Source organism: Pseudomonas sp. BCA17, assembly GCF_004519405.1.
In the GTDB taxonomy this organism is placed as follows: domain Bacteria; phylum Pseudomonadota; class Gammaproteobacteria; order Pseudomonadales; family Pseudomonadaceae; genus Aquipseudomonas.
Genome location: NZ_SGWI01000002.1, coordinates 459976 through 574292 on the forward strand (window position 1 = coordinate 459976; position 114317 = coordinate 574292).

Annotated in this window: 110 protein-coding genes, 1 other RNA gene, 1 pseudogene and 1 riboswitch (1 of these 113 running past the window's edge); of the genes and pseudogenes, 46 read left to right on the plus strand and 66 right to left on the minus strand. The window is 59.8% G+C overall.

The genetic code is table 11. From position 1 onward, the window contains the following. Positions 1–62: 62 nt before the first annotated feature. The 4 genes from EXW71_RS10980 to EXW71_RS10995 all read left to right on the plus strand — a co-directional run bounded on the left by EXW71_RS10980 (position 63) and on the right by EXW71_RS10995 (position 3389). The gene (locus EXW71_RS10980) at positions 63–1037 is read left to right on the plus strand and encodes a D-glycerate dehydrogenase (RefSeq protein ID WP_123714651.1); all 975 of its coding nucleotides are present in this window, start codon (positions 63–65) and stop codon (positions 1035–1037) included. A gap of 112 nt (positions 1038–1149) precedes the next feature. After that, the gene (locus EXW71_RS10985; protein ID WP_134658574.1) at positions 1150–2052 is read left to right on the plus strand and encodes a chemotaxis protein CheV; all 903 of its coding nucleotides are present in this window, start codon (positions 1150–1152) and stop codon (positions 2050–2052) included. A gap of 3 nt (positions 2053–2055) precedes the next feature. Continuing rightward, the gene (locus tag EXW71_RS10990) at positions 2056–2538 is read left to right on the plus strand and encodes an N-acetyltransferase (protein ID WP_134658576.1); all 483 of its coding nucleotides are present in this window, start codon (positions 2056–2058) and stop codon (positions 2536–2538) included. A 107-nt stretch (positions 2539–2645) separates the two neighbouring features. Beyond that, a complete protein-coding gene (locus tag EXW71_RS10995) occupies positions 2646–3389 on the plus strand; it encodes a YkgJ family cysteine cluster protein (RefSeq protein WP_134658578.1) in 744 nt (247 codons plus the stop codon). Positions 3390–3453: 64 nt separating this feature from the next. Here EXW71_RS10995 and EXW71_RS11000 read toward each other — a convergent pair whose 3' ends face one another. Then, a complete protein-coding gene (locus tag EXW71_RS11000; RefSeq protein ID WP_256657114.1) occupies positions 3454–4245 on the minus strand; it encodes a transporter substrate-binding domain-containing protein in 792 nt (263 codons plus the stop codon). A gap of 168 nt (positions 4246–4413) precedes the next feature. Further along, positions 4414–4647: a hypothetical protein gene (locus EXW71_RS11005; RefSeq protein WP_134658580.1), complete on the minus strand. Its 234-nt coding sequence runs from the start codon at positions 4645–4647 to the stop codon at positions 4414–4416. 214 nt (positions 4648–4861) lie between these two features. Here EXW71_RS11005 and EXW71_RS11010 point away from each other — a divergent pair, with 214 nt between their 5' ends. The 7 genes from EXW71_RS11010 (at position 4862) to EXW71_RS11040 (ending at position 15958) form a co-directional block, all read left to right on the plus strand. After that, the gene (locus tag EXW71_RS11010; protein WP_134658581.1) at positions 4862–6028 is read left to right on the plus strand and encodes an efflux RND transporter periplasmic adaptor subunit; all 1167 of its coding nucleotides are present in this window, start codon (positions 4862–4864) and stop codon (positions 6026–6028) included. After that, entirely contained in the window at positions 6025–9120 is a 3096-nt protein-coding gene (locus EXW71_RS11015; protein ID WP_134658583.1) for a multidrug efflux RND transporter permease subunit, read from the plus strand. The genes EXW71_RS11010 and EXW71_RS11015 overlap by 4 nt, the downstream gene beginning before the upstream one ends. A 30-nt stretch (positions 9121–9150) precedes the next feature. Then, positions 9151–9843, plus strand: coding sequence for a heavy metal response regulator transcription factor (locus EXW71_RS11020; protein ID WP_134658585.1), 693 nt, complete (start codon positions 9151–9153; stop codon positions 9841–9843). Then, on the plus strand, positions 9833–11197 hold the full coding sequence (locus EXW71_RS11025) for a heavy metal sensor histidine kinase (protein WP_134658587.1): 1365 nt from the start codon (positions 9833–9835) through the stop codon (positions 11195–11197). The genes EXW71_RS11020 and EXW71_RS11025 overlap by 11 nt, the downstream gene beginning before the upstream one ends. Before the next feature lie 285 nt (positions 11198–11482). Then, on the plus strand, positions 11483–12805 hold the full coding sequence (locus tag EXW71_RS11030; protein WP_134658589.1) for an OprD family porin: 1323 nt from the start codon (positions 11483–11485) through the stop codon (positions 12803–12805). A gap of 84 nt (positions 12806–12889) precedes the next feature. Further along, positions 12890–14383, plus strand: coding sequence for a sensor domain-containing diguanylate cyclase (locus tag EXW71_RS11035; protein ID WP_134658591.1), 1494 nt, complete (start codon positions 12890–12892; stop codon positions 14381–14383). An 84-nt stretch (positions 14384–14467) separates the two neighbouring features. Next, the gene (locus EXW71_RS11040; protein ID WP_134658593.1) at positions 14468–15958 is read left to right on the plus strand and encodes a diguanylate cyclase; all 1491 of its coding nucleotides are present in this window, start codon (positions 14468–14470) and stop codon (positions 15956–15958) included. Between the two features lie 108 nt (positions 15959–16066). Here the strand turns inward: EXW71_RS11040 and lpxC are convergent, their stop codons facing one another. From lpxC to rsmI, 18 genes are all read right to left on the minus strand, one after another. Then, the gene (gene lpxC / locus EXW71_RS11045; RefSeq protein ID WP_003171886.1) at positions 16067–16978 is read right to left on the minus strand and encodes a UDP-3-O-acyl-N-acetylglucosamine deacetylase; all 912 of its coding nucleotides are present in this window, start codon (positions 16976–16978) and stop codon (positions 16067–16069) included. A 112-nt stretch (positions 16979–17090) separates the two neighbouring features. Continuing rightward, the gene (gene ftsZ / locus EXW71_RS11050; protein ID WP_123714641.1) at positions 17091–18287 is read right to left on the minus strand and encodes a cell division protein FtsZ; all 1197 of its coding nucleotides are present in this window, start codon (positions 18285–18287) and stop codon (positions 17091–17093) included. A gap of 73 nt (positions 18288–18360) precedes the next feature. Beyond that, a complete protein-coding gene (gene ftsA, locus EXW71_RS11055) occupies positions 18361–19623 on the minus strand; it encodes a cell division protein FtsA (RefSeq protein WP_134658595.1) in 1263 nt (420 codons plus the stop codon). A gap of 15 nt (positions 19624–19638) precedes the next feature. Continuing rightward, positions 19639–20508 carry a cell division protein FtsQ/DivIB gene (locus EXW71_RS11060; RefSeq protein ID WP_123714640.1) on the minus strand — a complete coding sequence of 290 codons (870 nt, stop codon included), beginning with the start codon at positions 20506–20508 and terminating at the stop codon, positions 19639–19641. Positions 20509–20512: 4 nt separating this feature from the next. After that, on the minus strand, positions 20513–21469 hold the full coding sequence (locus EXW71_RS11065) for a D-alanine--D-alanine ligase (protein WP_123714639.1): 957 nt from the start codon (positions 21467–21469) through the stop codon (positions 20513–20515). Further along, a complete protein-coding gene (gene murC, locus EXW71_RS11070) occupies positions 21466–22911 on the minus strand; it encodes a UDP-N-acetylmuramate--L-alanine ligase (RefSeq protein WP_123714638.1) in 1446 nt (481 codons plus the stop codon). Before murC ends, EXW71_RS11065 begins: the two co-directional genes overlap by 4 nt. Beyond that, positions 22904–23974, minus strand: a complete 1071-nt coding sequence (gene murG / locus EXW71_RS11075) for an undecaprenyldiphospho-muramoylpentapeptide beta-N-acetylglucosaminyltransferase (RefSeq protein WP_134658597.1) — start codon at positions 23972–23974, stop codon at positions 22904–22906. Before murG ends, murC begins: the two co-directional genes overlap by 8 nt. Further along, positions 23964–25181 carry a putative lipid II flippase FtsW gene (gene ftsW / locus EXW71_RS11080; protein WP_123715206.1) on the minus strand — a complete coding sequence of 406 codons (1218 nt, stop codon included), beginning with the start codon at positions 25179–25181 and terminating at the stop codon, positions 23964–23966. Before ftsW ends, murG begins: the two co-directional genes overlap by 11 nt. A 2-nt stretch (positions 25182–25183) precedes the next feature. Continuing rightward, entirely contained in the window at positions 25184–26530 is a 1347-nt protein-coding gene (gene murD, locus EXW71_RS11085; RefSeq protein WP_134658599.1) for a UDP-N-acetylmuramoyl-L-alanine--D-glutamate ligase, read from the minus strand. A gap of 6 nt (positions 26531–26536) precedes the next feature. Further along, positions 26537–27619 carry a phospho-N-acetylmuramoyl-pentapeptide-transferase gene (mraY, locus tag EXW71_RS11090; RefSeq protein WP_123714635.1) on the minus strand — a complete coding sequence of 361 codons (1083 nt, stop codon included), beginning with the start codon at positions 27617–27619 and terminating at the stop codon, positions 26537–26539. Beyond that, complete coding sequence (gene murF, locus EXW71_RS11095) at positions 27619–28989, minus strand: UDP-N-acetylmuramoyl-tripeptide--D-alanyl-D-alanine ligase (protein WP_134658601.1); 1371 nt, start codon at positions 28987–28989, stop codon at positions 27619–27621. The genes mraY and murF overlap by 1 nt, the downstream gene beginning before the upstream one ends. After that, positions 28982–30445, minus strand: coding sequence for a UDP-N-acetylmuramoyl-L-alanyl-D-glutamate--2,6-diaminopimelate ligase (locus tag EXW71_RS11100; RefSeq protein WP_134658603.1), 1464 nt, complete (start codon positions 30443–30445; stop codon positions 28982–28984). The genes murF and EXW71_RS11100 overlap by 8 nt, the downstream gene beginning before the upstream one ends. Beyond that, positions 30445–32187, minus strand: a complete 1743-nt coding sequence (locus EXW71_RS11105; protein ID WP_167659676.1) for a penicillin-binding protein 2 — start codon at positions 32185–32187, stop codon at positions 30445–30447. The genes EXW71_RS11100 and EXW71_RS11105 overlap by 1 nt, the downstream gene beginning before the upstream one ends. Beyond that, the gene (ftsL, locus tag EXW71_RS11110) at positions 32187–32480 is read right to left on the minus strand and encodes a cell division protein FtsL (RefSeq protein ID WP_123714631.1); all 294 of its coding nucleotides are present in this window, start codon (positions 32478–32480) and stop codon (positions 32187–32189) included. The genes EXW71_RS11105 and ftsL overlap by 1 nt, the downstream gene beginning before the upstream one ends. Then, complete coding sequence (gene rsmH / locus EXW71_RS11115) at positions 32477–33424, minus strand: 16S rRNA (cytosine(1402)-N(4))-methyltransferase RsmH (RefSeq protein WP_167659672.1); 948 nt, start codon at positions 33422–33424, stop codon at positions 32477–32479. The genes ftsL and rsmH overlap by 4 nt, the downstream gene beginning before the upstream one ends. Beyond that, a complete protein-coding gene (mraZ, locus tag EXW71_RS11120) occupies positions 33421–33876 on the minus strand; it encodes a division/cell wall cluster transcriptional repressor MraZ (RefSeq protein WP_003171868.1) in 456 nt (151 codons plus the stop codon). Before mraZ ends, rsmH begins: the two co-directional genes overlap by 4 nt. Before the next feature lie 354 nt (positions 33877–34230). Then, an RNA gene (gene rnpB, locus EXW71_RS11125) (RNase P RNA component class A) lies at positions 34231–34584 on the minus strand. A gap of 96 nt (positions 34585–34680) precedes the next feature. Next, on the minus strand, positions 34681–35553 hold the full coding sequence (gene rsmI / locus EXW71_RS11130) for a 16S rRNA (cytidine(1402)-2'-O)-methyltransferase (protein ID WP_134658605.1): 873 nt from the start codon (positions 35551–35553) through the stop codon (positions 34681–34683). A 209-nt stretch (positions 35554–35762) separates the two neighbouring features. On the opposite strand from rsmI, the gene EXW71_RS11135 reads away from it, so the two are divergent. The 4 genes from EXW71_RS11135 (at position 35763) to EXW71_RS11150 (ending at position 39208) form a co-directional block, all read left to right on the plus strand. After that, positions 35763–37574 carry a penicillin-binding protein activator gene (locus EXW71_RS11135; protein WP_134658607.1) on the plus strand — a complete coding sequence of 604 codons (1812 nt, stop codon included), beginning with the start codon at positions 35763–35765 and terminating at the stop codon, positions 37572–37574. Further along, positions 37574–37945: a YraN family protein gene (locus tag EXW71_RS11140; protein WP_134658609.1), complete on the plus strand. Its 372-nt coding sequence runs from the start codon at positions 37574–37576 to the stop codon at positions 37943–37945. Before EXW71_RS11135 ends, EXW71_RS11140 begins: the two co-directional genes overlap by 1 nt. A gap of 91 nt (positions 37946–38036) precedes the next feature. Then, positions 38037–38630: a phosphoheptose isomerase gene (locus tag EXW71_RS11145; RefSeq protein ID WP_007904374.1), complete on the plus strand. Its 594-nt coding sequence runs from the start codon at positions 38037–38039 to the stop codon at positions 38628–38630. After that, complete coding sequence (locus EXW71_RS11150) at positions 38627–39208, plus strand: BON domain-containing protein (RefSeq protein ID WP_123714628.1); 582 nt, start codon at positions 38627–38629, stop codon at positions 39206–39208. The genes EXW71_RS11145 and EXW71_RS11150 overlap by 4 nt, the downstream gene beginning before the upstream one ends. A 70-nt stretch (positions 39209–39278) precedes the next feature. Here the strand turns inward: EXW71_RS11150 and EXW71_RS11155 are convergent, their stop codons facing one another. Then, positions 39279–40052 (minus strand): OmpA family protein, encoded by a 774-nt coding sequence (locus tag EXW71_RS11155; RefSeq protein WP_134658611.1) that lies wholly within the window; start codon positions 40050–40052, stop codon positions 39279–39281. A 356-nt stretch (positions 40053–40408) separates the two neighbouring features. Next, positions 40409–40885, minus strand: coding sequence for a hemerythrin domain-containing protein (locus EXW71_RS11160; RefSeq protein WP_123714627.1), 477 nt, complete (start codon positions 40883–40885; stop codon positions 40409–40411). A 483-nt stretch (positions 40886–41368) separates the two neighbouring features. Between EXW71_RS11160 and EXW71_RS11165 the strand changes: the two genes are divergently transcribed. The 3 genes from EXW71_RS11165 to EXW71_RS11175 all read left to right on the plus strand — a co-directional run bounded on the left by EXW71_RS11165 (position 41369) and on the right by EXW71_RS11175 (position 44471). After that, positions 41369–42496 carry a sensor histidine kinase gene (locus EXW71_RS11165; RefSeq protein ID WP_134658613.1) on the plus strand — a complete coding sequence of 376 codons (1128 nt, stop codon included), beginning with the start codon at positions 41369–41371 and terminating at the stop codon, positions 42494–42496. Between the two features lie 305 nt (positions 42497–42801). Continuing rightward, entirely contained in the window at positions 42802–44340 is a 1539-nt protein-coding gene (locus EXW71_RS11170; RefSeq protein WP_134658615.1) for a cryptochrome/photolyase family protein, read from the plus strand. After that, the gene (locus EXW71_RS11175) at positions 44337–44471 is read left to right on the plus strand and encodes a DUF2256 domain-containing protein (RefSeq protein WP_134658617.1); all 135 of its coding nucleotides are present in this window, start codon (positions 44337–44339) and stop codon (positions 44469–44471) included. Before EXW71_RS11170 ends, EXW71_RS11175 begins: the two co-directional genes overlap by 4 nt. 64 nt (positions 44472–44535) lie before the next feature. Here the strand turns inward: EXW71_RS11175 and EXW71_RS11180 are convergent, their stop codons facing one another. The 5 genes from EXW71_RS11180 to EXW71_RS11200 form a co-directional block, all read right to left on the minus strand. Further along, positions 44536–47265 carry a LuxR C-terminal-related transcriptional regulator gene (locus tag EXW71_RS11180; RefSeq protein WP_134658619.1) on the minus strand — a complete coding sequence of 910 codons (2730 nt, stop codon included), beginning with the start codon at positions 47263–47265 and terminating at the stop codon, positions 44536–44538. A 225-nt stretch (positions 47266–47490) separates the two neighbouring features. After that, positions 47491–48855 (minus strand): DUF1329 domain-containing protein, encoded by a 1365-nt coding sequence (locus EXW71_RS11185; protein WP_134658621.1) that lies wholly within the window; start codon positions 48853–48855, stop codon positions 47491–47493. 29 nt (positions 48856–48884) lie between these two features. Further along, a complete protein-coding gene (locus EXW71_RS11190) occupies positions 48885–50744 on the minus strand; it encodes a DUF1302 domain-containing protein (RefSeq protein ID WP_134658623.1) in 1860 nt (619 codons plus the stop codon). A 335-nt stretch (positions 50745–51079) separates the two neighbouring features. Next, positions 51080–52762: a fatty acid--CoA ligase gene (locus EXW71_RS11195; RefSeq protein WP_134658625.1), complete on the minus strand. Its 1683-nt coding sequence runs from the start codon at positions 52760–52762 to the stop codon at positions 51080–51082. A gap of 141 nt (positions 52763–52903) precedes the next feature. Further along, on the minus strand, positions 52904–53536 hold the full coding sequence (locus EXW71_RS11200) for a LysE family translocator (protein WP_003188636.1): 633 nt from the start codon (positions 53534–53536) through the stop codon (positions 52904–52906). A gap of 85 nt (positions 53537–53621) precedes the next feature. On the opposite strand from EXW71_RS11200, the gene EXW71_RS11205 reads away from it, so the two are divergent. The 3 genes from EXW71_RS11205 (at position 53622) to EXW71_RS11215 (ending at position 56458) form a co-directional block, all read left to right on the plus strand. Next, complete coding sequence (locus tag EXW71_RS11205) at positions 53622–54584, plus strand: 2-hydroxyacid dehydrogenase (protein ID WP_134658627.1); 963 nt, start codon at positions 53622–53624, stop codon at positions 54582–54584. A gap of 30 nt (positions 54585–54614) precedes the next feature. Beyond that, positions 54615–55613: a class I SAM-dependent methyltransferase gene (locus EXW71_RS11210; RefSeq protein WP_134658629.1), complete on the plus strand. Its 999-nt coding sequence runs from the start codon at positions 54615–54617 to the stop codon at positions 55611–55613. A gap of 51 nt (positions 55614–55664) precedes the next feature. Next, a riboswitch (yybP-ykoY riboswitch) is annotated at positions 55665–55784 on the plus strand. A gap of 89 nt (positions 55785–55873) precedes the next feature. Further along, a complete protein-coding gene (locus EXW71_RS11215) occupies positions 55874–56458 on the plus strand; it encodes a TMEM165/GDT1 family protein (protein WP_016978300.1) in 585 nt (194 codons plus the stop codon). 62 nt (positions 56459–56520) lie between these two features. Here the strand turns inward: EXW71_RS11215 and EXW71_RS11220 are convergent, their stop codons facing one another. Beyond that, entirely contained in the window at positions 56521–57339 is an 819-nt protein-coding gene (locus tag EXW71_RS11220) for a M48 family metallopeptidase (RefSeq protein WP_123714619.1), read from the minus strand. A gap of 1491 nt (positions 57340–58830) precedes the next feature. On the opposite strand from EXW71_RS11220, the pseudogene EXW71_RS29375 reads away from it, so the two are divergent. After that, positions 58831–59025 (plus strand): annotated as a pseudogene (locus EXW71_RS29375) (HAMP domain-containing protein); the annotation flags it as partial. A gap of 114 nt (positions 59026–59139) precedes the next feature. Beyond that, complete coding sequence (locus EXW71_RS29380; RefSeq protein WP_372241323.1) at positions 59140–59883, plus strand: methyl-accepting chemotaxis protein; 744 nt, start codon at positions 59140–59142, stop codon at positions 59881–59883. Here EXW71_RS29380 and EXW71_RS11230 read toward each other — a convergent pair. Genes EXW71_RS11230 through EXW71_RS11240 form a run of 3 tightly spaced genes read right to left on the minus strand, consistent with a single transcriptional unit; the run spans position 59880 to position 60993 of the window. Continuing rightward, on the minus strand, positions 59880–60500 hold the full coding sequence (locus tag EXW71_RS11230; protein WP_134658633.1) for an SOS response-associated peptidase: 621 nt from the start codon (positions 60498–60500) through the stop codon (positions 59880–59882). The two genes, EXW71_RS29380 and EXW71_RS11230, sit on opposite strands and share 4 nt — an antisense overlap. A gap of 38 nt (positions 60501–60538) precedes the next feature. Beyond that, complete coding sequence (locus tag EXW71_RS11235) at positions 60539–60799, minus strand: putative signal transducing protein (RefSeq protein ID WP_123714616.1); 261 nt, start codon at positions 60797–60799, stop codon at positions 60539–60541. 11 nt (positions 60800–60810) lie between these two features. After that, a complete protein-coding gene (locus EXW71_RS11240; RefSeq protein WP_123714615.1) occupies positions 60811–60993 on the minus strand; it encodes a CPXCG motif-containing cysteine-rich protein in 183 nt (60 codons plus the stop codon). 135 nt (positions 60994–61128) lie between these two features. Here EXW71_RS11240 and EXW71_RS11245 point away from each other — a divergent pair, with 135 nt between their 5' ends. Continuing rightward, positions 61129–62292 (plus strand): 1-acyl-sn-glycerol-3-phosphate acyltransferase, encoded by a 1164-nt coding sequence (locus EXW71_RS11245; RefSeq protein WP_177421586.1) that lies wholly within the window; start codon positions 61129–61131, stop codon positions 62290–62292. Between the two features lie 59 nt (positions 62293–62351). Here EXW71_RS11245 and EXW71_RS11250 read toward each other — a convergent pair whose 3' ends face one another. Then, positions 62352–62609, minus strand: coding sequence for a hypothetical protein (locus EXW71_RS11250; protein ID WP_134658637.1), 258 nt, complete (start codon positions 62607–62609; stop codon positions 62352–62354). Positions 62610–62790: 181 nt separating this feature from the next. Between EXW71_RS11250 and EXW71_RS11255 the strand changes: the two genes are divergently transcribed. Beyond that, on the plus strand, positions 62791–63000 hold the full coding sequence (locus EXW71_RS11255; RefSeq protein ID WP_123714612.1) for a hypothetical protein: 210 nt from the start codon (positions 62791–62793) through the stop codon (positions 62998–63000). Positions 63001–63060: 60 nt separating this feature from the next. Here EXW71_RS11255 and EXW71_RS11260 read toward each other — a convergent pair whose 3' ends face one another. After that, positions 63061–63645 carry a YajG family lipoprotein gene (locus EXW71_RS11260; protein WP_053254440.1) on the minus strand — a complete coding sequence of 195 codons (585 nt, stop codon included), beginning with the start codon at positions 63643–63645 and terminating at the stop codon, positions 63061–63063. A gap of 182 nt (positions 63646–63827) precedes the next feature. Between EXW71_RS11260 and EXW71_RS11265 the strand changes: the two genes are divergently transcribed. After that, positions 63828–64061, plus strand: a complete 234-nt coding sequence (locus tag EXW71_RS11265; RefSeq protein WP_134658639.1) for a hypothetical protein — start codon at positions 63828–63830, stop codon at positions 64059–64061. 728 nt (positions 64062–64789) lie between these two features. After that, complete coding sequence (gene mqo / locus EXW71_RS11270; protein ID WP_134658641.1) at positions 64790–66298, plus strand: malate dehydrogenase (quinone); 1509 nt, start codon at positions 64790–64792, stop codon at positions 66296–66298. A gap of 69 nt (positions 66299–66367) precedes the next feature. On the opposite strand, the gene EXW71_RS11275 is transcribed toward mqo, so the two are convergent. The 4 genes from EXW71_RS11275 to EXW71_RS11290 all read right to left on the minus strand — a co-directional run bounded on the left by EXW71_RS11275 (position 66368) and on the right by EXW71_RS11290 (position 68274). Next, positions 66368–66655, minus strand: a complete 288-nt coding sequence (locus EXW71_RS11275; protein WP_123714609.1) for a PA4642 family protein — start codon at positions 66653–66655, stop codon at positions 66368–66370. A 75-nt stretch (positions 66656–66730) separates the two neighbouring features. Continuing rightward, a complete protein-coding gene (locus EXW71_RS11280; protein WP_134658643.1) occupies positions 66731–67210 on the minus strand; it encodes a hypothetical protein in 480 nt (159 codons plus the stop codon). A 35-nt stretch (positions 67211–67245) separates the two neighbouring features. Then, the gene (locus EXW71_RS11285; RefSeq protein ID WP_134658645.1) at positions 67246–67713 is read right to left on the minus strand and encodes a WbuC family cupin fold metalloprotein; all 468 of its coding nucleotides are present in this window, start codon (positions 67711–67713) and stop codon (positions 67246–67248) included. Between the two features lie 3 nt (positions 67714–67716). Beyond that, positions 67717–68274 carry a hypoxanthine-guanine phosphoribosyltransferase gene (locus EXW71_RS11290; RefSeq protein ID WP_134658647.1) on the minus strand — a complete coding sequence of 186 codons (558 nt, stop codon included), beginning with the start codon at positions 68272–68274 and terminating at the stop codon, positions 67717–67719. A gap of 163 nt (positions 68275–68437) precedes the next feature. Between EXW71_RS11290 and upp the strand changes: the two genes are divergently transcribed. Both upp and EXW71_RS11300 read left to right on the plus strand, forming a co-directional pair. Then, positions 68438–69076, plus strand: a complete 639-nt coding sequence (gene upp / locus EXW71_RS11295; RefSeq protein WP_024073483.1) for a uracil phosphoribosyltransferase — start codon at positions 68438–68440, stop codon at positions 69074–69076. 2 nt (positions 69077–69078) lie between these two features. Continuing rightward, positions 69079–70353 carry a uracil-xanthine permease family protein gene (locus EXW71_RS11300; RefSeq protein WP_134658649.1) on the plus strand — a complete coding sequence of 425 codons (1275 nt, stop codon included), beginning with the start codon at positions 69079–69081 and terminating at the stop codon, positions 70351–70353. A gap of 102 nt (positions 70354–70455) precedes the next feature. Here EXW71_RS11300 and hisC read toward each other — a convergent pair whose 3' ends face one another. The 10 genes from hisC to EXW71_RS11350 form a co-directional block, all read right to left on the minus strand. Next, a complete protein-coding gene (gene hisC, locus EXW71_RS11305; protein WP_134658651.1) occupies positions 70456–71508 on the minus strand; it encodes a histidinol-phosphate transaminase in 1053 nt (350 codons plus the stop codon). A 3-nt stretch (positions 71509–71511) separates the two neighbouring features. Next, complete coding sequence (gene hisD / locus EXW71_RS11310; protein WP_123714603.1) at positions 71512–72828, minus strand: histidinol dehydrogenase; 1317 nt, start codon at positions 72826–72828, stop codon at positions 71512–71514. Between the two features lie 127 nt (positions 72829–72955). Next, the gene (gene hisG / locus EXW71_RS11315) at positions 72956–73591 is read right to left on the minus strand and encodes an ATP phosphoribosyltransferase (RefSeq protein ID WP_003188599.1); all 636 of its coding nucleotides are present in this window, start codon (positions 73589–73591) and stop codon (positions 72956–72958) included. A 158-nt stretch (positions 73592–73749) separates the two neighbouring features. Next, positions 73750–75015 carry a UDP-N-acetylglucosamine 1-carboxyvinyltransferase gene (gene murA / locus EXW71_RS11320; RefSeq protein ID WP_123714602.1) on the minus strand — a complete coding sequence of 422 codons (1266 nt, stop codon included), beginning with the start codon at positions 75013–75015 and terminating at the stop codon, positions 73750–73752. Between the two features lie 23 nt (positions 75016–75038). Beyond that, positions 75039–75278, minus strand: coding sequence for a BolA family protein (locus EXW71_RS11325; protein WP_060754955.1), 240 nt, complete (start codon positions 75276–75278; stop codon positions 75039–75041). Positions 75279–75392: 114 nt separating this feature from the next. After that, entirely contained in the window at positions 75393–75698 is a 306-nt protein-coding gene (locus EXW71_RS11330; protein ID WP_134658653.1) for a lipid asymmetry maintenance protein MlaB, read from the minus strand. Next, complete coding sequence (locus tag EXW71_RS11335) at positions 75695–76345, minus strand: phospholipid-binding protein MlaC (RefSeq protein WP_123714600.1); 651 nt, start codon at positions 76343–76345, stop codon at positions 75695–75697. The genes EXW71_RS11330 and EXW71_RS11335 overlap by 4 nt, the downstream gene beginning before the upstream one ends. Positions 76346–76356: 11 nt before the next feature. Further along, complete coding sequence (mlaD, locus tag EXW71_RS11340) at positions 76357–76824, minus strand: outer membrane lipid asymmetry maintenance protein MlaD (RefSeq protein ID WP_123714599.1); 468 nt, start codon at positions 76822–76824, stop codon at positions 76357–76359. Next, on the minus strand, positions 76824–77621 hold the full coding sequence (gene mlaE, locus EXW71_RS11345; protein WP_060754952.1) for a lipid asymmetry maintenance ABC transporter permease subunit MlaE: 798 nt from the start codon (positions 77619–77621) through the stop codon (positions 76824–76826). Before mlaE ends, mlaD begins: the two co-directional genes overlap by 1 nt. Further along, positions 77621–78430 carry an ATP-binding cassette domain-containing protein gene (locus tag EXW71_RS11350; RefSeq protein WP_003171811.1) on the minus strand — a complete coding sequence of 270 codons (810 nt, stop codon included), beginning with the start codon at positions 78428–78430 and terminating at the stop codon, positions 77621–77623. The genes mlaE and EXW71_RS11350 overlap by 1 nt, the downstream gene beginning before the upstream one ends. A 298-nt stretch (positions 78431–78728) precedes the next feature. Between EXW71_RS11350 and EXW71_RS11355 the strand changes: the two genes are divergently transcribed. The 10 genes from EXW71_RS11355 to EXW71_RS11400 all read left to right on the plus strand — a co-directional run bounded on the left by EXW71_RS11355 (position 78729) and on the right by EXW71_RS11400 (position 85738). Continuing rightward, positions 78729–79703 carry a KpsF/GutQ family sugar-phosphate isomerase gene (locus EXW71_RS11355; protein WP_123714598.1) on the plus strand — a complete coding sequence of 325 codons (975 nt, stop codon included), beginning with the start codon at positions 78729–78731 and terminating at the stop codon, positions 79701–79703. Then, positions 79704–80228 carry an HAD family hydrolase gene (locus EXW71_RS11360; protein WP_123714597.1) on the plus strand — a complete coding sequence of 175 codons (525 nt, stop codon included), beginning with the start codon at positions 79704–79706 and terminating at the stop codon, positions 80226–80228. 8 nt (positions 80229–80236) lie between these two features. Next, positions 80237–80809 carry an LPS export ABC transporter periplasmic protein LptC gene (lptC, locus tag EXW71_RS11365; RefSeq protein WP_123714596.1) on the plus strand — a complete coding sequence of 191 codons (573 nt, stop codon included), beginning with the start codon at positions 80237–80239 and terminating at the stop codon, positions 80807–80809. Beyond that, positions 80796–81329, plus strand: a complete 534-nt coding sequence (gene lptA / locus EXW71_RS11370) for a lipopolysaccharide transport periplasmic protein LptA (RefSeq protein ID WP_123714595.1) — start codon at positions 80796–80798, stop codon at positions 81327–81329. Before lptC ends, lptA begins: the two co-directional genes overlap by 14 nt. After that, positions 81329–82054: an LPS export ABC transporter ATP-binding protein gene (lptB, locus tag EXW71_RS11375; protein WP_003171806.1), complete on the plus strand. Its 726-nt coding sequence runs from the start codon at positions 81329–81331 to the stop codon at positions 82052–82054. The genes lptA and lptB overlap by 1 nt, the downstream gene beginning before the upstream one ends. Before the next feature lie 185 nt (positions 82055–82239). Continuing rightward, positions 82240–83733 carry an RNA polymerase factor sigma-54 gene (locus EXW71_RS11380; RefSeq protein ID WP_123714594.1) on the plus strand — a complete coding sequence of 498 codons (1494 nt, stop codon included), beginning with the start codon at positions 82240–82242 and terminating at the stop codon, positions 83731–83733. A 75-nt stretch (positions 83734–83808) separates the two neighbouring features. Continuing rightward, positions 83809–84114 (plus strand): ribosome hibernation-promoting factor, HPF/YfiA family, encoded by a 306-nt coding sequence (gene hpf / locus EXW71_RS11385; RefSeq protein WP_123714593.1) that lies wholly within the window; start codon positions 83809–83811, stop codon positions 84112–84114. 10 nt (positions 84115–84124) lie between these two features. Continuing rightward, entirely contained in the window at positions 84125–84589 is a 465-nt protein-coding gene (gene ptsN, locus EXW71_RS11390; RefSeq protein ID WP_123714592.1) for a PTS IIA-like nitrogen regulatory protein PtsN, read from the plus strand. 2 nt (positions 84590–84591) lie between these two features. Further along, positions 84592–85449 carry an RNase adapter RapZ gene (gene rapZ, locus EXW71_RS11395; protein ID WP_123714591.1) on the plus strand — a complete coding sequence of 286 codons (858 nt, stop codon included), beginning with the start codon at positions 84592–84594 and terminating at the stop codon, positions 85447–85449. Positions 85450–85465: 16 nt separating this feature from the next. Further along, positions 85466–85738 carry an HPr family phosphocarrier protein gene (locus tag EXW71_RS11400; protein WP_060754944.1) on the plus strand — a complete coding sequence of 91 codons (273 nt, stop codon included), beginning with the start codon at positions 85466–85468 and terminating at the stop codon, positions 85736–85738. 36 nt (positions 85739–85774) lie between these two features. On the opposite strand, the gene EXW71_RS11405 is transcribed toward EXW71_RS11400, so the two are convergent. The 6 genes from EXW71_RS11405 to pmbA all read right to left on the minus strand — a co-directional run bounded on the left by EXW71_RS11405 (position 85775) and on the right by pmbA (position 91045). Continuing rightward, positions 85775–86668: a ZIP family metal transporter gene (locus EXW71_RS11405; protein WP_134658655.1), complete on the minus strand. Its 894-nt coding sequence runs from the start codon at positions 86666–86668 to the stop codon at positions 85775–85777. A gap of 34 nt (positions 86669–86702) precedes the next feature. Further along, on the minus strand, positions 86703–87314 hold the full coding sequence (locus tag EXW71_RS11410; protein ID WP_134658657.1) for a superoxide dismutase: 612 nt from the start codon (positions 87312–87314) through the stop codon (positions 86703–86705). Between the two features lies 1 nt (position 87315). Then, positions 87316–87759, minus strand: a complete 444-nt coding sequence (locus EXW71_RS11415) for a hypothetical protein (protein WP_134658659.1) — start codon at positions 87757–87759, stop codon at positions 87316–87318. Between the two features lie 27 nt (positions 87760–87786). After that, positions 87787–89163 carry a lyase family protein gene (locus EXW71_RS11420; protein ID WP_134658661.1) on the minus strand — a complete coding sequence of 459 codons (1377 nt, stop codon included), beginning with the start codon at positions 89161–89163 and terminating at the stop codon, positions 87787–87789. Beyond that, the gene (locus EXW71_RS11425; protein WP_123714586.1) at positions 89156–89551 is read right to left on the minus strand and encodes a FagA protein; all 396 of its coding nucleotides are present in this window, start codon (positions 89549–89551) and stop codon (positions 89156–89158) included. Before EXW71_RS11425 ends, EXW71_RS11420 begins: the two co-directional genes overlap by 8 nt. Before the next feature lie 147 nt (positions 89552–89698). Beyond that, the gene (gene pmbA, locus EXW71_RS11430) at positions 89699–91045 is read right to left on the minus strand and encodes a metalloprotease PmbA (RefSeq protein WP_134658663.1); all 1347 of its coding nucleotides are present in this window, start codon (positions 91043–91045) and stop codon (positions 89699–89701) included. Positions 91046–91153: 108 nt separating this feature from the next. Here pmbA and yjgA point away from each other — a divergent pair, with 108 nt between their 5' ends. Next, entirely contained in the window at positions 91154–91675 is a 522-nt protein-coding gene (yjgA, locus tag EXW71_RS11435; protein ID WP_123714584.1) for a ribosome biogenesis factor YjgA, read from the plus strand. Between the two features lie 45 nt (positions 91676–91720). Here yjgA and tldD read toward each other — a convergent pair whose 3' ends face one another. From tldD to mreB, 8 genes are all read right to left on the minus strand, one after another. Next, on the minus strand, positions 91721–93163 hold the full coding sequence (gene tldD / locus EXW71_RS11440) for a metalloprotease TldD (protein ID WP_134658665.1): 1443 nt from the start codon (positions 93161–93163) through the stop codon (positions 91721–91723). Between the two features lie 16 nt (positions 93164–93179). Next, the gene (locus EXW71_RS11445) at positions 93180–94028 is read right to left on the minus strand and encodes a carbon-nitrogen hydrolase family protein (protein WP_123714582.1); all 849 of its coding nucleotides are present in this window, start codon (positions 94026–94028) and stop codon (positions 93180–93182) included. 48 nt (positions 94029–94076) lie between these two features. Continuing rightward, positions 94077–97892 carry a YhdP family protein gene (locus tag EXW71_RS11450; RefSeq protein WP_134658667.1) on the minus strand — a complete coding sequence of 1272 codons (3816 nt, stop codon included), beginning with the start codon at positions 97890–97892 and terminating at the stop codon, positions 94077–94079. Positions 97893–97968: 76 nt separating this feature from the next. Then, entirely contained in the window at positions 97969–99426 is a 1458-nt protein-coding gene (gene rng / locus EXW71_RS11455; RefSeq protein WP_010213134.1) for a ribonuclease G, read from the minus strand. A gap of 70 nt (positions 99427–99496) precedes the next feature. Then, positions 99497–100093 carry a nucleoside triphosphate pyrophosphatase gene (locus tag EXW71_RS11460; RefSeq protein WP_134658669.1) on the minus strand — a complete coding sequence of 199 codons (597 nt, stop codon included), beginning with the start codon at positions 100091–100093 and terminating at the stop codon, positions 99497–99499. A gap of 51 nt (positions 100094–100144) precedes the next feature. Further along, a complete protein-coding gene (mreD, locus tag EXW71_RS11465) occupies positions 100145–100633 on the minus strand; it encodes a rod shape-determining protein MreD (protein WP_071485963.1) in 489 nt (162 codons plus the stop codon). Next, positions 100633–101733: a rod shape-determining protein MreC gene (gene mreC, locus EXW71_RS11470; protein WP_134658671.1), complete on the minus strand. Its 1101-nt coding sequence runs from the start codon at positions 101731–101733 to the stop codon at positions 100633–100635. Before mreC ends, mreD begins: the two co-directional genes overlap by 1 nt. A 139-nt stretch (positions 101734–101872) precedes the next feature. After that, on the minus strand, positions 101873–102910 hold the full coding sequence (gene mreB, locus EXW71_RS11475; RefSeq protein WP_002555108.1) for a rod shape-determining protein MreB: 1038 nt from the start codon (positions 102908–102910) through the stop codon (positions 101873–101875). Positions 102911–103120: 210 nt separating this feature from the next. Here mreB and gatC point away from each other — a divergent pair, with 210 nt between their 5' ends. The 6 genes from gatC (at position 103121) to EXW71_RS11505 (ending at position 108344) form a co-directional block, all read left to right on the plus strand. Further along, positions 103121–103408: an Asp-tRNA(Asn)/Glu-tRNA(Gln) amidotransferase subunit GatC gene (gatC, locus tag EXW71_RS11480; protein WP_123714579.1), complete on the plus strand. Its 288-nt coding sequence runs from the start codon at positions 103121–103123 to the stop codon at positions 103406–103408. 16 nt (positions 103409–103424) lie between these two features. Beyond that, positions 103425–104876 carry an Asp-tRNA(Asn)/Glu-tRNA(Gln) amidotransferase subunit GatA gene (gene gatA / locus EXW71_RS11485; protein ID WP_134658673.1) on the plus strand — a complete coding sequence of 484 codons (1452 nt, stop codon included), beginning with the start codon at positions 103425–103427 and terminating at the stop codon, positions 104874–104876. A gap of 10 nt (positions 104877–104886) precedes the next feature. Then, complete coding sequence (gene gatB / locus EXW71_RS11490; RefSeq protein WP_134658675.1) at positions 104887–106332, plus strand: Asp-tRNA(Asn)/Glu-tRNA(Gln) amidotransferase subunit GatB; 1446 nt, start codon at positions 104887–104889, stop codon at positions 106330–106332. Positions 106333–106489: 157 nt separating this feature from the next. Then, positions 106490–106861 carry a septal ring lytic transglycosylase RlpA family protein gene (locus EXW71_RS11495; protein WP_123714576.1) on the plus strand — a complete coding sequence of 124 codons (372 nt, stop codon included), beginning with the start codon at positions 106490–106492 and terminating at the stop codon, positions 106859–106861. 50 nt (positions 106862–106911) lie between these two features. Beyond that, positions 106912–107967, plus strand: coding sequence for a calcium/sodium antiporter (locus EXW71_RS11500; protein ID WP_134658940.1), 1056 nt, complete (start codon positions 106912–106914; stop codon positions 107965–107967). After that, a complete protein-coding gene (locus EXW71_RS11505) occupies positions 107964–108344 on the plus strand; it encodes a carboxymuconolactone decarboxylase family protein (protein ID WP_134658677.1) in 381 nt (126 codons plus the stop codon). Before EXW71_RS11500 ends, EXW71_RS11505 begins: the two co-directional genes overlap by 4 nt. Here the strand turns inward: EXW71_RS11505 and EXW71_RS11510 are convergent. The 5 genes from EXW71_RS11510 to kdgD all read right to left on the minus strand — a co-directional run. After that, positions 108341–109282, minus strand: coding sequence for an AEC family transporter (locus EXW71_RS11510; protein WP_123714574.1), 942 nt, complete (start codon positions 109280–109282; stop codon positions 108341–108343). The two genes, EXW71_RS11505 and EXW71_RS11510, sit on opposite strands and share 4 nt — an antisense overlap. Positions 109283–109457: 175 nt before the next feature. Next, entirely contained in the window at positions 109458–111011 is a 1554-nt protein-coding gene (gene garD / locus EXW71_RS11515; protein ID WP_123714573.1) for a galactarate dehydratase, read from the minus strand. 11 nt (positions 111012–111022) lie between these two features. Beyond that, positions 111023–112387 carry an MFS transporter gene (locus tag EXW71_RS11520; protein WP_134658679.1) on the minus strand — a complete coding sequence of 455 codons (1365 nt, stop codon included), beginning with the start codon at positions 112385–112387 and terminating at the stop codon, positions 111023–111025. A gap of 96 nt (positions 112388–112483) precedes the next feature. After that, a complete protein-coding gene (locus tag EXW71_RS11525) occupies positions 112484–113929 on the minus strand; it encodes an aldehyde dehydrogenase family protein (protein WP_134658681.1) in 1446 nt (481 codons plus the stop codon). Between the two features lie 54 nt (positions 113930–113983). Then, positions 113984–114317: the end of a 5-dehydro-4-deoxyglucarate dehydratase gene (gene kdgD / locus EXW71_RS11530; protein WP_106578655.1), read on the minus strand. It continues 578 nt past the right edge of the window; only the last 334 of its 912 coding nucleotides appear in the window; its start codon lies off the right edge, out of view — the gene reads right to left on this strand; its stop codon occupies positions 113984–113986.

The following is a 114317-nucleotide window of genomic DNA, read 5'->3' on the forward strand; positions in this document are numbered from 1 at the left end:
CAACCCGCGGCAGGAATGTTAGCGTGCTTGGCATTCTCCCGTAGTCGATGAGCCCGCCTGCAATGAAAAAGACCGTCCTCGCCTTCAGTCGTATCACCCCACCCATGATCGAACGCCTGCGAGAGGAGTTCGAGGTGATCGTGCCCGACCCCAAGCGCGGGGACATCAATGCTCAGTTCAACGAAGCCCTGCCCCACGCCCACGGCCTGATCGGCGTGGGCCGCAAGCTGGGCCGCGCGCAGCTTGAAGGGGCGAGCCAACTGGAAGTGGTGTCCAGCGTCTCGGTGGGCTACGACAACTACGACGTGCCCTACTTCAACGAGCGCGGGATCATGCTCACCAACACCCCCGACGTACTCACCGAAAGCACCGCCGACCTGGCCTTTGCCCTGCTGATGAGCAGCGCACGCCGCGTGGCTGAGCTGGATGCCTGGACCAAGGCCGGCCAATGGAAAGCCAGCGTCGGCGCGCCATTGTTCGGCTGCGATGTGCATGGCAAGACCCTCGGTATTGTGGGCATGGGCAATATCGGCGCGGCGATCGCCCGGCGCGGGCGGCTGGGTTTCAACATGCCCATCCTGTACAGCGGCAATAGCCGCAAGGTCGCGCTGGAACAAGAGCTGGGCGCGCAATTTCGCAGCCTGGACCAGTTGCTGGCCGAGGCCGACTTCGTCTGCCTGGTGGTGCCGTTGAGCGAAAAAACCCGTCATCTGATCAGCGCTCGCGAGCTGGGGCTGATGAAGTCCAGTGCGATCCTGATCAATATTTCCCGAGGGCCGGTCGTCGATGAACCGGCGCTGGTCGAAGCCTTGCAAAACCAGCGCATTCGCGGTGCCGGTCTGGATGTATATGAACAGGAGCCCTTGGCTGAATCCCCCCTGTTCCAACTGAGCAATGCCGTGACGCTGCCGCACATCGGCTCGGCGACGCATGAAACCCGCGAAGCCATGGCCAACCGTGCCCTGGACAACCTGCGCAGCGCTTTGCTGGGGCAACGTCCGCAGGATCTGGTCAACCCACAAGTCTGGAAGGGCTGACATAGATCCAATAGGGGGAGCGGCAGGTCCGAAACAAAATCCGGCTAAAGCCTGGCTCCCCCAAGTCGATAACGTTCTATAGATCACCCTCCCTGATCCACAGAAGGTTTTTATGTCCACCAACAAAGCCCGCGCAGACTCACTCTCGCTTCTGCTCTTTACCTTGCGCAGCGGCAAGCTGATGGCGATCAACCTGCTGAAAGTCAGTGAAATCATTCCCTGCCCGCCGTTGACCCGGCTGCCGGAGTCCCACCCCCACGTCAAAGGTATCGCCACCTTGCGCGGCGCTTCGTTGTCGGTGATCGACCTGAGCCGTGCCCTGGGTGAAATGCCCCTGCAGGACCCGGACGGCGGATGCCTGATCGTCACCGATGTGAGCCGCTCCAAGCAGGGCCTGCATGTGCAGGCGGTGAGCAAGATCGTGCACTGCCTGACGACCGATATCCGCCCACCGCCCTATGGCTCCGGTGGCAATCGTGCATTTATCACCGGCGTTACCCAAGTGGAAGGCGGGTTGGTGCAGGTGCTGGATATCGAGAAAGTCATTCACGGCATCGCCCCGGCCCCGATTGAAGCGGCGCCGACCGACCTGACCATGGAAGAAGCCGAAGTACTGGGCCATGCCCGCATCCTGGTGGTGGATGACAGCCAGGTTGCCTTGCAACAGTCGGTGCATACCCTGCGCAACCTCGGCTTGACCTGCCATACCGCACGCAGCGCCAAGGAAGCCATTGATGTGTTGCTGGAGTTGCAAGGCACAGACCAGCAGATCAACGTGCTGGTGTCGGACATCGAGATGTCCGAAATGGACGGTTACGCCCTCACCCGCACCTTGCGCGAAACCCCGGACTTCCAGCACCTTTACGTGCTGCTGCACACCTCTCTCGACAGCGCGATGAACAGCGAGAAAGCTCGCCTGGCCGGTGCCAACTCGGTATTGACCAAGTTCTCCTCGCCAGAGCTGACCAAATGCCTGGTGATCGCCGCACAGAGCGTGGCGCAAAACGGCCTCTGAAGCATGAGTGCGTTCTTCCAGCTGCTGCGCCGTGACCTCACGGGCAGCCTGCCCGCGCCGCAGTGGCCGAGGGATATTCTGCTGGATCATTACCGCGCCGAACTGGCCCCGGCCATCCATTCGGTCTTGTGCCTGACCCAAGGCCAGGGCGGTGGCCGCGTGGCCAACCTGGAGAAATGGCAACACCAGTTCGTCACGGACGCCGAGTTCGACCCGACGCTGTGCCTGGTGGCCAGTAACGGCACCGGCGTACTCGGCGTGGCTCAATGCTGGACCAGCGCCTTTATCAAGAACCTGTCTATCCACCCCAGCGCCCAAGGCCAGGGGCTGGGCCGGGCGCTGTTGCTGCATACCTTTCAGGTGTTCAAGCAGCGCGGCGAACCCTATGTGGACCTCAAGGTGCTGGAGAGCAACCTCCGCGCGCGGCAGTTATATGAAAGCGCAGGCATGAAATTTGTCCTGCGCGGTGAAGTTTCAGAGGCCTGACAGGCGCTGGCGTGTAACTTGCTTCAAGAGAGCCCGAGCGGTGGATAGAGGTAAAAACCCGTCATCGTCCTGCGTGCCCTCTTACCTTGCCTGGTGAAAGCTCTGCCATGAACACTCATTTTTCCTGCGTAGGTTGCGGCAAATGCTGTAGCGACCACCATGTCCCCCTGACCCTCGACGAAGCCCGGCAATGGGCGGCGGATGGCGGTAGCGTCATCGTTCTTGTCGAGGGTTTCCTGGCCGGCGGCCTGGGTTTGCCGCAGCAGCAACGCGAACATGCCGAGCGCCGTTCGGTGGTGGTGCCCAGCGGCAGTACCGAAGCCTTCGTGGCAATCACCTTTGCCGCCTACAACGCCGGACGCTGCCGGAATCTTGACGAAGACAACCGTTGCGTTATCTACGAGCGTCGGCCGCTGGTGTGTCGTATCTACCCGATGGAAATCAACCCGCATATTCCGCTGAACCCGGCGGCCAAGGAGTGCCCGCCGGAATCCTGGGAGCAGGGCCCGGCCCTGATCGTCGGCGGCGAGTTGATGGACTCGGAGTTGGCGGAGCTCATCCGCCGCTCACGCCAGGCGGACCGTGATGATGTACAGACCAAAGAAGCGGTGTGCGCCCTGCTCGGCATTCGCACCACAGCGCTGAAAGGTGATGGGTTTACGGCCTACCTACCGGACATGCATGCCTTTACCCATGCGATCGAGTGGGCGGTCGATCAGCCGTGCGTGGCCAATGAGTGGGTATTTCATGTGTCCGGGATGGATATCGCCGAACAGGTGCTGGAGGCTGGGGCACAAATTGCCACCGAGGTGCCAGCCAACTACGCATTCATCTCGTTGCGCGCCGACTGAGCGTGGCGCCGACCTGACCGGTCGGCTATCCCTGCGTAAACGCGGCGGACGGTATCAACAGCCATCACGGACAGGCGTGCAGCGCATTGAGATGGTAAGACTGGAGGATGCGTCGGTACTCGCCGTTCTGCATCAGTTGTTCGAGCGCGCGGTTGAGTTCGCTGCGCAACGCCGTATCAGGTTTGCGCAGCGCAATCGCCACGCTGTCGCCCAACAGTTGCGCCGAGACGACGGGGCCGAGGAAATCGAAGCCCAGGCCGTCGGGTGTGTCGAGCAGCGCTTCACGAATTTCCACGCTCCCTTGCAGGGTTGCATCGATGTCGCCGGCGACCAGGCTGCGAACCAGTTGGTCATTGAGCCAGAAACTCTTGATGATCACCCCCGCCGGCGCCCACTGCGACAGGGCAAAGGCTTCACGATTACTCTTCACCAACACGCCGACACGCTTGCCCTTGAGCGACCGCCGATCAGGGGTTAGACCCGATGACTTACGGGCTACCAGGTGGGTAGTGATCGGGTAGAGATCATCCGTGAAATTCACCCACTGGCGCCGCGCCGATGTAGGCGCGATGCCCATGATCGCATCGAACTGTCGGGCTTCAAGGGCTGGGAAATTTTCCACGACAACCTGGTCAACCCAGGTACAACGCACATTGAGCTGCACGCACAGGGCGTTACCCAATTCGATGTTCAGCCCCACCAGATGGCCGTGCTGATCGCGGCTTTGAAAAGGCGGGAAATGGGCTGCGACGGCGAAACGGATTTCGCGGCGTGGTGGATCACTGGCGGTGGCGGTGCTGAACATCACGAGCAGCACCAATACGGCTAACACAACACAGAGCTGTTTCAGTATCACGGGGACATCCTTTCCGGAAAAACCAGCCTCTTCTCACTCCGTCCCGGCAAAAACAGCCGGAGCGGAGCGGATACGGTGCAAGCTTTCAAGAAAGGTCCGCGGGCCTACAATGCGAAATTTCAGCTATTGGCGTAGGCAATGATCGGTAATGCTGCCGATTTTTTACTCTTAACGTTTACCCATAGAACGGCGAGTACCCGGTGGGGCCATACCTGGCGTCTTGGTATGCCCGTTCTTGGCACCGCCCTTGTACCAAGGCTGGCCGGCATTTTTGGCCCCAGCCAATTCACCTGGCTTGAAAGGGAACTTGAAAGCCGGGATCTCGGCTTTTTCAACGCCGTCGGCGTTGGCCGAATCAACGAGGTCGGTCGCTTCAACAGGGGGTAGGGTCGGGGAAGTCATGAAAGCTCCGGAGCGGGCAAAAAATGGAGTGAGGCCGGCTTGCAGGCCACACTGGTGCGCAGTATACCTGCGGCCCTCGTATCTTTATCTATTGTCATACGAATGGTCGGACCTTAACTGACAGCGCTGTCAGACAGCGGTCACTTTGCTGACCCGGTCGGCGGGCTATAAAGGTGCTTTCATTCTTCCGATACTTTGCCCTGGCGCCTCACCTATGCAAATAAAACGAAACACAGTCCTGATGGTGGGCGTTCTTTTGGTGCTGGCGGTTGCGGCCTGGGTATCGACCCGGCCAGCCAAGACCAAACTGGCCGCACCGGCTGCCATTCCGGTGCGTGTGGTGAGCGTTGCACAACAGGATGTCCCGCGTTTTGTCAGTGGCATCGGCTCGGTGTTGTCGCTGCACAGCGTGGTGATTCGCCCGCAAATCGACGGCATTCTTACCAGGCTGCTGGTCAAGGAGGGCCAGTTGGTCAAGGCAGGTGACCTGCTGGCGACCATTGATGATCGCTCGATCCGTGCCAGCCTCGACCAGGCCAAGGCACAGTTGGGAGAAAGCCAGGCCCAGTTGCAGGTGGCATTGGTCAACCTCAAGCGCTACAAGGCATTGAGCGTTGACGACGGCGTATCCAAGCAGACTTATGACCAGCAACAAGCCTTGGTCAATCAGCTCAAGGCCACCGCCCAGGGAAACCAGGCCGCGATTGACGCGGCTCAGGTACAACTTTCCTACACGCAGATTCGCTCGCCAGTCAGCGGCCGCGTAGGTATTCGCACCGTGGATGAGGGCAACTTCCTGCGTATGAGTGATGCCCAAGGCCTGTTCTCCGTTACCCAGATCGACCCGATTGCCGTCGAATTTTCCCTGCCGCAGCAAATGCTGCCGACCCTGCAAGGTTTGATCGCCGCGCCTGCCCAGGCCAAAGTCGACGTCTATACGGGCGCCGACACCGACGGCCAGACCGGCGAGTTGCTCGGCGAAGGCCACTTGAGCCTGATCGACAACCAGATCAACTCGACCACCGGTACCCTGCGCGCCAAAGCCGAGTTCAACAACGCCGCCCAGCGCCTGTGGCCGGGGCAACTGGTGACCATCAAGATCCAGACCGCCCTGGACAAAAATGCGCTGGTGGTGCCGCCGACCGTGGTGCAGCGTGGCCTGGATTCGCACTTCGTGTACCGGGTCAAGGGTGACAAGGTCGAAGTAGTGCCGGTGCAAGTGGCCTATCAGAACAGCGACATCAACATCATCAAGGGTGTGCAGGCGGGGGACGTGCTGGTCAGCGATGGTCAGTCGCGGCTCAAGGCGGGGGCTCAGGTGGAGGTGCTCAAGGAACCGCCCCAGGTGGTCCAGACCGCTGACGAGCAGGTGCAACCATGAGCGGCAGCCGCTCACCTTCCGCGTGGTGTGTTGACCACCCGGTTGCCACCCTGCTGCTGACCTTCGCCCTGGTGCTACTAGGGCTGATTGCCTTCCCACGCCTGGCTATCGCCCCACTGCCGGAAGCGGAGTTTCCGACGATCCAGGTCACGGCCACCCTGCCCGGAGCCAGCCCGGACACTATGGCGTCATCGGTCGCGACGCCGCTGGAGGTGCAATTCAGTGCCATCCCCGGCGTGACCCAGATGACCTCCAGCAGCGCCTTGGGCTCAAGCCTCTTGACCCTGCAATTCACGCTGAACAAGAGCATCGACACCGCCGCGCAGGAAGTGCAGGCGGCGATCAACACCGCGTCCGGCAAACTGCCCAGGGACATGCCGAGCCTGCCGACCTGGAAAAAGGTCAACCCGGCAGACAGCCCGGTGCTGATTCTCAGCGTCAGTTCCGACAGCATGCCCAGCACCGAACTGAGCGACTACGTGGAAACCCTGCTGGCCCGCCAGATCAGCCAGATCGATGGCGTCGGCCAGATCAACATCACCGGCCAGCAGCGCCCGGCGATTCGCGTTCAAGCCTCGCCGGATAAACTCGCGGCCATCGGCCTGACCCTCGCAGACGTGCGCCTGGCCATCCAGCAGTCGAGCCTGAACCTGGCCAAGGGCGCCATCTACGGGGAAAACAGCGTGTCGACGCTGTCGACCAACGATCAGTTGTTTCACCCGGACGAATACGGCCAACTGATCGTTTCCTACAAGAACGGCTCACCGGTCCAACTGCGTGACATCGCCAAAGTCATCAACGGTTCGGAAAACGCCTACGTACAAGCCTGGTCAGGCGATACGCCCGGGGTCAACCTGGTGATTTCGCGCCAGCCGGGCGCCAATATCGTCGAGACCGTGGACCGTATCCAGGCCGAACTGCCGCGCCTGGAAGGCATGCTGCCAGCCTCGGTCAACGTCAGCGTGTTGACCGACCGTACCAAGACCATCCGCGCGTCCCTGCATGAAGTGGAAGTGACGCTGATGATCGCCATCCTGCTGGTGGTGGCGGTGATGGCGCTGTTTCTGCGCCAGTTGTCGGCGACGCTGATTGTGTCCAGCGTGCTCGGCGTGTCGCTGATCGCCAGTTTCGCGCTGATGTATGTGCTGGGCTTCAGCCTGAACAACCTCACGTTGGTGGCGATCGTGATCGCCGTGGGTTTTGTCGTTGACGACGCTATCGTGGTGGTGGAGAACATTCACCGCCACCTGGAAGCGGGTCTCGACAAACGCGCAGCCGCGATCAAGGGTTCCGGCGAGATTGGCTTTACCGTAGTGTCCATCAGCTTCTCGCTGGTGGCGGCGTTTATTCCGCTGCTGTTCATGGGCGGCGTGGTCGGGCGGTTGTTCAAGGAGTTTGCGCTGACGGCCACCTCGACCATTCTGATTTCGGTGGTGGTTTCGCTGACATTGGCGCCCACCCTGGCCGCACTGTTTATGCGTGCACCGCACCACCACGCCCACGACAAACCCGGCTTCAGCGAACGCCTGCTGGCCGGTTATGCGCGCAATCTGCGCCGTGCCCTGGCCCATCAACGCAGCATGGCGGCGATCTTCCTGGTGACCCTGGCCCTGGCCGTGGTCGGCTATGTGTTTATCCCCAAGGGCTTTTTCCCGGTGCAGGACACCGGCTTTGTACTGGGTACCAGCGAGGCGGCGGCCGACGTGTCGTACTCGGACATGGTCGCCAAGCACAAGGCCCTGGCCGAGATCGTCAAGGCCGACCCGGCAGTGGAAGCGTTTTCCCATTCGGTGGGCGTGACCGGCAGCAACCAGACCATCGCCAACGGCCGCTTCTGGATCGCCCTGAAGGACCGCGGTGATCGCGATGTGTCCGCCAGCCAGTTCATCGACCGCATCCGCCCCAAGTTGGCGAAGGTGCCGGGCGTCGTGCTGTACCTGCGCGCAGGCCAGGATATCAACCTCAGCTCCGGCCCCAGCCGCGCCCAGTACCAATATGTCCTCAAGAGCAATGACGGCCCGACGCTGAACACCTGGACCCAACGCCTCACCGAAAAACTGCGTGCCAACCCGGCCTTTCGGGACCTGTCCAACGACCTGCAACTGGGCGGCAGCATCACCCACATCAGTATTGATCGCCAGGCCGCCGCGCGCTTCGGCCTGACCGCCACCGATGTCGACCAGGCGCTGTACGATGCCTTCGGTCAGCGCCAGATCAACGAATTCCAGACCGAGATCAATCAATACCAAGTGGTCCTGGAATTGGACAGCCAACAGCGCGGCAAGGCCGAAAGCCTGAACTACTTTTACCTGCGCTCGCCGCTGACCAACGAAATGGTGCCACTGTCGGCACTGGCCAAGGTCGACCCGCCCAGCGTCGGGCCGTTGTCCATCAGCCATGACGGCATGTTCCCGGCCGCCAACCTGTCGTTCAACCTGGCGCCCGGCGTTGCATTGGGTGATGCGGTCATCATGCTCAACCAGGCCAAGAATGAAATCGGTATGCCCGCAACGTTGATCGGTACGTTCCAGGGCGCGGCGCAGGCGTTCCAGAGTTCGCTGGCCAGCCAACCGTGGCTGATCCTCGCGGCGCTGGTGGCGGTCTACATTATTCTGGGTGTGCTGTATGAGAGCTTCGTGCACCCGCTGACGATCATCTCCACATTGCCCTCGGCAGGCCTCGGCGCGCTGATCATGCTGTGGCTGCTGGGCCAGGACTTTTCGATCATGGCGTTGATCGGCCTGGTATTGCTGATCGGTATCGTCAAGAAAAACGGCATCCTGATGATCGACTTCGCCCTGGAAGCCCAGCGCGTGCGCGGGCTGCCACCGCAAGAGGCGATCTACGAAGCGTGTGTCACGCGGTTCCGGCCGATCATCATGACGACCCTCGCCGCGTTGCTCGGCGCGGTGCCGTTGATGCTGGGTTCCGGCCCGGGTGCCGAACTGCGTCAACCACTGGGCATTGCCGTGGTGGGTGGCCTGCTGGTGAGTCAGGCGCTGACGCTGTTCACCACGCCAGTCATATACTTGTACCTCGAGAAGTTTTTTCACCGGCCCAAACCAGCGCTTGAGCTGGCGACGCCACACTGAGGCTGAGGCCCCGTCCTGGAGCAATGGCTCATGCGCGTTCTGATTATTGAAGATGAAGAGAAAACCGCGGATTACCTGCACCGCGGCCTGACAGAGCAAGGCTACACCGTCGATGTAGCACGCGAAGGCGTCGAGGGTTTGCACCTGGCACTGGAAAATGACTACGCGGTGATCGTGCTCGACGTCATGCTGCCCGGCCTCGACGGCTTCGGTGTGCTGCGCGCATTGCGTGCGCGCAAGCAGACGCCGGTGATCATGCTCACCGCTCGCGAGCGCGTGGAAGACCGTATCCGTGGCCTGCGCGAAGGCGCCGATGATTATCTGGGCAAACCGTTTTCATTCCTGGAACTGGTGGCGCGCCTGCAAGCGTTGACCCGCCGAAGTGGCGGGCATGAGCCTGTACAGGTCACCGTTGCCGACTTGTGGATCGACTTGATCAGCCGCAAGGCCAGCCGCAATGGCATACGCCTGGACCTCACGGCGAAAGAGTTCTCGTTGCTCAGTGTATTGGCACGACGCCAGGGGGAAATTCTGTCCAAGACCGCTATTGCGGAAATGGTCTGGGACATCAATTTCGACAGTGACGCCAACGTGGTGGAAGTTGCAATCAAACGCCTGCGCGCCAAGCTCGACGGGCCGTTCGAACAGAAACTGCTGCACACCATTCGCGGCATGGGTTATGTGCTGGAGAGCCGCATGCTGGAGAACCAAAGTGGTGGCTAACTCTATCGCCCTGCGCCTGAGCGGCATGTTCACCCTGGTGGCGCTGCTGATCTTCGTACTGATCGGCGGCGCGCTGTACCAGCAGGTGGACCGTGGCCTGGGCTTGCTGCCCGGCGCCGAGCTGGATGCACGCTACAGCGTGCTGGAATCCTCGGTGACACGCTTCGGTACGCCGGACCATTGGGCAAAGATCACCGCCAAGCTCAAGCTGTTGGGTGAGGAAGACAAACGCATCCGGTTTTGGGTGGTCAGCAGTGACCCCAACTATGAATACGGTGCACCGGATGCGCAGATTCGCGCCTTCGCCGCCGGCCCAACCGGCAAGCGTGACCTGCGCCTGCCGGGGCATGAGTACCCGTTCAAAGTGCTGGTGAGCCAATTCCCGGCCAAGGAACAGCGCCCGCCATTGCGCTTCATGATTGCCATCGACACCGAGAATTTCCGTGCCACCCAACACCAGTTGTTGATGGCCCTGATCGGCCTGGCCTTCGTCGGCGTGATGCTGGCGGCCCTGTTGGGGTTCTGGGTGTCACGCATCGGGCTCAAACCCTTGGGCAAGCTCTCGGATGAAGCGCAGAAGCTTGCGCCGCCAAAACTTTCCGGACGGCTGCAGTTATCGCCGCTGCCGCCGGAACTGAGTCAGTTCGTCAACTCGTTCAACTCCACCCTCGACCGGGTGGAACAGGCCTACTCGCGTCTGGAATCGTTCAACGCCGATGTAGCCCACGAATTGCGTTCGCCGCTGACCAACCTGATCGGTCAAACCCAAGTCGCGCTCACGCGAGGACGCTCTGCGGAGCATTACTTCGAGGTGCTGCAATCCAACCTTGAAGAGCTGGAACGCCTGCGTTCGATCATCAATGACATGTTGTTCCTGGCCAGCGCCGACCAGGGCAGCAAGGCAACCAAACTGATTGAAAGCTCACTGGCCGATGAGGTGGCAACCACCCTCGACTACCTGGACTTCATCCTCGAAGACGCCCAGGTCAACGTGCAGGTACGTGGCGACGCCTTGGTGCATATCGAAAAGGCCCATCTGCGCCGGGCGCTGATCAACTTGCTGAGCAATGCGGTGCAGCACACCGCGCCGGGGCAGATCATCGACGTGATCATTGAACAGCAAGCGCATCAGGTGACGATTGCGGTGACCAACCCTGGCGATGAGATAGCCGGCGAGCACTTGCCACGGTTGTTCGAACGCTTCTATCGGGTGGACGCGTCCCGCAGCAACAGCGGGGCCAATCATGGGTTGGGGCTGGCCATCGTCAAGGCGATTGCGCTGATGCACGGTGGAGATGTGTTTGTACGCAGCGAGGGCGGTGGCAATACCTTCGGTATCACCCTGCCCGTCTGAATGGACACCCGCCATCCAAACCTCTGACTGTTGCGATTTGGGCAACAGTCATTATCTTGTTACACTCTATATCGCAGCGCTCGCCTGCGTTACTTTGACGCACCGATGAGCGCGACGGCAAAGACAGCTTAACGCTCACCCGAATTTCCCTCGACTTATTTCCAGGGCTCTACACTGGGAATTCGTCTTAAAGCCGCTGACTTCAGCGGCTTTTTTTTGCGCTAAAAAAGGCCAGGCACTCCCTACGACATTGGCCGTTAATGATTGACCAAAGGAGCCTCACCGGTGAAACCCTCACTGATATTCAGCCCGCTATTCATTGCCATTGCAGCAACGATCACCCCTCTCGCCCACGCGACGGACGCCACCCCGCAAGAGGGATTCGTGGCAGGCTCGCACCTCAACATCAACACCCGCAACTACTACATGAACCGCGACCGCCGCGACATTCACACCGATGACAGCAAGGAATGGGGCCAGGGTTTTATCGGCACTTTCGAGTCAGGCTACACCGAGGGCACGCTCGGTTTCGGCCTGGACCTCAACGCTATGCTCGGCCTCAAGCTTGATGGCGGCGGCGGCACCGACGGCTCCAGCATCCTTCCTTACGGCAGCGGCAACGGCAAAGCCCCCGGTTCGTTCTCCACCGCTGGCGGCACCCTGAAAATGCGTGCGTTCGACACCGAGCTGAAGGCCGGCGATTTATTCCTCAACAACCCGGTGATCGCCGGCGGCATGACCCGCATGCTGCCGCAAACCTTCCGTGGCGTAAGCCTGACCAACCACAGCTTCGATGGCTGGATGCTTGAAGGTGGCCAGGCCAGCTTCACCAAGCTCTACAACCAGAGCGGCCACCGCCGCATCGGCACCAGCTACGGCACCCTGCCGGACCACGCCGACAGCCAGCACCTGAACTGGGCCGGCGTATCGTTCAGCGGTGTCCCGGGATTGACCAGCAATCTATACGCTTCCGAGCTCAAAGATGTCTGGCACCAGTACTACTACGACCTGGACTACACCTACGCGCTGAACGACCTGGTCAGCCTCAACCCTGGCCTGCACTACTATCACACCCAGGACACGGGGCAGTCGTTGCTGGGCAACATCGACAACAACACCTACAGCCTGCATTTTACCGTGGGCATCGGCCATCACAGCGTCACTGCCGCCTACCAGCGGGTCAACGGCAATACACCGTTCGACTACATCACCCAGGGCGACAGTATTTACCTGGACAACTCCCAGCAGTACTCGGACTTCAACGGACCTGGCGAGCGCTCATGGAAACTCAAGTACGCCTATGACTTTGCCGGCCTCGGCATGCCAGGCCTGACCTCTGCCGTATCGTATATCAGCGGTAAAACCGACCTGACCAAGGTCGACCCCAACAGCCGCGGCTACAGCGCCTGGTACAGCGCCGAAGGTAAAGACGCCAGGCACTGGGAACGTGACATCGACCTGAAATACGTCGTGCAGGGCGGTAAGGCCAAGAACCTGGCCGTGCGCCTGCAATGGGCGACCAACCGCGGTGGCGATGGCTACTCGGCGGTAGACCGGGATGTGGATGAATACCGAGTGATCGTGGATTACCCGATCAACGTATTCTGACCACACACTTTTCTTATTAACCAATGATTTAATTTTCATCGTGCAGAACTAAACTGCCAGCATCTTCCTGTTGAAGTCTGCGCGATGAGCCAACCCCGCAATCGTAAACTGCCTGTCCACTCGGAGCTGCTGCTGATTGTGGGCAGTAGCCTGACGGTGATCCTGATTGTCGTGATCGTCACTGTGTTGCTGAGCCGCGAACACGCCAGCACCCTGCAGGCGGCCAAGCGCATGGCCACCAACATCACCCAACTGATCAATGCCGATGTGCTGCGTAATGTCGAACTCTACGACCTGGCGTTGCAGGGATTGATCGCAGCCACCTCGCGCAAGGATTTGACGCAGGCCCCAGCGGCTATCCAGCACCTGGTGCAGTTTGATCAATCCAATGCAGCCCCCTTCAAAGGCGAAGTCCTGCTACTGGATGCCAATGGCGCAGTGATTGCCGACTCCTCGACCCTGCGCCCGACGCGGCGCAATTTCGCCGAGCGCGATTACTTCCAGGCGCAGAAAGAAGATCCCCAGGCTGGGCTGTTCATCAGTCGCCCGTTCAAGATCCGTTGCGACTGCGACCAAGTCTGGCGTATCGCATTCAGCCGCCGCGTATCAGGCCCCAATGGCGAGTTTCTCGGCGTGGCGGTGGCGACCATGCGCCTGGCGTATTTCGATCAGTTGTTCAATCGCCTCACTATCGGCAATAGCGGCAGCGTCAACCTGCTGAACACCCAAGGCATTCTCCTGGCCCAGCAGCCACTGCTGGAAAGCGACATGATCGACAAGGACCTGAGCGATCGGCCCAATTTCAAACGCATCATGCGCGAGGGTGAAGGCAGTTTCCAGGCGGTCTCCACTCTCAGCGGGGCAAAGCGCCTGTACACCTTCACCAAGGTGGGCGAGCTGCCGCTGATCGTGGTGGTGGCCCTGTCCAGCGAGGATGTGTTCGCTCCCTGGAAACGTGCCGCACTGCTGACCAGTGGCGCCACCGGTGTACTGTGCATCGGCTTGTTATGGTTGACCTGGATGCTGCGCCGGGAACTGCGCCGCCGCTATCGCGCCGAACAGGTGCTGTCGGAACTGGCCGCCACCGACGCCCTGACCGGCCTGGCGAACCGCCGTATCCTCGACCAGCGCCTGCAACTGGAGTGGGACCGCGCACAGCGATCGACCGAGCCGCTGACGCTGCTGATGATCGACGTCGACCACTTCAAGGCGTTCAATGATCGCCATGGTCATCACGGTGGCGATGAGGCGCTGCGTACGGTCGCCCAGGTAATCGGCAGCAACATCCGTCGCCCGGCCGACCTGGCTGCACGCTACGGTGGGGAAGAGTTTGCGGTGGTGCTGCCGCATACCGACGTCAAAGGCGCCTGGGTGATTGCCGAACATATCCGCAGCAGTGTCGAGCGTCTGCCACTGGTGGCCGACGCCGAGCAGCCGATTACCGTGAGCATCGGCATGAGCACCTGGGATAAAGGCAGCCGCCTTTCATTGGAAGCCTTGTTGCTCGGGGCCGATCAGGCGCTCTACGAAGCCAAGCACACGGGGCGTAATCGAATTGTAGACGCCGGCCTGCTCTGAGCTTGATCACTCACCAGCAACCTGTACCCTGCAAATGCCTGCACGTACTACGCTATTGGCATCCAGGAAACAGAAGTCAGCCCGATGAGCCCGAGCCCCTCACGCCCCACACGTCGCCCGGAACGTTTGTTGATCCTGGGCAGCGTCCTCACTGTCATGCTGATCGTGGCGATCGTCACCGCACTGCTGATTCGAGAGCACGGCAATACCTTGAGAACCGCCACACGCACGGCGAACAACATCACACAACTCATCGATGCCGATGTACTGCGCAACGTCGAGCTTTATGACACGGCCCTCCAAGGCTTGATCGCCGCCGCCCAACGCAGTGACTTGCAGGGTGTTTCCGCGAACATCCGGCACCTGGTGCTGTTCGACCGCTCCGCTGCGGCACCGTACAAGGGCGATATCCTGCTGCTGGACGCAGATGGCGAGGTGATCGCCGACTCTTCATTGCTCGTCCCCAAGGCGGGCAATTTCGCTGATCGTGACTATTTCCAAGTGCACCGCACCCACCCTGACTCAGGCCTGTATATCAGCCGACCGTTTTCGGCGCGCTGCGTATGCGATGACCAATGGCGTATCGCGTTCAGTCGCCGGCTTACCGCACCGGACGGCAGTTTCCAGGGTGTCGCGGTGGCCTCCATGCGCCTGTCGTACTTCCATCAGTTGTTCAGCAGCCTGAGTATCGGCAGTAACAGCACCATCAACCTGATCAACCACCGGGGCATCCTGCTCGCGCAACAACCGTTGCTGGAGCAGGACATCGTCGACAAAGACCTGAGCCAACGCCCCAATGTGGCGCGCATGCTCAAAGAGCGGGATGGCAGCTTTCGTGGCATTTCCAGTGTGGACGGCCAGGAGCGGCTTTACACCTTTTCCAGCGTCGGCAGCTTGCCGCTGATCGTAGCGGTGGCGCTGTCTACCGATGAGGTCTTTGCCCAATGGAAACGCGCGACCGTGCTGATCAGCCTCGCCACCGGGGTGCTGTGCACCGGCCTTTTATGGCTGACCTGGATGCTGAGCAAGGAACTGGGACGCCGTCATCGCGCCGAGCAGGTGCTGTCAGAATTGGCAGCCACCGACGCCCTGACCGGGGTCGCCAACCGCCGTACCCTCGACGAACGTCTGCGTTTGGAATGGGACCGCGCACAACGCACCACCGAACCCCTGACGTTGTTGATGATCGATGTCGACCACTTCAAGGCGTTCAACGACCGCCACGGCCACCACGGCGGCGACGAGGCACTGCGCACAGTCGCCCGGGTGATAGACGACAACATCCGTCGACCTGCCGACCTGGCGGCGCGGTATGGCGGGGAAGAGTTCGCGGTGGTGCTGCCGAATACCGATGCCAAGGGTGCATGGGTGATTGCCGAGCATATCCGTAGCAGTGTCGAGCACCTGCCTCGGGTAGCCGGTGCCGATCAGCCGATTACCGTGAGCATTGGTGCGAGCACTTGGGATAAACGCAGCCGCATGTCGCTGGAAGCGCTGTTGCTCAGTGCAGACCAGGCGCTCTATCAGGCCAAGCACACAGGCCGTAACCGTATCGTGGATGCGGCGACCGTTTGAACGTGCAAGGGAGCCAACCCCCCTCCCGGATTGGACTGCATTTAAAATTGAGCAAAAAAAAGGCCACCCGAAGGTGGCCTTTCAAAACTAAAGAAAGAGAGTTGTTACTTACACCGCCGCAACGGGACGCATGTAAGAGATCGGTGCGGTGCTGGCATCTTCGAAGGTCACGACTTCCCAAGCGTCTGTCTGCTCAATCAACTTGCGCAGCAGCTGGTTGTTAAGGGCGTGGCCCGACTTGAAGCCTTTGAACTCACCTATCAGGCTATTGCCCAGCAGGTAGAGGTCACCGATTGCATCGAGGATCTTGTGCTTCACGAACTCGTCTTCATAGCGAAGGCCGTCTTCGTTCAGTACACCATCCGCGTCGACCACAATGGCGTTTTCAACACTACCGCCGAGTGCGAGGTTGTGCTTGCGCAGGTACTCGATGTCACTCATGAAACCAAAGGTACGGGCGCGGCTGACTTCTTTTACGAACGAAGTGCTGGAAAAATCCACGCTTGCACTTTGGGTGCGGTCACGGAATACCGGGTGATCGAAATCGATCTCAAAGCTCACTTTAAAGCCTTCGAACGGGACGAAGGTGGCGCGTTTGTCGCCGTCTTCTACTGTCACTTCCCGCAGAATGCGAATGAACTTCTTGGCTGCGTCCTGTTCTTCCAGGCCGGCAGATTGAATCAAGAATACGAAGGGTCCGGCGCTGCCATCCATGATAGGGACTTCGGACGCGGAGAGCTCGACGTAGGCGTTATCGATGCCCAGGCCAGCCATGGCCGAGAGCAAGTGCTCCACCGTATCCACTTTGACGTCACCATTGACCAACGTGGTCGACATAGTGGTTTCGCCAACGTTTTCCGCGCGAGCAGGAATCTGCACCACAGGGTCCAGGTCGGCACGAACAAACACGATGCCGGTGTCGACAGGTGCAGGTTTGAGGGTCAGGTATACCTTCTCCCCGGAGTGCAGACCTACACCTGTTGCACGGATAATATTCTTCAGGGTGCGTTGTTTAATCATGGCTTGGACCGCTTCAGCGCAAATTGCGAACTGGTATCAACAAAGGCTGGCGATAATAGCAGACCAGACCTTTGCTGAACACCAATCACCTTCATAGCCCTGATACATTCCATTAATCGGCCTGACGACGCAAGAATGCCGGGATGTCCAGATAGTCCAGATCATCTTGCGGATTCAGGCTACGGGACGCTGCAGTACCGGCCTGAGCCTGGTTGCGCATCACGGTCGGACGGTCCAGGTCACGGTAGTTCACCGACGGTTGTTCCTGACGCACGGGTGCTGGAGCGGCCGCTGCCTGGCTGGCCTGGCTGTTGTGCAGGGTGTTGTCGATGACCTTCACAGGCTTCTCGATTTTCGCACCCAGGCCGGTAGCAACCACGGTCACGTGCAGTTCATCACGCATGTCCGGATCGATAACGGTGCCGACTTTGACCATGGCGTGCTCGGAAGCGAAGGCTTCGATGATGCTACCCACGTCGGAGTACTCGCCCAGGGACAGGTCGGGACCGGCGGTGATGTTCACCAGGATGCCGCGCGCGCCTTGCAGGTTCACGTCTTCCAGCAACGGGTTGCGGATCGCCGCTTCAGTGGCTTCACGTGCACGGTTCGGACCGCTGGCGCAGCCAGTGCCCATCATCGCCATGCCCATTTCGCTCATCACGGTACGAACGTCGGCAAAGTCGACGTTGATCATGCCTGGACGCTTGATGATGTCGGAAATACCGCGAACGGCACCGGCCAATACGTCGTCAGCCTTGGCGAAAGCCGACAGCAGGCTGGCGTCCTTGCCCAGGATGGTCAGCAGTTTCTCGTTGGGAATGGTGATCAACGAGTCAACGCTTTCAGACAGCAGACGGATACCTTCGTCGGCGATCTGCATGCGCTTGCGACCTTCGAACGGGAACGGACGAGTCACAACAGCGACCGTCAGAATGCCCATTTCCTTGGCCACTTCGGCAATGATCGGCGCAGCACCGGTACCGGTACCGCCGCCCATGCCGGTGGTGATGAACACCATGTTGGTGCCTTGCAGCACTTCGGCGATACGCTCGCGGTCTTCCAGAGCGGCTTGACGGCCGACTTCCGGGTTGGCGCCGGCGCCGAGGCCCTTGGTCACGGCTGTGCCCAATTGCAGGATGGTCCGCGCACCGATGCTTTTCAGTGCTTGGGCATCAGTGTTGGCGCAGATGAATTCAACGCCTTCAATGTTGCTCTTGACCATATGGTTAACAGCGTTGCCGCCGCCACCGCCGACACCGATCACTTTGATGACCGGGCTTGCGGGGATGTTGTCTACGAGTTCGAACATGTTCCCTCTCCTTTCATTTCTCTAGTTTTTTCGCCTACTGCTTAGAACGGTGTTGCGGTGTTGCGGTAAATCGTCAGAAATTGCCTTGCACCCAGCTTTTGATCCGATCCAGCAACGGCGCTTTCTCATCGTCGTCGCTGCGGTAGCTGTCACGGATGCTCGAGCCCGACAGGGAAATGCCGTCGGTCTGCTTTTGCAGTCCGTACAACAGCAAGCCCACACCGGTGGAATAAATCGGGTTGCGCACCACATCGCCCAGGCCCTTGACGCCATGGGGTACACCCAGGCGCACCGGCATGTGGAAGATTTCCTCGGCCAGTTCGACCGCGCCTTCCATCTTCGAGGTGCCACCGGTCAGCACGATGCCGGCCGGAATCAGGTCTTCGTAGCCACTGCGGCGCAGTTCCGCCTGGATCAGGGTGAACAGCTCGTCGTAGCGCGGCTCGACCACTTCGGCCAAGGCCTGGCGCGACAGTTCGCGCGGTGGACGGTCGCCGACGCTCGGGACCTTGATGGTTTCACCGGCACCGGCCAGCTTGGCCAGGGCGCAGGCGTAGCGGATCTTGATTTCTTCGGCGTACTGGGTCGGTGTACGCAAGGCCATGGCGATGTCGTTGGTCACCTGATCACCCGCAATCGGGATCACGGCGGTGTGACGGATCGCACCTTCGGTGAAGATCGCGATGTCGGTGGTGCCACCGCCGATGTCCACCAGGCACACGCCCAGTTCTTTTTCGTCGTCGGTCAGTACCGAGTAGGCCGAGGCCAACTGCTCGAGAATGATGTCGTCGATTTCCAGGCCGCAGCGACGCACGCACTTCTCGATGTTCTGCGCGGCGTTGACCGCGCAGGTCACCACGTGGACCTTGGCTTCCAGGCGTACGCCCGACATGCCCAGGGGCTCGCGAACACCTTCCTGGTTGTCGATCACATAGTCCTGCGGCAGGGTGTGCAGCACGCGCTGGTCAGCCGGGATCGCCACGGCCTGGGCGGCGTCGAGGACGCGCTCGAGGTCGGCCGAGCTGACTTCACGGTCGCGGATCGCCACGATGCCGTGGGAGTTCAAGCTGCGGATATGGTTGCCGGCCACGCCGACGAACGCCGAGTGAATCCGGCAACCGGCCATCAGCTGCGCTTCTTCGATGGCGCGCTGGATCGATTGCACGGTGGACTCGATGTTCACCACCACGCCCTTCTTGAGGCCCCGGGACGGATGCGTGCCAATACCGACGATTTCGATCGTGCCGTCTTCCCCGACCTCGCCCACCAGCGCCACCACCTTGGAGGTGCCGATATCGAGACCGACGATCATTTTGCCGCTTTGCACGTTTGCCATGGGTCCTGCCTCTTCTTAATTCTTCGCGACAGCGGGTTGTGCTGCCGTGGGCGCAACCGGTGTACGCCAGCCGACGGCCAGGCCGTTGGCGTAACGCAGGTCGACGCTCGCAATGTTCGTAATCTGTTCTTTCAAGGTTTTGTCATAGATGGCAATAAAGCGGCGCATCTTCTCCACCAAGCGGTCGCGTCCCAGCAACAACTCGATGCCCGGGCCGGAACTGCCTGCCCCGGTCGTCAAAAACCAGCTGCCCCGCTCACGCAACTCCAGGCGTGCGATGGAGAAGCCCAGTGGCCGCAGCATCTGGCTCAACGCCTGATACTGCTGCATCACTTGCTGTTGCGCCCGCTGCGGCCCGAACAGCTGCGGCAGGTGCTCGTAGTTGGCCACTTCACGCGGCGCGAACGCCTGCCCCTGGTTGTTCAACAGCGCGCCATCGCCCCAACGGGCCACGGGCAGCTGTTCTTCCAGGCGGATCGTCACTTGGTCCGGCCACACACGGCGGACTTCGGCGTGGGCGATCCACGGCATCTGTTCAAGCTCCGAGCGCATGCCGGCCAGGTCGATGGTGAAGAAGCTCGCCGACAGGTACGGGCCGATGCGCTGCTGCACTGCCTGCTGGCTGATGTAGCTCAAGTCGCCCTGCACACTGATCTTGGTGATCGGTCGGTCGGCATACGGCAACAGACGCTGGGCACCCTCGTAGGTGCCGAAACCCAACACCACCAGCAGCACCGGCCAGAACAGCGCCTTGAGAAAACCAAAGTTGGCTTTCGGCAAGCGCACCGACATCGGCTCTTTAGCCACCATCCGGCTGGCACCCCGCGGCACCGGCTTGCGGCTCGGTGCTTGTGGGGGCTGATGACGAAGCGATGCGCCGTTCATGTTCTTAGCCTCTTGACTCAATGCTTGCGGCCAGAATCGCCAGCACCAACTGCTGGAAATCCAAACCGGCAGCACGGGCAGCCATAGGTACCAGGCTGTGATCGGTCATGCCGGGAGCGGTATTGACTTCCAGGAACCAGAAATTCCCTTGCTCATCCTGCATCACGTCTGCCCGCGCCCAACCGGCGATACCCAGTGCCTCACAGGCTTTCGCCGTGAGGTCCATCAATTCCTGTTCCTTGGTTGCGTCGAGGCCACATGGAATCCGGTACTGAGTATCGGAGGCCAGGTACTTGGCGTCGTAGTCATAAAAGGTGTGGGGCGTGCCCAATGCGATAGGCGGCAATACCTGGCCACGCAGGGTGGCGATGGTGTACTCGGGACCGGAGATCCACTGTTCCACCAACACTTGCGAATCGTAGGTACTTGCCGCTTTCCATGCGTCGATCAATTCGGCGGCCGAGTTCACTTTGGCCATGCCGATACTGGAGCCTTCATGGGCTGGTTTGACGATCAAAGGCAGGCCCAGTTCCTCGGCTGCAGAAATACAATCGTCTTCGCTGCACAGAACACTGTGACGCGGGGTTGGAATACCCAGGCTGTGCCACACCTGCTTGGTGCGCAACTTGTCCATGGCCAGGGCCGAAGCCAGGATGCCACTACCGGTGTAAGGAATGCCGGCGCACTCCAGCAAGCCCTGCATGCTGCCGTCTTCACCACCGCGGCCGTGCAGGATGATGAAGGCACGGTCGATTTTCTCGGCCTGCAGACGGGCGAGGAAGTCGTCGCCCACGTCGATGCCGAAGGCGTTCACACCGGCACTTTGCAGCGCTTGCAGCACGGCGTTGCCGGACTTGAGCGACACTTCGCGCTCAGCACTTTTGCCGCCGAACAATACCGCCACGCGGCCAAAGTCGGCGGGCGTGAGGGTGGAAAACAGGGCGTCGTAATTCGTGATCATTTCGACTTCCCCTGTGCTGCGGCGAACAACGGGCTCGCCAGCAATTTAGGGGCAAGGCCACCAATATCGCCGGCGCCCTGGCACAGCAGGATGTCACCGGCGCGCAGCAGTGGCTTGACCAGCGGCGCCAGGTCCACACCGCGCTCGATGTAGATCGGGTCCAACTGGCCGCGCTGGCGGATGCTGTTGCATAACTTGCGGCTGTCGGCGCCCGGGATCGGTTCTTCACCGGCCGGGTAGACCTCCATCAACAACAACACGTTGGCATCAGCCAATACATTGACGAAATCGTCGTACAGGTCACGGGTACGGCTATAGCGGTGCGGCTGGTAGACCATCACCAGGCGGCGCTCCGGCCAGCCTCCACGCACGGCTTTGATCACCGCAGCGACTTCGGTCGGATGGTGACCGTAGTCGTCGACCAGCATGACATCGCCGCCTTCTACCGGCAGTTGGCCGTAGACCTGGAAACGACGGCCCACACCGGCAAAGCGCGACAAGCCTTCGACAATGGCTTCATCACTGACGCCTTCGTCGGTAGCGATGCAGATGGTCGCCAGGGAGTTCAACACGTTGTGGTTGCCCGGCATGTTCACCGAAACATCCAGCGGCTCGCGGTCAGGACGCAGCACGGTGAAGAAGGTCTGCATGCCCTCCTGGCGCACATTGATCGCGCGCACGTCTGCGTCTTCGCTGAAGCCGTAGGTCACGGTCGGACGCTTGACCAGCGGCAGGATTTCACGCACAACCGGATCATCCAGGCACACCACGGCCAACCCGTAGAACGGCAGGTTGTGCAGGAACTCGACGAAGGTTTTCTTCAACTTGTTGAAGTCGCCGTCGTAGGTCGCCATGTGGTCGGCGTCGATGTTGGTCACCACAGCAACCAGCGGTTGCAGGTGCAGGAAGCTGGCATCACTTTCGTCGGCTTCGGCGATCAGGTAGCGGCTGGTACCGAGCTGTGCATTGGTGCCGGCTGCGTTCAGGCGGCCACCGATCACGAACGTCGGGTCCAGGCCACCGGCCGCGAATACGGAAGCGATCAAGCTGGTTGTGGTGGTTTTGCCGTGGGTACCGGCGACGGCGATGCCATGGCGATAGCGCATCAACTCGGCCAGCATCTCGGCGCGTGGCACCACCGGAATACGACGCTCAAGGGCAGTCGCCACTTCCGGGTTCGAGGTGTTCACGGCACTGGAAACCACCAGTACATCAGCCTCGGCGGCGTTCTCGGCGCGATGGCCGATGAAGATCTGTGCACCGAAGGACTTCAGGCGATCGGTGACCGGCGACTCTTTCAAGTCCGAACCGGATACCTGGTAACCCAGGTTCAGCAATACTTCGGCAATACCGCACATGCCCACGCCGCCGATACCGACGAAGTGGATGCGACGGATACGGCGCATTTCCGGTTGTGGCATGGCTTTCTGATTCTCAACCATGGGCCACCTCCAGGCAGATGTCGACCACGGTGCGGGTTGCGTCAGGTTTGGCCAGGCGGCTTGCGGTGCTCGCCATGTTGCTGAGTCGTTGCGGTTGCATCAAAACCTCGGTCAGGCGTGCGGCCAAATCGGCGGCGCCAGTCGTTCTTTGCGGCAGCAGGAAGGCAGCGCCTTCCCCGGCCAAATATTCGGCGTTGCGGGTCTGGTGATCGTCGATGGCGTGGGGCAAAGGCACCAGCAACGACGGCAGACCGGCGGCGGCCAGTTCACTGACGGTCAGCGCACCAGCGCGGCAGACCACCAGGTCGGCCCAGCCATAGGCATGGGCCATGTCTTTGATGAAGGGCTGTACGTTCGCCTCCACACCGGCCTCGCGGTAGCGCTTGGCGGTGACTTCACCGTGATCCTTGCCGGCCTGATGGAAGATCTCCGGACGCAACTCCACAGGGAGTTGCGCCACCGCTTCCGGCAGCAATTTGTTCAGAGGCTCGGAGCCCAGGCTTCCGCCCAGGATCAGCAGGTGAGCCTTGCGCCCGGCCAGGGCCTGGCGCGCGATATCCATAAACAGCTCGGTGCGTACCGGATTGCCGGTGGTACGCAGTTTGTCCGATGCGCCAAAGGTCTTCGGGAAGGCCTCGCACACCCGTGCAGCCAACGGCACCAACAGGCGGTTGGCAGTGCCGGCAACGGCGTTCTGCTCGTGCACGATCACCGGCACGCCGGCAAGCTTTGCCGCAACGCCACCCGGGCCGGTCACATAGCCGCCAAACCCGAGCACGCACACTGGCTGCAATTGACGAATGATCTTGCGTGCCTGCCACACCGCCTTGAGCAATACAAACGGTGCCTTGAGCAGGGACAATTTGCTTTTGCCACGCAAGCCGGTGACGTTGATCAGATGCAAGGGCAGGCCGGCATTCGGTACCAGATCGTTTTCGATGCCGCGCGGCGTACCCAGCCAATGCACCGTATAGCCACGGCTCTGGAATTCACGGGCGCAAGCCAGGGCCGGGAACACATGGCCCCCGGTGCCGCCCGCCATGATCAGCACGTTAGCGCCCATGAGATGGCTCCTCGGCGAAGTCGCTTTCGCTGAACTCCATCTCTTCGCTGCCCAGGTGGGTTCGACTCTCCCACTCGATGCGCAGCAACAAGCCCAGGCACACGCAGCAGATCACCAACGAACTGCCGCCGTAACTGAGGAACGGCAAGGTCAGGCCCTTGGTCGGCAGCAGGCCGACGTTCACCCCGATGTTGATCAGGAACTGGCCGATCCACAGGAACGACAAGCCGTATGCCACATAGGCGGCGAAATACTGTTTGGCCTTCTCGGCCCACAAGCCGATGTACATGCCGCGTACGCACACGAACAAGAACAGCGCGACGGTGCACAACGACCCGACTACGCCCAGCTCTTCGGCGAGTACCGAGAATACGAAGTCGGTATGCGCTTCCGGCAGGTAGAACTGCTTCTGCACACTGTTGCCCAGGCCCACGCCCAGCCACTCGCCGCGACCGAAGGCGATCAGCGCCTGGGTCAACTGGTAGCCGGAGCCGAACTGGTCGGACCATGGGTCGGTAAAGGTGATCAGACGCGCCATACGATAGGGTTGCGCCTGGACCAGAATCGTCACGGCCGCGACCGCCAGCACCACCATCAAGGTAAAGCGGAACAGGCCCACGCCGCCAAGGAACAACATCGCTGCCGCCGCGCCCATCATTACGACGGTTGCTCCGAAGTCGGGCTCCATCAGCAACAGGCCGGCCATCGGCAGCAGCACGATGAACGGCTTGAAGAAGCCCATCCAGCTTTCGCGCACTTCTTTCTGGCGACGTACCAGGTAGCCGGCGAGGTAGATCACCACGAACACCTTGGCGATTTCCGACGGCTGCACGTTGAACGCACCGAAGCCGATCCAGCGCATCGAACCGTTCACCTCGCGACCGATACCGGGCAGGATCACCATCACCAACAAGCCGAACGCACCGATCAGCATCATCCAGCCCAGGCGTTGCCAGGTGGCAATAGGGATCATCATGGTGACAACGCAGGCACCGAGGCCGATCACCAGGTACACCAGGTGACGGATCATCATGTACAGCGTGTTGCCCGACTGCACCGCGGCCACTTCGGAAGATGCCGAAGTGATCATCACCAAGCCCAGGCCCAACAGTGCAAGGCAACCGGCGAGCATCGGGAAATCGAGGTCGATACCGCGTCCGGTGATGATCGGCGACGGGTAGGGCTTGATGATGTTTCTGAAATTCATGCTCATGCCAAGGCCTCCACGGCGCGGGCGAACAGCTGGCCGCGCTCTTCGTAGTTCTTGAACATGTCGAAACTGGCGCAGGCTGGCGACAGCAGCACCGCATCACCTGGCTGGGCCAGGGCTTTGCATTGGGCGATGGCGTCGTCCAGCGAGGTGGCGCGCACTTGCGCCACGGCATCGCCAAGGGCGGCGGCGATCAGGTCGGAGTCGCGCCCCATCAGCACCACCGCGCGGCAATGTTCAGCTACCGGGCCTTTGAGGTCCTTGAAGTCGGCGCCCTTGCCGTCGCCACCGGCGATCAGCACCAGCTTGCCCTCGATATCGGCACCGAGGCCTTCGATGGCAGCCAGCGCCGCACCGACGTTGGTAGCCTTGGAGTCGTTGTAATAGCTGACGCCATTCAGATCGCGCACCCACTGGCAGCGATGCTCGAGGCCGCCAAAGGTACGCAGTGCCGACAACATGGCGTCAAACGGCAGGCCAACGGCATGCCCGAGCGCCAGCGCCGCCAGGGCGTTGGACTGGTTATGAGCACCACGGATTTTCAGCTCGCGCACCGGCATCAGGTTCTGGAATTCGAAGGCCAGGTATTTCTCGCCGTTCTCTTCACGGATGCCGAAGGCTTTGAAATCGGGTTTGCCGAGACCGAAGGTCCAGCACGGCAGGCCCTCGCTCATCAGCGGACGGCTCAAGGCGTCCTGACGATTGACCACCACCTGTCTGGCATCACGGAAGATCCGGTGCTTGGCCAGGTGATACGCCGGCAGGCCGCTGTAGCGGTCCATGTGGTCTTCGCTGACGTTCAACACGGTGGCTACTTCGGCACCCAGGTCATGGGTGGTTTCCAGTTGGAAGCTCGACAGCTCCATCACGTACAGCTCGATGTCGTCGCTGAGCAAATCCAGTGCAGGAGTGCCGAGGTTGCCGCCCACGGCCACGCGCTTGCCGGCCGCCAACGCCATGTCCCCGACCAGGGTGGTCACGGTGCTTTTCGCATTGGAGCCGCTGATGGCCACGATCGGCGCCTTCGCGTTACGCGCGAACAGGTCGATATCGCCCGACAGCTTCACGCCACGTGCCGCCGCAGCTTGCAGGGCTGGTGTCGCCAGGGCCAGGCCGGGGCTCACGTAGAGCTCGTCGGCACGGCACAGAAACTCGACATCCAGCTCGCCACAACGCACTTCCACGTGCGGGTAGTCACGGCGCAGCGTGACCAGCTCCGGTGGATTTTCCCGCGTATCGGCCACGGCGAACGACACACCCCGGTTCGCCAGGAAGCGAACCAGGGACATGCCGCTCTTGCCGAGGCCGACAACGATGCGGAAATGGTCTGAAGCGATCAGGGACACTCGTTTCTACCTCAGTTTCAGGGTGGCAAGGCCGATCAGCACGAGAATCACGGTGATGATCCAGAAACGGACGATCACGCGTGGCTCGGGCCAGCCCTTGAGTTCAAAGTGGTGGTGAATCGGCGCCATGCGGAACACACGGCGCCCGGTCAATTTGAAGGAAGCCACCTGGATGACCACCGACAGGGTTTCCATCACGAACACGCCGCCCATGATGAACAGCACGATTTCCTGGCGCACGATCACTGCGATGGTGCCCAGAGCTGCGCCCAGTGCCAGTGCGCCGACGTCGCCCATGAAGACTTGCGCCGGGTAGGTGTTGAACCACAGGAAGCCCAGCCCGGCGCCGATCAGCGCGCCACAGAATACGATCAGTTCACCCGCGCCCGGTACGTAGGGAATCAGCAGGTATTCAGCGAATTTCACGTTACCCGACAGGTAGCAGAAGATGCCGAGCGCGCCGCCCACCATCACCGTCGGCATGATCGCCAGGCCATCCAGGCCGTCGGTCAGGTTCACCGCGTTGCTGGAGCCGACGATCACGAAGTAGGTCAGCACCACGAAACCAATGCCGAGGGGAATGCTGGCGTCTTTGAGCATCGGGATGATCAAAGTGGTTTCAACGGCGCTTGGCGCAGTGGTGTAGAGGAAAATTGCAGCGGCGAGCCCGAACACCGACTGCCAGAAATATTTCCAGCGGCTTGGCAGCCCCTTGGAGTTTTTCTCGATCACTTTGCGGTAGTCGTCCACCCAGCCGATGGCACCGAACAACAGGGTCACCAGCAACACCACCCACACATAGCGGTTGTGCAGGTCGGCCCACAGCAAGGTGCTGATACCGATGGACGACAGGATCAACGCGCCGCCCATGGTCGGGGTGCCGGACTTGGACAGGTGCGACTGCGGGCCGTCATTGCGAACCGATTGACCAATTTGCAGGTTCTGCAGGGTACGGATCATCCACGGCCCCAGGAACAGCGACAGAGACAGCGCGGTCAGCACACCCAGAATCCCGCGCAGGGTCAGGTACTGAAAGACCGCGAAGCCTTTGTAGAACTGTTGCAGATACTCAGCCAGCAGCAGCAGCATTAATGTTTCTCCGTACTTGAGCCACACAAGGCCGCGACGACGTTTTCCATCACCGCGCTGCGCGATCCCTTGATCAAAATAGTGGTGTTTTTGTCTTGTTCCGCCGCCGTCAGCGCCTGGATCAATTCAGCCTGGGTCGCGAAGTGTCGCGCGCCGGGGCCAAAGGCGTTGACGGCGTGCGCCATGTTCGAACCGACGGCGTAAAGCGCATCGACTTTGCCGGCGGCGTAGGCACCGACTTCGCGGTGGCCTTGTTCAGCCCAGTCGCCCAATTCGCCGATATCGCCCAGCACCAGCACCTTGCGTCCGTCAAAGCCTTTGAGCAGATCCACGGCAGCATTGATGGAGGATGGGTTGGCGTTGTAAGTGTCATCAATGACGCGCATGCCGTTGGTTGCCAACTGCGCCACGGTGCGCCCCTTGACCGGCTGCACCGCGCCCAGGCCAGTAGCGATACCGAACAACGACACCCCCAGGGCGTGGGCGGCGGCGGCGGCGGCCAGGGCATTGGCTACGTTATGGTTGCCGAGCAGATTAAGTTGCACCTGCTCACTCCCCTGCGGCGTGTGCAAAGTGAATGACGGACAGCCGCGGGCATCGACAGTGATACCGGAAGCATGGAAGTCAGCGGCTGCGTTCAGTACGGCAAACGTCAGGATCTTGCGACCAGCAGCGCGCACGCGCCAGGTCTCGAAGGCCTTGTCGTCGAGATTCAATACCGCGGTGCCCGAAGCAGCCAGGCCTTCAAGGATTTCACCCTTGGCTTCGACGATCTTCTGCGGGCCGCCGAACTCGCCGACGTGGGCAGTACCGGCATTGCTGATAATCGTCACGTGAGGCTTGGTCAGCGCCACGGTGTAGGCAATTTCGCCAATACGCGAGGCTCCCAGTTCGATCACTGCCGCCGTGTGTTCCGGGGCCAGTTCGAGCAGGGTCAGCGGAGCGCCGAAATCATTGTTCAGGTTGCCACGGGTAGCGAGTACCGGCCCACGCGTGCGCAGCACACCGGCGAGCAACTCTTTGACCGTGGTCTTGCCGCTGGAGCCGGTGATGGCTGCGACAGGCTTGTCGAACGCGGCGCGGTTCAGCGCGCCCAACTGACCGAGGGCCAAGCGGGTATCGGCGACCAGCAATTGCGGCAAGGTGGAGTCCGCGACTTCACGTTGCACCAGGGCACCAACGGCGCCTTTGGCGGCAACCTCGTTCAGGTAATCGTGACCGTCAAAACGCGGGCCGGCCAAGGCAACAAACAACTGGCCTGGCTTGATGTTACGGCTGTCGATACTGACACCGTCGAAGCTGCAGTCGCTCGACAACATGCGGGCCGAAAGGGCCTGGGTCAGCTCGCTGAACTTCATCGCTTTAAGCATGGGCAACCTCCCAGGCGGTCAAGGCATGATCGGCCTCGACCAGGTCGGAGAAGGCATGGCGTTCGCCGTTGATTTCCTGGTAGTCCTCGTGGCCTTTACCAGCCAGCACCACCACATCGTCAGCACCGGCGCTGGCGATCAATTGGGCAATGGCTGCACCACGACCTGCGACGAAAGTGGCCTTGGAGGCATCTTTGAAGCCGGCACGGATGTCGTCGAAAATCTGGCTCGGATTTTCGCTGCGCGGGTTATCGTCGGTCACGAGCACGCCGTCGGCCAGGCGCTCGACGATCTCGGCCATCAAGGGGCGCTTGCCCCGATCGCGATCACCGCCGCAGCCGAACAGGCAGAGCAGCTTGCCCTTGACGTGTGGGCGCAGCGCCACAAGGACTTTTTCGAGGGCATCCGGGGTGTGGGCATAATCGACCACCACCAACGGCTGCGAACCGCCACCGAGACGCTGCATGCGACCCACCGGGCCTTCAAGCTTCGGCAGGACTTTAAGGATTTCGTCGAGGGCATAATCCAGGCCGAGCAACGCGCCGATAGCGGCAAGGACGTTACTCAGGTTGAAGCGCCCCAACAGGGTGCTGCGCAAATGATGCTCGCCTTGTGGCGTCACCAGCGTAGCGAGCACGCCTTCGTCATTGAATTGGGCTTCGCGGCAATACAAGTAGGCGCTGGCGTCTTCCAGGCTGTAGCTGATCAGGCGCGACTCACGCTCTTCAGCCGCCAACTGGCGACCGAATTCGTCATCGAGGTTCACCACCCGGCACTTCAGGTCATTCCAGGCAAACAGCTTGGCCTTTTCGGCAGCGTAGGCCTCCATGGTGCCGTGGTAGTCCAGGTGATCGCGGGACAGGTTGGTCATCACCGCCACATCAAAGGCCAGCGCAGCAACGCGCCCCTGGTGCAAACCGTGGGAAGACACTTCCATGGCAACCGCCTTGGCACCCGCCTTTTTCAGGTCGGCCAGGGTCGCTTGCACGGCGATCGGGTTCGGCGTGGTATGCAGGCCGCTTTGCAATGCACCGTAAAAGCCGGTGCCCAGAGTACCCACAATGCCGCAGTGCTGGCCCAACAGGTCAAGCGCCTGGGCGACCAGTTGGGTCACGCTGGTCTTGCCGTTGGTACCGGTCACGCCCACCAGGTTCAATTGGCGGCTCGGGTCGCCATAGAAACGCCCGGCGATATCGGACAATTGTGCTGCAAGGCCCTTGACCGGAATCAGCGGTACGTCGGTGATCGGCAGCACGGTGGCGCCTTCCACTTCATAAGCCACGGCCGCAGCGCCGCGTTGCAACGCATCGGCAATATGTTCACGGCCATCGAATTTGCCGCCAGGCACCGCCAGGAACAGGTCTCCGGCACGTACGCTGCGGCTATCCAGGCTCAGCTCGCGAATCAACAGGTCGCGACCGGCGTGGGCGAAAATCTTGTTCAGGCTAAGAGACATCAGCCGCGCCCTCCATTGGCTTTTGCAGCGGCAGCCGGTGGTCCGGCGTTCGCTTGTTGGGTCGGCGGCAGATTGTCCGGCGTGATGTTCATCAGGCGCAGGGTGCCCGACATCACTTTGCTGAACACCGGCGCCGATACCAGGCCACCGAAGTAGCCGGCTTTGCTCGGCTCATCAATCACGACAACGATGGCGTAGCGCGGATCACTCATTGGGCCGAAGCCGGCGAACAGCGAACGGTAGGAGTTTTCGGCATAGCCCTTGGTGCCCACCGACGTTTTACGCGCGGTACCGGACTTGCCTGCCACGTGGTATGCCGGCACCTGGGCGCGAAATACGCCACGCGGTGCTTCGATCACTTGTTGCAGCATGCCCTGCATGGTCTTGGCGACGTTTTCCGGAATCACCTGGGTGGCTTTCGGCGCTTCGTCGACATGGATCAGGCTCAGCGGAACCATGCGACCGTTATTGGCCAATACCGAGAAAGCGTGCGCCAGCTGGATCGCCGTCACCGAGATGCCGTAGCCGTAGGAAAGCGTGGCGGTCTCGGCCTTTTTCCAGTCGCGGTAGTTCGGCAGGTTGCCCACACGCTCACCCGGGAAGTCCAGGCCGGTGGGTTGGCCCAAGCCGATCTTTTGCGCGAGGTGGTAGATGGTTTCGCCGCCGATATCGAAGGCGACCTTACTCATGCCCACGTTACTGGAGTTGATCAGGATGCCTGTCAGATCCAGCACCGGACCTTCGGTACGGGATACGTCACGAATGGTGTATTTGCCCAACTGCAAAGTGCCTGGATAAACCTCGACTTTGTCGCTCGGTTTCCAGCGCCCCGTTTCCAGGGCGGCGCTCATGGAGATGGCTTTCATGGTCGAACCCGGCTCGAACACGTCGATCATTGCGCGGTTACGCATCATCGCCGGCTGCAGGTTGCGACGGTTATTCGGGTTGTAGGTCGGCTGGTTGACCATGGCGAGAATTTCGCCGGTCTTCACGTCCATGATAACCAGGCTACCGGCCTTTGCGCCGTTCTCTATAATCGCGTTACGCAGTTCGCGGTTGGCCAGGTATTGCAGGCGCAAGTCAATCGACAACGCCAAGGGCTTGCCGGCCTTGGCGTTTTTGGTGACCTGGACATCCTTGATCAGCCTGCCGCGACGATCCTTGATGACCTGTCGCTTGCCGGGGACGCCGGCCAGCCATTCATCGTAGGCCAGCTCGACACCTTCGCGACCGTGGTCGTCGATATCGGTGAAGCCGACCATGTGCGCGGTGGTTTCACCGGCCGGGTAAAAACGACGAAACTCCTCGATGCCGTAGACACCAGGGACTTTAAGGTCGAGCACCTGCTGGCCCTGTTCAGGGGTCAGCCCGCGAACCAGGTAGATGAATTCCTTGTTGGCCTGGGCTTCCAGACGTTCAGCCAGGGCTTTCGGGTCCTGACCCAGGGCAGCTGCGAGCTCCGGCCATTTTTCCTTGGCGGTCTGCAGTTCCTTGGCGTTGGCCCACAGGGTGGTCACCGGGGTACTGACGGCCAGAGGCTCGCCGTTGCGGTCGGTGATCAGGCCGCGGTGCGCCGGAATCGGGATATGACGCAGGCTACGGGCATCGCCCTGACCAATCAGGAAGTCACGGTCGACGACCTGCAGGTCGATGATTCGCCAGGCGATTGCGCCCACCATCAGTGCCAGCAAGCCAAGCACCACGCGGAAGCGCCATGGGTAGAGTGCGCCTTCGAGCTTCATCATGGCGCCACCATGCGGACTTCAGCCGCGCCCGGAATGTGCATTTTCAGCTGTTCGGTGGCCAGCACCTCGATACGGCTGTGAGCAGTCCAGGTGCTTTGCTCGAGGATCAACCGGCCCCACTCCGCCTGTGCCTTATCGCGCACGTTCAATTCCCCGTACAGGGTATTGAGCAACTGGCGGTTCCAGTGGGCGCTGTAGGACACCGCGATTGCGGACACCAGCACGCCGATAAACAGCAGCAACATAAAGAAGCTGCCGCCCGGGAGGGGCTTGGCGAAAAGCTTGCTCACCGCAACTTCTCCGCGACACGCATGACGGCACTACGGGAACGCGGGTTGGCCTTGAGTTCGGCTTCGGAAGCGAACTGCGCTTTGCCATGGATCTTGATTTTCGGCACAAAGGCTTCGAAACGCACCGGCAGGTTGCGCGGCAGGTTATCCGACTCACCCTTGGCCAGGCGACGCATGAACAGTTTGACGATGCGGTCTTCCAGAGAGTGGAAGCTGATCACCACCAGGCGACCGCCCACTTCCAAGGCGTCCAGCGCGGCTTCGAGGCCGGCTTCCAGATCGCCCAATTCGTTATTGACGTGAATACGCAGCCCCTGGAACGCGCGGGTGGCCGGGTTTTTGCCTTTTTCCCACGCCGGGTTGGCGACCTTCAGCACTTCGGCCAGGTCGGCGGTCCGTTCGAACGGCTGGATCTCGCGGCGCTCGACCACGGCGCGGGCCATGCGGCCGGCGAAACGTTCTTCACCGTACTCTTTGAACACACGGGCGATTTCTTCCACCGGCGCAGTGGCGATGAACTGCGCAGCGCTGACACCCCGGGTAGGGTCCATGCGCATGTCGAGGGGGCCGTCGTTCATGAAGCTGAAGCCGCGCTCCGGGTCGTCGAGTTGCGGCGAAGACACGCCCAGATCGAGCAAAACCCCGGCCACCTTGCCTGCCATACCCCGCTCGGCCACTTCCGCACCCAGCTCGGCAAAGCTGCGCTGCACAACGACAAAGCGGCCGTCTTCGGCCGCTAGCGCTTGCCCGGTGGCAATCGCTTGAGGGTCTTTGTCGAATCCGAGGAGTTTGCCGTCAGACCCGAGCTGGCTGAGTATCAACCGGCTATGCCCACCCCTGCCGAAGGTGCCATCCAAATAGCAGCCATCCGCACGTACGGCGAGAGCCTCAACGGCTTCGTCAAGCAGTACGGTGATGTGGTTAAAGCCGCTATCAATAGTCACAGGATCAAATCACGCAGTTCATCAGGCATGGCGCCCGGTTGTTGAATAGCAGCCAGGTCAGCTGCGGAAACAGCATCCCAGGCATCTTCGTCCCACAATTGGAACTTGTTCAGTTGGCCCACCAGCATTGCGCGCTTGTCGAGCTTGGCGTACTCGCGCAGACGCGGTGGCACCAGGAAACGACCACTGCCATCGAGCTCAAGGTCGACGGCATTACCAATCAGCAAACGCTGCAGGCGGCGGTTTTCTTCACGCAATGAAGGCAGAGCGCGCAACTTGGTTTCAATCAACTCCCACTCATCGAGGGGGTAAACACATAAACAAGGGTCAACGGCGTCAATCGTGATGATTAACTGGCCTGAACTTCGCGAAATGAGCTCGTCACGATACCGGCTCGGCATGGCGAGACGGCCTTTTGCATCGAGACTGATAGCGTTAGCTCCGCGAAACACAGATGCGTTTCTCCAAATTTTAGCGTTTTACGTTCAAAAAACCCACTTTGTGCCACTTTCCGCCACTTGCGCACACTATAGGAATGCGCCCACCACACCGTCAAGGCACGGATTCAAGGAAAAGCCTTACAGAACGGAGATTTAGGAGTGTAAAACGAGGAGAAACGAGAGTTTGGCGATGTTTTTGACTCAACAACCGCAAATAGCTCATAGAGCTATGGCTTAAAGTTAAAGTGATTTATTAAGAGTAAGATTTTTTTGGTATTACGAAGATGCATCTGCCAATGATTCGGCAGGGAGGGATTCTTGCGTTACTACCGGTTTTCTGCCCGAGATTCGGACAAAAGGAAAAAGGTGGAGAGTCGATCTATAAGCCGGGTTCTGTCTTGAACAGTCATTCGTCTACGATGGCCATCACTGGACATCTTTAGCAACCTACCCGGTCCCAGCGCGGGCCACGCCTTGGGACCCTATTTGGTCTTGCTCCAAGTGGGGTTTACCTAGCCACGAACTGTTGCCAGTCGTGCGGTGCGCTCTTACCGCACCTTTTCACCCTTACCGGCACCGAAGTGCTTAGGCGGTTATTTTCTGTGGCACTTTCCGTAGGCTCACGCCTCCCAGGCATTACCTGGCACTTCGCCCTATGGAGCCCGGACTTTCCTCCCCCCCCTAATTCTCATAGAGGGCAGCGACTGTCCAATCGACTCTCCGCCGCGCAGGTTAACGGCACGGCGGGCTTAGGACAAGTAATAAAAGTTCAGAATGGCCATCACGTTCAGACGAAATACAGGCTCACCCCCGGAACTATTCGACTTTCTGTTTATCCAGCGCAACTTGATACAACACGTTTTTACGCAGGCCGGTAATTTCCGCCGCCAGCGCTGCGGCACGCTTGAGGGGCATTTCCTTGAGCAGTAAATCGAGGATGCGCATCGCCTCACCGCCGACAGCCTCCTCATTTTCCGGCGCAGTCCAGCCGGCGACCAACACCACACACTCGCCACGCTGCTGGTTGCTGTCACCCTCGACAAAGGCACGCAACGCCTCCAACGGCAGCCCTTTGAGCGTCTCGAAAGTCTTGGTCAGCTCACGGGCCAGCAGCGCCAGGCGCTCACCGCCGAACACCAGCTCCATATCCTCCAGACATTCCAGGATGCGATGCGGAGCCTCGTAGAAAATCAGCGTACGCGGCTCTTCCTTCAATGCTTGAAGACGGGCACGCCGCCCGACCGCCTTGGCCGGTAAAAAACCTTCGAAGATAAAACGGTCCGACGGCAAGCCGGCGGCAGATAATGCGGCAATCAACGCGCACGCACCCGGAACAGGCACTACATTGATACCAGCGGCACGCGCCTGACGGACCAAATGGTAGCCGGGGTCGGAAATCAGCGGCGTGCCCGCGTCGGAGATCAATGCCACGTCATCCCCCGCAAGCAGACGGGTGATGAAGCGGCTGCCTTCTTCGCGTTCGTTGTGTTCATGGCACGCAGCCAGTGGCGTGCTGATACCAAAGTGCTGCATCAAACGCTGGGAGTGACGCGTGTCTTCCGCCGCGATCAGCTTGACTTCGCGCAACACCTTCAACGCCCGGGCACTGATGTCGTCCAGGTTGCCAATGGGCGTCGCCACCACAAAAAGCGAGCCAGCAGTGGAATTCAAAGGACCTGGAGCAGTCAAAACGCACACCTCGATGGTTGGCAAAAGCCATATTGTAGCGCGTAGGCGCTTCGAAAATACGCCATCGCGATGGATGCGTTTCAAGCCATCAACGACCGATTGCAACATTTGCACGACCTAAATCGACGCTTTCACGCCAGTAACATCGCGCCTGAGCCAGTGCTTGGGTACAATTCCACGCTAATTTGATCGGTATCAGGAACACTTACATGATCGCTTGCCTGCGGCTGCTCTCCGCCCTCTGCCTCGCTGCCCTCCTGGCCGCTTGTGCCAGCTCGCCCTCGTCCAGCCTTGGCGACCTGCCCCGGACTCCGGATGCCAGTATCGAGCAACTGCTCGAACAGGCAACCACCGCCAAGACGCCAGAAAAGGCCGCATTGCTGCGCCTGAGTGCGGCTGACCTGGCGTTCCACCAGAACAACCCTGGCCGTTCGTCGCAGATTCTTGCGCAGGTGCCGCTGGATGTCCTGAAACCGGCCGCACAGATATTTGCCAGCACCCTGGCCGCTGAATTGGCCATGACCCGCAATCAGCCCAAGGCTGCACTGGCGGCGCTGAACCACCCCAGCCTGCAAAACCTGAAGGATCTGCCGCCAGACCAGCAGATTCGTACCGGCACCGTGCATGCCCGCGCCTATGAAGCCGATGGTCAGACCCTGGCCGCCGCTCGCGAACGCGTCGCCATGGCCCCGCTGCTCAGCGGCGACGCCGCCAAGAGCAACCACGAAGCGATCTGGGTGTTGATTGCCGCGCTGCCGGCCGATCAGTTGCAAGCCAGCGGCAACCCTGTATTGGATGGCTGGATCACACTTGCCCAGGCAGTCAAGGGCGCCGGTACCCTGGAACAGCAACAAGCGGCTATCGATACCTGGCGCGCGCAGAACCCGGGACATCCAGCGGCAGTACAACTGCCCCTGCCGCTGACCAAGCTCAAGGAACTGGCCAGCCAGCCCCTGAACAAGATCGCCCTGCTGTTGCCGCAGGAAGGTCCGCTGGCCTCGGTCGGCAAGGCGCTGCGCGAAGGCTTCATGGCCGCGCACTACCAGGCCGAACAGGCCGGGCAGAAGCCACCGGTAATCGAGTTCTACGACAGCTCGCGCCTGAACTCCCTTGACGAGTTCTACGCCAAGGCCCAGGCCGCCGGTGTGCAACTGGTGGTTGGCCCGCTGGAGAAGCCGCTGGTCAAACAACTCAGCGCACGCCCGCAACTGCCGATCACCACCCTGGCACTGAACTACAGCGAGGCTGAGCACAGCCCGGCCCAGCTGTTCCAATTCGGTCTGGCCGCTGAAGATGAAGCCCGCGAAGTATCGCGCCGTGCTCGTGCCGATGGCCTGCACCGCGCTGCCGCCATGGTTCCTCGTGGCGAATGGGGCGAGCGCGTCTACAAGGCCTTCCGCCAGGATTGGGAAGCCAATGGCGGCACCGTCGTCGGCGTTGGGTACGTCGATCAGCCCGTCGCCCTCGCCCAACAGATCGCCGACCTGTTCCAACTGCGTAAAAGTGAAGGCCGTGCCAAGAGCCTGCAAAGCACCGTCGGTACTGACGTAGCCGCTCAGCCATCGCGTCGCCAGGATATCGAGTTCATCTTCCTGGCAGTCACCCCGCAACTGGCCCAGCAGATCAAACCGACCCTGAACTTCCAATACGCCGGTGATGTGCCTGTTTATGCAACCTCCCATGTGTTCAGTGCCAGCGGTGACAAGAACCAGTACCTGGACATGACCAACGTCATGTTCTGCGAGACCCCCTGGTTGCTCAACAGCACCGACCCGCTGCGCAATCAGGTCGCCGCGCAATGGCCGCAGGCCAATGGCAGCCTCGGCCGCCTGTACGCGATGGGCGTCGATGCCTATCGCCTGGCACCACGCCTGGGCCAGCTCAAGGCGCTGCCTGACACTCGGGTCGACGGGCTTTCGGGCAGTCTGGGCGTCAGCGCCAACCAGCGTGTCGACCGCCAGATGCCTTGGGCGAAGTTTGTCGGTGGCGACATCCAGCGCCTGCCGGACACACCGCGCTGATGCCCGAGCGGTCCAGCGCACAAAGCGGCAAGGATGCCGAACTTCACGCTCTCCAGCATCTGCAACAACAGGGTTTGCGCCTGCTGGCGCAAAACTGGTTGTGTAAACGCGGCGAGCTTGATCTGGTCATGCTCGACGGCGATACAGTAGTATTCGTCGAAGTCCGCTACAGAAAACACGCACAATGGGGTGGTGCGCTCGCCAGTATCGACGGGCGCAAGCGTCAAAAGCTGATACTCGCTGCGCAGTTTTTCCTGCAAAAAGAGCATCGCTGGGCCGACTCTCCCTGCCGTTTCGACGTGGTTGCCATAGAAAGCACACCGACAGGCTTTGCTGGCCTGAACTGGCTCAAAGATGCCTTCGACAGCTGAATCACCGGACACCTTCACCACACACTTTGCTCTTTGCATTGCGGGCTGCACATTTCCGTGCCAATCAGCCGCGCCACTTAAGGTCACACAGATGGACATGCAATCCCGAATTCGCCAGCTTTTCCAGGCCAGCATCGACACCAAGCAACAGGCGATGGACGTACTTGCACCGCACATCGAGCAAGCCAGTCAGGTCATGGTCAATGCCTTGCTCAACGAAGGCAAAATGCTTTCGTGCGGCAATGGTGGTTCGGCCGGTGACGCTCAGCACTTCTCCTCCGAGTTGCTCAACCGCTTCGAGCGTGAGCGACCGAGCCTGCCGGCCATCGCTCTGACCACCGACTCGTCGACGATCACCTCGATTGCCAACGATTACAGCTACAACGAAATCTTCTCCAAGCAAATCCGCGCCCTTGGCCAACCCGGCGATGTGTTGCTGGCGATTTCCACCAGCGGCAACTCGGCGAATATTATTCAAGCGATCCAGGCCGCACATGATCGCGAAATGATTGTCGTAGCATTGACCGGCCGTGACGGTGGCGGCATGGCCTCGCTGTTGCTACCCGAGGACGTGGAGATCCGCGTCCCGGCCAATGTCACTGCACGCATTCAGGAAGTCCACCTGCTGGCGATCCACTGCCTGTGCGATCTGATCGACAGCCAACTGTTCGGGAGTGAAGAATGACCGTTAAACGCCTCAGCCTTTTGGCCATGACGCTGTGCCTCGCCATCAGCGGCTGCAGCACGGCAATCACCGCAACACGTGACACCCCCATTCAGGACGATAAGGGCACTCGTACCTTTGGCAGCAAGATCGACGACTCGCTGATCGAAACCAAGGTCGAGGTCAACGTTGCCAAAGCCGCACCGGACCTGGGCAACGGTGCCTCGCGCATCGTCGTGACAAGCTTCAACGGCGTGGTATTGCTGGCCGGCCAAACCCCACGTGCCGACCTCAAGGCCCAGGCCGAACAAGCCGCTTCAAGTGTTCAGCGCGTCAAGAAGGTCCACAACGAACTGCAGGTGATGGACCCGATTACCCTGCTGGCCATCAGCAACGACGCCTTGCTGACCACCAAGATCAAGGCGCAGATGCTGACCGACAACGCCATTCCCGGCTCGCGCATCAAGGTCGTCACCGATAACGGCATCGTCTACCTGATGGGCTTGCTGACCCAGGCGGAGGCCACGCGCGCAGCCAACCTTGTGCAAGGCGTATCGGGTGTGCAGAAGATCGTGAAGGTGTTCGAGTACATCGATTGATGTAACCGACAGGCATAGAAAAGGGCGGCGTGCACTAAGTGCACGCCGCCCTTTTTTTTGCAGCCCGGGTTTATTGGTACTGCTGGTAAGGATTACCCTGGAACTGGTTGTTCTGTTGGGGTGCCTGTTGCTGCTGGCCAGGCTGGCCGTATTGCTGACCAGGAATCGGACCGAGGTTGACCTCTACACGGCGGTTCTGGGCCCGGCCATTCACGTCAGCGTTGCTGGCAATCGGGTTATCCGGGCCTGCACCACGGGCGCTCAGGTTGGTTGGACTGACGCCTTGAGACGTCAGGTAATTCGCTACGCTCTGCGCACGGCGCTGGGACAGGTCCATGTTCAACTGGCGGCTGCCGGTGCTGTCGGTGTAGCCAACAATCTGGATAGTATTCTGGTTGAACTGCTTGAGGGAGTTGGCCAGATTGTTCAACGGCTGGTAGAAGCTGCTGGCGATCGCGTCAGAGTTGGTGGCGAAGGTAATGTTGCCCGGCATGATCAGCTTGATCTGATCACCCTGACGCTGAACCTCAACCCCTGTGTTGGCCATGCTTTCGCGCAGTTTCTTTTCCTGCTGATCGGCATAGTAACCATAACCTGCAGCACCAATACCGGCGACAGCCGCACCGATCAGTGCGCCTTTGCCACGGTTGTTATGGTCGATGGCCGCGCCTGCCAATGCACCGGCCAGGGCACCCAAGCCACCATACTTGGCGGTCTTGCTCATACCGCCGGACTCATTACTTGCCTGTCCCTGGCTGCTGCCGTCATAAGGATTAGGTGAAGCGCAGCCGGATAAAAAGGCTACGGCGGTAGCGACAACAAGCAGACGACGCGGAGTAAACATGAAGGAAGCTCCTACTTTTGCATTCTATGATGCAGAGGACATTGGCAATGGACCTGTGCCGAGCTTGGAACACGACAAACGGTAAAAATTCCGTACCCGGCGCGCAGTGCTCTGAAGCAGGCGAGCACACTCAAACCCTAGCAGACCGTTGCTGAACCGTGATTGTCGATTTTTCCAGAAATGTCGCCGGAAAGTAGCCACTTGGTATCCAGAAGATCCGAAGAGCAAAGGAAGACAGGGACCACGTAAGCAGAAGCTCAACCGTTCACGGCGCATGTCAGGAAGAACGTAAAGTCGAGCCCGACGGGGAATCGGGCTCATATCGCTAACGAGGCGGCGCTTACAGCCCCATTGGTTCAGGCCGCAACTTTTTGAGCCGTCAGCGTCTTTTTCAACGATGCCTTCATGGCCAGCATTTCTTCACCCAGTTGTTCAAGCTGAGCTTTGCCCAGAAGCTTTTTAGCCTTGGGAAACATCTCGGTTTCCTCTTCTTCAATGTGATGTTCGAGCAATTCTTTAACCACCTTCACCCGCCCCGCGAACTCCGGGGACGTAGGATCAGTGGCCTTCAGATCGGGAAGGACGAGAGCATCGACTGTGCGGTGCTCCTCTTTGGCCTCATAGTACATCTCGGCTTCGTCTTTTCCACCGGCAGCCTTGAAGGCGGGATACAGAATCTGCTCCTCCAATTGGGTATGAATGGAAATTTCCATCTCCAATTTATCCAGAAGATCAGTACGTTTCTTTACCCCGCGGTCTGTGGACTCACTCAGTTGGGTCAGGATGGCTTTCACTTTTTCATGGTCGGCTTTGAGAAGGTCGATGGCATTCATTTTATTACCTCATTATCGGTATCACGGAATGGTTCAGCCGTTCTTTGCCGGCTATCTGCATACCTATCTCGCATTTGCCGTGCCACATCCTTTAAATTTTAAAAACATTAATTTTCAATAAGTTATGCAGAATGATGGCAAGTTGCGCTCATGCACTTTGCCCGAGCGAGCATTGAGATGGTTGCAGTTAGCAACCCCCCTGGATGCCCGGACTTTCCTGGTTAATCACGCCCCTGGGCGGCCTTATTGTGGCGGCCTGGCAACGGAACGTCGTGAGCTGCCATCAATGCGTTTAGGCAGAATTGACAAGAACGTCGAGGTTGCTGACAAGAGACATGAATACCTGCAGATATCGATGGGAAGGACCACACTTAATCGCACTTTGATATCCGCAGGAGAACCTCCTAGACTGTCTCACCGCCTCGCACACCCCTGTGCAATTTCGTTTAGTCCGCTGATAACGGACCTGATCGGGACACCGACATGCGCCTGCCAGATTTCATTTTAGAAAACCTCGAATCCATCTTGCAGTCTTGGGAAGACTTCGCACGAACGATTGAGACGCCAGGCGCAGACCTCAATCGCGCGGCACTGCGCGACCATGCTGAACAAATGCTGCGGGCGATCGTAACCGACTTGCGAACCGCGCAGACCGCACAAGAGCAAATTGAAAAATCTCATGGCTTGGGGCCGGTGACAGATCAGGAAACAGCCGCGGAAACCCATGCGGTTGCTCGGTTACTGGCGGGCTTCACCATTGATCAAATGGTCTCTGAATATCGAGCCCTCAGGGCGAGTGTGCTCAGACAGTGGATGAGCCAGGTTAAAACCGGTACGTCATTGAATATTGATGATATGACCCGGTTCCACGAGGCCATTGACCAAGCGCTCGCGGAGTCTATCGCCAGTTACTCCCGAGCGGTTGAAGCATCGCGCAACGTTTTCCTGGGTGTTCTCGGCCATGACTTGCGCACCCCGCTCGGAGCAATTCTGCTGGGCAGCGAAATACTCAAAGATTCCCAGGGTCTTGAGGCGCGCGCCGCCAAGGTCGCTACCCAGATACATACCAGCGTTACACGGGCGAACCAGATCGTTGGAGATTTGCTGGATCTGACACGCTGCCATATGGGGCCAGGCATTCCCGTCAATAAGACGGACCTGGATCTTTTACCGGTGTGCAGAAGAGTTGTGGACGAGGTCCAGGCGTTTCATCCTGAAGCCAACGTGTTATTTGTCGCGCCGACTCCGGTTGCCGGCAAGTTTGATGGGCCGCGATTGGAGCAAGTGTTTTCAAACATCATCAGCAACGCTGTGAATCACGGAAATATCCACTTTCCAATAACAGTGCAGTTGTCGGTGACAGAGGACGTCGCCGTCTTCAGCGTGCATAACAGTGGCGAGCCTATTCCTGAAGATGTCCTGCCGTTTATCTTCAACCCGATGGGACGTTTCTCCCAGCGTTCTGCAACTGAAAGCGGACCTACCGAAGGGTTGGGCCTGGGCCTGTTTATCGCGTCGGAAATCGTGACATCCCATAAGGGTTCGATCGACGTCACTTCCGACTCAAAGCAAGGCACCACTTTTCTCGTAAAACTTCCACTCACCGAGTGAATCCTTCGCCCAGTGGGCGGAGAGCTGCGGGCGAGGCAATGGGTAAACAAGCCCTGCATGCTGCCTCTGCGCAATCAAACGAGAGGGCGGCAGACGGCGAGGCAGAAACCTGCTGAGTTTTCCGGCTTGCCCCGCCCCAGCGGCAAAAAATCATTGCGCGTTTTGCGGAAAGACGTATAAGAAATTGTACAATTTTTTAATATTGTACAAGTATCAGTGAACAGCCTGTCATCCGTGCGCCCTTTCAGCATGGCTTCAGGTGTTCAGGCGCCTTATACGTTTCTTCCTTTCACTGGAACCGCTTGATGAAAGCACCTCACCGACTATTCCTTGTTCTGGGCGACCAATTATCTTTCGATCTTGCCTCGCTACAGGGATTGGATAAGGGGAGCGATGCCGCACTTTTCGTCGAGGTAATGGAAGAAGCCCGTCACGTACCTCACCACCCGCAGAAGATCGCCCTGATCTTCAGTGCCATGCGCCACTTCGCCGAAGCGTTGAGGCAGCGTGGAATGCAGGTTCACTACGTAACCCTGGATGACCCGCAGAACAGTGGGTCCGTGCCGAGCGAGCTGCAACGGTGGCAGTCACTGCTGGAACCCGATGAACTGCACGTCACCGAATGTGGCGATTGGCGCCTGGAGCAATCGATCCGAGCGTGCGGCTTGCCGATTCAATGGCACTGCGATAGTCGATTTCTCTGTACTCGCGCCGAATTCTCCCGCTGGGCCGCAGATAAAAAGCAGCTGCGCATGGAGTTTTTCTATCGAGAAATGCGCCGGAAAAACAGGATACTGCTCAATGGTGACGGCACCCCGGCAGGCGGCGCCTGGAATTTTGATGCAGACAACCGCAAACCGCTGCCCAAGGGCGTGCGCCCCCCTCCGCCCGCCCGTTTCCCGCCAGACGCAATAACCCGCGAAGTGCTTACGTTGGTGGCCAGACACTTTTCCAGCCACTACGGCACCCTTGATAACTTCGACTACCCGGTAACGCATGCAGACGCGCAGGCGCTGTGGGATTATTTCCGCGATTGGGGGCTGGCGGCGTTCGGTGACTATCAGGACGCAATGGCAACTGATGAACCCTTTCTGTTCCATGCTCGTATCAGCGCCGCACTCAATATCGGCCTGCTGGATCTTCGCCAACTGTGCAACGACGTGGAGGCAGCGTACTGGTCGGGCACTGTCGCGCTGAATGCCGCCGAGGGCTTTATTCGCCAATTGATCGGTTGGCGGGAATATGTCCGGGGAGTCTACTGGCTGAGGATGCCCGACTACGCCAATGGCAATGTGTTCGGTAATACGAGGTCGCTTCCAGCGTTCTACTGGACAGGCGCTACCAAGATGAATTGCATGCGCCAAGCGATCAACCAAAGCCTGGAGCACGCCTATGCCCATCACATTCAACGGCTGATGGTCACAGGCAATTTTGCCCTCTTGGCCGGTATTGCACCTCCCCAGATATGCGAGTGGTACCTGGCGATCTACATGGATGCATTCGATTGGGTCGAGCTGCCCAACACGCTGGGCATGGTGATGCACGCCGATGGTGGATATCTGGGTTCAAAACCCTACTGTGCGAGCGGTCAGTACATCAAACGCATGTCTGATTACTGTGGTACCTGTGCCTACAAGGTCAGTGAAAGCACCACCGAAGATGCCTGCCCCTTCAACGCGCTCTATTGGCACTTTGTGATGCGTCACGGCGACCTTTTGCGAGGGAATCAACGAATGAGCATGGTGTATAAAAATCTTGACCGCCTGACGGACGCCAAGCAGAAGGCGCTCTGGCAGCGGGGGCAGATGTTGCTTGCCCGGCTTGATGCAGGTGAGTCTTTTTGAAAAAGTCTGAACTGCCGGTCAAAACCTGCGTGTCTTGCGGCCTCACATTTGCCTGGCGAAAGAAGTGGGCCCGCTGCTGGAATGAAGTGCGCTACTGCTCGGAGCGCTGCCGGCGCAACAAGGGTGTGTAGTGCTGCGCGTCCTGGTGATCGAGTGAGCCCCCATGGCTTTAACTTGAAAGCACCGGGCGGCACCCTAGCCTATCAACCCCAGTTCCTGCGCACGTGCCACCGCCTGAGTACGCCGCTCCACCCCCAGCTTGCTGTTGATATGACTGGCGTGGGTCTTGACGGTATGCAGTGAAATAAACAACCGATTGCTGATTTCCTGATTCGAACACCCTTGGGCGATCAGTTGCAACACTGCCCTTTCCCGGGCGCTAAGGGTCTCTTGGGCAGGTGACGTTTCGGCCGGTGTAACCACGGGGAGCAGCGCCAGCAGACTCTGGTTCAACAGGCCATGGGGATCCTTGCCAAGTTGGTCACGCATCCAGTCCGGGTAGTGTTCCAGCAAGCGCTGGAACGGTTGCAGTGCACCGCCGGCGCCCGCTTGCAGGGCTCGGGCGAGAATGGGCCGAGCCTTGGCTTCCTGGCCGCACTCCAATAGCAAGTGTGCCTGCTGCGTCAACGCCATCAGTGCGATCATCTGGCGCCCGCTGTTATGTGCCTGGTGCGCCAACGTTTCGAGCCGTCGCAGCGAGGCATCAGATTGATGACGAGTCGCATCCAGCGCGGCCTGTTGCAGCTCGATATGTTGCGGCAAGTGCGGATGAAACTCCGGCGCGGCTGCCGCGTGCTCACCGTTATAGGTCTGCCCCAGGCGGGTCAGCCAGGCATCGGCCAGGTCAGTGCGCCCCTGGACCAGCCACAGCTCGCATTTGATCAGTGTGATCATCGCCAAGTAGTAGATCGGCGGCACATCCCATATATGCATCAGGCGCTCGGCCTCGGCCAATTCGGCGAATGCCTTGGGGAAATCACCGCGTCGCCCTTCGAAACTGGCCAGCACGCAGTGCCCGATCAATACGCTGATATCCCGGCAGGCGCGGGCTTCCGCCAGCCCGGCCCGCAACCGAGCGATGCCGGCTTCGGGCTGGTAACGCACCAGCAACAGGTAACCTTCATACAGCGACAGTCGCGCCCGCACGGCATACAACCGCTGCGGTGCCAGGCCGTGCAAGCGCTGCAAACCCTGACGCACTTCGTCCAGCGAGCGCAGGATTTCACCACGCGCCTGCAACACCCGGGCGCGGTCGTAATGGGCCAGTGCTTCAAACAGAGGGTTGCCGACGCGTTGCGCCAGCTCCAGGGACTCTCGATTCAAACCGCGGGCCCGCCATAGGTCTGCATCGACGATAGCCAGGTTGGAGAGCGTGGACAGGCACATCAGGCGTTGGCCATAGCGCTTCTGCGGCAGGCTTTCCAACGCCTCGCTGCAATAGCGCTGGGTCAACTCGCGATCCCCGCGGCCGCGGGCGATGATGCCACTCAGTGCCAGCCATTGGGCCAGCATGGATTTCTGCGCAGTGGCCGACGGGGCCGGCAGGAAGCGACTGAGATAGCTGGACAAATCCTGCGCCGCGTCCAGTTGGCAGGCCAGGCCCAAGGCCCAGCTATACAACACGATCAGCCGTGGCGTGCTGATCAACAGGCTGTCGGGCAAGTCCATCTTCCAGCGCAACAACATGCCCACATTCTGCTCAGCCAGCAGTTGCTCTTCCGACAGGTTTTGCACCAGGTTCGCCGCGACATCGAGATGGCCGGCCCGCAGCGCCTGCTCGACCGCTTCATCGATCAAACCCTGGGCATTGAACCAGCGGCATGCGCGCAAGTGGAGACTGGCCAGGGGCAACGTGGCGCTGCTGGCACGGCGGGTACGCAGCAGGTCGGAAAACAGATGGTGGTAGCGATACCAATGTCCCTGTTCATCCAAAGGCACCAGGAACACCTGATGGGCCAGCAGGTAGCGCAGGATTTCAGCGCTGTCATGGGCTTCGCGTACGGCATCGCACAGTTCGCTGCAAAAACGATCCTGCGGGGCCGTGTCATACAAAAATGCTTGAACCTCGACCGGCAGGCAGTCGATGACCTCCTCCAGCAGGTAATCACGGATCAGCCCTTCCCCACCGTGCAGGCTTTGCGGCAGCGCGCCTTCATTGCCGGCTTCGGAAGCCGCCAACAGCCAGAAACGCAGACCGGCGACCCAGCCTTCACTGCGGCGAATCAGATTATCCAGGGCCTCCCCCCGCAAGGAGCTGCTATGGCGGTCCAAAACAGCCAGGGACTCATCGTGGGTCAGACGCAGGTCCTGCTCATGCAACTCCAGCAGGTGCCGCGACAAGCGCAAGCGCGCCAGATGCCAATCCGGGCGCTGTCGACTGGTGACCAATACCACCAGGCCATCAGGTAAATGATTGAGGAAAAATTGCAGGCAGCGATCCAGCACCGGCCCCTGGGCCAGATGGTAGTCATCCAGAACCAGCAATAAAGGCGCCTGCGTGGAAAGGTGCCCCGTCAGTTCATCCAGCAAACCATCCAGCCACTCTTCGAAGGCAAAGGGTTGGTGGCGTTGGCGCATTTTCAGCAAGCCGAGGGACTGGACACCGAGCTGCGGGAAATATTGCTGCAAACCGTCGAGCAGACGCTCAAGGAATCGGCCGGGGTCGCTGTCCCGGGGGCTCAAGCCCAACCAGAGGCTTTGCCAATGCGTCGCCAAGGCCTGGCAGAATTCAACCGCCAACGAACTTTTGCCGAACCCTGCCGGTGCGCTGACCAGCAGCAACCGTCCCTCCAGGCCGGCGCTCAAACGCTCGCACAAGCGCGGTCGCAGCACGTAGCCGTCAGGCAGCGGCGGCCTGTAGAAGCGCGCTTCCAGCGTCGGAATCACTGCGCTTGCTGGCCTTTGGATTCGGGACAGATCAGTCATCGCCGGGCTCTTGTGGAAGGCTGTTGTCGGCATTGCAGATGTCCGCAGACTAGCGGTAAAACCCACAGGTTTGTAGATCTTTGCAACATTTACCTGAAAAAGAACTGCGACAAAAAATGTGAAAGGGGGCTTGCCCCCGATGGCGAAGGAACAGTCAATGCAATGATTGACTGTCACACCGCTATCGGGAGCAAGCCCCCTCACACATTGTCGAGCGGCTACACCTTAGCGAACACCGTCCTGGCGCAGGGCCGCGGGGGTGAAATCGCTGGTGGTGGCGGTGAAGCCGAAGTCATACGCCTGCTTCTCTTCGTTCTTCATGCCCAAGGCCAGGTAGCGGCCGGACTGCAGGTCATAGAGGGTTTCCAGGGCGTACCACGGCACTTGCTTGTCGTAGTAGTTCTCCGCATGGGCTTCGGCGACGCGCCACAGTTGGCCACGGCCGTCGTAGTGGTCGATCACTGCCGCTTGCCAGGTGTCCTCGTCGATGAAGAAATCACGCTTGGCGTAGATGTGGCGCTGGCCCTCCTTCAACGTGGCGACCACGTGCCAGACGCGGCGCAGCTCGTAGCGTGCCAGGTCCTGGTTGATGTGCCCGGCCTTGATGATGTCGGTGTACTTGAGCTTTGGATCGTCGACCTTGTAGCTGTTGGAGGCGATGTAGATTTCTTTCTTGCCTTCCAGTTTCCAGTCGTAGCGGTCCGGGGCACCGTTGTACATGTCGAGGTTGTCGGAAGTACGCAGGCCGTCGGCGGCAGTGCCCGGCCCGTCATAGGACACTTGCGGCGCCCGACGCACACGGCGCTGACCGGCGTTGTAGACCCACGCCGAACGCGGCTCCTTCACCTGGTCCAGGGTTTCGTGCACCAGCAGCACGCCACCGGCCAGGCGCGCCGGCGCAGTCACTTGCTGCTTGAAGTAGAACAGCACGTTGCCCGGGTTTTTCGGGTCGTAATCCTTCATTTTGTCGCGGAACACGAACTGGTCCCTGAAGTACACCAGGCTGAACGAACCATTGGTTTGCGGCGTGGCCTGGGTGACCAGGCGGGTCACGCTGCCGCCACGATAACGGGTGATGTGGTTCCAGATGACTTCCACGCCGCTTTTCGGGATCGGGAATGGGACCGCCGTCTCGAAGTTTTCCAGGCCGTTGCCACCGGAAACGAGGTTGGTTTGCGTGGCGTTCTTCTTGATGGAGGCAAATACCGCAGCCGGCACGGTCGCGCCGCGATGGGTCGGGTAGACCGGCATTTTGAAAGTGTCGGGGTAACGCTTGAACATCGCGTACTGCCCAGGCGCCAGCTTGTCTTTGTACTGCTCGACGTTCTGCGCAGTAATAACGAACTGCGGCTGTTCATTGGCGTACGGGTTGGCCAGGAAACCGCGGGCATCCACGGCACCGGCATTGGTGGGCAGCGGCGACCATTTCGGGATGGTGCCCGCCGCATTACCGGCCATTTCCGCGCCCATCGGCGTCAGGGTGGTGCCCAGTTTGGCGGCTTCATCGGCCGATACCGCGGCCATGGCGTTGCTCGCCAGGATCGACAGCCCCAGCAAACCCAGGTGCAACAGACTTTTTGTTATTTGCATATTCTGGTCTTCCTGAAAATACAGTGTGCTTAGAAGTTGGCGCCAAAGCTCAGGGCGATAAAGTCGCGGTCATCCACCGTGGTGAACTTGCCACCAAAGAAGTTGGTGTAGGCCAGGCTCGCGGTGTAGGTGTTCTGGTACTCGGCATCCAAGCCGAGGCTGACTGCCTTGCGACCTTCTTCGAAGTTACCGCCGGGGCCGGGTGAATACCCCTTGACGTCATGCGACCAAGCCACGTTTGGCTTGAGGTTGACGCCCGCGAACACGTCCGGGTACTCCCAGATGGCTCGAGCGCGGTAACCCCAGGAGGTTGCTGTGGTGTAGCCATCATTGTTGCAGTTGGTGTTCAGGCCAGCGGCATTGGGCAGGCCTGCCCCCGTCGCAGTGGAGTTGTTGAGCGCGTTGCAGAAGCCACCCGGCAAGCTACCAGGGCCGAAGACCGGATCGCGGCCATAGCGGGCTTGTGATTTGCTTTCCAGCCCCCCGACATGGGTCACCCCGATCTCACCGACGGTGGTCAGGCGGCTGGCGCCCATGACTTGGTCGAAGAAGTGCGTGAAGGTGGTCTGGAACTGCGTCACTTCCTTGCGGTTGTAACCATGCAAGTCCTGGCCTGGTGTGCCTTTGAGCACGGATGCGTTGCCAAAACCAGGGATCGGAGTGACGCCGGCGTACAGGATATCGGTGGTGCTCAACTGCACGGGAGCGTTTGGACGATAGCTCAGTTCACCACTCCAGGCAGTGCCTGTCGGCAACGTTGTCGAGAAGCTCAAACCGTACAGACGGATATCTTCCGGGTACTCGACGAAGTAGTTGGAGCTGCCTGCCACGATCAATGGACGCAAGGCAGCCAGAGGCCCCAGAGGGCGCGTGTAAGCCGACGACGGAGCACCTTGTGCACTGAAGATCGGCGCCCGGCTGTGGTAATTCATGAAGTACGCGCCGAACTCGGTATCCAGCGGCTCGAAGTTGTAGTGCATGGCCACGCCGAATTGGCCGCTGTCGCGGGCATCTCGGTCCGGACCGCGACGTACCAGCACGCCTTCGTTGTTGACGTCCACACCCAGGGCATTGAGCGTCGGCAACGCAGCGCCTGGGATGGTCGAACGCTTGTTGAGGACACGCAGGTTGTTGTCGCAGCCATCCGAAATTACATCGGGCTGGGAGAAGAACGTGCCGCAGTTATCGGTCACCGTCTGGTCCCACTCCAGCTGATAAAACGCCTCAGCCGACAAGTTATCCGTCAATGACTGAGACACATAAAACATGTTGACCGGAATCAAGCCTTCCTTGATCTCAGCGCCTGGACGACGGAATGCGGACACGTCTATCGGGTTGATGGAGTTGATGCCGCCGCCGATGAAGGTACTTTCACCCCAGCTCACCACCTGCTTGCCGAAACGCACGTTGCCCGGCAAATCGGCGATGGTGTAGTTGTGGTAAATGAACGCATCGAGGATCTGCCCGCCAGAGGACTTGGCGCCTTCCTTGCGGTTGTTGTCGCTGATGTCCTTGAACGGACGGCTTTCGTCCTTGAGTTCGAAGTCGTACCAGTACTTGCCGCGCACAAACACGCCGGTGTCGCCGTATTTCAGTTCCAGATCGTGGATGCCCTTGAAGATCTTCGAGAACGTTTCGCCGCGCTTGAAGTTCAAGTGGCCGTCATCGGAGGTCTGGGACAAGCCCTTGCCGCCGTTGTTGGCACCGATCAGGTCTCGGTTAGGCTTGGCTGTCGACCAACTCGCCCCCACAGAAAGCGACGAGTCAAAACTACCTTCGACTTCACCGATATTGAAACTGACGCCGAATGCGGGCCCGGCAAGCGTAGAAGCGAGACTGACGGCCACAGGCAATCTCGCCCGGCGCCAGAACTGGTTTACTGAGGTCATCGACGCTACTCCATGTGCATTATTGTTATGGCAGTGAGTTCTTTCTTACAGATGCATGTAACAGCCGGGATACAACGATCCCAATGCTGCACGGCAACCGAGCTCCCATGGCCCGAAGCGCAACATCCGCGAATAACTCTGGAAGGGACTATAGCCAGCAGGGGGTAGCGCTTGATCCCTCTAAAGTGTGATTTGTATCACCAACCCGTCTGCCACAACCCTTTCGCCACGCCGACGAAGGCCGGCGCGGCAAGGATGGCTGAAAATCGATAAATCACAAGCGTGAAGGCTTGAGATAGAGCATTGCCGCGCCCGAACGGTCGCGGCGAAGGGCATCAAAGGGTCGACAGGAATGTACTGTTGTTGGCCTGCCATTCGATGATGTCGAGACGGATACGTTTTTTGTCGAGTTTTCCTACGCTGGTCTTGGGAATTTCAGTAACAACCGCGATCTGGCTTGGAATGGCCCACTTGCTCAAGTGCCCCAGCTCGACGAAAGGCTTGAGGTGTTCCTTGAGCTCACGCGCTCCTATCACATGGCCATCACGCACCACCAGCAACGCAAACGGGCGCTCGCCCCATTGCGGGTCGGCGATGCCCACCACTGCTACTTCGCGTACCGCCGGGTGACGGCTGACCAGGTCTTCGAGCGCCAGGGAGGAGATCCATTCGCCGCCGGTCTTGATCACGTCCTTGATGCGATCACGGATATCAATCACCCCAAAGGCATCCAGAGTGGCCACGTCGCCGGTATGCATCCAGCCGCCGGCCCACAGCTCGGCGCCCTTCTGCGGCTCGTTGAAATACCCTTCGCTGAGCCACGGCGCGCGCAACACCAACTCGCCCTGGGTTTCGCCATCGGCGGGCAGGAAATTGCCGTCGCCGTCGACAATCGCCGCTTCCACCAACGGCCCGGGCACGCCGGCCTTGATGCGGTAGGTGGTGCGTTCGTCTTCACTGCCGGCCATCAACTCTTCGTTGAGATGGGCACAGGACACCAACGGCCCGGTCTCAGACATGCCATACGCGGCGGTCAGCTGAATGCCGCGGGCCTTGGAGGCTTCATACAGCGAACGATTGAGTGCGCTGCCGCCAATGACGATTTTCCAACCGCCGAAATCCACACCCTGGGCGGCCTTTGCGTTGAGCACCATTTGCAGGATGGTCGGCACGCAGTGGGAGAACGTGACCTTTTCCTTGCGCCATAGCTCCACCAGGTATTCCGGGTCGTAGCGGCCGGGGTAGACCTGCTTCAACCCCAGCATGGTCGCCACATACGGCAGGCCCCACGCGTGTACATGGAACATCGGCGTGATCGGCATGTAAACGTCGTTGGTACCCAACAGGCGCACACTGTCGACGCTGCCCATGATGGTCGCCACACCTATGGTGTGCAGCACCAGTTGGCGATGGGTGAAGTACACACCCTTGGGGTTGCCGGTGGTGCCGGTGGTGTAAAAGGTCGTCGCTACCGAGTTTTCGTCGAAGTCCTGGAAGTCGTACTTCGCGCTGGCGGCGGCCAGCAGGCTTTCATACTCGCCCACCAGGTTCGGCAGCTCGGCGGTCTGGGTATCGCCATCGGTCAATAGCAGGGTCTTGTCGACAGTGGTGAGGTGCCCGGCGATCGCCTGGTAAAGGCCCACGAACTCGCTGTTGACCAACACGAAGCGGTCCTCGGCGTGGTTCATGGTATAGAGGATCTGCTCCGGCGACAGGCGCACGTTGATGGTGTGGATCACCGCACCGATCATCGGGATAGCAAACATGCATTCCAGGTAACGGTGGCTGTCCCAATCCATGACCGCCACGGTATCACCGGCCTTGACGCCCGCTTCGGTCAACACATTGGCCAGCCGCGCGACCCGCTCGATCAGGGTCGGGTAGGTATAGCGCAGTTTGTCGCGGTAGATGATCTCCCGGGTCTTCTCGTAACGGGTGCCGGACATCAACAGGCGTTTGATCAACAGCGGGTATTGGTACGCACCTTCGGCGGGCGGGATAACACGGGTCTGCAACATACGAATCCCTTATCTGACTGCACGGTCTTGGCTTGAAGACCTGCACTTTAGAGAGCTTATGTGTCAGCCAAATCAGCCAAAGGAATGATTTGCAGACCCCAGTGAATGCTAGCTTTACGCCAGCATCCGGCAACTGAAAAATTATTTCATGCTGGTGAAGGCCAGCTTCACACCAATGGCGATCAATACCGCGCCCATGGTGCGGTCAAACCAATGGCCCATCCGTGCAAACCCGGCGCGCACGCGCTGCTGGCTGAACAACATGGCCACCAGGCAGAACCACAACGCCGTCGCCACCGCCAGGTACACACCGTAACCGGCTTGAACGGCCAGCGGCGTATGTGGATTGATCACCACAGTGAACAGGGAGAGGAAAAACAATGTGGCCTTGGGGTTCAAGCCATTGGTCACGAAGCCGGCGGTAAACGCGCCGCGCGGGGTGCGCTCGCCCGCTTCGCGGTGCAACTCGCCTTCGGCGGCAGGCTTGGCCGGCTGCGCGCGCAAGGCCTTGAAACCGATGTACAGCAGATAGGCTGCGGCCGCCCATTTCAGAGCGTTGAACAGCACGATGGACTGAGAAACGATCAAGCCGATACCGAGCAACGAGTAACCCACATGCAGGAAAATCGCCGAGCCGACGCCCAGGGCCGTCCAAGTCCCGGCGCGCCGGCCATGGGTTACGCTCTCGCGCACGACTACGGCGAAATCCGGGCCGGGGCTGGCCACTGCCAACAGGTGAATCAGCGCTACGGTCAAAAACTCGGCGACGTACATGCTTACTCCATTAAGTAACTGATTATTTCATCTGATAGGCTCGGCAGATTACGCCTTCGAACCTCGTCACAAAAGGTACAGTTGAATGAACAATCGCCGCGCCGTCTTCCTCGATCACCCGTCCCTGGATTTAGGCGACCTCGACCTCGGCGAGTTGCACAACAGCTTCAGCGAGCTGCAACTGTTCACAGACACCACGCCACAGAATGTGCTTGAACGTGTGCAAGGCGCCCAAGTGGTGATCAGCAACAAGATCGTGCTCAACGCCGAAACCCTGGCAGCCTGTCCTGAACTCGAACTGATCCTGGTATCGGCCACCGGCACCAACAATGTCGACCTCGAAGCGGCCCGCGCCCACGGGATCACCGTGAGCAACTGCCAGGGCTATGGCACACCGTCGGTGGCGCAGCACACGATCATGTTGCTGCTCAACCTGGCGACCCGCTTGCAGGACTATCAACGGGATGTGGCGGTAGGCAAATGGCAGCAAGCCAAGCAGTTCTGCCTGCTGGACCACCCCATTATCGAACTGCAAGGCAAAACCCTCGGGCTGCTCGGCCATGGCGAACTGGGCAGTGCCGTGGCGCGCCTGGCTGAAGCCTTTGGCATGCGCGTGGTGCTCGGCGCGATTCCCGGGCGCCCTGCCCGCGCCGATCGCGTGCCGCTGGACGAATTGCTTGCACAGGTCGACGCCTTGACGCTGCACTGCCCGCTCAATGAACACACCCGCGATTTTATCGGTGCCCGCGAACTGGCATTGCTCAAGCCTGGCGCCTTTATCGTCAATACCGCACGCGGTGGCTTGATCAATGAACAGGCGCTGGCAGACGCCTTGCGCAGCGGCCACCTGGGCGGCGCAGCCACCGATGTACTGAGCGTGGAACCACCGGTGCATGGCAATCCGCTGCTGGCCGGCGATATTCCTCGGCTGATCGTCACGCCTCACAGCGCCTGGGGCAGCCGCGAAGCCCGACAGCGGATCGTCGGCCAACTGGTGGAAAACGCCCAAGGCTTTTTCAACGGCGCCCCGTTGCGCGTCGTCAGTTGATAAACTGCGCCCCTTTTCAAGGAGCAGACCATGGACCCGCGCAGTGAAGTACTGCTTCGTCAGGCCGAACTTTTTCAAGGCAACCTGCTGCTGGTCGGTTTGCCGGCCGACGACCTGCTGGGCCGCTTGCCCAACGCCCACGGCTGGTGCTGGCACGCCGGCGACCAGGCCGCGCTCGATGCACGCTTCCCCGAGCGCAGCCAGTTCGGCGTGAACGTGCCTGAGCGTTCGTTCGATGCGGCAGTGATCTTCCTGCCCAAGTCCAAGGACCTCACCGACTACCTGCTCAACGCCGTGGCCGCACGCCTGCCCGGCGCCGAGCTGTTTCTGGTGGGGGAGAAAAAAGCCGGTATCGAAAGCGCCGCCAAACAGATGATCCCCTTCGGCAAACCGCGCAAGCTCGATAACGCACGGCATTGCCAGCTGTGGCAAGTCACCGTGGCCAACGCTCCGCAAGCGGTCGAGCTGGAAAGCCTGGCCCAGGTGTTCGACGTGCCGCTGGCCGAAGGGCCGCTCAAGGTCGTGAGCCTGCCGGGCGTGTTCAGCCACGGGCGCCTGGATCGCGGCACCGAGTTGTTGCTGGAGCACCTGGACAAGCTGCCGGGCGGTCATTTGCTCGACTTCGGGTGCGGCGCCGGTGTGTTGGGCGCCGCGGTCAAGCGTCGCTACCCGCACAACAGCGTAACCCTGCTGGACGTGGACGCATTCGCCGCCGCCAGCAGCCGCCTGACATTGACCGCCAACGGTCTGGAAGCCGACGTGCTGACCGGCGACGGAATCGACGCTGCGCCGATGGGTTTGAATGCAATCCTGAGCAACCCACCGTTCCATGTCGGGGTGCACACCGATTATTTCGCTACCGAAAACCTGCTGCGAAAAGCTGCGAAACACCTGGCAAAAGGCGGCGAACTTCGGTTAGTCGCCAACAGCTTTCTGAAGTATCAGCCGCTGATCGAAGAGCATCTCGGGGTCTGTGCGATCAAGGCCGAAGGCAACGGCTTTCGCATTTACCGTGCCAAGCGCGGCTGACGGGCGTTTGAAAAAGAAGGCTTGCCGAATGCGTTTTGCCTAGGCAGAATCCGCTCCGTCCTAGGGGAGTAGTCTCCCACGAGCGCCACGCTCGTCCGGCATACGTCAACATACTTGGTCAGCAGACCATGGCGTATGCGACCCAGGAGTCCGCACAGACGGACCGGGGTTTGACAAGACCTATGACACGCACACCTTACCCGGGGCGGGAAGGCTGTACGTGTCATAGCCGTGTCGACCCGCCCCTGGAAACCTACCTGATGCTGGATTCATTACTCGTTCCTACCGCAATCGTTGCCTTGGCCGAAATCGGCGACAAGACGCAACTGCTCGCACTCATCCTCGCCGCACGCTTTCGCAAGCCTTGGCCGATCATCGCGGGTATCGTTGCCGCGACCCTGGCCAACCATGCGGCGGCCGGTGCCGTGGGGGCCTGGTTCGGCAGTTTCTTCTCGGATGCGGTATTGCACTGGATCCTGGCGGCGAGCTTCTGTGCCACGGCACTGTGGACCCTGGTGCCGGACAAACTCGACGATGACGAAGCCAGTACCACACGCAAATTCGGGCCGTTTCTGACCACGCTGATCGCGTTCTTCCTTGCCGAAATCGGCGACAAGACACAAATCGCCACGGTGATGCTGGCAGCGCAGTACCCGGAATTGTGGCTGGTGATTATCGGCACCACCCTGGGCATGCTGATTGCCAACGTACCGGTGGTATTAGCGGGGAATTTTGCGGCGGAAAAACTACCGCTGACCTTGATTCGTCGACTGGCGGCTTCGGCGTTTTTCATCCTGGCGATCGTGGCGGTGTACAAGGCCATGCAGAGCAGCGGCTGGATCTAAGGCGGTAAACCCGATCCAATGCGGGAGCGGAAAGCCGCTCCCGCATTGGATTTTCTACAAGATCAGGATTTTTTGGCCTGCTGGTAGAGCGGCATCACCTTCGGAATCGCCGCCTGCAACGAGGCGATCCGGCTGTCGGACGCCGGGTGAGTACTCATGAACTCCGGTGGCGCACCTTCTGACGCCTTGGCCATCTTGTTCCACAACGTGATGGCGGCGTTCGGGTTGTAGCCGGCGCGGGCCGAAAGCTCCAGGCCGATCAGGTCTGCTTCGTTTTCATTGGCGCGGCTGTTAGGCAAGGTCATGCCGTAGTTGGTGACCGTATCGGCCAGTGCCAGGCTGTCCTGGCCCAGGCCGAACAGCGCACCAGCGCCCTGCTTGGCCATCTCGATGCCATACGCCTTGGACATGGCTTCACGGCCGTGTTCACGCAAGGCGTGGGCAATCTCATGACCCATTACCGCAGCCAGTTCGTCATCGGTGAGCTTGAGGTTGTCGATCAACGCGCTGTACACGAAGATCTTGCCGCCAGGCCCGCAGTTGGCGTTCATCTCATCGCTCTTGATCAGGTTCACTTCCCACTTCCACTGCGCCGCATCCGGGCGGAAGGTCGGCGCCTGGGCGATCAAACGGTTGGCAATGGCCTGTACGCGTTTGGCGTTGGCGCTGGTCTTGTCCACCAAACCCTTGCCGCTCGCCTCACCCAGGGTCTGCTGGTAGGACTGGGCATACATCTGGTCGACTTCCTGACTCGACAACATGCTGAACATGTACTGCTTACGCTCGACTCCCACGGCGCCGCCACTGGTGGTGTTGACCGACTGGCAACCTGCCAGCAGCACCGCTGAACTGAGTAGGCTTACCGCCACTATTTTCTTCATGACACTCTCCCTGAAAATCAGGCGCGTATCGTAGGCGGTCATTTATAGAGAAGCCAGATACAACAGACGTGTAACCGTCAAATTTCGGATACATCTCACAACGCCAGTGATCATCCCATTTGCGACGCCACCGACTAATTTGCAGGACAAACCTTAAGACTCCCTGCGGCATGGCCGATAAAAAATGAGCCCCCCTAATGGCAGTCAGTTAAGGATGAGCATAGTCACTGTGGCGAGGGAGCTTGCTCCCGCTGCGTCGCGAAGCGGCCCCAGCTTTGGGCTTGAAAAGACTGGGCCTGCTACGCAGTCCAACGGGAGCAAGCTCCCTCGCCACAGGCTCCTCGTTGTCCGCTCTATCGCTTAACTGACTGGCATTAGCCAAACCCCTCTGTGCCCGGAGCCTTCATGAAATTCAAGTCGATTCAGTTTTCCGTGGCGGCACTTACTGGCGCCATCGTGTTGAGCGTGGTCGCAGTGCTAGTGCTCTACGCCTTGTTTTCCGGTGCGCGCACGCAGGAAATGGTGCAGGAGCGCACCCAAACCCAATTCGAGCAAATCATCAAGGAGCGGCTTACCGCGCTGATGCAGACCCAGGCCACACTGGTCCAGCGCGAACTGGAAGCGCCACTGGTGACCGCCAAAGGTTTGGCCACCACCAACGCCCTGCTCGGTATGAAAGACGCCAAGGGCGAACCCGCGTTGCAGATCGGCCGCGAGCAACTGATCAGCCTGCTGCATGAAACAGTGGTGCGTAACCCGAAAATTCTCGGCGCCTACATTGGCTGGGAACCCAACGCAATCGATCACAACGACGCCAATTACGTGAACAGCCCGATCGTCGGCATGGGCACCGACGGTCGCTTTCTGCCGTGGTGGTACCGCAACGCCGATGGCAGCCTGGGCCTGGACAAACTCGCCGACGTCAACGACCAGAAAATCCTCTCCACCGGTATACGCGCCAGCGAGTACTACCTGTGCTCCAAGGAAAGCCAGAAACCCTGCGCCATTGACCCTGCCCCGTATAAGGTGGGCAATGCCATGGTGATGCTGGCGTCGTTTATCGAGCCGATCATGATCGACGGCAAGTTCCAGGGCATCGTCGGTGCCGACCTGTCGGTGAACTTCATCCAGGACATGCTGGCCCGCGCCGACCAGAGCCTTTACGACGGCGCCGGCGAACTGGCGCTGATCTCCAACAATGGACGCCTGGTGGCCTATACCAAGGACGCCAGCAAACTCGGCGAGAAGGCCGGCGACCTGCTCGACAGCCAGGAGCTGTCCAACCTCGGCCAGTTGAAAGTCGGCGAAGTGCGCTACGACGTCGACAAGGAACACGGGCATATCGAGCTGTTCCTACCGTTCAACATCGGCGAGGCTGAAGCGCGCTGGACCTTGATGCTGCAACTGCCCCTGAGCGCCGTGATGGCGGATTCGCACAAACTGCAAAGTGACCTGCAAGCCCAGCGCAAGACCGATATCTTCGGTATGGCTATGGTCGGCCTGGCGATCGCGGGCCTCGGCCTGGTGGTGATCTGGCTGGTAGGCCACGGCATTGCCCGCCCGCTGAAACAAATGGTGGCCATGCTCAATGACATCGCCCAGGGCGAAGGCGATCTCACGCGCCGCCTGACCAGTGACCGCGCCGACGAATTGGGCGCGATCGCCAGCGGCTTCAATACCTTCCTGATCAAGCTGCAAGGCATGATCACGCAAGTGGTGAGTTCGGTGCAGAAGGTCAGCGACTCGTCGGAACACACCGCTGACATCGCGATTCGCACCAACCAGGGCGTGCATAAACAAATGGTCGAGATCGATCAGGTGGCAACCGCCGTGCACGAGATGACCGCCACCGCGCAGGACGTGGCGCGCAACGCTACCCAGGCGGCACAAGCCGCCAGCCATGCCGACCAGGCGGCAAGCCAGGGCATGCGCATTGTGCGCGATACCTCTACCTCCATCGGTGCGCTCGCCGAGGAAATCGGCAAAGCTGTGGGCGTGGTGCAGACCCTGGCCAAGGACAGCGAGAACATCAATGCGATTCTCACGGCGATTCGCGGGATTGCCGAGCAGACCAACTTGCTCGCACTCAACGCGGCCATCGAAGCGGCGCGGGCCGGTGAGCAAGGGCGTGGTTTTGCGGTGGTCGCGGATGAGGTGCGCAATCTGGCGCAAAAAACCCAGAAAGCCACCGAAGAAATCCAGGCCATGATCCAGCAGTTGCAGCAAGGCACCCGCGATGTGGTACGGGTGATGGAAGACAGCCAGAACCGCACCGACGAAAGCGTGCAGCACGCCGCCAAGGCGGCTGAAGCGCTGGAGACCATCACCCAGGCCGTGTCGGTGATCAACGACATGAATACCCAGATCGCCAGCGCCGCCGAGGAACAGAGCGCGGTGGCCGAGGACATCAATCGCAACGTGATCAATATCGGCCAGGTGGCCAATGAAGTGGCGGGCGGCGCGGATGAGTCCAGCGCGGCCAGTGCGGACCTGACCAAATTGGCTGAACAGCAGCGGCGCTTGATCAATCAGTTCAAGGTTTAGGCCGGAGTCAGACACTCCGGCCCATTGAGCTTGGGATCGTTGACCATATTGGCCAGGACCCGTTCGCGCAATGCGGCGGGCTCACTGGCCAGCAAGGCTTGCAGTACAGGCAGGGGCGTTTCCGGGTTGAGCCAGGCTTCCTGCCCCTGCGCGTCCAGAATCAACGGACGCCGCTGGTTTTGCGCGGCCTGGGTCACCACTGCCGCGCTCAGCCACACCTGCTCCTGCACCGGGTACGCTTCCCAGATGGCGGCAAAAAACAACGCAGAGCCCTCCCCCGGCGTGAGCCAATACGGACGCTTGCGCTGGGTACCGCGCCATTCATAAAACCCGTTGGCCGGCAGCAGGCAGCGGCGCTGGCGAAACGCTTCGCGAAACATCGGTTGTTCGGCCAGGGTTTCGGCACGGGCATGGGCCGGGGTGCGCGACATATCGGTCAGCCAGGGTGGCGTAAGGCCCCAACGCGCACGCGCCAGGGTGAGCTGGCCCTCGCTCAAGCGCTGGATCAGCACCGAATCATTGGGGGAGATATTCCACTGGGCCTGCTGATCGGCCGGGAAGCCCGGCAACGCAGCAAAAGCGGGGTTCCAGCGAAACAAGGCATAACGTCCACACATGGGGCAACACGACTCTTGGGGGTAAACCGACCGACAGCCTAACAGACCAGCACGTCAGGGAAGCTGTCGGGTTCGTCGCCGGGTAAGGGTTGCGCGCCGATGTAGGCGGTAATCAGCTCACGGGCATAGGCGGCCTGATCGTTGTCCACGTCCAGGCCCAGCAGCCCGAAAATCGGCAGCTCCCCCGTACCTCCGAGCAAATGGCGCCCCACCAGGTGCGCCTCGATACCTTCGCTGGCAAGCATTTGCTGCAGCAACTCGCCTTCCATCAAGTTTTCCGGTTCGTAGATTCGCTGCATGGGCGTACCTGTCATTCGTTCTCGCTGCGGGTGTCCAGCATCCACTCGTCACCATGGACTTGCAGACTGAAAATGACCGGCCGGCAACACACCTGGCAGTCCTCTATGTAAGTCTGGTCACCGCCGGACAAATCCACGGTTGTCTCGACCTCTTCGCCACAATAAGGACAATCGTACAGCGCAGTTTCCAGCATCGCGGTCTCCCAGGTGACTTGTGCGTATAATCGCCGGTCTATTTACAGGGCTATTCACGGCAGAGCCAATATATAGTGCGGCCGCACCCTGATATTTCCTTTACTTACCCTAGCCGTTTCTAACAAGAGAGCATGATGGGCGAATTCGATACCATCCGACCTTACAACGACAGTGAAGTCCCGGCAGTGCTGGCACGCCTGTTCAGTGACAAGGCCTTTCTGGACATCCTGACCCACTTCCGCTTCCCGCGCTTTGCCGGCCCTCTGGGCTGGTTGCTCAAACCGCTGATCGCCCGCAAGTTGCGCCGTGAGTTTGCCGGCGTCACCACCGTGGCGACGCTGCAGGACAAGGTCGAGTATTACGTCGACCACACGATCGACCGCGCCACCGACGGCGTGACCTATACCGGCGTCGAACAGCTAAAATCGGGCACCGCCTATCTGTTTCTGGCCAACCACCGCGATATCGTGATGGACCCGGCCTTTGTCAACTACGCCGTGTATCACGCCGGCCTGCCGACCCCACGCATTGCCATTGGCGACAACCTGCTGCAAAAGCCGTTTGTCAGCGACCTGATGCGCCTGAACAAGAGCTTTATCGTGCACCGCTCGATCACCGGGCGAAAGGAGAAAATGGCGGCCTACCAACTGCTGTCGGCCTACATCAACCATTCGATTCGCACTGACGGCCAGTCGATCTGGATTGCCCAGGCCGAAGGCCGGGCCAAGGATGGCGATGATCGCACCGAATCGGCGATCCTCAAGATGTTCCACGTCAGCCGCAAGGACGAGCCGTTTGCCGAGGTTATCCAGTCGCTGAACCTGACGCCGGTGTCCATCAGTTACGAATATGACCCCTGCGATTCAGCCAAGGCCCGCGAGTTGTACATCCGCGCTACCACCGGCACCTACAGCAAGGCCCCAGGTGAGGACGATGTGAGCATTGCCTTGGGCATCACCGGCTACAAGGGCCGGGTACACATAAACTTTGCGCCGCCGATCACCGAGCGCTTTGAAGACACCAAGTTGCTCGCCGTGGAAATGGACCGGCAGATCCTGAGCGGGTATCGACTGTTCCCGGTGCACTACCTGGCTTACGCACAGTGGAGTGATGCCGACCCGCAACTGCAGGTGCCGAAGGCAGCAGACCTGTTCCCGGCCGATGAACTGGCCAAGGCAAAAGCGGAATGGGAGCGGCGCTTGAACGAATGCCCGGCCGAGCACCGCCCCTACCTGGTGGTGCAATATGCAACACCGGTGCGCAATCAGTATAGGATCAAGGCCGGAATGCCTCTGTAAGCGCCAATCAGACAGGTGGGAGGGGATTGCTCCCTTCCTGCATCTGATTGGCAGTGGTTTTACAGATGGGTGCTGAGCCAGGAGATGGCCAGTGCCAGCCCAAGACAGGCAAACCCTACGCGGTAGGCAAAGCGATACGCCCGTTCGGTGCGTACATCCAGAAACAGCATCGGTTGGTCAACGGCACGTTCTTCGCTTCGCGCGGTAAGGTCGGCCATCGCCCGCTGTGATCGCAGGCGGGTAATGAATAGCAGCGCGGCGCCCGGGCAGGCAACCAACAGTGCAGCAACATTGATGAGCAGTGCGGGCAGTGCCATCGCAAACCTCGATGTATCAGTGGCCTGGTATCAGCTCAGATACAAACCTGAGCGATAATCGCCTCCTGCGCCTTCCTGCTCCATCCCCCATAACCGCTAATGTATCCAGTAATTTACAGCGTCACCTGAACGTCACCTTAACAAGCCACTCTGTTGCCCTTCGAACGCTCAGGAGCTTGTCATGCTGCACGCGCAAAACCAGGATCGACTGTATTTGATCGCCCAAAGCGAAGAGCAAGAGGCGCTGGCCGGCAGCCTGGCGTTCAACGTTCAAGACCGCCATTGGCTGGTGTACTGCGCCCTCGCCGGGCATCAGCATGCCGACCTGCCGGAGCTGGATTTGCTTACAGGTGTGAGTGTGCTGGAGCTGTATGTCGAAACGGCGGCATGAAACCGACAGGCATAAAAAAACCGGGCTCATGACCGAGCCCGGTTCTTTTCCGATCGGCGATTACTGCGAGCTGAGCAACTGGCCGATGCTTGGGTCTTTGAACAGACGGGTCAGGGCGTCGCTGAGCACGTCGCTGACCAGCTTGGTATTGGTTTCCTGGTTCGGCGACATACCGAAACGCTGGTTCAGGGACGCACCGTAACGGCCACTGTAGCGACGGGTGCCGGCACTGACATCGGACTTGAACGTCGCGCCGATAGACGCTTCAGTCACATACAAGCCTTCTTTTGGCGACTGGTACTTCAGTTCGGCCAAGGTGATGGTCAGTTGAGGCGCACCCGGCGAGTTGGCAGGCGTGAAACCCAGCAGGCGTACAGCGGCTTCCGCCTGGGCTTGCAGCTTGGGCAGCACATCCTGACCGGTCACCGAAATAAGCGCGGTCTCAGGGTACAGGCCACCACGAGAGCCAAGGGTAGGCGACGGACGACCGTCCACTACGCGCACCGACACTGGCTGGCCGTGCCCCACGGGCGCCAACTGCGCAGTGACTTTAGGTTGCGGGCTGAGTTGTTGCGGGCTGTTGGCGCAGCCAACCAGCGTCAAACTGGTCACAGTGATCAAACCGAACAACAGGCGTTGCAACATACTCATTTCTCCAGGACTAGGTGCAAACAGGGCGCCAGTATAACGGTGCAGGTGCGCCGCTCACCAGCGATCCTGAACGTCAGCTGAAGGCATGTGGAAATTACAATTTCACATAATTTCGTCACTCCAGTGTCATGGCACACTGGCAACCTTCAAGCATGTAACGTAACAGGTACAAAGCCATGCGCCTTCTCAAATCATTCTTCATGTCACACGCCCATCATCGCCACTTTGCCCTGCTCGACCCCCATGGCCGTTGCGTGGCATTCAAGCAATGCAGCTTGCCGCCCGTCGGTGAAGGCTGGGTAGAAGTGGCAGAGACACACTTGGGATGGATGAACCGCCCGTTACCGGCCAGCGCCCGGCTCAACCCACTGGCCGTGCAGGCGCAACCACAGCAAGCGTTGGCCTCCTGACCGAGGCGCTAATAAAAGTCATAAAACACGCCCATTTCCCCGGCGTTCTTCGCTACAATCTCCCCCCGATTATAAGGACGTCTCCTGATCGGGCCTCGCAGCATCGTTAATGCCCTGGCATTAACCCCCCAATCGCCCACAGAGAGCCGCCCACACAGACCAAGTGAAGCCGGCGCGCTTGCTGTTTTTTTTGCAAACCACCCGCCTTTACCGAATCTGCCAGAGCTGCCATTGCGCTCGGCCACTTGAGTTGTTTGCCCGTTTTGCCGCATGTCGGCAAGTACCTCGGGCCAAGGTGCCAGGCTGGGGCAGCCCTTTTTTGAGGTTCACGTCTTCAAAAGAGCGTGAAAAAACGGGTTTTCACAACTTCACAAGAGTGTGGCGAGCAAATGAATAGTTTGGCGTTTGTACAAGCACCATCAGCGTCTGGAACAGCCCAACACAGGACCGAGAACTCCCCGAAAACTGGAGCTTGAAACCTGTCCGCTACGGATTTGGTTGCACGAATCGCACGCTTTGACCATAAGTCGAATTGCCACAGGCGCCCATGAATGCGTTCATAGGCAGATTAGCCCGGCAGGAAGCGTGCGCTGAAGTTGCAAAAAAATTGCGAAGAATCGGACATGGCGATCCTGGCCATGGGTAACCTGGGGCAACACGTGAACCGCCCCGTCACTCCTGGCAGCCATGCCGTCAATTTGGTGCTGCAGATTTTGGAGACGCGTTAAATGGCGCATAACGAAGCAGTCGACGTAGTACTGGTAGGGGCCGGCATCATGAGTGCCACCCTGGCCGTACTGCTCAAAGAGCTCGACCCCGGCCTCAAGCTGGAAGTCGTTGAGCTGATGGACTCGGGTGCCGCAGAAAGTTCCAACCCGTGGAACAACGCCGGTACCGGCCACGCCGGGCTGTGTGAGCTGAACTACACACCGCAGGCGGCTGACGGCTCCATCGACATCAAGAAAGCGGTGCACATCAACACCCAGTTCGAGGTGTCGAAGCAGTTCTGGGCGTACCTGACCAAGAAAGGCACCTTTGGCTCGTCCAAGTCCTTTATCAGCCCGGTACCGCACCTGAGCTTCGTGCAGGGTGAAAAAGGTGTGTCTTTCCTCAAGAAGCGTTTTGAGACCCTCAGCCAACACCACGCGTTTTCGGACATGCACTACACCGAAGACCGTAGCGAAATGGCCGAGTGGATGCCGCTGATGATGCCTGGTCGCCCGCTTGACGAAAAAATTGCCGCCACCCGTGTGATGAACGGCACCGACGTCAACTTCGGCGCCCTGACCAACCAACTGCTCAGCCACCTGACCAGCTCGGCAGACGCCCAGGTCAAATACAGCAAGCGTGTCACCGGCCTCAAGCGCAACGGCGCGGGCTGGACCGTGAGCATCAAGGACGTCAACAGCGGCAATAGCCGTGAGGTGGACGCCAAGTTCGTATTCCTCGGTGCCGGCGGCGCGGCGTTGCCATTGCTGCAAGCTTCGGGTATCGAAGAAAGCAAAGGTTTCGGGGGCTTCCCGGTCAGCGGCCAGTGGCTGCGCTGCGACAACCCGGAAGTGGTCAAGCACCACCAGGCCAAGGTTTACAGCCAGGCGGCGGTGGGTTCGCCACCAATGTCCGTCCCACACTTGGACACCCGCGTGGTGGAAGGCAAGAAGTCCCTGTTGTTCGGGCCATACGCCGGCTTTACCACCAAGTTCCTCAAGCACGGCTCGTTCCTTGACCTGCCACTGTCGGTCCGCGCCGGCAACATCGGCCCGATGCTCGCCGTCGCCCGGGACAACATGGACCTGACCAAGTACCTGGTCAGCGAAGTGATGCAGTCCATGGAGCAACGCCTGGAATCCCTGCGCCGCTTCTACCCTGAGGCGAAGGCAGAAGACTGGCGCCTGGAAGTGGCCGGCCAACGGGTGCAGATCATCAAGAAAGATCCGAAGAAAGGCGGCGTGCTGCAATTCGGCACCGAGCTGGTCGCGGCCAAGGATGGCTCGCTGGCGGCGCTGCTGGGTGCGTCTCCGGGCGCATCGGTAACGGTTTCGATCATGCTGGAGCTGATCGAACGCTGCTTCCCGCAAAAAGCCAGTGGTGAGTGGGCGGCCAAGCTGCACGAAATCTTCCCGGCCCGGGAAAAAGTACTGGAGACGGATGCCGAGCTGTATCGCAAGATCAACGCGCAGAACAATATCAGCCTGGAACTGGTTGAGCCTGCGGCCGAGACCGAGAGTTACGCTTAAGGCGTTCAAGCCATAAAAAACGCCCCGCCCTCTGCATGAGGACGGGGCGTTTTTTTATGTCTCGGATAATCAACCGCGAGCTTTTTCGACCAACTCGATGTACTCGTCCGCGTTACGCTGATCCTTGATCAGATCGACGAAGGTCTGGCCATGTTCATCCTTGCCATCGAGATCCAGGCCCGCTGCCTTGAAAAAGCCCAGGAACCGCTCGAAATCGTCGATACGCAGGCCACGGTAAGCCTTGATCAGTTTGTGCAGGGACGGTGAAGTCGCGTCAACCGGCTCGAAATCCAGGAACAACTTGATCTGATCGTCACCGATCTCATCACCAATCACCTGTTTCTTATCTTTACGCATTACCGACTCCAGCCTGCAGACATTTACACGGAGGTCGAAGTCTACCTGCGGGACTCGGTATTGTGTAGGCGCCGCCTACTGCGACTTGACGGCCCCGGTATGCAGGTCCGCCCAGATATGACCGTTGGCGTAACTGAGGAACTGCACATACACCGTGTCATTGCGCAGCAGGTCGATAATCACGCGGTACTGCGTCATCGGATAAGACAACGTCAGGGTCTTGCTGGCGTCATCGAAGACCGGTTTCTTGAGGCTTTTGCTTTCGGCGTCAAAATTGAGCACCACTTGAGCGATCGTCGCGCCTTTATTCAACGATTTGCCCTTGAGGCGAATCATCAACGGCGACGTGATCGGGATTGGCTGTTGCATGGATTGGCGCTGGCTGCCCGCCACCACGGCGTACTCGGTGACTTGCAACAACTGCTGCTGGTCAGGCGCTTGGGCACGCAAGGCCAGTTCGTCCGGCGGCAGGAATTGGCTGTGCATCGGGGCGGCAGCCAGCGGCAGACTAAAGGTCAGCGCCAGAGCGGCGCAGGTGCGTATCAACAGGCTCATGGGCCGCTCCATATGAGAGGGCCCAGCACTGTAGCTCAATCGAACTGGGCAAGCATCCAGCGATGATAATCAGCCGTGCCGGCATCGCCCTCGCGAGGCGCCCAACTGGCCAACTCACCCTCCCCCACGGGACGGTAAGGGCCGGCTTTGCACTCAAACATCACACTGTCAGGTTCCAGCACGACCAGGCCATGGAAAACCCCGGGCGTCAGATCGACACCCTGGCACTCTCCGCCGGCCTGCAAAACCCGCTTGCCAAGCACCTCACCAACATCGTTGAAGATCAGGATACCCAGACGCCCTTTCAGTACCAGCAACGTTTCGGCCTTGTCGGCGCTCAGATGGCGATGAGGCTGTACATACGTGTTCGGCTGCAAGCCCACCGCCATGCGATGGCAGGGTTCTTCCATGCCATGGAAGTTGACGTTCTGTCGACCACGAGGGTTGGCTGCCGCTTTCTCGGCCAACTCGGCAAACAGCGATTGATCAAGAAAACGGGCCATTCATTACATTCCTTTAACGGCGAAGATGCCATTGGCGTTACGCCAGTAGCCCTTGTAGTCCATGCCATAGCCGAAGATGTAGCGGTCGATGCACGGCAGGCCGACATAATCGGCTTTCAGGTCCGGGCGGGCTTTGCGGTCGTGGTCTTTGTCGATCAGCACGGCGGTGTGCACTTTGCGCGCGCCGGCGTGTTTGCAGAAGTCGATGATCGCACCCAGGGTATGCCCCTCATCGAGGATGTCATCGATGATCAGCACGTCGCGGTCGATGAACGAGACTTCCGGCTTGGCTTTCCAGAACAGATCACCGCCGCTGGTTTCGTTGCGATAGCGTGTAGCGTGCAGGTAGGACGCCTCCAGCGGGAACTGCAGGTGCGTCAGCAATTTGCCGGCGAAAATCAGGCCACCGTTCATCACGCAGAACACTACAGGGTTGGTGTCGGCCATTTCGCGGGTGATGTGCGCTCCAACCTTGGCAATCGCTGCTTCGACTTGCGCTTCGGTGTACAGGCAGTCAGCCTCGCGCATGATTTGACGGATATGCTCGAGATCAGCGGACATGGCGCTCTCCAAGGGGTGCTGTGGCAAGAAAAGCGGGCGAAGGTACGCTTCTCGTGCGCTCCAATCAAGCCTTTATGGACTAACGTACTTGATGTCTATAGGACAACACCCTCGGATAGATTAATCTAGGCCGGTTTTTTTGCCCGCTGCCGGAGCCTTCCCCATGCCCACTCGCGAGATCCGCCACCCGCTGATCCGACACAAACTCGGCCTTATGCGCCGTGCCGATATCAGTACCAAGAACTTCCGTGAACTTGCTCAGGAAGTCGGAGCACTGCTCACTTACGAAGCCACCAAGGATTTGCCCCTGGAAAGCTACGAGATTCCAGGTTGGGCCGGTCCCGTCCAGGTCGAGAAAATCGCCGGTAAAAAGATCACCGTGGTGCCGATCCTGCGTGCCGGTATCGGCATGCTCGAAGGCGTGCTCAGCCTGATCCCGGGTGCCAAGGTCAGCGCCGTCGGCGTGGCCCGCAATGAAGAAACCCTGCAGGCTCACACCTATCTGGAAAAGCTTGTCCCCGAAATCAACGAGCGCCTGGCAATGATCATCGACCCGATGCTCGCCACCGGCAGCTCGATGGTCGCCACCATTGACCTGCTGAAAAAAGCCGGCTGCAAGGACATCCGCGCCATGGTGCTGGTCGCCGCCCCCGAAGGCATTGCCGCCGTCGAGAAGGCCCACCCCGACGTGCAGATCTACACCGCATCCATCGACGAGCGCCTGAACGAACACGGCTATATCATCCCTGGCCTGGGCGATGCCGGTGACAAGATCTTCGGCACCAAACAGAAGGACGCGTGAACATGCAGGATGAATTCAACGACCCGCTTTGGCGCCAGATCCTGTCTGGCGCACAAATGCTCTTCGTGGCATTTGGTGCGCTGGTGTTGATGCCGCTGATCACAGGTCTTGATCCAAACGTCGCACTGTTCACCGCAGGCCTGGGCACGCTGCTGTTCCAGGTGGTGACAGGGCGACAGGTGCCGGTGTTCCTGGCATCGAGCTTCGCCTTTATCACCCCGATCATTCTCGCCAAGGGCCAGTTCGGCCTCGCCGCGACCATGGGCGGCGTGATGGCGGCCGGCTTCGTTTATACGTTCCTGGGCCTGGCGGTGAAGATCAAAGGCACCGGTTTCATTGACCGGCTGCTGCCACCCGTGGTGATTGGCCCGGTCATCATCTCCATCGGCCTGGCCATGGCGCCAATTGCCGCCAATATGGCGATGGGTAAAGCCGGTGACGGCAGCGAGCTGATTCACTACCAGACCGCCATGATGATCTCGATGCCGGCGTTGCTGACCACCTTGATCGTGGCAGTGTTCGGCAAGGGTATTTTCCGCTTGGTGCCGATCATCGCCGGTGTACTGGTGGGGTTTGCCATGTCGTTCTACTTTGGCGTGGTCGACACGGCGAAAATCGCCGCGGCCCCATGGTTTGCCCTGCCCCACTTCACTGCGCCGGAGTTCAACTGGCAGGCGATTCTGTTTATCGTCCCGGTAGCCCTGGCCCCGGCGATCGAACATATCGGCGGCGTGATTGCGGTAGGCAGCGTGACCGGTCGCGATTACCTGAAGAAGCCCGGCCTGCACCGCACCCTGCTGGGTGACGGGATTGCCACCACGGCCGCCGGCCTGTTCGGGGGCCCGCCGAACACCACCTATGCCGAAGTGACCGGCGCGGTGATGCTGACCAAGAACTACAACCCGAAAATCATGACCTGGGCGGCAGTCTTTGCCATCAGCCTGGCGTTTATCGGTAAGTTCGGCGCATTGCTGCAGAGCATTCCGGTGCCGGTGATGGGCGGCATCCTGTGTCTGCTGTTCGGCTCGATTGCTGCGGTGGGGATGAACACCTTGATTCGCCACAAGATCGACCTCGGCGAAGCGCGCAACCTGGTGATTGTGTCTGTGACATTGGTGTTCGGGATTGGCGGTGTCTTGGTAGGTACCGGCACCGGCCCGGATGACTTCGGCCTCAAGGGCATCGCCCTGTGTGCGGTGGTAGCGATTGGTTTGAATTTGCTGCTACCGGGCAATGATGGCTGGAAGAACAAGAAGCCGGATGAGCCGCTGATCTAACCAACATCGTTGTACGCATGTGGGAGGGGCTTTTGTGGCGAGGGAGCTTGCTCCCTCGCCACAGCAAGCCCGCTCCCACATTTTTTAGACCTTCAGTGTGGCTTAGAGCTCACCAAGCCCATCAATCAGCGCCTGGTTCTGCTCGGGTGTACCGATGCTGATCCGCAGGAACTGGGCAATCCGCTCCTGCTTGAAGTGCCGCACGATCACACCCTGCTCGCGCAACTTGGCCGCCAGGCCAGCAGCGTCGTGCCCTGGGTGGCGGGCAAAGATGAAGTTGGCTGCTGACGGCAGCACTTCAAAGCCTTTGCCTTCCAGCTGTGCGACCAGCGTATTGCGACTGTCGATTACCTGCTTGCACGTCTTCTCGAAGTACTCACGATCCTCGAACGCCGCCGCCGCGCCAACAATCGCCAGGCGATCCAGCGGGTAGGAGTTGAAGCTGTTCTTGACCCGCTCCAGCGCCTCGATCAGGTCCGGGTGGCCCACCGCCAGACCCACACGCAAGCCGGCCAGTGAGCGCGATTTGGACAGGGTCTGGGTCACCAGCAGGTTCGGGTAACGATCCACCAGGCTGATCGCGGTTTCGCCGCCGAAGTCGATATAGGCTTCATCGACCACCACGACCGAATCCGGGCTGGCCTTGAGAATCTGCTCTACCGCTTCCAATGCCATCACGCAGCCGGTAGGCGCGTTAGGGTTGGGGAAAATGATCCCGCCGTTAGGCCTGGCGTAATCAGCCACGCGAATCTGGAACTGCTCGTCCAACGGCACCGGGTCGGATTTTATGCCGTACAGGCCGCAGTACACCGGATAAAAGCTGTAGCTGATGTCCGGAAACAACAGCGGCAGGTCGTGCTGGAACAGACCATGGAAGATGTGCGCCAGGACTTCATCGGAACCGTTGCCGAGAAATACCTTGCCGGCGTCAATCCCGTAATACCTGGCCACGGCCTGCTTGAGCACGTCGCTGTTAGGGTCCGGGTACAGGCGCAGATTGTCGTTCAACTCGGCCTGCATGGCTGCCAGTGCCTTGGGCGACGGGCCGTAAGGGTTTTCGTTGGTGTTGAGTTTGACCAGCTTGGTCAACTTGGGCTGCTCGCCGGGCACGTAAGGCACGAGGTCCTTGACGAAAGGGCTCCAGAATTTGCTCATGCCTTATTCCCCCTTGAGGATGCGATATTCGGCGCTGCGCGCGTGCGCGCTCAGCGATTCACCACGGGCCAGCACCGAGGCGGTCTTACCCAGCTCGGAGGCACCCTGCGGCGAGCAGAAGATGATCGACGAACGCTTCTGGAAGTCATACACCCCCAGCGGCGACGAGAAACGCGCGGTGCCGGACGTCGGCAGCACGTGGTTAGGGCCGGCGCAGTAGTCGCCCAAGGCTTCACTGGTGTGGCGGCCCATGAAGATCGCCCCAGCGTGACGAATCGACGGCAGCCAGGCCTGTGGGTCGGCTACGGACAACTCCAGGTGTTCCGGAGCGATGCGGTTGGCCACTTCGATGGCTTGCTCCATGTCGCGGGCAAGAATCAGCGCGCCACGGCCATTGATCGACTTCTCGATGATCTCGGCGCGCTCCATGGTCGGCAGCAACTTATTGATGCTCGCGGCGACTTTGTCGAGGAATTCGGCGTCCGGGCTGACCAGGATTGCCTGGGCGTCTTCGTCGTGTTCGGCCTGGGAGAACAGGTCCATGGCGATCCAGTCCGGATCGGTCTGGCCGTCGCACACGACGAGAATTTCCGATGGACCGGCGATCATGTCGATCCCCACCTGGCCAAACACATGGCGCTTGGCGGTGGCCACGTAGATGTTGCCCGGGCCCACCACCTTGTCGACCTTCGGTACGCTCTCGGTGCCGTAGGCCAAGGCTGCAACGGCCTGGGCGCCGCCGATGGTGAACACGCGATCGACACCGGCGATGCACGCCGCCGCGAGCACCAACTCGTTGATTTCACCACGCGGAGTAGGCACCACCATGACCACCTCGGTCACACCCGCCACCTTGGCCGGGATCGCGTTCATCAACACCGAGGACGGGTACGAGGCTTTGCCGCCCGGCACGTACAGGCCAGCGCGATCCAGCGGCGTAACCTTCTGGCCCAGCACAGTGCCGTCGGCTTCGGTGTAGCTCCAGGAGTCCTGCTTCTGCTTTTCGTGGTAGCTGCGCACCCGCGCCGCCGCGACTTCCAGGGCTTCACGCTGAGTGGCGGTGATGCGCGTCAGGGCCAGCTCCAGGCGTTCGCGAGGCAGAATCAGGTCGGCCATGGACTTGACGTCAAGGCCGTCGAACTGGCGTGTGAAGTCCACCAGCGCCGCGTCACCGCGCTCGCGCACAGCCTTGATGATGTCGAGCACTCGCTGGTTGACCGAGTCGTCGGACACGCTTTCCCAGCTCAGCAGATGATCCAGATGATGGGCGAAATCCGGATCGGCAGCGTTGAGTCGGGCAATTGCAGTGGACGTGGTCATAGCGAGGGCCTCATAGGATTGGCAAAAATGCTCAGGCGCCGAAAGTTAGCAGTCGATCCGCTTGGGCACCTGAGAATTCTGGCTATGAGGCGGATAGACGGGCGCGACCTGAGGCCGCGCGGGTGAGTCAACCGCGGTGTCGAGACTCCACTGCCTTGCGCAGGGTGTCGATCAACGCCTGGATACGGGCGTGCTGCATTTTCATGGAAGCTTTGTTGACGATCAGGCGGGAGCTGATGTCAGCAATGAAGTCCTGGGGTTCCAGGCCATTGGCACGCAGGGTATTGCCGGTGTCGACTACGTCGATGATCTTGTCGGCCAGGCCAATCAGCGGCGCCAGCTCCATCGAACCGTAGAGCTTGATGATGTCGACCTGGCGCCCCTGTTCGGCGTAGTAGCGCTTGGCAACGTTGACGAACTTGGTGGCAACCCGCAGACGGCCCTTGGGTTCGACGTCGCCGACACGACCGGCCGTCATCAGCTTGCACAGGGCAATACGCAGGTCCAACGGCTCGTACAGGCCCTGGCCGCCGTATTCCATCAGCACGTCTTTACCGGCGACACCGAGGTCGGCCGCACCATGTTCAACGTAAGTCGGCACGTCGGTAGCCCGCACGATCAACAGGCGAACGTCGTCCTGGGTCGTGGGGATGATCAGCTTGCGGCTCTTGTCCGGATTCTCGGTCGGCACGATGCCCGCTTCAGCCAGAAGCGGCAAAGTGTCGTCAAGGATGCGGCCCTTGGACAGTGCGATGGTCAACATGGGAAACGTCAGTCCTTCATCAGGCTATTGCTGTCCGGTCGCGAACGGCGCCAGACACAGATCGAGGCCATTACAGCCTCGATTTGAAACAAACTCAGCATACTGCTTCTTCACAACGTGCAGTGAGCGGGGTTGTCCGCCCACTGCAATGACAGCGACTAGCCCGGTACGCGGCGAATTTTCGCGCCGAGCATCTGCAGTTTTTCTTCGATGCACTCGTAGCCACGATCTATGTGGTAGATACGGTCGATTAGGGTATCGCCTTCGGCGCACAGTGCCGAGATCACCAGGCTGGCCGAAGCGCGCAGGTCGGTCGCCATGACAGGCGCGCCCTTGAGCTTGTCGATGCCGGTGACGATGGCGGTGTTGCCTTCGACCTGGATCTTGGCGCCCATGCGGTGCAATTCGTACACATGCATGAAGCGGTTTTCGAAGATGGTCTCGATCACTGCACCCGTGCCTTCGGCAATCGCGTTCAAGGAGATGAACTGCGCTTGCATGTCGGTCGGGAACGCCGGGTATGGAGCGGTGCGCAAGTTAACGGCCTTGGCCCGCTTGCCATGCATGTTCAGCTCGATCCAGTCTTCACCGGTGGTGATTTCAGCACCGGCTTCCTTGAGTTTTTCCAGAACGGCTTCGAGGATGGTCGGATCGGTGTCCTTGACCTTCACACGGCCACCGGTCACGGCGGCGGCGACCAGGTAGGTGCCGGTCTCGATACGGTCCGGCATCACTTTGTAGGTGGCCGAGTGCAGGCGCTTCACGCCATCGATGGTGATGGTGTCGGTGCCGGCGCCTGTGATGTTCGCACCCATGGCGATCAGGAAGTTGGCCAGGTCGACGACTTCAGGCTCGCGCGCGGCGTTTTGCAGGACGCTGCGACCATTGGCCAGGGCTGCGGCCATCATGATGTTCTCGGTACCGGTCACGCTGACGGTATCAAAGAAGAAGTTAGCGCCACGCAGACCGCCTTCCGGCGCCTTGGCTTTGATGTAACCGCCTTCGACGTCGATTGTCGCGCCCATGGCTTCGAGACCACGGATGTGCAGGTCAACCGGACGCGAACCAATGGCACAACCGCCAGGCAGGGCCACTTCGGCCTCGCCGAAACGGGCAACCATCGGGCCCAGTACCAGGATCGACGCACGCATGGTTTTCACCAGTTCATACGGGGCGACCAGGGTCTTGATAGTGCGGGGGTCAATTTCGACCGCCAGTTTTTCGTCGATGACCGGCTCGATACCCATGCGACCGAACAGCTCGATCATGGTGGTAATGTCGTGCAGGTGCGGCAGGTTGGCCACGGTCACCGGGCCATCGCACAGCAGGGTCGCTGCCAGGATCGGCAAGGCGGAGTTTTTCGCACCGGAAATGCGGATCTCGCCATCAAGGCGGACACCACCGGTAATAATCAATTTATCCATAAGAATCTCGACGCCTTGGGGGCTCAGGTGCGCTCGGACCAAGCCGCGCGGCTGAAAAATTTCATAGTGACCGCATGGATGCTGCCATCGGTGATCCACGGGTTCAAATGGGCATAGATCTGCTGTTGACGCTTGACCGGGCTCAATGCCGCCAGTTCATCGCTAATCACATTCAGCTGGAAATTGCAGCCTTCGCCTTCAACTTCTACGATCGTTTCCGGCAGCTTTCCTTCAAGGAAGCTCTTAACTTCTAGGGCCTGCATGCTCAACCTCTATCGGCGCCCAGTGCGCACGGGTCGCACATCATACAAAAAAGCCCCGCGCCTGCGAACCCCGCATAGCAGGACTCTGACGGGGGGCTTTATTGATAAGTGGGATCAAGGATGCGCTAACAGCTCGGTCAGGCCACTGACCTGGGCAATTTCACGCATATCTTCGGGAAGCACGCGGATGCTCACGGCTTTTTTGGCATCTGCGGCATCGCGCATGAAGCACAGCAACAACGACAAACCGACGCTGCTGGATTTGGTGACGGCCGAACAATCCAGCACCAGCGCAGACGCCGTGCTGGCCTTGATCAGCGCCTGGCCCTGCTTGCGCAGCTCAGGCCCGGTGCGGTAATCCAGCACGCCGCTGAGCAGAAGCTCGCCGGCAGCGCCAAGACGAACGGCCGACTCGGTCATTGCGCAGGCTTCCCGGCAGATTGCTTGTCGGTTTCTTCCTTGGCCTTGGCCACTTCACCGGCCCAACCATTGATGGTCTTGTCCAGGTCATTGCCATTGCGCTGCATGGCATCGGCGAACTGGTCACGGAACAGCTTGCCGATATTGATGCCGTTGATGATCACGTTGCGCAGCTTCCACTCGCCGTTGACCTTCTCCAGCGTGTACTGCACAGGGTAGACGGCGCCGTTGTTGCCCTTGACGGTCATGCCGACGCTGGTGCGGTCGCCGGACTCATCCTTTGGAGCATCAACGGTAATACCCTGGTTGTTGTACTCGAGCAGAGCGTTACCGTAGAACTGGAACAAGCCCTTCTTGAAGTTCTCTTGGAAGGTCTGCATCTGCGCCGGGGTTGCCTTGCGCGAATACTTGACCGTCATGATGCTTCTGGAAATACCTTCGGCATCAACCACAGGCCCGACAATGGTGTTCAGCGCCTCGTAGAACCGGGTGGGGTCCTGCTTGTATTGCTCTTTGTTGGCCTTCAAGTCAGCCAGCATCTTGTTGGTCGTGTCCTGCACCAGATCGTGCGCAGAACCTGCCGCGTTAGCCATCAGCGGCAGCGCTGCGAGCAACACCAGCAGACCACGTCGCAAGGTAGAGATCATGAACAGATTCCTCATTTGGCGTCTTTATTGACCGTATTGAGCAGGAATTTACCGATCAGGTCCTCAAGCACCAGCGACGACTGTGTGTCGTGGATGGTAGAACCTTCCTTGAGCAGGGTTGTTTCCCCGCCCACGCTGACACCAATGTACTTCTCGCCCAGCAGACCCGCAGTGAGGATAGATGCCGTGGAGTCAGTCGGCAGATTATCTACCTTCTTGTCCACCTGCATCGTCACTCGACCGGTGAAGCTGTCGCGATCCAGATCGATTGCCGTGACCTTGCCGATGGTCACACCGGCCATGGTCACTTTAGCTCTGACCGTCAAACCGGCGATATTGTCGAAGTAGGCGTAAAGTTTATAAGTATCGGCGGTGGGGCTGGCCGAAAGGCCGCTGACTCGCAGCGCCAGTAACAGTAAAGCCAGGATGCCAGCCAGCAAGAAAAGGCCGACACCGATTTCCACAGTGCGGTTTTGCATCAGAAATCTCCAAACATCAAGGCGGTCAAAATAAAGTCAAGGCCCAGTACGGCCAGCGAGGCGTACACAACGGTCTTGGTGGTGGCGCGACTGATCCCTTCTGAAGTGGGCTCACAGTCGTAGCCTTGGAATACGGCGATCCAGGTCACTACAAAAGCGAAAACGATGCTCTTTATGATGCCGTTGAGCACGTCACCACTGAACGTCACACTGTTTTGCATGTTGGCCCAGTAAGAGCCGTCATAGACCCCCAGCCAGTCCACCGCCACCCACGAACCGCCCCAGATACCCACCACGCTGAAAATCATCGCCAGCAGCGGCAGGGAAATGAAGCCGGCCCACAGGCGCGGAGCAACAATGTATTTGAGCGGGTCTACGCCAATCATTTCCAGGCTCGACAGTTGCTCGGTGGACTTCATGTTGCCGATCTCGGCGGTCAGCGCTGAACCGGCACGCCCGGCGAACAACAGCGCCGTAACCACCGGACCGAGCTCACGCAACAGCGTCAGGGCAACCATCTGCCCTACCGCTTGCTCCGAACCGTAGCTGGAAAGAATATTGAAGCCCTGCAATGCCAGCACCATGCCGATGAACACGCCCGAAACGACGATGATCACCAGCGACATCACGCCGACCGCATGCAGTTGCTTGACCAGCAGCCCAAAGCCGCCGCCAATGCCGCCGCGACCGAGCAAGGCGTGAAACAGGAAAATAGTCGAGCGACCCAGCACTTCGACGATGTCGATGCCTGAGCGGCCGAAAAGGCGAACCTTCTCGATAAGAGATGTCTTGCGCATCAGCGCTTCCCCAGAAGATCTGAGCGGTAATCCGCCGCCGGAAAGTGAAAAGGCACCGGGCCATCGGGATCGCCAGTCATGAACTGGCGGATACGCGGGTTATCGGCATTCATCAGCTCTTCCGGCGTCCCCTGCCCCAGCACCTGACCATCACCCACTACATAGAGGTAGTCGGCGATACTCGCGGTTTCGGCCAGATCGTGGGACACCACGATGCTGGTGATCCCCAGCGCATCGTTGAGCAGACGGATCAGACGCACCAGCACGCCCATGGCGATTGGGTCCTGACCGACGAAAGGCTCGTCATACATGAGGATCTGTGGGTCGAGGGCGATCGCCCGCGCAAGCGCAACCCGGCGCTTCATGCCGCCGGACAATTCGTCGGGCATCAGGTCGATGGCACCACGAAGCCCCACGGCCTGCAGCTTCAACAACACGATGTCACGAATCATTTCATCGGACAGCTGGGTATGCACCCGCAGCGGAAACGCCACGTTTTCGAAAACATCGAGGTCGGTAAACAGCGCGCCGCTCTGGAACAGTACGCCCATGTGCTTGCGCGCATCGAACAGATCGCTGCGCGACAGCGTCGGCAGGTTCTGGCCGTTGACCCACACTTCACCGGCACTGGGGCGCAACTGCATGCCCATCAGGCGCAACAGGGTGGTTTTGCCACAACCGGAAGGCCCCATGATTCCCGTGACCTTGCCACGGGGAATGCGAATATCGACGTTATTGAAGATGCTGCGCGTCCCGCGCTTGAAGGTAAGGCCCTTCAGCTCGACCGCGTAGGCGTTATCGGCACTCATCTAATCTCCTTGGGATGCAGCCTTTCACTCAGACACCATGCTTGCGACTTTCGTTAGCAACGCCTGCGCAATAATTATCCACATGGGCTGGGCGGACCGAACTGGCGGCGAACTATATCACTGCTGGTACAGAGCCCCCAAGGCCGGAACTGCGCTTGTTCAGATTCACGACAGGGAAAAAACGTTGCTGAGCATGAATCTCAAGCCCTGCGCGAATAAAGCCTGACGAACTTGCGTGAGGGAATTGATCATTACCGCTATAATCGCCGACTTTTCGTCAGGCTATACGACTTCAGACATGAGCCAATCCAGCGACCTCATTCAATCCGCACAACGTACCATTCGCCTCGAACTGGAAGCCGTAGAAGGTTTACTGGCCCATATCGACGCGGATTTCGTGCGCGCCTGCGAGATGATTCTGGCCAGTAAAGGCCGCGTTGTCGTGGTCGGCATGGGCAAATCCGGCCATGTCGGCAACAAGATTGCCGCCACCCTGGCAAGCACCGGCACCACGGCTTTTTTCGTACACCCGGCCGAAGCCAGCCATGGCGACATGGGCATGATCACCAAGGATGACATCATCCTGGCGCTGTCCAACTCCGGCACCACCAACGAAATCGTGACCTTGCTGCCACTGATCAAGCGCCTGGGCATCCAGATGATCAGCATCACCGGCAACCCGGAATCGACGCTGGCCAAGGCTGCCGAAGTCAATCTGAACGTACATGTCGCCCATGAAGCCTGCCCACTGAACCTGGCGCCGACCTCTTCCACCACCGCCGCCCTGGTCATGGGCGATGCCCTGGCCGTAGCGCTGCTGGAGGCTCGCGGCTTTACCGCTGAAGACTTCGCGTTCTCCCACCCGGGCGGCGCCCTGGGTCGTCGCTTGCTGCTGAAGGTGGAAAACGTCATGCATGCCGGCGATGAACTGCCCCACGTTCAACGCGGCACGTTGCTCAAGGACGCCTTGATGGAGATGACCCGCAAGGGCCTGGGCATGACCGTGATCCTGGAGACCGACGGGCGCCTGGCCGGGGTCTTCACCGACGGCGACCTGCGTCGCACCCTGGACCGCACCATTGATATCCACACCGCGACCATCGACGCGGTGATGACGCCCCACGGCAAGACGGCTCGCCCGGAAATGCTGGCGGCCGAAGCCCTGAAGATCATGGAAGACCACAAGATCGGCGCGCTGGTGGTAGTCGATAGCGACGATCACCCGATTGGCGCGCTGAACATGCACGACTTACTGCGTGCGGGAGTGATGTAAATGACCGACGACCTGCTGCAACGCGGCAAAAACATCAAACTGGCCATTTTTGACGTTGACGGCGTGCTGACCGATGGCCGCCTGTACTTCCTTGAAGATGGCAGCGAATTCAAGAGCTTCAACACGCTTGACGGCCAAGGCATCAAAATGTTGATGGCGGCGGGCGTGCAAACAGCGATTATCAGCGGTCGAAAGACCCCCGTTGTGGAACGCCGCGCACAAAACCTGGGGATTCCTCACCTGTATCAGGGCCGTGAGGATAAACTGGTGGTTCTGGACGAGCTTCTTGGCCAACTCAACCTAAGCTATGAGCAGGTCGCCTACTTGGGCGATGACCTGCCCGACCTCCCGGTCATTCGCCGGGTGGGCCTGGGCATGGCCGTCGCGAACGCCGCAGCCTTTGTGCGTGAACACGCCCATGGCATTACCACCGCCCGTGGCGGCGAGGGTGCTGCCCGCGAGTTCTGCGAATTGATCCTGCGCGCCCAGGGCAGTCTTGAAGCGGCTCATGCCGCCTACCTATAGAGCGTTTTATGCTGAGTAAAAAGATTCGCAACTTCCTGTTATTCGGAGTCATCGCCGCGATCTTCCTGGCGGTGGGCTACTGGAATATCAGCCCGGAGCGCTTCCTCGACAAACCTGTGGTGCAGGTTGATGAGGGCGTTATCGACTATTACGCAACCAATGCCTACAGCGTGCAATTCCTGCCCGATGGCAAGGTGCAGTACGAGATGACTGCCGACAAGGTCGAACATTTGAAAGCTTCCGAGGTCACTTTGCTGACCAACCCGGACATGAACCTGTACCGTGGCACCGAGTTCCCCTGGCATGTCACCAGCCTGCGTGGCGAAGTCAACCCGGACGGAACCCAGGTGGAGTTGATCGACTCGGTACGCGTTGCGCGCACCGACGAGCAGAAACGCGACACCATCATCACCAGTAGTCGCATGACCGTATTCCCACAACAGCAATATGCGCAGACCGAGCAAGACGTTAGAATCGACGGCGCTGGCGGTGTATCGACTGGCAAGGGAATGAAAGCGTATTTGAAAGAAAGCAGGATACACCTGCTATCGAACGTAAGAGGACAGTATGAGGCTCGTTAAAACCCTCCCTATTTTGCTCGGTCTGGGCGCAGCACTGGGAAGCGTGAGCGCCTGGGCTCTGCCGAACGATAGCCAGCAACCGATCCATATTCAGGCCAACGATGCCCAATTGGACGACAAGAAAGGCATTGCTACCTACACAGGCGATGTGATCATCACCCAAGGTTCGATGAAAATCACCGGCAACACGGTGACGCTGACGCGTACCCCGGCCGGCGACATTGACGTGGTGACTTCGGTGGGCAACCTGGCTTACTTCGAGCAGAAACAAGCCGCGGCCGATCCGGGCCCCATGAAGGGCTACGGCAAGACCATCCAGTACCACGCCCAGCAAAACCGTATCATCCTGATCGACCAGGCCAAAGTGATCAGCACCGACGGCAACTCCACGGAAGGTGAAAAAATCACCTATGACACTGTGAAACAGATCGCCAACGCCGGCCGCGCCAATGGCAACAAGGTCAGCGCACCGCGTCCGCGTGTCGATATGGTTATCCAGCCGAAGAAGAAGGCCGAGTAATGGCAACCCTGAAAGCCCAGCATCTGGCCAAGGCCTATAAAAGCCGTCAGGTCGTGCGCGACGTCAGCCTTTCGATCGACAGTGGCCAGATCGTCGGCTTGCTCGGCCCCAACGGTGCCGGCAAGACCACTTGCTTCTATATGATCGTCGGCCTGGTCCAGGCGGATCAGGGTCGCGTATTGATCGATGACCTGGATGTCAGTCACCAGCCAATGCACGGTCGTGCTCGGGCCGGTATCGGCTATCTACCCCAGGAAGCGTCGATCTTCCGCAAACTGTCGGTAGCCGACAACATCATGGCGATCCTGGAGACCCGCAAGGAACTCGACCGCGATGGCCGCCGCAAGGAACTGGAAAGCCTGCTGCAGGAATTCCACATCAACCACATTCGCGACAATCTCGGCATGAGCCTGTCCGGTGGTGAGCGGCGCCGAGTGGAAATCGCCCGCGCCTTGGCCACCGCACCGAAGTTCATCCTGCTGGACGAACCGTTTGCCGGTGTCGACCCGATCTCGGTTGGCGACATCAAACAGATCATCCACCATCTGAAGGCCAAGGGCATCGGCGTGTTGATCACCGACCACAACGTTCGCGAGACGCTCGATATCTGTGAAACCGCCTATATCGTCAACGATGGTCAGTTGATCGCCGAAGGTGACTCGGCAACCATCCTGGCCAACGAACTGGTCAAGGAAGTGTACCTGGGCCACGAGTTCCGCCTGTAAACACCGCGGTGTCACGGCTGTTCGCCAATGCGCGCGGTAGTCAATAAAAACCTCAGGCTTTTTATTGTTACCGTGCTCTAGGCAAAGCCCCCGATATCAGGCATATAATTTGCTTATGTTTGGCGCTCACGCGCCCTGTCGTGGATGGCGCAATGCGCCGGCGAATAAGGTGTTAAGCCCCTGCCATGAAACCATCGCTAGTCCTGAGAATGGGCCAGCAGCTGACGATGACACCGCAGCTGCAACAGGCCATCCGCCTGCTCCAATTGTCAACCCTGGACCTGCAACAGGAAATCCAGGAGGCGCTGGAGTCCAATCCGATGCTCGAACGCCAGGAAGAAGGCGACGACTTCGATAATACAGACCCGCTGGCCGATAACATCGAGCAAAAACCCAACGCCGACGTGCAGGAACCTTCCTATCAGGAAACCGCCCCTACGGTGGACAACCTGGAGGATGGCGAATGGAACGAACGTATTCCCAACGACCTTCCCGTGGATACCGCGTGGGAAGACGTCTACCAGACCAGCGCCAGCAGCCTGCCCAGCAACGACGATGACGAGTGGGATTTCACTACCCGTACGTCCGTCGGCGAGAGCCTGCAAAGCCATTTGTTGTGGCAATTGAACCTGGCACCGATGTCCGACACCGACCGCCTGATCGCCGTCACCCTGATCGATTGCATCAACAACCAGGGCTACCTGGACGAAACCCTTGAGGAAATCCTCGAGGCATTCGACCCGGAACTGGACATCGAGCTGGACGAGATCGAAGCCGTCCTGCACCGCATCCAGCAGTTCGAACCCGCCGGCATAGGCGCCCGCACGCTCAGCGAGTGCCTGCTGCTGCAACTGCGCCAAATGCCCGCCAAGACCCCTTGGCTCACCGAGGCCCAACGCCTGGTCACCGACTATATCGACCTGCTGGGCAGCCGCGACTACAGCCAGCTGATGCGCCGCATGAAGCTCAAGGAAGATGACCTGCGCCAGGTGATCGAGCTGGTACAGAGCCTCAACCCGCGTCCAGGCTCACAGATCGAGTCCAGCGAAGCCGAGTATGTCGTTCCCGATGTAATCGTTCGAAAGGACAATGAGCGCTGGCTCGTCGAGCTCAACCAGGAGTCGGTGCCGCGCCTGCGAGTCAACCCGCAATACGCGGGTTTTGTACGCCGCGCCGACACCAGCGCCGACAATACCTTCATGCGTAACCAACTGCAGGAAGCGCGCTGGTTCATCAAGAGCCTGCAAAGCCGCAACGAAACCCTGATGAAGGTGGCCACCCAGATCGTCGAGCACCAGCGCGGCTTCCTGGAATATGGCGACGAAGCGATGAAGCCGCTTGTCCTGCACGACATCGCAGAAGCAGTGGGCATGCACGAATCGACGATCTCCCGGGTAACCACGCAAAAATTCATGCATACCCCACGGGGTATTTATGAGTTGAAATACTTTTTCTCCAGCCACGTCAGCACCTCCGAAGGCGGCGAATGCTCGTCCACGGCAATCCGCGCGATCATCAAAAAACTGGTTGCCGCGGAAAATCAGAAAAAGCCATTGAGTGACAGTAAGATCGCTGGTTTACTGGAGGCACAAGGCATTCAGGTCGCCCGTCGAACCGTCGCCAAGTACCGCGAGTCCCTCGGGATCGCGCCTTCCAGCGAGCGTAAGCGTTTGATGTGACGGGCGGGCCATAGCGTTCCAGTGGCAGGTATTCCTACCTGCCGCTTTATGCACTGGCAACGAAGGAGAAGCTGTATGCAAGTCAACATCAGTGGACACCATGTAGAAGTCACCCCTCCATTGCGCGACTATGTCGAGCAAAAGCTGAAGCGGCTCGAGGGTCATTTTGACAAGATCACCAATGTGCAAGTCATCATGAAGGTCGACAAGCTTCAGCAGAAAATCGAGGCAACCCTGCAGATTCCCGGCGGAGAAGTAGTCGCCAACGCTGAGCATGAAGACATGTATGCATCTATCGATGCCCTGACCGACAAGCTTGACCGCCAACTTAAAAAGCATAAGGAAAAGAATCTGCACCTGATGCAAGGTACAGGTCGCTAACTCCCTCCCCATGATCCGACTTGAAACCATCCTGACCCCCGGCCGTTCCCTCGTGAACGTGCCGGGCGGCAGCAAGAAAAAAGCCCTCGAACAAATTGCCAACCTGATCCACCGCGAAGTGCCGGATCTGGAGATGCAGGATGTCTTCGAGGCACTGGTTGCCCGTGAAAAACTCGGTTCCACCGGTTTTGGCAACGGCATCGCCATTCCTCACTGCCGACTCAAAGGCTGCGAGTCCCCGGTGAGCGCCCTGCTGCACCTGGAAGCCCCCATCGATTTCGATGCCATCGACGGCGCCCCGGTCGACCTGTTGTTTGTTTTACTGGTCCCACAAGCCGCCACCGATGCACACCTGGAACTGCTTCGGCAGATAGCCAGCATGCTCGACCGCAAGGAAGTACGCGACAAATTGCGCAGTGCCGCCAGCAACGAGGCGCTCTATCAGGTTGTCCTGGATGAACAAAACGGGCAGTAATCATGCGTTTGATCATCGTCAGCGGCCGTTCCGGCTCAGGTAAAAGCACTGCTCTCAATGTTCTCGAGGACAACGGCTTTTATTGCATCGACAACTTGCCCGCCGGTCTACTGCCGGAATTGGCGGAACGTGCATTGATCCATACCGAACTGGCGCAACCGTTGGTGGCCGTATCGATTGATGCCCGCAACCTGCCCAGCCACCTCTCCCGGTTCCCCGAGTTGCTCGAGGAAGTGCGCGCCAAGCATATTCATTGCGACGTGCTGTATCTGGATGCCGACGAAGAGACGCTGCTCAAGCGCTTCTCCGAAACCCGTCGGCGCCATCCGCTCAGCAGCCCGCATCGCTCCCTCGCCGAAGCCATCGAGGACGAAACCAAGCTGCTGGGGCCGATCATTGACCTCGCCGACCTCAAGATCAACACCACCAGCCTCAACCTGTACCAACTGCGCGACGCAATCAAGCTGCGCCTGTTGAACCAGCCCGAGCCCGGCACCGCATTTCTGGTGGAGTCGTTCGGCTTCAAGCGCGGCATGCCGGTGGATGCCGACCTGGTGTTTGATGTCCGCTGCCTGCCTAACCCCTACTGGAAGCCAGAACTGCGTGATCAGTCCGGGCTGGATCAACCTGTAGCCGAATACCTTGCAGCGCAGCCGGATGTGGAGGAGATGTTCCAGGACATTTACGGCTACCTGCTCAAATGGTTGCCGCGATTCGCCGCAAGCAACCGGGCCTATGTCACGATTGCCGTCGGTTGCACCGGAGGCCATCACCGTTCCGTCTATTTGACCGAACGCCTGGGCCAGGCTTTGCAACAAACCCTCAAGAACGTCCAGGTTCGCCACCGCGACCTTAGCTGAAAGGAACACCCCCGCGATGCCCGCTCTGGAAATTGAAATCATCAACAAGCTGGGCTTGCATGCCCGGGCCTCTGCCAAGTTCGTCGGCGTTGCCGGGCAGTTCCCCTGCCAGATTCGCGCCGGGCGCACCCCCGAGTCCATGGTCGATGGTAAAAGCATCATGGCGATGATGATGCTGGCTGCCGGCAAGGGCACGCGGATTCACCTGAAGACGGAAGGCGAGCAGGAACAGGAAGCGATGGACGCGTTGGTGAAGTTGATCAACAACTACTTCGATGAGGGTGAGTAAACTCACCCTCGAACACTGCGTGACGCTGAAAAGGCGTCACCCCAACGCTGTATCCATAACCATCATCAGGCAAAACCCGATACACAGCCCCAGGCTGGCGAGCTTTTCGTGACCGTTGCGCCTCGATTCGGGGATCACTTCATGGGTCACCACCAACAACATCGCACCCGCGGCCAACGCCAGCCCCAAAGGCAATAGCACTTCGGCCAGGCTGACCAGCCATGCGCAAATCACCGCGAAAACAGGCTCGACCAACCCTGAGGCGGCACCGATCAAGAACGCCTTGACCCGTGACATCCCCGCCCCTGCCAATACCAGCGCAATCACCAGGCCTTCGGGCACATCCTGCAGGGCAATCCCCATGGCCAGGCTGTCGGCATCCGGCATGCCACCGCCGGCAGACACGCCCACCGCCATACCTTCTGGAATGTTGTGCGCAATGATGGCGAACACAAACAGCCAAATGCGTGGCGGGATCACCGGTTTGCCTGGCGTGCCCAGCAACATTTCGGGGCCGGCACCAGAGACCTTACGGTCAACCAGATACAAACCGAAAGCGCCCAGCATAATGCCCAAGCTGATCAACCCACTCGCGCCCCAGGGTGATAGCCCCAGGTTCTGGGCAGCAGAAATGCCTGGCACGATCAACGAAAACGCAGTCGCCGCCAGCATCACCCCGGCACCGAACCCCAGCAGGGAATCGCTCAGCGCTAACGGCATCCGCCGAATCACCAGCACCGGGACCGCACCCAACGCCGTACCGAGCGCACAGATCGCCCCGCCTTGCAGGGCACGCAGGATGCGTGGCTGCAAGTCCAGCCAGGCCAGCCCGTGGGCCACCAGCAAAGCAGTACCTGCCAATAGCAGCAGCGAGCCAAATGCATAGCGAAACATGCGCCCGCTGCCGATCGTCAGTGTTTCAGTGCCCATAGTCGGCCTTAGATCTTGTTATAGGGAGTGAGCGTCAGGCCAAGGCAGCCTGATAACGAGCGGCGACTTCTGGCCAATTGATGACGCTGTAGAAGGCATTGATGTATTCCGGGCGACGGTTCTGATACAGCAGGTAGTAGGCGTGCTCCCAGACATCCAGCCCGAGGATCGGCGTGTTGCCGCTCATCAATGGGCTGTCCTGATTGCCGCTGCTTTCCACTACCAGGGTCTTTTGTGGGGTAACACTGAGCCAGGCCCAGCCACTGCCGAAACGTGTCAACGCAGCTTTGGTGAAGGCTTCCTTGAAGCTGTCAAAACCACCCAGTTGCTCATCGATAGCCTGGCCCAGCACGCCCCCGGGCTTGCCACCGCCTTTGGGTGACATCACGGCCCAGAACAGCGAGTGATTAGCGTGACCGCCACCCTGATTGATCACTGCAGCACGCAGTTTTTCTGGCAGTTGCTGGACGCTGGACACCAGTTTCTCTACCGGCCAACCCGCGAACTCGGTGCCTTCAACCGCCGCGTTGAGGTTGTTGATATACGTTTGGTGATGCTTGGTGTAGTGAATCTCCATGGTCTGCGCATCGATATGCGGCTCCAGGGCATCGTAGGCATAAGGCAAGGCAGGCAAGGCGTAGGTCATATCAATGAGCTCCGTAATAAGGGCTGTTGCGGGTCGGCATATTCGGTTGCGCCGCAGCGCCGCCCAACAAGCGATGAGTACGTGGGTACTCACCGTGATCGCTGATGAAATTCAACAACTCAACATAGGTCTTGCTGCTCTGGCGCAGCGCCGCCTCGCGCAGTTGCGGGCTCAGACGCGAGTCCTGCATGGTCTGCAACAGACGCTGGTGAATGGCACAGAGGTATTCCGCGCTTTCCTCTGGCTGGTTCAGGCGCAGGTGCAGGTCCGCCAGGTTGTGATGGGAAATGACGCAAGCCGCCACTGCTTCGTCAGCGTCCGACCAGCGCTCGAATAACACTTGAGCCAGGGCCAGGGCTTGCAAATAGGCCTCGCGAGCGTCGACCAGTTCGCCCTGCATAAAGCAGCGATTGGCTCGTTCGATCGTGCGTTTCCAATGCTCCATGGTGAGCCTCCAAAGCAGAGTCGGTGATTACACGCCACCGGCCGTGAGTTTTTCCGGATCCAGCAGAATTTCCAGCTGACTACGGGGCAAGTCAGTGTGCTCAAGGGCGACCTCAATGATCGGCCGACCTTGCTGATAGGCTTTCTTGGCGATTTCGGCGGCCTTCTGGTAACCGATGATCGGGTTGAGTGCAGTGACCAGGATTGGGTTACGCGACAGCGCTTCCTTGAGCTTGGCTTCATTGATCTTGAAGCTGGCGATGGCCTTATCCGCCAGCAATCGGCTTGAATTGGCCAGCAACTCGAGGCTGCTGAGCAGATTCTGGGCGATGATCGGCAGCATCACGTTCAGCTCGAAGTTGCCCGACTGCCCGGCAACGGTGATGACCGTGTCATTACCAATCACTTGCGCGGCCACCATGGCGGTCGCTTCCGGGATCACCGGATTGACCTTGCCAGGCATGATCGAGGAACCCGGTTGCAGGCCCTCCAGCTCGATTTCACCAAGACCGGCGAGAGGGCCGGAGTTCATCCAGCGAAGGTCGTTGGCGATTTTCATCAGTGAGACGGCGGTGGCTTTCAATTGGCCGGAAACGGCAACAGCCGTGTCCTGGGAACCGATCAACGCAAACAGGTTCTTGCCCGGTGTAAATTTCACGCCGGTCAAATGACTCAACTGCTGGCTGAAACGTGCCGCGAATTCAGGGTGTGCATTAATCCCGGTGCCGACAGCTGTGCCCCCCTGGGCCAGGGCCTGCAGGCTGGGCAGCAAGTCCTGCAAATGCCCGATGTTGGACTTGAGTTGCTGCGCCCAGCCGTTGAGCACCTGGCTCATGCGCACGGGCATGGCATCCATCAGGTGAGTACGGCCGGTCTTGATGAAGGGGTGAACGGCTTCAGCCTTCTGCTCAATCACCTGAACCAGATGCAGCAGGGCTGGCAGCGTTTGCTCATGCAGAACCAACGCGGCGCTGACATGGATGGTGGTCGGGATGATGTCGTTGCTGCTCTGGCCGCAGTTAACGTGATCGTTTGGGTTGATGACCTCACCAAGCAAGCGGGTGGCGAGGGTTGCAATCACTTCATTGGCGTTCATGTTGGAACTGGTGCCGGACCCGGTCTGGAAGATATCCAGCGGGAAATGCGGCATGAAATCGCCTTCCAGCAAGCCCTGGGCGGCATCGACGATCGCCTTGCCCTGGGCTTCGCTGATCTGTTTGAGGTCGACATTGACCTTGGCGGCAGCGGCCTTGGCCAGAATCAAGGCACGAATGAATTGCGTCGGCATACGCTGCTTGCTGATCGGGAAGTTGTTCACCGCGCGCTGGGTTTGCGCGCCATACAGGGCGTCGGCAGGCACCTGAAGCTCGCCCATGCTGTCGTGTTCGATACGGGTGTTACTCATCGTTAGATCCTTGCACCAGGTCAGAGTGAGAAAGTGATGGCAGCAACTCGCAGGTCGCCAATTGCCAGGCAAAGGTCTGCCAGCGCTTGAGGCGGCACGCGCAGCGGGAGAGTTTTTCCAGATCACGCAAGGGGCGCCAGGCCTGGTCCAGGCATAGGGATCGCCAGTGCCACGGCAAGGCGATATCACTGGCGGTGTCGATCAAGAGACGGAATGAGGTTTCAGCGATCGTCCAGGGATGGGTCGCGGTGCAGCACGCCAGGTATCGGCCTTCATTGAGGTAATGTTCGATCAGGCGAGGTTCATTGGGATCGAGGCCGCAACGGATCTGACGACTCATCCAACGCCAGCTTTCCAGGTAAGGATCCTCATGCAGGACAGAACTCATGATCCACACTCATTCAGTAATGATATTCATTATTAAATGATATTAAGAATCAAAACAAGCGCAGCCGATTAATCCACTTTCTAGACAGCCACGAAAAAGGCGCGCCATCCTCAGGATGGCGCGCCTTTTTCGTGAAGCGATGCGGGATCAACTGCCAGCGACGGTCATCCGCTCGATCAGGACAGACCCGGTGCGAATGTTGCTGCGCAGTTCCAGGTCATTACCCACTGCAACGATCTGCTTGAACATGTCCCGCATGTTGCCGGCAATGGTCACTTCCTGGACGGCGAACTGAATCTCACCATTTTCCACCCAAAAACCTGCCGCGCCTCGAGAGTAATCCCCGGTCACCATATTCAAACCATGGCCCATCAACTCGGTCACCAGCAGGCCTCGGCCCATACGACGCAGCAATGCAGCCTGATCTTCGTCACCATGGGTCACAAACAGGTTATGCACGCCACCGGAGTTGGCAGTACTTGGCAAGCCAAGCTTGCGGCCGGCGTAAGTACCCAGGACGTAGGACACCAACTCGCCCTGCTCGACAAATGGCTTGGCATACGTCGCCAGGCCGTCACCATCGAACGCCGAGCTGCCCATGGCACGCATCAGGTGCGGGCGTTCGTCGATGGTCAGCCATTCAGGGAACAGCTTCTGGCCGATGGTGCCTTCAAGGAACGAGGACTTGCGGTAAAGGTTACCGCCGGAAATCGCCCCCAGAAAACTGCTGAACAAACCACCAGCCAGCTCCGCCGAGAACAGCACCGGCACTTCACAGGTCGCCACCGGGCGTGCGCCCAGGCGGCTGGCGGCACGTTGTGCGGCGCGCTGACCAATGCTGACCGGGTCAGCCAGCAGATCGCCTTGACGATTCACGTCATACCAATAATCACGCTGCATCTGGCCATTGGCTTCGGCGATCATCACACAGCTCAAGCTATGACGTGTAGACGCATAACCACCGATAAAACCGTGGCTGTTGCCGTAAACGCGGCAACCCTGATGGGTACTCAAGGTGGTGCCATCGGCGTTCTTGATGCGCGCATCAGCGTCAAACGCAGCCGCTTCGCATATCAGCGCCCGCTCAATAGCTTGCTCAGGCGTGATATCCCAGGCGTGGAACAGGTCGAAATCCTTCAAGTCCTTGGCCATCAACGCCTTATCGGCCAGGCCAGAGCTTTCATCTTCAGAAGTGTGCTTGGCGATGGCCAAAGCCGCCGCGACGGTCTCGCGAATCGCCTCCGGGCCGCTGGCCGACGTGCTGGCCGAGCCCTTGCGCTGCCCCACATACAACGTGATGCCAAACCCCTGGTCGCGGTTGAACTCAACGGTTTCCACTTCTCTCTGACGCACCGAGGTAGACAGCCCCTGCTCCAGCGACACAGCCACTTCACAGGCGCTCGCCCCCTGGCGCTTGGCTTCGGCAAGGATCTGCTCGACTTGTTCCTGCAGTGCCGGTAACGCTTGCGGACCGACGCTTTGGGCTGCACTCATGGTTTTCTCCACTCAAACTCTGCTTTCGGTTAAGGCCATCGAGCGACCGGGCCGGACAAGAGGCCCCCGACTGGTTATCATGGCGGCGTTTCTTTGCGGACTGCCACCATGGTTGATTCTTACGACGACTCCCTCGATGGGGAGAAAAGCAAATCCCAAGTCAAACGCGAGCTGCATGCTCTGGTTGATCTTGGCGAGCGCCTCACAACGCTCAAGAAAGACTTGATTGCAAAACTGCCACTGACCGACGAAATGCGCCGGGCTCTGGCCGATGCGCCTAAGCACACCGCGAATATCGCGCGTAAACGGCATATCGCGTTTATCGGCAGGCTGATGCGCGACCAGGACACTGACGCGATTCTGGCGTTGCTTGATCAAACCGATGCCTCCACTCGCCAGTACAACGAACGCTTCCATAACCTGGAACGTTGGCGTGACCGCCTGATATCGGGCGATGATGCCGTGCTGGAGAAATTCGTAGCGGAGTACCCGGACGCGGACCGCCAGCAACTGCGTTCCCAGATCCGTCAGGCTCAACACGAACTGGCGCATAACAAGCCGCCGGCCACCAGCCGTAAAATTTTCAAGTACATCCGAGAGCTGGACGAGACTCAACGCGGTCTGCGCTGATCCTCTTCCCCGGGTGGCGACCTTCGCCACCCGAAGCTCCGCGGCTTACGACCCCGTACCCCCTACGGTAATCGCATCAATTTTCAGGGTTGGCTGGCCGACACCCACCGGCACCGACTGCCCATCCTTGCCGCACGTGCCGACGCCACTATCCAGCGACAGGTCATTACCGACCATCGACACCTTGCTCATCGCTTCCGGCCCGTTACCAATCAACGTCGCTCCCTTGACCGGCGCGGTGATCTTGCCGTCTTCGATCAGGTACGCCTCGCTGGTGGAAAACACAAACTTGCCACTGGTGATATCCACCTGCCCGCCGCCAAGGTTGGCGCAGTAGATCCCGCGCTTAACCGACGCGATGATTTCCGCCGGGTCGCTTTCACCACCGAGCATGTAGGTGTTGGTCATGCGTGGCATCGGCAGGTGCGCATAAGATTCGCGGCGGCCGTTGCCGGTACGGGCCACGCCCATCAGGCGGGCGTTGAGCTTGTCTTGCATGTAGCCCTTGAGTACGCCGTTCTCGATCAGCGTGGTGCACTCGGTCGGCGTACCTTCGTCATCGACGCTCAGCGAGCCCCGACGGCCCGCCAAAGTGCCATCGTCGACAATGGTGCACAGCTTGGAGGCAACCATCTCGCCCATGCGCCCGCTGTAGGCGGAACTGCCCTTACGGTTGAAGTCGCCTTCCAGGCCATGCCCCACTGCTTCGTGCAGCAAAACCCCGGACCAACCCGAACCCAGCACCACCGGCAAGGTACCCGCCGGTGCCGGAATCGCCTCCAGGTTGACCAACGCCTGGCGCAGCGCTTCACGGGCATAGCCCATGGCACGGTCGTCAGTGAGGAAATAACGGTAGTCGGTACGACCGCCGCCGCCATGACCACCACGTTCGCGGCGCCCATTATGTTCGACGATCACGCTGACATTGAAACGCACCAATGGCCGCACATCCGCCGCCAGCCCGCCGTCGGTGGACGCCACCAAGATGCGCTCCCACACACCGGCCATGCTTACGGTGACCTGCTGAATGCGCGGGTCGAGGGCACGGGTGGCCGCGTCGACGCGCTTGAGCAGCTCAACCTTTTCCGCACGGCTAATCACTTCCAGGGGGTTATCCGGTGCATATAGCTGGGCCACATCCTGGGTGCTGAACGCCTGTACCGTGCCATTTTGCCCGGCACGAGAAATCGAACGCGCCGCACGGGCCGCCAGGCCCAGGGCCTCCAGGGTGATTGCATTGCTGTAGGCAAAACCGGTTTTCTCACCCGATTGCGCTCGCACGCCTACCCCCTGGTCAAGGTTGAAACTGCCTTCCTTGACGATGCCGTCTTCAAGCGCCCAGGACTCGGAAATCTGCCCCTGAAAATACAGGTCGGCTGCATCGATGCCCGGCCCGGCCAGATCGCCCAGCACGGTTTGCAAGCTTTCGATGGTCACGCCACCGGGTGCCAGGAGGTGTTCACTGACTGAGGACAACAACTCGCTCATAGGTTTGGCCTTAAATTCATCGTTCTGAAGCAGGCCGCTGTGCGCCCTGCGAGAAAAAGCGCCGATGGTTCGCCACCGGCATGCGCGCCCGTATCGACGCCTGTTCACTGCTGTCGCGCTCGGCCAACAACACCGCTTCGCCTTGATCCTGTTGTGTCAGCACACGCCCCCATGGGTCGACAATCGCCGCATGCCCAAAGGTTTCCCGTGGCCCTGGGTGCACGCCGCCTTGTGCGGCCGCCAGCACGTAACACTGGGTTTCGATGGCGCGCGCGCGAATCAACACGTCCCAATGCGCTGCCCCAGTCACGGCAGTAAAAGCCGAGGGGGCGGTGATCAACTCTGCGCCCGCTGCGCGCAACTCACTGTACAGCTCGGGAAAACGCAGGTCATAACACACGGTCAGCCCCAATCGACCCACCGGCGTATCCGCCACCACCACCTTGCCACCGAAAGCATAGTCGTCAGATTCCCGATAACGACCACGAGCATCGGCGACATCGACGTCGAACAAATGCAGCTTGTCGTAACGGGCGACAAGCTCACCCTGATCGTCAATCAGCAGCGAACAGGCGTTGGGCTTGGCATTCGGCTGGCCTTCGGGAGGCAACGGCAATGTGCCGGCCACTATCCATAAGGTGAGGTCGCGAGCGGTCTGTTTCAACCACGGCAGGATCGGGCCTTCACCCGAGGCCTCGGCGCGGCCGATATCGGCCACATCACGGCGCCCCATGGCCGCAAAGTTCTCCGGCAGCACCGCAAGCGTCGCACCGCGCAGCGCCGCTTGCTCCAGCAAACGCCGGGCCTGGGCCAGGTTGGCCAGCACATCGCTTTGGCTGACCATTTGAATTACTGCAAAGGACATGGGCCCACACTCCACGATTGGCATGGGGCCATGCTACTCCACAGTCTCTCAGTTTGGTTTTTCAAATGGCTTGTCGAAGGTGATTTTCGGGTCTTTCCAAGGCCCTTCCACTTTGTATTGCACGCTGGCGAAGCGCGAAACCCGGTCACCGATCAGTTTGTCGATCAGGAACAACGCACCTCCAATGGCCGGCGCACCGACAATCAGTGCCGCGATGGGCAGGTTGTTGGTCACAGGCAAGGTAACCAACAGCTTGGCGTTGACACGATCAGCCACCAGGTCGAGGGTGCCGTTGAGTTCCAGGTTGGTCGACGGCCCGGTCATGGTAATGGGCTCACGAGTCACGAACACACCGTCACTGGCCGCCAGTAAACCTTTGACCCGGTCATAGCTCAAACCCTTGCCGAGCAGGTCCGAGAAGTCCAGGCGCAGACGACGGCCGATGGAATTGAAGTTCAGCAGGCCGAACACCCGCAACGCCTGGGCGCCACCTTCCACTTCGACAAATTGACCTTTACGGAACGATGCATCTAGGCTGCCGGAGAAACGCTTGGGCCCGACCCACGCCGGCGAGCCCGGCCAACGCCCATCCACGTCCAGGTGGAAGTCCTCGCTGGTCACCGTCGGCGCAAAGCCCCAGCCCTTCAGCACATCGGCAATGTTCTTGCCATCCAGGCGCCCTTTGTACCAACTGTTGCTGGCACCTGGCGCACCTTCCCAACCACCGGCGCCCTTGAGCAGCATGCCCTTGAGTCCCAGGTCCAGATCGGTAAACGCCAGGCCCTTGGCGGTCGGCCTGATCTTCAGCGACCAGGCCCCTACAAGGTCCGGCCCCTGGTACAGCTTGTCGATACCGATATCCAGTGCCGGAATATCCTTCGGATCAATATCGGCCAGCGGGTCAGGAGCGTTTTCATCCGCCTGTACCGTCGGGTCCACCGCAGGTAATTTCACGTATTGCAGCTTGATCGCAATCGGCGCGCCCTTGGCGTCCGGCAGGTTGACCGTGCCTTTAGCCTGCTGGCTGTCGAGCTGCAAGCCCCAGGCAGCCGGCTTGCGATCAAGCTGCAGGTTGACCTGATCCAACTGGGAGCCGAAGCCCGTCAGCTTACCCACCTTGAAATCGGCACCACTGAGCAGTTGCTTGGCGCTGCCGCCCGGATCGTTGCCCGCGTATCGGCTCACCAGTTTTTTCCATGGGTCGATATCCAGCTCCGACAGTACGCCGCGAATGCGCAGGCCCTTGGCCGCAGGCAATAAAGCGTTGCCATCGCCGAGGAACAACTCGCCGCGACCGTCGTTGAGCTTGTCCGGCGGCGCAGCAAACGTGAAGTTGGCCAGTTCGCCGTAACTGAACCAATAGCGGCGCTCGGCGCCTTGCAAGGTCATGCGGAATACGCTGTCACGCCCCTGGCTGGCCGGCATGCCAAAGGGCGCGGGTAAATCTACCGCGACGCCCTTCATATTGGAGCTGACCATCAGTTGGCTGTCAGCGCCATCCAGCGTCAGTTGCAATTGGTACGGAATGTCGCCGGAAACCGGCAGCGGCTGGCTGATCTTCAACCAATCCGTCAGACGCTTGACCGTAACCTGGCCTTTGGCGGTCACGCGGGTGCTGATATTGCCGGGCTTGCCATCGGCAACAATCTGCGCGGTGATGGGGCGGTCGAACGCCTGTGCCGAGATATTCTGGCCGCTCAGGCCCTTGGCGCTGTCGAAGCGGAAGTCGCCCTTGAGCTGGGTCAGGTCCAGGGACGGTTCCGCCAGTTGCAGTCGGGCTTTGTCGGTCTTGAAATCCACCACGATCTTGGGGTCGGTCCCCTTGGCCAGGGGCACGTCCAGGTCCAGGTTGCCTTGCAGGTCGCCCTCGCCTTTCCAGCCGGCGAAGGTCGAGGCGGTGCCTATCGGCGCTTCCTGAAGGATTTTCAGGCCATCGCCCAGGCCACCGGAAAACCCTCCGGTCAGCAGCAGGTGGCTGTCCTGGCCGGCAGGTGCGTGGGGAATATTGACGTAGACATCCTTGACCTTGGTGTCGAGCAACTGGCCCTTGCTGGCCAGGATGCGCACACCGCTCTCTTCGACGAACACTTCACCGTCGACCTTGCTTACATGAGGCCAACCCGGCTGGAACGCCAACTCGGCGTCATGCACCTTGAAGAACAGGCTGATATTGCGCGAAGCCGGCAGCGCGTCGTGATTCAGCGAACCTTGGTATTGGAAGAACCCTTGGTCAACCGCCCCCTTGAGAATGGCTGTGCGCAGCCACTCATCCAGCGACGGGCTCAGTACAGCGGGTAGATACTTGGGAGTGAAGCGACCATCACCATCAACCATGCCCACCCGCAGGTCCATGTAGTCTTCCTGGCTGTGGTCGAAATGCAGGCGAATCAGGAAGTCGGCAGCGATTTTGCCTTCCTCGCCCAATACCTTGATGTAAGGCGCTATCAGGGTGAAGCCTTCTTTATCCAGCTTCCAGGTCAGCCGCGCATTGGCCTGGTTGTACTGCCAAGGCTTGGCGAAGATCGGGAACAGATGCAGGGAAAAGTCCTTGCTGTCCATGCGCAATTCGCCATGGCCCAGATCGCCGCTGATGCTGCCGGACACATTACGCGCGGCAGGCGCACCGAAGTACGCATCAAAGCCGATGCGCTCAAGGTTGGCGGCGAAGCTGACTTTGCGGTCGGTGGTGTCCTGGGGGCGCAAATCCACCAGCACATTGCGCAGCACACCCGTAGCCTTCAGATGCTCAAGGGTCTTGGCGAAGCCTTCCGGCAACGGCGCCAAGGCATTCAACAAGGGTATGATGGGCGTCAGATCGAGGCGATCGGCTTGAAGCTTCCAGACTTCCTGGTCCTTGTCCGTGGCCAGGGTTTGCTGCAATTGCACATGTGATTCCCAGCGGGTATCGCCCAGGTTCATCGCGAGCGAATCAAACAGCACCTCGAGGCCGTTCTCACTGCGTTGCAGATAAGCCGTCAGGGCAAGATTCTCGATATGCACAGGCTTGCGATCGGCGTAGCTGCCCTTCACTTGCGGCGAATTGAGACGTACCGCAGCACTTTGGACAGTACCTTTGGCCCAGCTCAGCCAAAACTCACCGCCGGCCTGGAACTGCGTGAGCTTCCATTGCTGAGTCAGCTTCGCGGGGATCCATTTGGCCCAATCGCTTTGGGGCAGACTGAGGTAGGCTTCAACTTCTGCATCTCGCCATTGGCTGGCACGAATGCGGCTGCGCAGGCTGACGGCAAGCGGTTGACCGTCAGGCAGCGTCAAGCGTGCGTCCAGGCGTTGCCGAGTCATGCCGGTATGCAGGCTCAAGCCGACATAAGTCACGGTCAACGGCGCTTGATCGAACGGCTGGAAGGTGACCTGGCTGTCCAGCAGTGACACGCGCTTGACCATTTGCATGCGCGTCAACACCTGCTCCGGGTCCAGTGGCTGGTCATTCTGCACCGGCAGGCCTTGCAGGGCCCAGTGACCGTCCTTGTCTTCCTTGACGCTCAATTGCAACCCACTGACTTCCAGGTGGGCGATGCGCACTTCCCGGGCCATCAGGCTGGCCCAGATATCCGGCACCACTTCGACCTGGTCCAGGCGCAGGGCACTGCTGCCCTCGCCGACCATGACATCGTGGGCCAGTAATACCGGGGCGAAGCCACTCCAGCGGCCTTCGAGGCTGCCGATGTGCAAAGGAATATCAACCGCGGCCTGGGCCTTGGCCTCAACTTCCGCACGGTATTCGGCCACCAGCGGCGTCAGTTGACGACCCAGGCTCACATACACCGCCGCCAATACCAGCAGCAACGCACACAGGCCCAGGCTCCAACGGGTCAAAGCGGCAAAAAAGCGTATCAGACGCTCCATGTCAGGCGACCCTCAAGGCAGTTGGCGGACGGCAGATCATGGCCTGCCGGTCTCACGAAAAGAAAGCGAATGGGGATCAGAGCAGCACCACGTCGTATTGTTCCTGGGAATACATGGTTTCAACCTGAAAACGAATCGTGCGCCCGATAAAACCCTCCAGCTCCGCGACGTTACCGGACTCCTCATCCAGCAATCGATCGACCACTTTCTGGTTGGCGAGCACTCTATAACCTTCGGCCTGGTAGGCTCGCGCCTCCCGTAAGATTTCCCGGAAAATCTCGTAGCAAACCGTTTCAGGGGTCTTCAGCTTGCCGCGGCCCTGGCAACTGCTGCAAGGCTCGCACAGCACTTGCTCAAGGCTTTCGCGGGTACGCTTGCGGGTCATCTGTACGAGGCCAAGCTCGGTGATACCGATGATATTGGTCTTGGCGTGATCGCGCTCCAGCTGCTTCTCCAGCGTACGCAACACCTGGCGCTGGTGCTCTTCGTCTTCCATGTCGATGAAGTCGATGATGATAATGCCGCCGAGGTTGCGCAGGCGCAGTTGGCGGGCAATCGCAGTAGCCGCTTCGAGGTTGGTCTTGAAGATGGTTTCTTCAAGGTTGCGGTGCCCCACGAACGCTCCCGTATTGACGTCGATAGTGGTCATGGCTTCGGCCGGGTCTACCACAAGATAGCCTCCGGACTTGAGCGGCACCTTGCGTTCCAGGGCTTTCTGGATTTCATCTTCGACGCCATACAGGTCAAAGATTGGGCGTTCACCAGGGTAGTGTTCCAGGCGATCGGCAATTTCCGGCATCAACTCGGCAACAAATTGCGTAGTGCGCTGGAAGGTTTCCCGCGAGTCGATGCGGATTTTCTCGATCTTTGGACTGACCAAGTCACGCAGGGTACGCAGCGCCAAGCCCAAATCTTCATAGATGACGCTTGGCGCGCCAATGGTCTTGATCTGGGCACCAATCTGGTCCCACAAGCGCCGCAGGTACCGGATGTCCATCAAGATTTCATCAGCGCCTGCGCCTTCAGCGGCAGTGCGCAGAATAAAACCACCCGCCTCCTTGATGCCCTCGGCCGCCACACAATCGCTTACCACTTTCTTCAGGCGTTCACGTTCGGCTTCGTCTTCGATTTTCAGAGAGATGCCAACATGGGCAGTACGAGGCATGTACACCAGGTAGCGCGACGGAATCGACAGTTGGGTGGTCAGACGCGCGCCTTTGGAGCCGATGGGGTCCTTGGTGACTTGCACCACCAGGCTCTGCCCTTCATGCACCAGGGCGCTGATGCTTTCCACTGCCGGGCCTTCGCGCAGGGAAATTTCCGAGGCGTGGATAAACGCGGCACGGTCCAGGCCGATGTCGACGAATGCGGCCTGCATCCCCGGTAACACGCGCACCACTTTACCTTTATAGATGTTGCCAACGATCCCGCGCTTCTGGGTACGCTCGACGTGCACTTCTTGCAGAACACCGTTCTCTACCACCGCCACGCGCGATTCCATCGGCGTGATATTGATCAGAATCTCTTCACTCATGGCTGGGTCTCGTTCAGGCGTTTTCACAATAGTGACCGATCGCTTTAGGCTGGGCGCTGGAGTCAAGCGATCAGCGCACGGTAAGGTTTTGCCAACAGGGTATGCCGAATTGGTCCAGCAGTTGCGCGGTTTCGCACACCGGCAAGCCGACCACGGCTGAATAACTGCCACTGAGACCGGCCACGAATACCGACCCCAGCCCTTGAATAGCATAGCCCCCCGCCTTGTCCTGGGGTTCGCCACTGTGCCAGTAAGTTGTAGCCTCCTCGACAGAAACCCTTCGAAAACGTACACGGCTGCTTACACATCGGGTTTCACAGCGCTGCCCATCAGTGAGGGCAATGGCGGTGAGGACTTCATGCTCGCGGTCGGAAAGGGCCATCAACATCGCCAGGGCGTCGGCCTGATCAACAGGCTTGCCGAGGATCCGACCGTCAACGATCACAGCCGTATCAGCACCCAGCACGCAAACATCGGAGGGTTGTTCAAGCGCAGCAAAACCCGCCACGGCCTTGCCGCGCGCAAGACGCTCGACATAGGCAACAGCGGGTTCGTTGGCAATAGGCGTTTCATCGATGGAGGCGCCGACCACGGTGAAGGGCACACCGATCTGGGTCAACAGCTCACGTCGCCTCGGAGAGCCCGAAGCCAGATAAAGCGAATTCATTCCAGACTCTCCCTGCAGAGTTCGATAACCAGGCAGAGCCTCGCAATCCATTCAATTGATTTTATAGCGACGACGTAACCCACGCAGACCGAAACTGACCCACGGCCACAGCAGCGCGCTGACCAGGGCCGGTAATACCAACGCCAGGGTCGGCTGACGGTTACCGGTCAAGGCGCTGAGCCAGAGTTGCACCAACTGCGCCAGGCCGAAGATCACCAGGATCACCAGGCACTGCTGCCACATAGGAAACATGCGTAGACGCTGTTGCAACGACAACACCAGAAAGGTGATCAGGGTCAGGATCAACGCGTTCTGCCCTAGCAAAGTGCCATAGAGCACATCTTCCGCCAAGCCGAGAAACATCGCGGTCACCATGCCCACTTTGTGCGGCAGGTTCAGCGACCAGAAGGCCAGCAGCAACGCCAGCCACAGCGGGCGCAGGATTTCCATGAATTGCGGCAGTGGCGAGACGCTGAGCAGCAAGCCGATGGCAAAGGTCAGCCAGACGATCCAGCCATTGCGCGAATGAGTACCGGCCATTATTCCTCCCTCTGCCGCGTAGATGCCGGGGTGGTTGCCGCAGGCTTGGCTGCCGGCGTCGCCGCTGGTGGTTTAGCCGCCGCAGGTTTAGCGGGGCGCGCGGTGTGGGCCGCCGGCTTGGCCGGGGTTGCTACGGGCGCTGCCGGTGCGGCTGCCGGTGCGGGCGGCCCCACGAATGCCGGTTTCGGCACCGTCGCCGGAACGATCGGCGTAGTGCCGTTCTGCTTGTCTTCCGCCTCCTGAGCCTGAGCGGCGTCATTGGCGCGCTCTTCCGGAGTGCGGTTGTCACTGAAGACCAGCAGCAGGTAACGGCTGCGGTTCAGGGCGGCGGTCGGCACAGCGCGCACAATGGCGAATGGTTGGCCGGAATCGTGGATCACTTCCTTGACCGTCGCTACCGGGTACCCTGCCGGGAACCGCTGACCAAGACCGGAGCTGACCAGCAGGTCGCCCTCCTTGATGTCGGCGGTATCCGCTACATGCCGCAACTCCAGGCGCTCCGGGTTACCCGTGCCGCTGGCAATCGCACGCAAGCCGTTACGGTTGACCTGCACCGGAATGCTGTGGGTCGTATCCGTCAGCAACAATACTCGCGAGGTGTAGGGCATTAGCTCGACCACCTGCCCCATCAGGCCACGGGCATCGAGCACCGGCTGGCCAAGCACCACGCCGTCACGCTCACCTTTGTTGATGATAATGCGGTGGGTAAAGGGGTTGGGGTCCATGCCGATCAACTCGGCCACTTCGACCTTTTCGTTGACCAGTGCGGAGGAATTGAGCAACTCGCGCAGCCGAACGTTCTGCTCGGTAAGGGCCGCGAGCTTTTGCATGCGCCCCTGCAGCAACAGGTTTTCAGTCTTGAGTTTTTCGTTCTCGGCGACCAGCTCGGTGCGGCTGCCAAATTGGCTGGCCACGCCCTGGTAGAGACGTTGCGGCAGGTCGGTGATCCAGTAAGTCTGCATCAACACCAGCGACATCTGGCTACGCACAGGCTTGAGCAGTGCAAAGCGGGCATCGACCACCATCAGCGCGACCGAAAGCACGACCAGCACCAACAAGCGCACGCCCAATGAGGGGCCTTTGGCGAAAAGCGGTTTAATAAGCCGCTCCTCCCAGGCAAATGTTCTCTTTATTCATACGGCATCTAACCGGCCTGGATGCAGATTGAAGAAGATAAACGCCAACAGGCAGCACTGCAAAGTGCTGCCTGCCAACGAAGCATGAACCATCCAGGCGATCTTATTCGCTGGAGAGCAGGTCCATGGTGTGTTTATCCATCATTTCCAGTGCACGGCCACCGCCGCGGGCGACGCAGGTCAGCGGGTCTTCGGCGACGATCACCGGCAGGCCGGTTTCCTGGGCCAGCAACTTGTCGAGGTCACGCAGCAAGGCGCCACCACCGGTCAATACCAGGCCACGCTCGGCGATATCCGAAGCCAGTTCCGGCGGCGATTGCTCCAGGGCGCTTTTCACTGCCTGAACGATAGTGGCCAGGGACTCTTGCAACGCTTCCAGCACTTCGTTGGAGTTCAGCGTGAAGGCACGTGGAACGCCTTCGGCCAGGTTGCGACCGCGAACATCGACTTCGCGCACTTCACCACCCGGATAAGCGGTACCGATTTCCTGCTTGATGCGTTCGGCGGTGGACTCACCGATCAGGCTGCCGTAGTTGCGGCGTACATAAGTGATGATCGCTTCGTCGAAGCGGTCGCCGCCTACGCGCACGGATTCGGCGTAGACCACACCGTTCAGGGAAATCAGGGCGATCTCAGTGGTACCACCACCGATATCCACCACCATCGAACCGCGCGCTTCTTCAACCGGCAGGCCGGCGCCGATAGCGGCAGCCATAGGCTCTTCGATCAGGAACACTTCGCGGGCACCGGCACCAAGGGCCGATTCACGGATGGCACGACGCTCCACCTGGGTGGACTTGCATGGAACGCAGATCAGCACACGAGGGCTGGGCTGCAGAAAACTGTTTTCGTGAACTTTGTTGATGAAGTACTGCAGCATCTTCTCGCAGACACTGAAGTCGGCGATCACGCCGTCTTTCATCGGACGAATGGCAGCAATATTGCCTGGTGTACGGCCGAGCATGCGCTTGGCCTCGGTGCCGACGGCAACGACACTTTTCTGATTACCATGGGTCCGAATAGCCACAACCGATGGTTCATTCAGGACGATACCGCGCTCGCGCACGTAAATAAGGGTGTTGGCAGTGCCCAGGTCAATGGAAAGATCGCTGGAAAACATGCCACGCAGTTTCTTGAACATGGGAAAGGGACCCTAGGCAACGCGTGGGTAAAAAAGTGCGGCAAACTCTAACAACGACAGGGATTTTGGGCAAGGCGCCAATGTGCTAAATTGGCCGACTTTCTGTGCACCAACCCCCACAATCGCGGCCATATGACCGTAGAAATGCGGTAGTGTTCCGACAATCTAACACACGGACGCCCTCCGTTCTGTTTTCCACTGGAGAATCCCATGGCGCTTGAACGCTCCGACGTGGAAAAAATCGCGCATCTGGCCTCGCTTGGCCTGAATGACGCCGATCTTCCACAGACCACCGCAGCCCTGAACAGCATTCTCGGGCTGGTTGACCAAATGCAGGCCGTGGATACCGACGGTATCGAGCCTCTGGCTCACCCGTTGGAAGCCAGCCAGCGCCTGCGCGCAGACGTCGTGACCGAGCACAATAATCGCGAGGCCTACCAGTCCATCGCGCCAGCGGTCGAAAACGGCCTGTATCTGGTTCCGAAAGTCATCGACTAAAGGGAAAGAGCCTTTCATGCATCACATGACTCTGGCCGAGATCGCCCGCGGTCTCGCCGACAAAAAGTTTTCTTCCGAAGAGCTGACCAAGACCCTGCTGGCGCGCATCGCCGAGCACGATCCCAAGGTCAACAGCTTCATCAGCCTCACCGAGGAGCTGGCCTTGAGCCAGGCGAAGGCTGCCGACGTGCGGCGCGCCAACGGTGAAAATGGCGCACTGCTGGGCGCCCCTATCGCCCACAAAGACCTGTTCTGCACCCAGGGCATTCGCACCAGTTGCGGTTCGAAGATGCTCGACAACTTCAAAGCGCCCTATGACGCCACCGTAGTGTCCAAGCTGGCCGCCGCCGGGGCCGTGACCCTGGGCAAGACCAACATGGACGAATTCGCCATGGGTTCGGCCAACGAGTCGAGCTACTACGGCGCGGTGAAAAACCCGTGGAACCTGGAACACGTGCCCGGCGGTTCGTCCGGTGGCTCGGCTGCCGCCGTTGCCGCGCGCTTCCTGCCCGCCGCCACCGCCACCGACACCGGCGGTTCGATCCGCCAGCCTGCCGCGTTCACCAACCTTACTGGCCTGAAGCCGACCTACGGTCGCGTTTCCCGCTGGGGCATGATCGCGTACGCATCCAGCCTGGATCAGGGTGGCCCCCTGGCTCGGACCGCTGAAGACTGCGCGATTTTGTTACAAGGCATGGCAGGCTTCGATAAACAGGACTCCACCAGCATCGATGAGCCGGTGCCGGACTACAGCGCCAGCCTCAATACCTCGATCAAGGGCCTGCGCATCGGTTTGCCGAAGGAGTACTTCAGCGCCGGCCTCGACCCGCGAATCGCCGAGAGCGTGCACAACTGCGTCAAGGCGCTGGAAAAGCTCGGTGCCGTGATCAAGGAAATCAGCCTGCCGAACAACCAGCACGCGATTCCAGCCTATTACGTGATCGCCCCGGCTGAAGCGTCCTCCAACCTGTCGCGTTTCGACGGTGTGCGCTTCGGCTACCGTTGCGAAAACCCAAAAGACCTGACCGACCTGTACAAACGCTCTCGTGGCGAAGGCTTCGGCGTAGAAGTACAGCGCCGGATCATGGTGGGCGCCTACGCTCTGTCGGCCGGTTACTACGATGCGTACTACCTCAAGGCGCAGAAAATCCGTCGCCTGATCAAGAACGACTTTATGGCAGCCTTTAATGAAGTCGACGTGATTCTCGGCCCAACCACGCCTAACCCGGCCTGGAAGATCGGCGCCAAGAACAACGACCCGATCGCCGAGTATCTGGAAGACTTCTACACCATCACCGCCAACCTCGCGGGCTTGCCGGGCCTGTCCATGCCGGCCGGTTTCGTCGATGGCCTGCCGGTAGGCGTGCAGTTGCTCGCCCCGTATTTCCAGGAAGGCCGCTTGCTCAATGTGGCGCATCAGTACCAGTTGAACACTGACTGGCACACTCGCACCCCTACCGGCTTCTGAGGAGAACACTATGCAATGGGAAGTTGTGATCGGGCTGGAGATTCATACCCAGCTCGCCACCCAATCGAAGATTTTCTCCGGTAGCGCCACCACATTCGGCGCAGGGCCCAACACCCAGGCCAGCCTGGTCGACCTGGGCATGCCCGGCGTACTGCCAGTGCTGAACCAGGAAGCGGTGCGCATGGCGGTGATGTTCGGCCTGGCGATTGACGCCGAGATCGGCCAGCACAACGTGTTCGCGCGCAAGAACTACTTCTACCCGGATCTGCCCAAGGGCTACCAGATCAGCCAGATGGAACTGCCGATCGTCGGCAAGGGCCACCTGGACATCCCTCTGGAAGACGGCACGATCAAGCGTGTCGGTGTAACCCGTGCCCACTTGGAAGAAGACGCCGGCAAAAGCCTGCACGAAGAATTCCCGGGCGCTACCGGCATCGACTTGAACCGTGCCGGCACACCGCTGCTGGAGATCGTGTCCGAGCCGGACATGCGCAGCGCCAAGGAAGCCGTAGCCTACGTCAAGACGATCCACGCGCTGGTGCGTTACCTGGGCATCTGTGACGGCAACATGGCCGAAGGCTCGCTGCGTTGCGACTGCAACGTATCGGTCCGCCCAAAGGGCCAGGTCGAGTTCGGCACCCGCTGCGAGATCAAGAACGTCAACTCGTTCCGCTTCATCGAAAAGGCGATCAACAGCGAAGTGCGTCGTCAGATCGAACTCATCGAAGACGGCGGCAAGGTCATCCAGCAAACCCGCCTGTACGACCCGAACAAAGACGAAACCCGCGCCATGCGCAGCAAGGAGGAAGCCAACGACTACCGTTACTTCCCCGACCCTGACCTGTTGCCGGTCGTTCTGGAGGATTCATTCCTCAACGACATCCGCACCACCCTGCCGGAATTGCCGCAGCAGAAACGCGAGCGCTTCCAGGAGCAGTTCGGCCTGTCGGTCTACGATGCCAGCGTCCTGGCGTCCAGCCGTGAACAAGCCGACTACTACGAAAAAGTGGTGAGCATCGCCGGCGACGCCAAACTGGCGGCCAACTGGGTGATGGTTGAGCTGGGCAGCCTGTTGAACAAGCAGGGTCTGGAAATCGACGAAGCCCCGGTCACCGCCGAGCAACTGGGCGGCATGCTGCTGCGTATCAAGGACAACACTATCTCCGGCAAAATCGCCAAGACCGTGTTTGAAGCCATGGCCGCAGGCGAAGGCAGCGCCGACGAGATCATCGAGAAGCGCGGCCTCAAGCAAGTGACCGACAGCGGTGCGATTTCCGCGGTTCTTGATGAAATGCTCGCGACCAACGCCGAGCAGGTCGAACAGTACCGTGCGGCGGACGAAGCCAAACGCGGCAAGATGTTCGGCTTCTTTGTCGGCCAGGCGATGAAAGCGTCCAAAGGCAAGGCCAACCCGCAACAGGTGAACGAACTGCTTAAAAGCAAGCTCGAAGGCTGACAGCGGTGAGTGCTCCGAGTGAAACTTCATGCTTGACTCGGACACACCGTATGAGGGGGCTTGCCTCCGATAGCGGCGATTCAGTCAAACCAGTAGCGACTGACACGCCACTATCGGGGGCAAGCCCCCTTCCACTTTGTAACGGGGCACTTTGATAATGAAGCGTCTACTCGGCCTCCTGGCCCTGTTCTCACTGTTGGCCGGTTGCGCCAGCGGCCTCATTGACCCCAACGGCTATGACGAAACCGGCACCGCCTCTTATTACGGGGCCAAGCACCATGGCAAAAAGACCGCCAGCGGTGAACCCTTCAACCAGAACTCCCTGAGCGCCGCCCATCGGCGGTTGCCCTTCGGCACACGGGTCAAGGTGACTAACCTGGCCAACAACAAATCCGTAGTGGTACGCATCAATGACCGTGGCCCGCATACCCGTGGGCGCTTGATCGATCTGTCGCGCAAAGCGGCCGAGCAACTGGGTATGCTGGGCAGCGGCACTGCACGCGTACGTGTGCAAGCCATGAGCAACTGATCGAGGCAGCCTTGAGTATTTTCGGATTGAACGCACTCTCGCCCTGGAGCCTGGCTGAACTGATCAGCGGCCTGCTGCTGCTGATCGTCGGTGCGGAAATCCTGGTGCGCGCCGCCGTGCGCCTGGCCGCCAGTCTCAAGGTACGGCCGCTGATCATTGGCCTGAGCATCGTCGCCTTCGGCAGCAGCGCACCGCAGATGACCGTCAGCCTGCAAGCCACCCTGGCCGGCAACACCGATATTGCCGTGGGCAGCGTGATCGGCAGCAGCATCTTCAACATCCTGGTCACTCTGGGTCTGTCTGCGCTGATCATCCCACTGCGGGTGTCGCGACAACTGGTTCGCCTGGACATTCCGCTGATGATCCTCGCCGGGCTGCTGGTGTTCGCCCTGGCGGCCAATGAAGCGCTGACACCATTCGACGGCCTGCTACTGCTCGCCGCCCTGGCGGGCTACCTGGGCATGCTGCATTACCAGACCCGTCACTCACGCCGCCCGCGCACACTGGACACCGTGGCCAAAGCGCCCTGGTTGAGCAGCGCATTGCTGATGCTGAGCGGGTTCCTGGTGCTGGTACTGGCCGGGCATCTGCTGCTGGGCGCGGCGGTGGATGTCGCCGCAGACCTGGGCCTGTCGGAACGCATCATCGGCCTTACGCTGATCGGTGTCGGCACCTCTCTGCCGTGCCTCGCAACCTCATTGATCGCAGCCCTGCGTGGCGAACGGGAAATAGCCGTGGGCAACGTGATCGGCAGCAATTTGTTCAACCTGTTGGGTGTACTGGGTTTTACGGCGTTGGTTGCACCGTCGCCGTTGTCGGTGTCCCCCAATGCCCTGGACTTCGATCTGCCGGTGATGCTGGGTGCAATCACCTTGTGCTTACCGGTGTTCTATACCGGCTACCGCGTCACTCGCGCCGAAGGCCTGGTTCTGCTGGCGCTGTACGTTGCGTATGGCCTGCATGTGATGGCGTTTACCACCGGCATGCCGCTGGCGAATAAACTCGAACAATTGATGCTGTATTACGTCCTGCCGGTACTGGTGGCGTTGCTGTTGTTCACATCGCTACGGGCCTGGCGCCGCCAACACAAGAGGGAATCGCAATGACCGATCAGAAAAAGCCCGGGGTTGAAATGCGTCGCCAAGTAATGGGCGATGTGTTCGTCGACCATGCCCTGGGCAACGCGACCGAGTTCACCCAGCCGCTGCAGGACTTCGTCAACGAACACGCATGGGGCAGTGTGTGGAATCGCGAAGGCTTGCCACTGAAGACCCGCAGCCTGATCACTCTCGCCGCGCTGACCGCGCTCAAATGCCCGCAGGAACTCAAAGGCCATGTGCGCGGCGCACTGAATAATGGCTGCACCGTGGAAGAAATCCGCGAAGCGCTGCTGCATTGCGCGGTGTATGCCGGGGTGCCGGCTGCGATTGATGCGTTTCGTGCGGCCCAGGAAGTGATCGACAGCTACCAGAAAGAAGGCTAGATCCAGCCTCCCGCCTGCAACACAAAGATCCCGATATTCGTGGTCACCGCCGCCATCAGGGTGGTGATCACGATAATCGCCGCCGCCAGTTCATGATTGCCCTCGGCCGCCCTGGCCATCACGAAACTCGCGGCTGCCGTCGGCGCGCCGAAATACAGAAACAGAATCCCCAGTTCCGGCCCACGAAAGCCCAGTAGCCAGGCGCCCAGCGTCGCCACCACCGGCAAGCCGATCATTTTCACCAGGCTGGCACTCAGGGCCATGCTCCCGCTTTTGCGCAATGCGGCCAGTGACAGGGTGCCACCGATGCAGATCAGCGCCAGCGGCAAGGTCATGTCCGCCAGGTACTGCCCCGAGGACTCCAGCCAGCCCGGCAAGCCAATCTGGAACACTGCGAACGGCGTGGCCGCAATCACACTGATGATCAGCGGGTTAGCCACTACGCTCTTGCAGATGCTCCACGGGTCGGACTTGATCACCGGGCTATACACCGCCAACACAATGGTCGACAGCGTGTTGTAGAACAGGATCACCAGCGCCGCGAGAATAGCGCCGAGAGAGATGCCGTAGTCCCCGTACATGCTGGCGGCCAGCGCCAGGCCGATGACCCCGTTATTGCCGCGAAACGCGCCCTGGGTATAAATGCCGCGATCTTCAGGCGGGCAACGAAAAATCGCCCACCCCCAGGCCATGGCAAAGCTGAGCAATGTGGCGACAGCAAAGTAGATCAGCAAACCCGGCTTGAGCGCCGAGTGCAGGTCGGCATGCAGGATGCCCAAAAACAGCAGCGCCGGCATGGTGACGTTGAACACCAGGGACGAGGCGGTGTGGATAAAGTTGTCGTTGATCCAGTTGATGCGTTTGAGCAACACACCCAGGAACAGCATGGCAAACACCGGCGCGGTGATGGTCAGGGTGGTGAGGAAAATAGCCAGCATGCCGGGGGGAACCTTGGTGAGCGTCGTCAGGTGGCTAATGATAAGCCATGCAACCCGCGCCGTCCGGTCTAACGCTATCGGGGGCAAGCCCCTCCCACACCTGACCGCGTTCCTACAGGTTAAATGCGGTCAAAAAGTGGGAGCGGGCGTGCTCGCGAAGGCCGTCGACGCGGTCTCAGGTAATGGGTGCCGGGTTGAACAGAGTGATGTCGTTATGCAGCTTGTGATGTTCGGCCCACGTCTTCTTCTTGCCGCTGGCCACGTCCAGATAGAAGTGAAACAGCTCCCAGCCCAACTCCTCGATGCTCGCACGCCCGGTGGCGATGCGCCCGGCGTCGATGTCGATAAGGTCTGGCCAGCGCTGCGCCAGCTCGGTACGGGTTGAGACCTTCACCACGGGCGCCATCGCCAGCCCGTAAGGCGTGCCACGCCCAGTGGTGAACACATGCAGGTTCATGCCCGCCGCCAGCTGCAACGTGCCGCACACAAAGTCACTGGCCGGGGTCGCGCAAAAAATCAGGCCCTTGCCCTTGAAGCGCTCGCCAGGGCCCAGCACGCCGTTGATCGCGCTGCTGCCGGATTTGACGATGGAGCCCAGGGACTTCTCGACAATATTCGACAATCCACCCTTCTTGTTGCCCGGCGTGGTATTGGCACTGCGATCCGCTTCGCCTTTGGCCAGGTAACGGTCATACCAGTCCATTTCCCTGACCAGCGCCTGGGCTACTTCCTTGTCCTGGGCACGAGAAGTCAGCAGGTAGATGGCGTCCCGGACTTCAGTCACTTCGGAAAACATCACCGTCGCCCCGGCTCGCAACAATAGGTCCGAGGCGTAGCCCAGCGCCGGGTTGGCGGTGATGCCGGAGAACGCATCACTACCACCGCACTGCATTCCCAGGATCAGCTCCGAGGCCGGCACGGTTTCACGGCGTCGCTGGTCGAGCTTCTTCAAGCGGGTTTCGGCAAGTGCCATGATCTGCTCGATCATTTCAGTGAAACCGTGGCTGGAGTCCTGCAGGCGGTATAACCACGGCTCGCTCAGATCGACGGAGCTGTCGTTCTCATGCATCACTTGCCCGGCCTGCAGTTTCTCGCACCCCAGACTGATCACCAGCGCCTCGCCGCCCAGGTTCGGGTTGCGTGCCAGATTGCGCACCGTGCGGATCGGGATGTAGGCATCCGTCGCGGTGATCGCCACGCCGCAGCCGTAGCTATGGGTGAGCGCCACCACATCATCGACGTGCGGGTAATTGGGCAGCAGTTCGTCCTTGATGCGCTTGACCGCATGGTCCAGCACACCGGTGACGCACTGCACCGTGGTGGTGATGCCGAGGATATTGCGCGTCCCCACAGTACCGTCCGCGTTGCGATACCCCTCGAATGTAAAGCCCTCCAGCGGCGCCTGGGCTTCGGGTACCTCGGTGGACAGCGGCAAGCTGTCCAGCGGCGGCGCGGTGGGCATGCGCAGTTGGTCTTCCTGCACCCAACTGCCACGCGGAATCGGCGCCAGGGCGTAACCAATGGTCTGGCCATAACGAATAATCCGACCGCCTTCGGGAATATCCTCCAGGGTCACCTTATGGCTCTGGGGAATAAACTCCACCGTCACCAGGCCGTCAGGAAACTCGGTCCCGGCCGGTACGCCCTGATCGTTGACCACGATCACCACATTGTCGCGTTCGTGCAAACGAATCGAGCGCGGCGAATCGGCATGTTCAATCAATTGCATCACACGACCCCTCAGGAATGCGCTTCGGTTAGGTTGGTCAGCTCAGGCCCTTTGCTTGGAGGCTCTTTGAGTACTACACGCTTGATTGGGCCAACGATGACCAGGTAACTGAACACCGCCACCAGCGCGTTTGCCCCTACAAACACCAGGGCCCACTTGAAGGAACCGGTGGAGCTGATGATGTAGCCGATGACAATCGGTGTGGTAATCGACGCGAGGTTACCGAAGGTGTTGAACAAGCCGCCGCTGAGGCCGGCGATTTGTTTCGGCGAAGTGTCGGACACTACCGCCCAGCCCAGTGCGCCAACGCCTTTGCCGAAGAACGCCAAGGCCATGAAGCCCACCACCATCCATTCGATATCCACATAGTTGCAGGCCACGATGCTGCTGGAAACCAACAGGCCACCAATGATCGGCGCCTTGCGCGCGAAGGTCAGCGAATGGCCCCTGCGCAGAAGATAATCGGAAATCACCCCACCCAGTACACCGCCGATAAACCCGCAGATAGCTGGCAACGAGGCAATGAAACCGGCCTTGAGGATGGTCATGCCACGGTCCTGCACCAAGTACACCGGGAACCAGGTGAGGAAGAAGTACGTGATACCGTTTATGCAATATTGGCCCAGGTATACACCGAGCATCATGCGGTTGGTCAGCAACTGGCGGATGTAATCCCACTTCGGACCGTCGGTTTTTTTGCCCTTCCCTTTGTCCTGATCCATATCGACCATCGCACCATTGGCGGCGATGTGATTGAACTCGGCTTCGTTGATCATCGGATGGTGGCGCGGGCTGTGGATCACTTTCAGCCAGACCAGCGAAAAGATGATGCCGATCGCACCCATCACGATAAACACGTGTTGCCAGCCGAAGGTGTAGACGATCCAGCCCATCAGCGGTGCAAACAGCACGGTGGCGAAGTATTGCGCCGAGTTGAAGATCGCCGATGCCGTACCGCGCTCCGCCGTAGGAAACCACGCCGCGACAATACGGGCATTGCCGGGAAACGACGGCGCTTCGGCCAGGCCCACCAGGAAACGCAGCATGAACAGCGCGACCACCGCAGTGGAAACCCCGAACTCACCAACATAACCTTGCAGCACGGTGAACAGCGACCAAGTGAAGATGCTCAAGGCATAGATTTTTTTCGAGCCGAACCGGTCCAGCAGCCAGCCACCGGGAATTTGCCCGGCTACGTAGGCCCAACCGAATGCGGAGAAGATGTAACCGAGGGTGACCGCGTCGATGCCGAGGTCTTTTTGCAGGCTGGAGCCGGCGATTGCGATAGTGGCCCGGTCGGCATAGTTGATCGTCGTCACCAGAAACAGCATGAGCAGGATCAAATAGCGGACGTGGGTCGGCTTGGTCGCTTGCATGAAGATGTACTCCCACTAATTATTTTTTTTGCGGGTAAGCATTTCTGTGTTGGGTGTAGGAACCGGCAGGCTACCGGCTCCTACTGCGGGTACGTCTTACGACCCGATGTAGCTGGTTTTCACCACTGTGTAGAACTCTTGCGCATAGCGACCTTGCTCACGCGAACCATAGGATGAGCCTTTACGACCACCGAAAGGAACGTGGTAGTCCACACCTGCGGTCGGCAGGTTGACCATGACCATCCCGGCCTGGGAGTGGCGCTTGAAGTGGTTGGCGTACTTCAGCGACGTGGTGGCAATACCGGCTGACAAACCGAATTCGGTGTCGTTGGCCATGGCCAGCGCGGCCTCGTAATCCGCTACGCGTACCACGTTGGCCACCGGCCCGAAGATCTCTTCACGACTGATGCGCATGGCGGCTTCACTGTCGGCAAACAACGTCGGTGCCAGGTAGTAGCCCTCGGTGTCGCAGGTCACCAGGCCGCCACCGCTGACCAGCCGTGCGCCTTCGCTTTGGCCGATGTCGATGTATTTCAGGTCCTGGTCCAACTGGGCCTGGGACACTACCGGGCCGATATCGGTGCCGCTTTTCAGGGCGTGGCCGACGGTGATCGACTTCATGCGCTCGGCCATGGCCGCGACGAACCGGTCGTGGATACCAGCCGTTACGATCAAGCGACTGGATGCGGTGCAACGCTGGCCGGTTGAATAGAAAGCGCTCTGTACCGACAGCTCGACAGCCTGCTTGAGGTCGGCGTCATCGAGGATGATCTGCGGGTTCTTGCCGCCCATTTCCAACTGCACTTTGGCCTGGCGCGACACGCAGCTCACAGCGATCTGGCGACCCACGCCCACCGAGCCGGTAAAGCTGATGCCGTCGACTTTCGGGCTGTTGACCAGCACATCGCCGACCACACGGCCGCTGCCCATCACCAGGTTAAACACGCCGGAGGGGAAACCGGCGCGGGAGATGATTTCCGCCAGGGCCCAGGCACAGCCCGGCACCAACTCGGCGGGTTTGATCACCACGCAATTGCCATAGGCCAGGGCCGGGGCGATTTTCCAGGCGGGGATAGCAATCGGGAAATTCCACGGCGTGATCAAGCCGACCACCCCCAATGCCTCGCGGGTGACTTCAACGTTCACGCCTGGGCGCACCGACGGCACGTAGTCGCCCGACAGGCGCAAGCACTCACCGGCGAAGAACTTGAAGATGTTGCCAGCGCGGGTCACTTCGCCGATGGCTTCGGGCAGGGTTTTGCCCTCTTCCCGAGCCAACAGTGTGCCGAGTTCTTCACGACGGGCGAGGATTTCGCTGCCGACTTTATCCAGGGCATCGTGTCGAGCCTGAATACCGGATGTCGACCAGGCAGGGAACGCGGCACGGGCGGCATCAATAGCCGCATTGACCTGGGCGACGTCAGCCTTGGCGTATTCGCCGATGACATCAGACAACTCCGACGGGTTGAGATTGACGCAATAGTCGGCACCGGCCACCCACTCGCCGTTGATGTAGTTTTCAAAACGCTTGGCTTGGGACACAAATCTTCTCCTGACGCAAAAGGCCGCTGATTGCTCAGCGGCCTTGTTGATAAGTTACTGCGGACCTTGCTTGTCGATCAGCGCGGCCAGGGCTTCGTACTCTTCCGGCAGCAAGTCAGTCAGCGGGGTACGGACCGGGCCTGCGTCGTAGCCGGCGATTTTGGCGCCGGCCTTGACGATGCTCACGGCATAGCCCGCCTTGCGGTTACGGATGTCGAGGTAAGGCAGGAAGAAGTTGTCGATGATCTTGGCGACCGTGGCGTGATCGTCCTTGGCAATCGCGTGGTAGAAGTCCATCGCGGTTTTCGGGATGAAGTTGAACACCGCGGAGGAGTACACCGGAACGCCCAGGGCCTTGTAGGCCGCAGCGTAAACCTCTGCAGTCGGC

Excerpts from the sequence above, each read along its gene's own strand:
- EXW71_RS10980 (WP_123714651.1), top strand. The coding sequence starts at position 63 with ATGAAAAAGACCGTCCTCGCCTTCAGTCGTATCACCCCACCCATGATC.
- EXW71_RS10985 (WP_134658574.1), top strand. The coding sequence starts at position 1,150 with ATGTCCACCAACAAAGCCCGCGCAGACTCACTCTCGCTTCTGCTCTTT.
- EXW71_RS10990 (WP_134658576.1), top strand. The coding sequence starts at position 2,056 with ATGAGTGCGTTCTTCCAGCTGCTGCGCCGTGACCTCACGGGCAGCCTG.
- EXW71_RS10995 (WP_134658578.1), top strand. The coding sequence starts at position 2,646 with ATGAACACTCATTTTTCCTGCGTAGGTTGCGGCAAATGCTGTAGCGAC.
- EXW71_RS11005 (WP_134658580.1), bottom strand. The coding sequence starts at position 4,647 with ATGACTTCCCCGACCCTACCCCCTGTTGAAGCGACCGACCTCGTTGAT.
- EXW71_RS11010 (WP_134658581.1), top strand. The coding sequence starts at position 4,862 with ATGCAAATAAAACGAAACACAGTCCTGATGGTGGGCGTTCTTTTGGTG.
- EXW71_RS11015 (WP_134658583.1), top strand. The coding sequence starts at position 6,025 with ATGAGCGGCAGCCGCTCACCTTCCGCGTGGTGTGTTGACCACCCGGTT.
- EXW71_RS11020 (WP_134658585.1), top strand. The coding sequence starts at position 9,151 with ATGCGCGTTCTGATTATTGAAGATGAAGAGAAAACCGCGGATTACCTG.
- EXW71_RS11035 (WP_134658591.1), top strand. The coding sequence starts at position 12,890 with ATGAGCCAACCCCGCAATCGTAAACTGCCTGTCCACTCGGAGCTGCTG.
- EXW71_RS11040 (WP_134658593.1), top strand. The coding sequence starts at position 14,468 with ATGAGCCCGAGCCCCTCACGCCCCACACGTCGCCCGGAACGTTTGTTG.
- lpxC (WP_003171886.1), bottom strand. The coding sequence starts at position 16,978 with ATGATTAAACAACGCACCCTGAAGAATATTATCCGTGCAACAGGTGTA.
- ftsZ (WP_123714641.1), bottom strand. The coding sequence starts at position 18,287 with ATGTTCGAACTCGTAGACAACATCCCCGCAAGCCCGGTCATCAAAGTG.
- ftsA (WP_134658595.1), bottom strand. The coding sequence starts at position 19,623 with ATGGCAAACGTGCAAAGCGGCAAAATGATCGTCGGTCTCGATATCGGC.
- EXW71_RS11060 (WP_123714640.1), bottom strand. The coding sequence starts at position 20,508 with ATGAACGGCGCATCGCTTCGTCATCAGCCCCCACAAGCACCGAGCCGC.
- EXW71_RS11065 (WP_123714639.1), bottom strand. The coding sequence starts at position 21,469 with ATGATCACGAATTACGACGCCCTGTTTTCCACCCTCACGCCCGCCGAC.
- murC (WP_123714638.1), bottom strand. The coding sequence starts at position 22,911 with ATGGTTGAGAATCAGAAAGCCATGCCACAACCGGAAATGCGCCGTATC.
- murG (WP_134658597.1), bottom strand. The coding sequence starts at position 23,974 with ATGGGCGCTAACGTGCTGATCATGGCGGGCGGCACCGGGGGCCATGTG.
- ftsW (WP_123715206.1), bottom strand. The coding sequence starts at position 25,181 with ATGAATTTCAGAAACATCATCAAGCCCTACCCGTCGCCGATCATCACC.
- mraY (WP_123714635.1), bottom strand. The coding sequence starts at position 27,619 with ATGCTGCTGCTGCTGGCTGAGTATCTGCAACAGTTCTACAAAGGCTTC.
- murF (WP_134658601.1), bottom strand. The coding sequence starts at position 28,989 with ATGCTTAAAGCGATGAAGTTCAGCGAGCTGACCCAGGCCCTTTCGGCC.
- EXW71_RS11100 (WP_134658603.1), bottom strand. The coding sequence starts at position 30,445 with ATGTCTCTTAGCCTGAACAAGATTTTCGCCCACGCCGGTCGCGACCTG.
- EXW71_RS11105 (WP_167659676.1), bottom strand. The coding sequence starts at position 32,187 with ATGAAGCTCGAAGGCGCACTCTACCCATGGCGCTTCCGCGTGGTGCTT.
- EXW71_RS11135 (WP_134658607.1), top strand. The coding sequence starts at position 35,763 with ATGATCGCTTGCCTGCGGCTGCTCTCCGCCCTCTGCCTCGCTGCCCTC.
- EXW71_RS11140 (WP_134658609.1), top strand. The coding sequence starts at position 37,574 with ATGCCCGAGCGGTCCAGCGCACAAAGCGGCAAGGATGCCGAACTTCAC.
- EXW71_RS11145 (WP_007904374.1), top strand. The coding sequence starts at position 38,037 with ATGGACATGCAATCCCGAATTCGCCAGCTTTTCCAGGCCAGCATCGAC.
- EXW71_RS11150 (WP_123714628.1), top strand. The coding sequence starts at position 38,627 with ATGACCGTTAAACGCCTCAGCCTTTTGGCCATGACGCTGTGCCTCGCC.
- EXW71_RS11155 (WP_134658611.1), bottom strand. The coding sequence starts at position 40,052 with ATGTTTACTCCGCGTCGTCTGCTTGTTGTCGCTACCGCCGTAGCCTTT.
- EXW71_RS11160 (WP_123714627.1), bottom strand. The coding sequence starts at position 40,885 with ATGAATGCCATCGACCTTCTCAAAGCCGACCATGAAAAAGTGAAAGCC.
- EXW71_RS11165 (WP_134658613.1), top strand. The coding sequence starts at position 41,369 with ATGCGCCTGCCAGATTTCATTTTAGAAAACCTCGAATCCATCTTGCAG.
- EXW71_RS11170 (WP_134658615.1), top strand. The coding sequence starts at position 42,802 with ATGAAAGCACCTCACCGACTATTCCTTGTTCTGGGCGACCAATTATCT.
- EXW71_RS11180 (WP_134658619.1), bottom strand. The coding sequence starts at position 47,265 with ATGACTGATCTGTCCCGAATCCAAAGGCCAGCAAGCGCAGTGATTCCG.
- EXW71_RS11185 (WP_134658621.1), bottom strand. The coding sequence starts at position 48,855 with ATGCAAATAACAAAAAGTCTGTTGCACCTGGGTTTGCTGGGGCTGTCG.
- EXW71_RS11190 (WP_134658623.1), bottom strand. The coding sequence starts at position 50,744 with ATGACCTCAGTAAACCAGTTCTGGCGCCGGGCGAGATTGCCTGTGGCC.
- EXW71_RS11195 (WP_134658625.1), bottom strand. The coding sequence starts at position 52,762 with ATGTTGCAGACCCGTGTTATCCCGCCCGCCGAAGGTGCGTACCAATAC.
- EXW71_RS11200 (WP_003188636.1), bottom strand. The coding sequence starts at position 53,536 with ATGTACGTCGCCGAGTTTTTGACCGTAGCGCTGATTCACCTGTTGGCA.
- EXW71_RS11205 (WP_134658627.1), top strand. The coding sequence starts at position 53,622 with ATGAACAATCGCCGCGCCGTCTTCCTCGATCACCCGTCCCTGGATTTA.
- EXW71_RS11210 (WP_134658629.1), top strand. The coding sequence starts at position 54,615 with ATGGACCCGCGCAGTGAAGTACTGCTTCGTCAGGCCGAACTTTTTCAA.
- EXW71_RS11215 (WP_016978300.1), top strand. The coding sequence starts at position 55,874 with ATGCTGGATTCATTACTCGTTCCTACCGCAATCGTTGCCTTGGCCGAA.
- EXW71_RS11220 (WP_123714619.1), bottom strand. The coding sequence starts at position 57,339 with ATGAAGAAAATAGTGGCGGTAAGCCTACTCAGTTCAGCGGTGCTGCTG.
- EXW71_RS29380 (WP_372241323.1), top strand. The coding sequence starts at position 59,140 with ATGGTCGAGATCGATCAGGTGGCAACCGCCGTGCACGAGATGACCGCC.
- EXW71_RS11230 (WP_134658633.1), bottom strand. The coding sequence starts at position 60,500 with ATGTGTGGACGTTATGCCTTGTTTCGCTGGAACCCCGCTTTTGCTGCG.
- EXW71_RS11235 (WP_123714616.1), bottom strand. The coding sequence starts at position 60,799 with ATGCAGCGAATCTACGAACCGGAAAACTTGATGGAAGGCGAGTTGCTG.
- EXW71_RS11240 (WP_123714615.1), bottom strand. The coding sequence starts at position 60,993 with ATGCTGGAAACTGCGCTGTACGATTGTCCTTATTGTGGCGAAGAGGTC.
- EXW71_RS11245 (WP_177421586.1), top strand. The coding sequence starts at position 61,129 with ATGGGCGAATTCGATACCATCCGACCTTACAACGACAGTGAAGTCCCG.
- EXW71_RS11250 (WP_134658637.1), bottom strand. The coding sequence starts at position 62,609 with ATGGCACTGCCCGCACTGCTCATCAATGTTGCTGCACTGTTGGTTGCC.
- EXW71_RS11255 (WP_123714612.1), top strand. The coding sequence starts at position 62,791 with ATGCTGCACGCGCAAAACCAGGATCGACTGTATTTGATCGCCCAAAGC.
- EXW71_RS11260 (WP_053254440.1), bottom strand. The coding sequence starts at position 63,645 with ATGTTGCAACGCCTGTTGTTCGGTTTGATCACTGTGACCAGTTTGACG.
- EXW71_RS11265 (WP_134658639.1), top strand. The coding sequence starts at position 63,828 with ATGCGCCTTCTCAAATCATTCTTCATGTCACACGCCCATCATCGCCAC.
- mqo (WP_134658641.1), top strand. The coding sequence starts at position 64,790 with ATGGCGCATAACGAAGCAGTCGACGTAGTACTGGTAGGGGCCGGCATC.
- EXW71_RS11275 (WP_123714609.1), bottom strand. The coding sequence starts at position 66,655 with ATGCGTAAAGATAAGAAACAGGTGATTGGTGATGAGATCGGTGACGAT.
- EXW71_RS11280 (WP_134658643.1), bottom strand. The coding sequence starts at position 67,210 with ATGAGCCTGTTGATACGCACCTGCGCCGCTCTGGCGCTGACCTTTAGT.
- EXW71_RS11285 (WP_134658645.1), bottom strand. The coding sequence starts at position 67,713 with ATGGCCCGTTTTCTTGATCAATCGCTGTTTGCCGAGTTGGCCGAGAAA.
- EXW71_RS11290 (WP_134658647.1), bottom strand. The coding sequence starts at position 68,274 with ATGTCCGCTGATCTCGAGCATATCCGTCAAATCATGCGCGAGGCTGAC.
- upp (WP_024073483.1), top strand. The coding sequence starts at position 68,438 with ATGCCCACTCGCGAGATCCGCCACCCGCTGATCCGACACAAACTCGGC.
- EXW71_RS11300 (WP_134658649.1), top strand. The coding sequence starts at position 69,079 with ATGCAGGATGAATTCAACGACCCGCTTTGGCGCCAGATCCTGTCTGGC.
- hisC (WP_134658651.1), bottom strand. The coding sequence starts at position 71,508 with ATGAGCAAATTCTGGAGCCCTTTCGTCAAGGACCTCGTGCCTTACGTG.
- hisD (WP_123714603.1), bottom strand. The coding sequence starts at position 72,828 with ATGACCACGTCCACTGCAATTGCCCGACTCAACGCTGCCGATCCGGAT.
- hisG (WP_003188599.1), bottom strand. The coding sequence starts at position 73,591 with ATGTTGACCATCGCACTGTCCAAGGGCCGCATCCTTGACGACACTTTG.
- murA (WP_123714602.1), bottom strand. The coding sequence starts at position 75,015 with ATGGATAAATTGATTATTACCGGTGGTGTCCGCCTTGATGGCGAGATC.
- EXW71_RS11325 (WP_060754955.1), bottom strand. The coding sequence starts at position 75,278 with ATGCAGGCCCTAGAAGTTAAGAGCTTCCTTGAAGGAAAGCTGCCGGAA.
- EXW71_RS11330 (WP_134658653.1), bottom strand. The coding sequence starts at position 75,698 with ATGACCGAGTCGGCCGTTCGTCTTGGCGCTGCCGGCGAGCTTCTGCTC.
- EXW71_RS11335 (WP_123714600.1), bottom strand. The coding sequence starts at position 76,345 with ATGATCTCTACCTTGCGACGTGGTCTGCTGGTGTTGCTCGCAGCGCTG.
- mlaD (WP_123714599.1), bottom strand. The coding sequence starts at position 76,824 with ATGCAAAACCGCACTGTGGAAATCGGTGTCGGCCTTTTCTTGCTGGCT.
- mlaE (WP_060754952.1), bottom strand. The coding sequence starts at position 77,621 with ATGCGCAAGACATCTCTTATCGAGAAGGTTCGCCTTTTCGGCCGCTCA.
- EXW71_RS11350 (WP_003171811.1), bottom strand. The coding sequence starts at position 78,430 with ATGAGTGCCGATAACGCCTACGCGGTCGAGCTGAAGGGCCTTACCTTC.
- EXW71_RS11355 (WP_123714598.1), top strand. The coding sequence starts at position 78,729 with ATGAGCCAATCCAGCGACCTCATTCAATCCGCACAACGTACCATTCGC.
- EXW71_RS11360 (WP_123714597.1), top strand. The coding sequence starts at position 79,704 with ATGACCGACGACCTGCTGCAACGCGGCAAAAACATCAAACTGGCCATT.
- lptC (WP_123714596.1), top strand. The coding sequence starts at position 80,237 with ATGCTGAGTAAAAAGATTCGCAACTTCCTGTTATTCGGAGTCATCGCC.
- lptA (WP_123714595.1), top strand. The coding sequence starts at position 80,796 with ATGAGGCTCGTTAAAACCCTCCCTATTTTGCTCGGTCTGGGCGCAGCA.
- lptB (WP_003171806.1), top strand. The coding sequence starts at position 81,329 with ATGGCAACCCTGAAAGCCCAGCATCTGGCCAAGGCCTATAAAAGCCGT.
- EXW71_RS11380 (WP_123714594.1), top strand. The coding sequence starts at position 82,240 with ATGAAACCATCGCTAGTCCTGAGAATGGGCCAGCAGCTGACGATGACA.
- hpf (WP_123714593.1), top strand. The coding sequence starts at position 83,809 with ATGCAAGTCAACATCAGTGGACACCATGTAGAAGTCACCCCTCCATTG.
- ptsN (WP_123714592.1), top strand. The coding sequence starts at position 84,125 with ATGATCCGACTTGAAACCATCCTGACCCCCGGCCGTTCCCTCGTGAAC.
- rapZ (WP_123714591.1), top strand. The coding sequence starts at position 84,592 with ATGCGTTTGATCATCGTCAGCGGCCGTTCCGGCTCAGGTAAAAGCACT.
- EXW71_RS11400 (WP_060754944.1), top strand. The coding sequence starts at position 85,466 with ATGCCCGCTCTGGAAATTGAAATCATCAACAAGCTGGGCTTGCATGCC.
- EXW71_RS11405 (WP_134658655.1), bottom strand. The coding sequence starts at position 86,668 with ATGGGCACTGAAACACTGACGATCGGCAGCGGGCGCATGTTTCGCTAT.
- EXW71_RS11410 (WP_134658657.1), bottom strand. The coding sequence starts at position 87,314 with ATGACCTACGCCTTGCCTGCCTTGCCTTATGCCTACGATGCCCTGGAG.
- EXW71_RS11415 (WP_134658659.1), bottom strand. The coding sequence starts at position 87,759 with ATGGAGCATTGGAAACGCACGATCGAACGAGCCAATCGCTGCTTTATG.
- EXW71_RS11420 (WP_134658661.1), bottom strand. The coding sequence starts at position 89,163 with ATGAGTAACACCCGTATCGAACACGACAGCATGGGCGAGCTTCAGGTG.
- EXW71_RS11425 (WP_123714586.1), bottom strand. The coding sequence starts at position 89,551 with ATGAGTTCTGTCCTGCATGAGGATCCTTACCTGGAAAGCTGGCGTTGG.
- pmbA (WP_134658663.1), bottom strand. The coding sequence starts at position 91,045 with ATGAGTGCAGCCCAAAGCGTCGGTCCGCAAGCGTTACCGGCACTGCAG.
- yjgA (WP_123714584.1), top strand. The coding sequence starts at position 91,154 with ATGGTTGATTCTTACGACGACTCCCTCGATGGGGAGAAAAGCAAATCC.
- tldD (WP_134658665.1), bottom strand. The coding sequence starts at position 93,163 with ATGAGCGAGTTGTTGTCCTCAGTCAGTGAACACCTCCTGGCACCCGGT.
- EXW71_RS11445 (WP_123714582.1), bottom strand. The coding sequence starts at position 94,028 with ATGTCCTTTGCAGTAATTCAAATGGTCAGCCAAAGCGATGTGCTGGCC.
- EXW71_RS11450 (WP_134658667.1), bottom strand. The coding sequence starts at position 97,892 with ATGGAGCGTCTGATACGCTTTTTTGCCGCTTTGACCCGTTGGAGCCTG.
- rng (WP_010213134.1), bottom strand. The coding sequence starts at position 99,426 with ATGAGTGAAGAGATTCTGATCAATATCACGCCGATGGAATCGCGCGTG.
- EXW71_RS11460 (WP_134658669.1), bottom strand. The coding sequence starts at position 100,093 with ATGAATTCGCTTTATCTGGCTTCGGGCTCTCCGAGGCGACGTGAGCTG.
- mreD (WP_071485963.1), bottom strand. The coding sequence starts at position 100,633 with ATGGCCGGTACTCATTCGCGCAATGGCTGGATCGTCTGGCTGACCTTT.
- mreB (WP_002555108.1), bottom strand. The coding sequence starts at position 102,910 with ATGTTCAAGAAACTGCGTGGCATGTTTTCCAGCGATCTTTCCATTGAC.
- gatC (WP_123714579.1), top strand. The coding sequence starts at position 103,121 with ATGGCGCTTGAACGCTCCGACGTGGAAAAAATCGCGCATCTGGCCTCG.
- gatA (WP_134658673.1), top strand. The coding sequence starts at position 103,425 with ATGCATCACATGACTCTGGCCGAGATCGCCCGCGGTCTCGCCGACAAA.
- gatB (WP_134658675.1), top strand. The coding sequence starts at position 104,887 with ATGCAATGGGAAGTTGTGATCGGGCTGGAGATTCATACCCAGCTCGCC.
- EXW71_RS11495 (WP_123714576.1), top strand. The coding sequence starts at position 106,490 with ATGAAGCGTCTACTCGGCCTCCTGGCCCTGTTCTCACTGTTGGCCGGT.
- EXW71_RS11505 (WP_134658677.1), top strand. The coding sequence starts at position 107,964 with ATGACCGATCAGAAAAAGCCCGGGGTTGAAATGCGTCGCCAAGTAATG.
- EXW71_RS11510 (WP_123714574.1), bottom strand. The coding sequence starts at position 109,282 with ATGCTGGCTATTTTCCTCACCACCCTGACCATCACCGCGCCGGTGTTT.
- garD (WP_123714573.1), bottom strand. The coding sequence starts at position 111,011 with ATGCAATTGATTGAACATGCCGATTCGCCGCGCTCGATTCGTTTGCAC.
- EXW71_RS11520 (WP_134658679.1), bottom strand. The coding sequence starts at position 112,387 with ATGCAAGCGACCAAGCCGACCCACGTCCGCTATTTGATCCTGCTCATG.